99 protein-coding genes, 1 pseudogene and 1 riboswitch (2 of these 101 cut by a window edge) are annotated in these 114,018 nt (G+C 74.5%); of the genes and pseudogenes, 50 read left to right on the top strand and 50 right to left on the bottom strand.

Annotated features, from left to right (window positions below):
- The 8 genes from ABGA99_RS15715 to ABGA99_RS15750 form a co-directional block, all read left to right on the top strand.
- Positions 1-218: the end of a sugar ABC transporter permease gene (locus ABGA99_RS15715; RefSeq protein ID WP_347579811.1), read on the top strand. The gene continues 754 nt to the left of window position 1, outside the view; only the last 218 of its 972 coding nucleotides appear in the window; its start codon lies off the left edge, out of view; its stop codon occupies positions 216-218.
- Positions 215-1,114 carry a carbohydrate ABC transporter permease gene (locus ABGA99_RS15720; RefSeq protein ID WP_347582851.1) on the top strand — a complete coding sequence of 300 codons (900 nt, stop codon included), beginning with the start codon at positions 215-217 and terminating at the stop codon, positions 1,112-1,114. Before ABGA99_RS15715 ends, ABGA99_RS15720 begins: the two co-directional genes overlap by 4 nt.
- Complete coding sequence (locus ABGA99_RS15725) at positions 1,111-2,100, top strand: zinc-dependent alcohol dehydrogenase family protein (RefSeq protein WP_347579813.1); 990 nt, start codon at positions 1,111-1,113, stop codon at positions 2,098-2,100. The genes ABGA99_RS15720 and ABGA99_RS15725 overlap by 4 nt, the downstream gene beginning before the upstream one ends.
- A gap of 155 nt (positions 2,101-2,255) precedes the next feature.
- A complete protein-coding gene (locus tag ABGA99_RS15730; RefSeq protein ID WP_347582895.1) occupies positions 2,256-3,062 on the top strand; it encodes a hypothetical protein in 807 nt (268 codons plus the stop codon).
- A gap of 364 nt (positions 3,063-3,426) precedes the next feature.
- Positions 3,427-5,592 carry a SpoIIE family protein phosphatase gene (locus tag ABGA99_RS15735; protein WP_347582852.1) on the top strand — a complete coding sequence of 722 codons (2,166 nt, stop codon included), beginning with the start codon at positions 3,427-3,429 and terminating at the stop codon, positions 5,590-5,592.
- 141 nt (positions 5,593-5,733) lie between these two features.
- Complete coding sequence (locus tag ABGA99_RS15740) at positions 5,734-7,428, top strand: cytochrome bc complex cytochrome b subunit (protein WP_347579815.1); 1,695 nt, start codon at positions 5,734-5,736, stop codon at positions 7,426-7,428.
- A 137-nt stretch (positions 7,429-7,565) separates the two neighbouring features.
- Positions 7,566-9,689, top strand: coding sequence for a penicillin acylase family protein (locus tag ABGA99_RS15745; protein ID WP_347582853.1), 2,124 nt, complete (start codon positions 7,566-7,568; stop codon positions 9,687-9,689).
- The gene (locus tag ABGA99_RS15750) at positions 9,676-10,278 is read left to right on the top strand and encodes a GNAT family N-acetyltransferase (RefSeq protein WP_347579817.1); all 603 of its coding nucleotides are present in this window, start codon (positions 9,676-9,678) and stop codon (positions 10,276-10,278) included. The genes ABGA99_RS15745 and ABGA99_RS15750 overlap by 14 nt, the downstream gene beginning before the upstream one ends.
- Positions 10,279-10,287: 9 nt before the next feature.
- Here the strand turns inward: ABGA99_RS15750 and ABGA99_RS15755 are convergent, their stop codons facing one another.
- Genes ABGA99_RS15755 through ABGA99_RS15770 form a run of 4 tightly spaced genes read right to left on the bottom strand, consistent with a single transcriptional unit; the run spans position 10,288 to position 14,670 of the window.
- On the bottom strand, positions 10,288-11,202 hold the full coding sequence (locus ABGA99_RS15755) for an SDR family oxidoreductase (protein WP_347579818.1): 915 nt from the start codon (positions 11,200-11,202) through the stop codon (positions 10,288-10,290).
- Complete coding sequence (locus ABGA99_RS15760) at positions 11,199-12,041, bottom strand: amidohydrolase family protein (protein WP_347579819.1); 843 nt, start codon at positions 12,039-12,041, stop codon at positions 11,199-11,201. Before ABGA99_RS15760 ends, ABGA99_RS15755 begins: the two co-directional genes overlap by 4 nt.
- Positions 12,038-13,234 carry a mandelate racemase/muconate lactonizing enzyme family protein gene (locus tag ABGA99_RS15765; protein WP_347579820.1) on the bottom strand — a complete coding sequence of 399 codons (1,197 nt, stop codon included), beginning with the start codon at positions 13,232-13,234 and terminating at the stop codon, positions 12,038-12,040. Before ABGA99_RS15765 ends, ABGA99_RS15760 begins: the two co-directional genes overlap by 4 nt.
- Positions 13,234-14,670, bottom strand: a complete 1,437-nt coding sequence (locus tag ABGA99_RS15770; RefSeq protein WP_347579821.1) for an aspartate aminotransferase family protein — start codon at positions 14,668-14,670, stop codon at positions 13,234-13,236. The genes ABGA99_RS15765 and ABGA99_RS15770 overlap by 1 nt, the downstream gene beginning before the upstream one ends.
- A gap of 242 nt (positions 14,671-14,912) precedes the next feature.
- Here ABGA99_RS15770 and ABGA99_RS15775 point away from each other — a divergent pair, with 242 nt between their 5' ends.
- From ABGA99_RS15775 to ABGA99_RS15850, 16 genes and pseudogenes are all read left to right on the top strand, one after another.
- Positions 14,913-15,770 carry an IclR family transcriptional regulator gene (locus tag ABGA99_RS15775; protein ID WP_347579822.1) on the top strand — a complete coding sequence of 286 codons (858 nt, stop codon included), beginning with the start codon at positions 14,913-14,915 and terminating at the stop codon, positions 15,768-15,770.
- A 308-nt stretch (positions 15,771-16,078) separates the two neighbouring features.
- Complete coding sequence (locus ABGA99_RS15780; protein ID WP_347579906.1) at positions 16,079-17,998, top strand: peptidase C14; 1,920 nt, start codon at positions 16,079-16,081, stop codon at positions 17,996-17,998.
- A gap of 47 nt (positions 17,999-18,045) precedes the next feature.
- On the top strand, positions 18,046-19,305 hold the full coding sequence (locus ABGA99_RS15785) for a Gfo/Idh/MocA family oxidoreductase (RefSeq protein WP_347582854.1): 1,260 nt from the start codon (positions 18,046-18,048) through the stop codon (positions 19,303-19,305).
- 55 nt (positions 19,306-19,360) lie between these two features.
- Positions 19,361-20,626 (top strand): extracellular solute-binding protein, encoded by a 1,266-nt coding sequence (locus tag ABGA99_RS15790; protein WP_347579824.1) that lies wholly within the window; start codon positions 19,361-19,363, stop codon positions 20,624-20,626.
- Positions 20,627-20,804: 178 nt separating this feature from the next.
- Complete coding sequence (locus ABGA99_RS15795; RefSeq protein ID WP_347582855.1) at positions 20,805-21,716, top strand: sugar ABC transporter permease; 912 nt, start codon at positions 20,805-20,807, stop codon at positions 21,714-21,716.
- 2 nt (positions 21,717-21,718) lie between these two features.
- The gene (locus ABGA99_RS15800; protein WP_347582856.1) at positions 21,719-22,693 is read left to right on the top strand and encodes a carbohydrate ABC transporter permease; all 975 of its coding nucleotides are present in this window, start codon (positions 21,719-21,721) and stop codon (positions 22,691-22,693) included.
- 9 nt (positions 22,694-22,702) lie between these two features.
- The gene (locus ABGA99_RS15805) at positions 22,703-23,731 is read left to right on the top strand and encodes an NAD(P)-dependent oxidoreductase (RefSeq protein ID WP_347582857.1); all 1,029 of its coding nucleotides are present in this window, start codon (positions 22,703-22,705) and stop codon (positions 23,729-23,731) included.
- 8 nt (positions 23,732-23,739) lie between these two features.
- Positions 23,740-24,791: pseudogene (locus ABGA99_RS15810) on the top strand (dihydrodipicolinate synthase family protein).
- Positions 24,775-25,800: a hydroxyacid dehydrogenase gene (locus tag ABGA99_RS15815; protein WP_347579829.1), complete on the top strand. Its 1,026-nt coding sequence runs from the start codon at positions 24,775-24,777 to the stop codon at positions 25,798-25,800. The pseudogene ABGA99_RS15810 and the gene ABGA99_RS15815 overlap by 17 nt, the downstream one beginning before the upstream one ends.
- 66 nt (positions 25,801-25,866) lie before the next feature.
- Positions 25,867-26,748: a maleylpyruvate isomerase family mycothiol-dependent enzyme gene (locus ABGA99_RS15820; protein ID WP_347582858.1), complete on the top strand. Its 882-nt coding sequence runs from the start codon at positions 25,867-25,869 to the stop codon at positions 26,746-26,748.
- A 120-nt stretch (positions 26,749-26,868) separates the two neighbouring features.
- Positions 26,869-27,768: a serine hydrolase gene (locus tag ABGA99_RS15825; RefSeq protein WP_347582859.1), complete on the top strand. Its 900-nt coding sequence runs from the start codon at positions 26,869-26,871 to the stop codon at positions 27,766-27,768.
- A 188-nt stretch (positions 27,769-27,956) separates the two neighbouring features.
- A complete protein-coding gene (locus tag ABGA99_RS15830) occupies positions 27,957-28,535 on the top strand; it encodes an ATP-binding protein (protein ID WP_347582860.1) in 579 nt (192 codons plus the stop codon).
- Between the two features lie 98 nt (positions 28,536-28,633).
- On the top strand, positions 28,634-30,277 hold the full coding sequence (locus tag ABGA99_RS15835) for an alkaline phosphatase D family protein (protein ID WP_347579833.1): 1,644 nt from the start codon (positions 28,634-28,636) through the stop codon (positions 30,275-30,277).
- A gap of 172 nt (positions 30,278-30,449) precedes the next feature.
- The gene (locus ABGA99_RS15840; RefSeq protein WP_347579834.1) at positions 30,450-31,823 is read left to right on the top strand and encodes an ABC transporter ATP-binding protein; all 1,374 of its coding nucleotides are present in this window, start codon (positions 30,450-30,452) and stop codon (positions 31,821-31,823) included.
- Positions 31,824-32,003: 180 nt separating this feature from the next.
- Positions 32,004-32,198 (top strand): hypothetical protein, encoded by a 195-nt coding sequence (locus ABGA99_RS15845; protein WP_326800026.1) that lies wholly within the window; start codon positions 32,004-32,006, stop codon positions 32,196-32,198.
- Positions 32,199-32,247: 49 nt separating this feature from the next.
- The gene (locus tag ABGA99_RS15850) at positions 32,248-33,813 is read left to right on the top strand and encodes a hypothetical protein (RefSeq protein WP_347579835.1); all 1,566 of its coding nucleotides are present in this window, start codon (positions 32,248-32,250) and stop codon (positions 33,811-33,813) included.
- Between the two features lie 146 nt (positions 33,814-33,959).
- On the opposite strand, the gene ABGA99_RS15855 is transcribed toward ABGA99_RS15850, so the two are convergent.
- Positions 33,960-35,471, bottom strand: coding sequence for a PLP-dependent aminotransferase family protein (locus ABGA99_RS15855; protein WP_047019546.1), 1,512 nt, complete (start codon positions 35,469-35,471; stop codon positions 33,960-33,962).
- A 100-nt stretch (positions 35,472-35,571) separates the two neighbouring features.
- Here ABGA99_RS15855 and ABGA99_RS15860 point away from each other — a divergent pair, with 100 nt between their 5' ends.
- The gene (locus ABGA99_RS15860) at positions 35,572-36,231 is read left to right on the top strand and encodes a hypothetical protein (protein ID WP_347582861.1); all 660 of its coding nucleotides are present in this window, start codon (positions 35,572-35,574) and stop codon (positions 36,229-36,231) included.
- A 262-nt stretch (positions 36,232-36,493) separates the two neighbouring features.
- Positions 36,494-36,868: an RNA polymerase-binding protein RbpA gene (locus ABGA99_RS15865; protein WP_026276152.1), complete on the top strand. Its 375-nt coding sequence runs from the start codon at positions 36,494-36,496 to the stop codon at positions 36,866-36,868.
- Between the two features lie 171 nt (positions 36,869-37,039).
- Here ABGA99_RS15865 and fxsA read toward each other — a convergent pair whose 3' ends face one another.
- The 4 genes from fxsA to ABGA99_RS15885 form a co-directional block, all read right to left on the bottom strand.
- Entirely contained in the window at positions 37,040-37,672 is a 633-nt protein-coding gene (fxsA, locus tag ABGA99_RS15870; RefSeq protein ID WP_347579838.1) for an FxsA family membrane protein, read from the bottom strand.
- 3 nt (positions 37,673-37,675) lie between these two features.
- Positions 37,676-38,443, bottom strand: a complete 768-nt coding sequence (locus tag ABGA99_RS15875; protein WP_347579839.1) for a polyprenol monophosphomannose synthase — start codon at positions 38,441-38,443, stop codon at positions 37,676-37,678.
- Positions 38,444-39,080: 637 nt separating this feature from the next.
- The gene (locus ABGA99_RS15880) at positions 39,081-40,766 is read right to left on the bottom strand and encodes an amidohydrolase family protein (RefSeq protein WP_347579840.1); all 1,686 of its coding nucleotides are present in this window, start codon (positions 40,764-40,766) and stop codon (positions 39,081-39,083) included.
- Between the two features lie 40 nt (positions 40,767-40,806).
- Complete coding sequence (locus ABGA99_RS15885) at positions 40,807-41,247, bottom strand: Lrp/AsnC family transcriptional regulator (RefSeq protein ID WP_018835479.1); 441 nt, start codon at positions 41,245-41,247, stop codon at positions 40,807-40,809.
- 238 nt (positions 41,248-41,485) lie between these two features.
- Here ABGA99_RS15885 and ABGA99_RS15890 point away from each other — a divergent pair, with 238 nt between their 5' ends.
- Positions 41,486-41,878 carry a hypothetical protein gene (locus ABGA99_RS15890; protein ID WP_347579841.1) on the top strand — a complete coding sequence of 131 codons (393 nt, stop codon included), beginning with the start codon at positions 41,486-41,488 and terminating at the stop codon, positions 41,876-41,878.
- Positions 41,879-41,954: 76 nt separating this feature from the next.
- On the opposite strand, the gene ABGA99_RS15895 is transcribed toward ABGA99_RS15890, so the two are convergent.
- Both ABGA99_RS15895 and ABGA99_RS15900 read right to left on the bottom strand, forming a co-directional pair.
- Positions 41,955-43,133, bottom strand: coding sequence for an acyl-CoA dehydrogenase family protein (locus ABGA99_RS15895; protein ID WP_347579842.1), 1,179 nt, complete (start codon positions 43,131-43,133; stop codon positions 41,955-41,957).
- Between the two features lie 226 nt (positions 43,134-43,359).
- On the bottom strand, positions 43,360-44,010 hold the full coding sequence (locus tag ABGA99_RS15900) for a TetR/AcrR family transcriptional regulator (RefSeq protein ID WP_347579843.1): 651 nt from the start codon (positions 44,008-44,010) through the stop codon (positions 43,360-43,362).
- Between the two features lie 130 nt (positions 44,011-44,140).
- On the opposite strand from ABGA99_RS15900, the gene ABGA99_RS15905 reads away from it, so the two are divergent.
- The 3 genes from ABGA99_RS15905 to ABGA99_RS15915 all read left to right on the top strand — a co-directional run bounded on the left by ABGA99_RS15905 (position 44,141) and on the right by ABGA99_RS15915 (position 45,622).
- Entirely contained in the window at positions 44,141-44,881 is a 741-nt protein-coding gene (locus ABGA99_RS15905; protein WP_347579844.1) for an SDR family oxidoreductase, read from the top strand.
- A gap of 65 nt (positions 44,882-44,946) precedes the next feature.
- Positions 44,947-45,264 (top strand): multidrug efflux SMR transporter, encoded by a 318-nt coding sequence (locus ABGA99_RS15910; protein WP_347579845.1) that lies wholly within the window; start codon positions 44,947-44,949, stop codon positions 45,262-45,264.
- 40 nt (positions 45,265-45,304) lie between these two features.
- Positions 45,305-45,622 (top strand): hypothetical protein, encoded by a 318-nt coding sequence (locus ABGA99_RS15915; protein ID WP_347579846.1) that lies wholly within the window; start codon positions 45,305-45,307, stop codon positions 45,620-45,622.
- 107 nt (positions 45,623-45,729) lie between these two features.
- Here the strand turns inward: ABGA99_RS15915 and ABGA99_RS15920 are convergent, their stop codons facing one another.
- Entirely contained in the window at positions 45,730-47,103 is a 1,374-nt protein-coding gene (locus ABGA99_RS15920) for a peptidase C39 family protein (protein ID WP_347579847.1), read from the bottom strand.
- Between the two features lie 176 nt (positions 47,104-47,279).
- Here ABGA99_RS15920 and ABGA99_RS15925 point away from each other — a divergent pair, with 176 nt between their 5' ends.
- Positions 47,280-47,885, top strand: coding sequence for a hypothetical protein (locus ABGA99_RS15925; protein WP_347579848.1), 606 nt, complete (start codon positions 47,280-47,282; stop codon positions 47,883-47,885).
- Between the two features lie 425 nt (positions 47,886-48,310).
- Entirely contained in the window at positions 48,311-50,176 is a 1,866-nt protein-coding gene (locus ABGA99_RS15930; RefSeq protein WP_347579849.1) for an AAA family ATPase, read from the top strand.
- Between the two features lie 25 nt (positions 50,177-50,201).
- Here the strand turns inward: ABGA99_RS15930 and ABGA99_RS15935 are convergent, their stop codons facing one another.
- The 10 genes from ABGA99_RS15935 to ribD all read right to left on the bottom strand — a co-directional run bounded on the left by ABGA99_RS15935 (position 50,202) and on the right by ribD (position 58,846).
- Positions 50,202-51,317, bottom strand: coding sequence for a CNNM domain-containing protein (locus ABGA99_RS15935; RefSeq protein ID WP_347582862.1), 1,116 nt, complete (start codon positions 51,315-51,317; stop codon positions 50,202-50,204).
- On the bottom strand, positions 51,314-52,684 hold the full coding sequence (locus tag ABGA99_RS15940) for a hemolysin family protein (protein WP_347579851.1): 1,371 nt from the start codon (positions 52,682-52,684) through the stop codon (positions 51,314-51,316). The genes ABGA99_RS15935 and ABGA99_RS15940 overlap by 4 nt, the downstream gene beginning before the upstream one ends.
- A gap of 169 nt (positions 52,685-52,853) precedes the next feature.
- Positions 52,854-53,294: a PH domain-containing protein gene (locus ABGA99_RS15945; protein WP_347579852.1), complete on the bottom strand. Its 441-nt coding sequence runs from the start codon at positions 53,292-53,294 to the stop codon at positions 52,854-52,856.
- On the bottom strand, positions 53,291-54,139 hold the full coding sequence (gene hisG / locus ABGA99_RS15950; RefSeq protein ID WP_347579853.1) for an ATP phosphoribosyltransferase: 849 nt from the start codon (positions 54,137-54,139) through the stop codon (positions 53,291-53,293). Before hisG ends, ABGA99_RS15945 begins: the two co-directional genes overlap by 4 nt.
- Positions 54,140-54,190: 51 nt before the next feature.
- On the bottom strand, positions 54,191-54,463 hold the full coding sequence (locus ABGA99_RS15955) for a phosphoribosyl-ATP diphosphatase (protein WP_347579854.1): 273 nt from the start codon (positions 54,461-54,463) through the stop codon (positions 54,191-54,193).
- 34 nt (positions 54,464-54,497) lie between these two features.
- The gene (ribH, locus tag ABGA99_RS15960) at positions 54,498-54,983 is read right to left on the bottom strand and encodes a 6,7-dimethyl-8-ribityllumazine synthase (protein ID WP_347579855.1); all 486 of its coding nucleotides are present in this window, start codon (positions 54,981-54,983) and stop codon (positions 54,498-54,500) included.
- A gap of 65 nt (positions 54,984-55,048) precedes the next feature.
- Entirely contained in the window at positions 55,049-56,407 is a 1,359-nt protein-coding gene (locus tag ABGA99_RS15965) for a bifunctional 3,4-dihydroxy-2-butanone-4-phosphate synthase/GTP cyclohydrolase II (RefSeq protein WP_347579856.1), read from the bottom strand.
- Positions 56,404-57,069: a nicotinamide mononucleotide transporter family protein gene (locus ABGA99_RS15970; protein ID WP_347579857.1), complete on the bottom strand. Its 666-nt coding sequence runs from the start codon at positions 57,067-57,069 to the stop codon at positions 56,404-56,406. Before ABGA99_RS15970 ends, ABGA99_RS15965 begins: the two co-directional genes overlap by 4 nt.
- The gene (locus ABGA99_RS15975; protein ID WP_347579858.1) at positions 57,066-57,683 is read right to left on the bottom strand and encodes a riboflavin synthase; all 618 of its coding nucleotides are present in this window, start codon (positions 57,681-57,683) and stop codon (positions 57,066-57,068) included. The genes ABGA99_RS15970 and ABGA99_RS15975 overlap by 4 nt, the downstream gene beginning before the upstream one ends.
- A 2-nt stretch (positions 57,684-57,685) precedes the next feature.
- Complete coding sequence (gene ribD / locus ABGA99_RS15980) at positions 57,686-58,846, bottom strand: bifunctional diaminohydroxyphosphoribosylaminopyrimidine deaminase/5-amino-6-(5-phosphoribosylamino)uracil reductase RibD (RefSeq protein WP_347579859.1); 1,161 nt, start codon at positions 58,844-58,846, stop codon at positions 57,686-57,688.
- 147 nt (positions 58,847-58,993) lie between these two features.
- Positions 58,994-59,124, bottom strand: a riboswitch (FMN riboswitch).
- Between the two features lie 192 nt (positions 59,125-59,316).
- Between ribD and ABGA99_RS15985 the strand changes: the two genes are divergently transcribed.
- On the top strand, positions 59,317-60,021 hold the full coding sequence (locus tag ABGA99_RS15985) for a DUF5995 family protein (protein WP_347579860.1): 705 nt from the start codon (positions 59,317-59,319) through the stop codon (positions 60,019-60,021).
- A gap of 70 nt (positions 60,022-60,091) precedes the next feature.
- On the opposite strand, the gene ABGA99_RS15990 is transcribed toward ABGA99_RS15985, so the two are convergent.
- The 4 genes from ABGA99_RS15990 to ABGA99_RS16005 all read right to left on the bottom strand — a co-directional run bounded on the left by ABGA99_RS15990 (position 60,092) and on the right by ABGA99_RS16005 (position 64,836).
- On the bottom strand, positions 60,092-61,810 hold the full coding sequence (locus ABGA99_RS15990; protein ID WP_347579861.1) for an NAD(P)/FAD-dependent oxidoreductase: 1,719 nt from the start codon (positions 61,808-61,810) through the stop codon (positions 60,092-60,094).
- A gap of 114 nt (positions 61,811-61,924) precedes the next feature.
- The gene (locus ABGA99_RS15995; RefSeq protein WP_347579862.1) at positions 61,925-62,713 is read right to left on the bottom strand and encodes a carbon-nitrogen hydrolase family protein; all 789 of its coding nucleotides are present in this window, start codon (positions 62,711-62,713) and stop codon (positions 61,925-61,927) included.
- A 155-nt stretch (positions 62,714-62,868) separates the two neighbouring features.
- Positions 62,869-63,324, bottom strand: a complete 456-nt coding sequence (locus tag ABGA99_RS16000; protein WP_347579863.1) for an Lrp/AsnC family transcriptional regulator — start codon at positions 63,322-63,324, stop codon at positions 62,869-62,871.
- Between the two features lie 72 nt (positions 63,325-63,396).
- The gene (locus ABGA99_RS16005; RefSeq protein ID WP_347579864.1) at positions 63,397-64,836 is read right to left on the bottom strand and encodes a GuaB1 family IMP dehydrogenase-related protein; all 1,440 of its coding nucleotides are present in this window, start codon (positions 64,834-64,836) and stop codon (positions 63,397-63,399) included.
- A 145-nt stretch (positions 64,837-64,981) separates the two neighbouring features.
- On the opposite strand from ABGA99_RS16005, the gene ABGA99_RS16010 reads away from it, so the two are divergent.
- Positions 64,982-65,311 (top strand): DUF6479 family protein, encoded by a 330-nt coding sequence (locus ABGA99_RS16010; RefSeq protein ID WP_347579865.1) that lies wholly within the window; start codon positions 64,982-64,984, stop codon positions 65,309-65,311.
- 466 nt (positions 65,312-65,777) lie between these two features.
- Positions 65,778-66,155: a hypothetical protein gene (locus ABGA99_RS16015; protein WP_347579866.1), complete on the top strand. Its 378-nt coding sequence runs from the start codon at positions 65,778-65,780 to the stop codon at positions 66,153-66,155.
- Between the two features lie 21 nt (positions 66,156-66,176).
- Here ABGA99_RS16015 and ABGA99_RS16020 read toward each other — a convergent pair whose 3' ends face one another.
- Positions 66,177-66,881 carry a DUF2993 domain-containing protein gene (locus ABGA99_RS16020; protein ID WP_347579867.1) on the bottom strand — a complete coding sequence of 235 codons (705 nt, stop codon included), beginning with the start codon at positions 66,879-66,881 and terminating at the stop codon, positions 66,177-66,179.
- A gap of 192 nt (positions 66,882-67,073) precedes the next feature.
- Between ABGA99_RS16020 and ABGA99_RS16025 the strand changes: the two genes are divergently transcribed.
- The gene (locus ABGA99_RS16025; RefSeq protein WP_347579868.1) at positions 67,074-69,299 is read left to right on the top strand and encodes an NADP-dependent isocitrate dehydrogenase; all 2,226 of its coding nucleotides are present in this window, start codon (positions 67,074-67,076) and stop codon (positions 69,297-69,299) included.
- Positions 69,300-69,388: 89 nt separating this feature from the next.
- On the opposite strand, the gene ABGA99_RS16030 is transcribed toward ABGA99_RS16025, so the two are convergent.
- From ABGA99_RS16030 to ABGA99_RS16080, 11 genes are all read right to left on the bottom strand, one after another.
- Positions 69,389-70,504 (bottom strand): aldolase/citrate lyase family protein, encoded by a 1,116-nt coding sequence (locus ABGA99_RS16030; RefSeq protein WP_347579869.1) that lies wholly within the window; start codon positions 70,502-70,504, stop codon positions 69,389-69,391.
- A complete protein-coding gene (locus tag ABGA99_RS16035) occupies positions 70,501-71,739 on the bottom strand; it encodes a CoA transferase (protein WP_347579870.1) in 1,239 nt (412 codons plus the stop codon). Before ABGA99_RS16035 ends, ABGA99_RS16030 begins: the two co-directional genes overlap by 4 nt.
- An 88-nt stretch (positions 71,740-71,827) precedes the next feature.
- A complete protein-coding gene (locus tag ABGA99_RS16040; protein ID WP_347579871.1) occupies positions 71,828-72,742 on the bottom strand; it encodes a ribokinase in 915 nt (304 codons plus the stop codon).
- Entirely contained in the window at positions 72,739-74,238 is a 1,500-nt protein-coding gene (locus ABGA99_RS16045; protein WP_347579872.1) for an ADP-ribosylglycohydrolase family protein, read from the bottom strand. The genes ABGA99_RS16040 and ABGA99_RS16045 overlap by 4 nt, the downstream gene beginning before the upstream one ends.
- Entirely contained in the window at positions 74,235-75,431 is a 1,197-nt protein-coding gene (locus tag ABGA99_RS16050) for an ADP-ribosylglycohydrolase family protein (RefSeq protein ID WP_347579873.1), read from the bottom strand. Before ABGA99_RS16050 ends, ABGA99_RS16045 begins: the two co-directional genes overlap by 4 nt.
- On the bottom strand, positions 75,428-76,828 hold the full coding sequence (locus tag ABGA99_RS16055) for an ADP-ribosylglycohydrolase family protein (protein WP_347579874.1): 1,401 nt from the start codon (positions 76,826-76,828) through the stop codon (positions 75,428-75,430). Before ABGA99_RS16055 ends, ABGA99_RS16050 begins: the two co-directional genes overlap by 4 nt.
- Positions 76,825-77,925: an ADP-ribosylglycohydrolase family protein gene (locus ABGA99_RS16060; RefSeq protein ID WP_347582863.1), complete on the bottom strand. Its 1,101-nt coding sequence runs from the start codon at positions 77,923-77,925 to the stop codon at positions 76,825-76,827. The genes ABGA99_RS16055 and ABGA99_RS16060 overlap by 4 nt, the downstream gene beginning before the upstream one ends.
- Positions 77,926-78,019: 94 nt before the next feature.
- Positions 78,020-79,360: a sugar ABC transporter substrate-binding protein gene (locus ABGA99_RS16065; protein ID WP_347582864.1), complete on the bottom strand. Its 1,341-nt coding sequence runs from the start codon at positions 79,358-79,360 to the stop codon at positions 78,020-78,022.
- On the bottom strand, positions 79,357-80,211 hold the full coding sequence (locus ABGA99_RS16070; protein ID WP_347579877.1) for a carbohydrate ABC transporter permease: 855 nt from the start codon (positions 80,209-80,211) through the stop codon (positions 79,357-79,359). Before ABGA99_RS16070 ends, ABGA99_RS16065 begins: the two co-directional genes overlap by 4 nt.
- Entirely contained in the window at positions 80,211-81,167 is a 957-nt protein-coding gene (locus ABGA99_RS16075) for a sugar ABC transporter permease (protein WP_347579878.1), read from the bottom strand. Before ABGA99_RS16075 ends, ABGA99_RS16070 begins: the two co-directional genes overlap by 1 nt.
- Positions 81,164-82,228, bottom strand: coding sequence for a LacI family DNA-binding transcriptional regulator (locus ABGA99_RS16080; RefSeq protein ID WP_347579879.1), 1,065 nt, complete (start codon positions 82,226-82,228; stop codon positions 81,164-81,166). Before ABGA99_RS16080 ends, ABGA99_RS16075 begins: the two co-directional genes overlap by 4 nt.
- A gap of 359 nt (positions 82,229-82,587) precedes the next feature.
- Between ABGA99_RS16080 and ABGA99_RS16085 the strand changes: the two genes are divergently transcribed.
- The 5 genes from ABGA99_RS16085 to ABGA99_RS16105 all read left to right on the top strand — a co-directional run bounded on the left by ABGA99_RS16085 (position 82,588) and on the right by ABGA99_RS16105 (position 89,566).
- A complete protein-coding gene (locus ABGA99_RS16085; RefSeq protein ID WP_347579880.1) occupies positions 82,588-84,153 on the top strand; it encodes an aminotransferase class V-fold PLP-dependent enzyme in 1,566 nt (521 codons plus the stop codon).
- A gap of 94 nt (positions 84,154-84,247) precedes the next feature.
- A complete protein-coding gene (locus ABGA99_RS16090; RefSeq protein ID WP_347579881.1) occupies positions 84,248-84,739 on the top strand; it encodes a RidA family protein in 492 nt (163 codons plus the stop codon).
- Positions 84,740-84,796: 57 nt separating this feature from the next.
- The gene (locus ABGA99_RS16095; RefSeq protein WP_347579882.1) at positions 84,797-86,131 is read left to right on the top strand and encodes an amidohydrolase/deacetylase family metallohydrolase; all 1,335 of its coding nucleotides are present in this window, start codon (positions 84,797-84,799) and stop codon (positions 86,129-86,131) included.
- 238 nt (positions 86,132-86,369) lie between these two features.
- On the top strand, positions 86,370-87,893 hold the full coding sequence (locus ABGA99_RS16100) for an alkaline phosphatase D family protein (RefSeq protein ID WP_347579883.1): 1,524 nt from the start codon (positions 86,370-86,372) through the stop codon (positions 87,891-87,893).
- 2 nt (positions 87,894-87,895) lie between these two features.
- Positions 87,896-89,566, top strand: a complete 1,671-nt coding sequence (locus tag ABGA99_RS16105) for a discoidin domain-containing protein (protein ID WP_347579907.1) — start codon at positions 87,896-87,898, stop codon at positions 89,564-89,566.
- A 6-nt stretch (positions 89,567-89,572) separates the two neighbouring features.
- Here ABGA99_RS16105 and ABGA99_RS16110 read toward each other — a convergent pair whose 3' ends face one another.
- The 4 genes from ABGA99_RS16110 to ABGA99_RS16125 form a co-directional block, all read right to left on the bottom strand.
- On the bottom strand, positions 89,573-90,064 hold the full coding sequence (locus ABGA99_RS16110) for a hypothetical protein (RefSeq protein ID WP_347582865.1): 492 nt from the start codon (positions 90,062-90,064) through the stop codon (positions 89,573-89,575).
- 2 nt (positions 90,065-90,066) lie between these two features.
- Positions 90,067-91,107, bottom strand: coding sequence for a PQQ-binding-like beta-propeller repeat protein (locus ABGA99_RS16115; RefSeq protein ID WP_347582866.1), 1,041 nt, complete (start codon positions 91,105-91,107; stop codon positions 90,067-90,069).
- Positions 91,108-91,385: 278 nt separating this feature from the next.
- Positions 91,386-92,732 carry an alpha-lytic protease prodomain-containing protein gene (locus tag ABGA99_RS16120; RefSeq protein ID WP_347579885.1) on the bottom strand — a complete coding sequence of 449 codons (1,347 nt, stop codon included), beginning with the start codon at positions 92,730-92,732 and terminating at the stop codon, positions 91,386-91,388.
- 139 nt (positions 92,733-92,871) lie between these two features.
- Positions 92,872-93,846, bottom strand: a complete 975-nt coding sequence (locus ABGA99_RS16125) for a LysR family transcriptional regulator (RefSeq protein ID WP_347579886.1) — start codon at positions 93,844-93,846, stop codon at positions 92,872-92,874.
- A gap of 96 nt (positions 93,847-93,942) precedes the next feature.
- Here ABGA99_RS16125 and ABGA99_RS16130 point away from each other — a divergent pair, with 96 nt between their 5' ends.
- The 5 genes from ABGA99_RS16130 (at position 93,943) to ABGA99_RS16150 (ending at position 99,782) form a co-directional block, all read left to right on the top strand.
- On the top strand, positions 93,943-94,854 hold the full coding sequence (locus ABGA99_RS16130) for an AraC family transcriptional regulator (protein WP_347579908.1): 912 nt from the start codon (positions 93,943-93,945) through the stop codon (positions 94,852-94,854).
- A 90-nt stretch (positions 94,855-94,944) separates the two neighbouring features.
- The gene (locus ABGA99_RS16135; protein WP_347582867.1) at positions 94,945-95,784 is read left to right on the top strand and encodes a carbohydrate-binding protein; all 840 of its coding nucleotides are present in this window, start codon (positions 94,945-94,947) and stop codon (positions 95,782-95,784) included.
- A gap of 195 nt (positions 95,785-95,979) precedes the next feature.
- A complete protein-coding gene (locus tag ABGA99_RS16140) occupies positions 95,980-96,954 on the top strand; it encodes a threonine/serine dehydratase (RefSeq protein ID WP_347582868.1) in 975 nt (324 codons plus the stop codon).
- Positions 96,955-97,156: 202 nt separating this feature from the next.
- On the top strand, positions 97,157-99,220 hold the full coding sequence (locus ABGA99_RS16145) for a discoidin domain-containing protein (protein ID WP_347582869.1): 2,064 nt from the start codon (positions 97,157-97,159) through the stop codon (positions 99,218-99,220).
- Positions 99,221-99,242: 22 nt separating this feature from the next.
- Complete coding sequence (locus tag ABGA99_RS16150; RefSeq protein ID WP_347579890.1) at positions 99,243-99,782, top strand: NUDIX hydrolase family protein; 540 nt, start codon at positions 99,243-99,245, stop codon at positions 99,780-99,782.
- A gap of 22 nt (positions 99,783-99,804) precedes the next feature.
- On the opposite strand, the gene ABGA99_RS16155 is transcribed toward ABGA99_RS16150, so the two are convergent.
- A complete protein-coding gene (locus tag ABGA99_RS16155; protein ID WP_347582870.1) occupies positions 99,805-102,525 on the bottom strand; it encodes a LuxR C-terminal-related transcriptional regulator in 2,721 nt (906 codons plus the stop codon).
- Positions 102,526-102,710: 185 nt separating this feature from the next.
- On the opposite strand from ABGA99_RS16155, the gene ABGA99_RS16160 reads away from it, so the two are divergent.
- On the top strand, positions 102,711-104,192 hold the full coding sequence (locus tag ABGA99_RS16160; protein ID WP_347582871.1) for an MFS transporter: 1,482 nt from the start codon (positions 102,711-102,713) through the stop codon (positions 104,190-104,192).
- 94 nt (positions 104,193-104,286) lie between these two features.
- On the opposite strand, the gene ABGA99_RS16165 is transcribed toward ABGA99_RS16160, so the two are convergent.
- The 4 genes from ABGA99_RS16165 to ABGA99_RS16180 form a co-directional block, all read right to left on the bottom strand.
- Positions 104,287-107,226 (bottom strand): hypothetical protein, encoded by a 2,940-nt coding sequence (locus tag ABGA99_RS16165; RefSeq protein ID WP_347582872.1) that lies wholly within the window; start codon positions 107,224-107,226, stop codon positions 104,287-104,289.
- Between the two features lie 96 nt (positions 107,227-107,322).
- Positions 107,323-108,357 (bottom strand): glutathione S-transferase C-terminal domain-containing protein, encoded by a 1,035-nt coding sequence (locus tag ABGA99_RS16170; protein ID WP_347579894.1) that lies wholly within the window; start codon positions 108,355-108,357, stop codon positions 107,323-107,325.
- 110 nt (positions 108,358-108,467) lie between these two features.
- The gene (locus ABGA99_RS16175) at positions 108,468-108,869 is read right to left on the bottom strand and encodes a GNAT family N-acetyltransferase (protein ID WP_347579895.1); all 402 of its coding nucleotides are present in this window, start codon (positions 108,867-108,869) and stop codon (positions 108,468-108,470) included.
- A 164-nt stretch (positions 108,870-109,033) separates the two neighbouring features.
- Positions 109,034-109,270 carry a hypothetical protein gene (locus ABGA99_RS16180; protein WP_347579896.1) on the bottom strand — a complete coding sequence of 79 codons (237 nt, stop codon included), beginning with the start codon at positions 109,268-109,270 and terminating at the stop codon, positions 109,034-109,036.
- 78 nt (positions 109,271-109,348) lie between these two features.
- On the opposite strand from ABGA99_RS16180, the gene ABGA99_RS16185 reads away from it, so the two are divergent.
- Complete coding sequence (locus ABGA99_RS16185) at positions 109,349-110,422, top strand: DUF4037 domain-containing protein (RefSeq protein ID WP_347579897.1); 1,074 nt, start codon at positions 109,349-109,351, stop codon at positions 110,420-110,422.
- Here ABGA99_RS16185 and ABGA99_RS16190 read toward each other — a convergent pair.
- Both ABGA99_RS16190 and ABGA99_RS16195 read right to left on the bottom strand, forming a co-directional pair.
- Positions 110,415-110,687: a hypothetical protein gene (locus ABGA99_RS16190; protein WP_347579898.1), complete on the bottom strand. Its 273-nt coding sequence runs from the start codon at positions 110,685-110,687 to the stop codon at positions 110,415-110,417. The two genes, ABGA99_RS16185 and ABGA99_RS16190, sit on opposite strands and share 8 nt — an antisense overlap.
- A gap of 3 nt (positions 110,688-110,690) precedes the next feature.
- Entirely contained in the window at positions 110,691-111,167 is a 477-nt protein-coding gene (locus tag ABGA99_RS16195) for a hypothetical protein (RefSeq protein ID WP_347579899.1), read from the bottom strand.
- Positions 111,168-111,240: 73 nt separating this feature from the next.
- Between ABGA99_RS16195 and ABGA99_RS16200 the strand changes: the two genes are divergently transcribed.
- Together ABGA99_RS16200 and ABGA99_RS16205 are read left to right on the top strand one after the other, a co-directional pair.
- The gene (locus tag ABGA99_RS16200) at positions 111,241-111,582 is read left to right on the top strand and encodes a helix-turn-helix transcriptional regulator (RefSeq protein WP_347579900.1); all 342 of its coding nucleotides are present in this window, start codon (positions 111,241-111,243) and stop codon (positions 111,580-111,582) included.
- Positions 111,579-112,289, top strand: a complete 711-nt coding sequence (locus ABGA99_RS16205) for a permease prefix domain 1-containing protein (protein ID WP_347579901.1) — start codon at positions 111,579-111,581, stop codon at positions 112,287-112,289. The genes ABGA99_RS16200 and ABGA99_RS16205 overlap by 4 nt, the downstream gene beginning before the upstream one ends.
- A 123-nt stretch (positions 112,290-112,412) precedes the next feature.
- Here ABGA99_RS16205 and ABGA99_RS16210 read toward each other — a convergent pair whose 3' ends face one another.
- Positions 112,413-114,018, bottom strand: partial view of a glycosyl hydrolase family 18 protein gene (locus ABGA99_RS16210; RefSeq protein WP_347579902.1) — the 3' portion only. 710 nt of this gene lie beyond the right edge of the window; the window shows 1,606 of its 2,316 coding nt (coding positions 711-2,316); the start codon falls outside the window, past its right edge; it ends in the stop codon at positions 112,413-112,415.

The following is a 114,018-nucleotide window of genomic DNA, read 5'->3' on the forward strand; positions in this document are numbered from 1 at the left end:
ACATCGTCCAGAACTTCGACGCCGTGTTCACCCTCACCTCGGGCGGGCTGGGCACCGCCAACCTGCCGTACACGATCTATCAGACCTTCTACCAGGCGCACGAGTACGGGCTGGCATCCGCCGCCGGCGTGCTCGTCGTCATCGGCTCCATCGTCATCGCGACCTTCGCGCTGCGCGTCGTGTCGTCCCTCTTCCGGGAGGAGGTGTCCCGCGCATGACCACGACCGTAGCGGCCACGGCCCGAGAGCCGGCCCGCACCGGCCGCGCCGCACTGCCGCCCGCCCTGCGCAGGGCCCGGCGCCGCAGCGCCGGGCTCGGGCTGCTGGCCTGGCTCGTCGGCATCGCGTTCTTCCTGCCGGTGGCGTGGATGGTGCTCACGTCGCTGCACGCGGAGACCGACGCGGCCGCCAACCCGCCGGCGGTCGCCGCGTCGCTCACGCTCGACGGCTACCGCACGTTCTTCGGCTCAGGCGGCGGCCCCAGCCCGTGGCCGGCGCTGCTGAACTCGGTGATGGCGAGCGTCTTCTCGACCGTGCTGGTGCTCGCGCTGGCGCTGCCGGCCGCGTACGCGCTGTCGATCCGGCGCGTGAAGCGCTGGACCGACGTGCTGTTCTTCTTCCTCTCCACCAAGATGCTGCCGGTCGTCGCCGGGCTGCTCCCGATCTACCTGTTCGCCAAGAACACCGGAATGCTCGACAACATCTGGCTGCTCGTCCTGCTGTACACGTCGATGAACCTGCCGATCGCGGTGTGGATGCTGCAGTCGTTCCTCGCGGACATCCCCGTCTCGATCGTGGAGGCCGCGCAGATCGACGGCGCCCGGCTCACCACCGTGCTGACCCGGGTGATCGCCCCGGTCGCCGGCCCGGGCATCGCCGCCACCTCGCTGATCTGCTTCATCTTCAGCTGGAACGAGATGCTGTTCGCGCGGGTGCTCACGGGGGTGACGGCGGAGACCGCCCCCGTCTTCCTCACCCGCTTCATCACCAGTCAGGGCCTCTTCCTCGCCCAGGTCTGCGCCGCCTCCGTCGTCATCTCCCTCCCGGTGCTCGCCGCCGGGTTCGCCGCCCAGGACAAGCTGGTCCAGGGCCTGTCCCTAGGAGCCGTCAAATGAGGGCCGCCGTCATCGAAGCCCCCGGCACGGTCATCGTGACCGATGTCCCCGACCCCTCCCCCGGCCCGCGCGAGGTCGTGGTGGACGTGGCGGCGTGCGGGCTGTGCGGAACGGATCTGCACATCCTGCAGGGCGAGTTCGCGCCCACGCTGCCGGTGGTGCCGGGGCACGAGTTCGCGGGCGAGGTCGTCGGCATCGGCCGCGACGTCACCGAGGTCGCCATCGGCGACCGGGTCGCCGTCGACCCGTCGCTGTACTGCCACGAGTGCCGCAAGTGCCGTACGGGCCACGGCAACCTGTGCGAGCGGTGGGGCGCCATCGGCGTCACCGTCGCCGGCGGGGCGGCGGAGTACGCGGTCGCGCCGGTCGCCAACTGCGTCCGGCTGCCCGACCACGTACGCACCCAGGACGCGGCGCTGATCGAGCCGCTGTCGTGCGCGGTGCGCGGCTACGACGTGCTCAACAGCAAGCTCGCCGCCCATGTGCTGATCTACGGCACGGGCACGATGGGCCTGATGATGCTGGAGCTGGCCAAGCGCACCGGCGCCGCGGCGGTGGACGTGGTCGACCTCAACCCGGAGCGGCTGGCCACCGCGCAGAAGGTGGGGTGCAGCCGGGCGGCGGCCACGCCGGAGGAGTTCGGCCGGCCGGAGGGCTGGGACGTGGTCATCGACGCCACCGGCAACGCGGCGGCGATCCAGGACGGCCTGGGCCGGGTCGCCAAGGCCGGCACGTTCCTGCAGTTCGGGGTGGCGGACTACGCGACGACGGCCACCATCGAGCCGTACCGCATCTACAACCAGGAGATCACCATCACCGGCTCGATGGCCGTGCTGCACAGCTACGAGCGCGCGGCGGAGCTGTTCGCCGCGGACGTGCTCGACCCGGAACTGCTCATCAGCGACCGGCTGCCGCTGGAGCAGTACCCGGCCGCCCTGGAGCAGTTCGCCTCGGGGAAGGGCCGGAAGATCGTGGTGGTGCCGTAACTCCCGGGGCCGGTGTGGGCGCCGTGTGAGACGGGCCTCAGGCGGCGCTCATATATACCGATTCAGTACGCTACAGCCGCAGTTGCCCGCTGGCAGACTGAGGACTTGTCGGCAGACCCCTCCACGCCACGGAAGGACGGCGAGGTCAGGTGGCCATGATTGACTGTCCGGGCTGCGGCAGGTGGCACGACGCCGGCGGGGCGCCCCGGTGCGCCGCCGCCGCTCCGGCCCCGGACGCCCCGGTGGGCGGCGGGCCCGTCCCGCTCCAGGAGCCGGGACCCGCGGTACCGGGGCCGGATCCGCGGGATCTGGAGCTGTTCGCCGAGGGCCGCGCGGCGTCCGCGGGCACCGCCCCGTACGCCCCTGTGTCACCGGACGACGGCACGCTGGAGCACCCCGTCGTCCCCGGCCGCGCCCGGCACGGCCGGGGACGGCGCCGGCGCCCGCCCCGGGCGCGGGTCGCGGCCCTCGCGGCGGCGGGGGTGGCGGCGATCTCCGGCGGGCTGGTCGCGGCGAACGTGCTCGGCGGGGACGGCCGGCCCGACGCCGACCGCGCCGACGAGCGCCCCGACGCCCCGTTCGGACCGCTGCCCACGAACTCCTCCGGTACCCCCGACGCGCCCGGCACCCCGTCGGCGACGAGCCCGCCGGCCGAGCGGGCCGGCGCGCCGGACCGCGCGCAGCGCAACCGGCCCCCCGCGGGGCCGCCGTCGGCCGCGTCGGCGGACCCGACGACACCAGGGCCCAGCCCGAGCGGCAGCTCCACACAGCCCGCCGGCCCGTCGTCGACCGCCTCCTCCGAGGCGACGGTGTCGGCGCCGAGCGGCACCCCGTCGGGCTCTCAGTCCTCCTCCCCCTCGCACACGCCCACCCCGACGCCCACGGACAGCGGGGGCGAGGAGAGCGAGGAGGAGCGCGGCCGGCCGGACCGGCCGGGCGGGTGGTGGCACCCGAACGGGTGAGCCGGGCCCGACTGCGGGCCCAGCCGCTCCCGCCCGCGTGGGCGACCCGGTCACGGCCACCGGGCTGCGCCTGGCGTGCTTCTCCTCCCGGGGCGCCGAAGGGCGCGCGCGATCGCCGGAGTTCGCACTGTGCCGCGACGGTCGCGCCGGCGGTCGGATCACCACGGGCCCGGCGCCGCGCGCCCCGTACACCGTGACCGACGACCTGGCGGGGCCGGACCCGTACGGCCACACGGGCTCCCGGCGCCTCTCCGCGCCGCGGAGAACCGGGTGCGGACCCGGGCCGTCGCAGCCGGCAGCGGTGCGCCCCCGCCGGCGGGGGCGTGCGGATGCGCGATCCTCCCGCGCAAGCGAGATTGGGGGCATGGCCGGTGCCCACCCGAGCACGCCCCTCGACGGGCAGCTCGACGCGCTGCTGCTCGGCGTCCTCTTCGCCCGGGCGCGCTCCGCGCTGCTGGTCTTCGACGCCGAGCTGCGGCTGCTGCGCGCCAACGTCTCCGCGCGCCGGCTGCCGGGAGTGCCCGAGGAGCCGCCGGAGGAGGGCGAGAGGCGTAGGGAACGAAGCGCCCCGGCCGCGCGGGACGTGGGGGCGGTCGCCGACGGAGCCGAGCTGGAGCAACTGCTGCGGCACGTGCTCAGGTCCGGCGACCCGGTGCGCGGGGTGCGGATGGCCGGCGACGCCGACCGGGTGCTGTCGATCTCCGCGTACCCGATGGCGGACGGTGACGGCGGCGGCCCCGCGGCCGTGCTCGCGCACGTCCGGGACATCACCGATCGCCGGCGGGCCCGGTCCCGGCTGGAGCTGCTGTACGCCGCGGAGGCGCGCATCGGTGCGCTGCTCGACGTCGGCCGGGTGGCTCAGGAGCTGGCGGCGGTCGTCGTGCCCGCGCTGGCCGACGCGGTGGTGGTCGACGTCGCCGACTCGGTGTGGCGGGGCGAGCAGTCGGCGCCGTCGCAAGGGGTGGAGCAACTGGCGCTGCGGCGGGCGGCGGCGGCGCCGTCGGCGTACCGGGAGGAGGACGGGGTCGGCGCGCAGGTGCGCTATCCGTACGCCTCCCCGCAGTCCAGCGCGCTGACGGACCTGCGCCCGCGGCTCATCCAGCACCCGGCGCACCCCGTGCCCGCGGTCGGCGGCGGCGGGGACCTCCAGGAGCACGCACCGGAACCGGATCCCGCGAGCGGACCCGCCGACGAGCAGGACACGCACGTGACCCTGCCCGACGCCGCGGACGACGCGCACTCGCTCATGCTCGTGCCGCTGACCGCGCGCGGCGCGCTCCTCGGCCTCGTCACCCTCTACCGCTCCGAGCGCCCCACCCCCTTCGACGACGCCGACCTGCGGCTGGCCACCGAGGTCACCGAACTGGCGGCGGTGAGCGTCGACAACGCCCGCCGCCAGACCCGCACCCACACCACCGCCTCCGCCCTGCAGCGCAGCCTGCTGCCCGCACACCTGCCGGAGAACAGCGCGATCGAGACGGGCCTGTCGTACGTGCCGGGCACCTTCCCCGGCACCGGCGGTGCGGGCGGCGACTGGTTCGACGTCATCGCGCTGTCCGGCGCCCGGGTGGCGCTCGTGGTGGGCGACGTCATCGGCACGGGCCTGCACGCCGCGGCGACCATGGGCCGACTGCGCTCGGCGATCGACACCATGGCCGGCCTCGACCTGCCGCCGGACGAGCTGCTGACCCATCTGGACGCGCTGGTGTCCCGGCTCATGCAGGAGCCGCCCGACCCGTTCGCCGACCCGCAGCGCAACCGGATCGCGCCCGCGGCGACCTGCGTCTACGCCGTCCACGACCCCATCGCCATGCGGGTGACCCTGGCGCTGGCCGGGCATCCGCCGCCGGTCGTCGTCCGGCCCAACGGCAGCACCGAGGTCGTCGACGCGGCGAGCGGACCCGCGCTGGGCGGCGGCTCCGGCACGTTCGCCTGCGCCGAACTCGACCTGCCCGAGGGCAGTCTGCTCGCGCTCTACACCAACGGCCTGCTGCCCGAGCGGTCCGAGGAGTCGCTGGCCCGGCTGCGCCGTACGCTCTCCGACCCGGCGCGCCCGGTGCAGGACCTGTGCGACACCGCCGTACGCGACCTGCTGCCCGCCCGGCCGAGCGACGACGCGGTGCTGCTGGCGGCCCGCCTGCGGGCGCTGCCGGAGGACCACGTGGTCTCCGTTCAGCTGCCGGTGGACCACTCCGCCCTCTCCGACGCCCGCGACCTGGTGCGCCGGCGGCTCACCGACTGGGGGCTGCGGGAGCTGACGCTGCCCACCGAACTCATCGTCAGCGAACTCCTCGCCAACGCGGTCCGGCACGCACCCGGTCCCATCGGGCTCAAGCTCATCCTTCAGTCGACGCTGACCTGCGAGGTCTCCGACACCAGCCATGTGGCGCCGCATCTGCGGCACGCCACGAGCTACGACGAAGGCGGGCGCGGGCTGTTCCTCGTCGCCCAGCTGGCGCACCGCTGGGGTGTGCGGTACTCGCGACGCGGCAAGGTCGTCTGGACCGAGCAGGAGATCCCCGGCAGTTGACCTTTGCTGTGACGTGGCTCACACCACCCCCGTTCCATGTCACATTCGGCCGCCTGTTCCTGTCCTTAGGTGTGAGTGCACCAGGGAGGCAGGAGCAACCGCATGTCCGTAACCCAGACGGAAGACTCATCGCATGGCGCGATGGGTACCCGTCCGCCCACCCGGGCGTCCTCCGGCGAGCGTTTCGCCGACTGGACCGACGGCCGGCTCGGGCTGCACGGCGCCGGACGCCGGTACGCCAGGAAGGTCTTCCCCGACCACTGGTCGTTCCTGCTGGGCGAGATCTGCCTCTACAGCTTCGTCGTCGTCCTGCTCACCGGCGTCTACTTGACGCTGTTCTTCAACCCCTCGATGAACGAGATCGTGTACGACGGCTCGTACGCGCCGATGAACGGCGTGCGGATGTCCGAGGCGTACGCCTCCACGCTGGACATCTCGTTCGACGTGCGCGGCGGTCTCCTGGTGCGTCAGATCCACCACTGGGCCGCGCTGATCTTCGTCGTCGGCATGCTCGTGCACATGATGCGGCACTTCTTCACCGGCTCGTTCCGCAAGCCGCGTGAGATCAACTGGCTGTTCGGCTGGCTGATGCTGTTCATCGGCCTCTTCGAGGGCCTGCTCGGCTACTCGCTCCCCGACGACCTGCTCTCCGGTACGGGCATGCGCTTCGTGGAGGGCGCGACGCTCTCCACGCCGCTGGTCGGAACGTATCTCTCGTTCTTCCTCTTCGGCGGCGAGTTCCCGGGGCACGAGGTCATTCCACGCTTCTACGCGCTCCATATCCTGGTGCTGCCAGGATTGATGCTCGCCCTGCTGGTGGCGCACCTGATCCTGGTCTTCTACCACAAGCACACGCAGTGGGGCGGCCCCGGCAAGACCGAGAAGAACGTGGTCGGCGCGCCGTTCATGCCGGTGTACGTGGCCAAGGCCGGCGGCTTCTTCTTCCTGGTCTTCGGCGTCATCACCATCATCGCGGCGATCGCGACCATCAACCCGATCTGGAACGTGGGGCCGTATCGACCGGACCAAGTGTCGACGGGTGCGCAACCGGACTGGTATCTGGGCTTCGCCGAAGGCATGGTGCGCATCATGCCCGGCTGGGAGATCAACGCCTGGGGCCACACGCTCGCGCTCGGGGTGTTCATCCCCATCGCCCTCTTCCCGCTCATGCTGGTCGTCATCGGCGCGTACCCGTTCATCGAGACGTGGATCACCGGGGACAAGCGGGAGCACCACCTGCTGCAGCGGCCGCGCAACGTGCCCGTGCGCACGGCGCTCGGAGCCTCCTGGCTGGCGTTGTACGCCGTGTTCCTCATCGGCGGCGGCAACGACATCTTCGCCACGCACTTCCACGTCTCGGTCAACCACGTCACCTGGGCCTTGCGGATCGGGGTGTTCGTGGTCCCGGTGCTCACGTTCATCATCACCAAGCGCATCTGCCTCGGGCTGCAGCGGCGGGACCGCGACAAGGTGCTGCACGGCCGCGAGACCGGCATGATCAAGCGGCTGCCGCACGGCGAGTTCATCGAGGTGCACGAGCCGCTGTCGCAGGAGGAGCTGCACAAGCTCACCTCACACGAGCAGCCGCAGCCGTACGAACTCGGCCCGGAGACCGACGCCAACGGCGTCCGCCGGCCACCCGCGGGCATCACGAACCGGGTGCGCGCCAAGCTGGCGCACAGCATGTTCGGTCCCGGCACGCAGATCCCGAAACCGACCATCGAGGAGTACCGCGCGGTCGCACACGACCACGAGCACACGGAGCTGCCGGCCGGCAGCGGACCCCGCGAGCTCGAATCCGCGGAAGAGAGCTCGGGCGGCCCCTCGTCCGGATGAGGTACGGCCCCCCGACGGCCCTCATCCGGCACTGAGGCAGGCCCCCGACCGGGTGGGGCGCGGACCCCCGACCGCGCCCCACCCGACTTTTTTGGTTAGGCTACCCTAAGTTTCTTCGAGCGAGGGTGGCGACGGCGTTGAGCATCGAGGTGTACCGCGACTCCTGGGGCATCCCCCACCTCCGCGCCGCCGACCCCCGCGAACTCGCCTACGCCCAGGGGCGGAACGCCGCCTTCGACCGCGGCTGGCAACTGGAGGTCGAACGGCACCGCGCCGCCGGCACCTCCGCCGCCTTCCTGGGCGAAGCGGCCCGCGACTGGGACGTCTTCGCCCGCCGGGTCCGGCTGGACGACACCGCGCGCCGCTCCTTCCGCCGCCTTGCGGAGGAGGACCGCGAGACCGCGGGCTGGGTCTCCTCGTACGTCGACGGGGTCAACGCCGGGCTCGCCGAGGGCGCCGCGCGGGCCCCGGAGTTCGCGGCCACCGGGCTCGCGCCCGGCCGCTGGTCGCCCTGGACGCCGCTGGCCGTGTGGCTGTCCACGCACATCCTCTTCGCCGGCTTCCCCGCCAAGCTGTGGCGCCGGCTGGTCGCCGGGAGGCTGGGCCCCGGGGCGGTGGAGCTGTTCGCCACCGACGGGCCGGGCACCGCGGGCAGCAACGGCTGGCTGGTGTCCGGGGAGCGGACCGCCGGGGGCGGTGCGCTGATCGCCGGTGACCCGCACCGGTTCATCGAGAACCCCGGGGTCTACCAGCAGATCCATCTGGCCTGCCCGGAGTACGACGTCGTCGGCTTCGCCGTACCGGGCGTCCCCGGGCTGCCGCACTTCGGCCACACCGGCGGCGTCGCGTGGGCCGTCACCAACGCGATGGCCGACTACCAGGACCTCTACCGCGAGCGGCTGCGCCGCCGCGCGGGACGGGTCGAGGCGCTGGGCCCCGACGGCTGGCGGCCCGCCGCGGCGCACACCGAGACCGTCGAGGTCGCGGGCGCGGAGGCGTCCGGGGTCGAGGTGGTCGAGACCGGCCGCGGGCCGGTGATCGCCGAGGTGCCCGGGAGCGCGGCGGACGGCGAGTGGGAGGCGCTGAGCCTGCGGTATCCGCCGCGGGTGTACGGGGACCTCGGCTTCCCGGCGCTGCCCGCGCTGCTCGGGGCCCGTACCGTCGCCGACGTGGACGCGGCGCTGGACCGCTGGGCGGAGCCGGTCAACGTGGTGCTCGCCGCCGACACCGCGGGCGGGCTGCTGCACCGCGTCGCCGGGACGGTGCCGGTACGCGACGAGGCCAACCTGCACGGCGTCGTGCCGGCGTGGGAGCCGGCGTACGCGTGGCGCGGGCGGCATGCGCCGATGCCGTCGGTGCCCGTGTCCGGCGGGATCGCCGTCATGGCCAACGAGCCCGGCCCGGCCGCCCCGTTCGGCGCCGAGTTCGCCCCGCGGTACCGCGCGGAGCGCATCCGCGAACTGCTGGCGGGCGGCGGGAGCTGGCGCGCCGGGGACATGGCCGCCGTCCACACCGACACCTTCACCGCCGCCGCCCGCCCGCTGCTCGGTCTGCTCGCCGGGCTCGACGGACTCGGCCCCGCCGCCGCGGAGTTGCGCGACCGGCTGCTGCGCTGGGATCTGCGGATGGCGGCGGACAGCGCCGACGCGCTGGCGTACGCGCGACTGCGCTCCGCCGTCGTGCGCGCCCTGGCCGTACACCCCGCGCTGGCACCGCTGGCCGACCCGCCCCCGTACCCCGCACTGCTGCTGCCCTGGCTGGACCTCCACACCCGGATCGCGTACGCGCTGGGCACCCTGCTCACCACCGACCGGCTGCCGGAGATCGACCGGCCCGCGCTGGTGCGGGCCGCCGCAGAGGAGGCCGCCGTGCAGCTCGCCGCGGCGGCGCCGGGCGAGCCCGCGACCTGGGGCGAGGCACACCGGCTGGCGCCCTGGCAGGCGCTGCCCGGCCACACCGGCGGCAGCCGCGACTCCGACGACCCCGGCCAGCCGTGGCCGGGGCTGGCCGGCGACCAGGACTGCGTGCTGGCCACCGCCGCCGTCCCCGGCGTCACCGACCTGTGCGCCCGCGGCCCCGCCGCCCGCTACGTCTGGGACGTCGCCCGCCGCGATCAGAGCCGCTGGGTGGTCCCGTTCGGCGCCTGCGGTGTCCCCGGCGCCCCGCACCACCGCGACCAGCTCGCGCCCTGGCAGCGCGGCGAGCTGATCCCCGTACACACCGACTGGCAGGCCCTGAAGGAGTCCCATGGCGACCGCTGACCCCGCACCCCGCGACCGGACGCCCCGCCACGCGCACAAGGCCGACGGCTTCGGCACAGTGCGCGTGGTGCCCGTCGTCCCGGACGCGGACGCGGGCCTGCTGCACGGCTGGGTCACCGCGGAGCGCGCCCGCTTCTGGGGCATGGCCGGGCTGACGCCTGCGCACGTCCGCGACGTCTACGCGCACATGGACACCCTCCCCACCCACCACGCCCACCTGCTGCTCCGCGACGGCACGCCGGTCGCGCTGCTGCAGACGTACGAACCGGCCGCCGACCGGGTCTCGGAGTGCTACCCCGTCGAGCCCGGCGACCTCGGCCTCCACCTGCTCGTCGGCCCCGCGGACGGCGCGGCGGAGACCGGTTTCACGGCCGCGCTGATGCGGGTGATCACCGGCTTCGCCGCGGCTGAGGGGGCGCGGCGCCTGGTGGCCGAGCCGGACGCGGACAACGCGCCCGCGATCGACCGGCTGCGCCGCGAGGGCTTCGTCCTCGGTCCGGAGGTCACGCTGCCGGAAGTGGACCTGCCGGAGGTGTACGTGCCGCCGAAGCGCGCGCGGCTGGCCTTCCGCCCGCTGACCGGCGGCTGACCGCTCCGCTCACCCGGCCCCGTCCGGGGCCCCGTCTCCGGCACCGCCCCCGGCGCCGCCGTCCGGCGTCAGGCCGCTGCGGTACGGGGGCATGAAGCGCATCCGCGGCATCTGGTCGGCGAGCACGCCGCCGTCCACGACGATCCTGGCGCCGGTGATGTACGCGCCCGCGTCCGAGGCGAGCAGCAGCAGCGCGCCCACGCACTCCTCGGGCCGGGCGTAACGGCCGAGCGGGATCCGCTCGCGGTACGCGGCCTCGAACCCCTCGCGCTCCAGCGGGAATTCGCCGTCGATGGGCGTGTCGACCATGCCGGGCGCCAGGGTGTTGGCGGTGATGCCGTGCGGCGCCAGCTCCACCGCCAGGGTCTCGGTGAGCAGTTGGGCGGCGGCCTTGGCGGCGTTGTAGTGGGCCAGGCCCGCCTCGGCGACGAGCGCGTTCTTCGAGGTGACGGTGACGATCCGGCCGGGCACCAGGTCGGCGGCCATGTGCTCGGCGAGCCGCTGCGAGAGGAAGAAGACCGCGTCGGCGTTGACGCGCATGACGCGCGACCAGCTCTCCGGGGTGATCTCGTTGAAGCGCTCCAGGGCCGCGGTGCCCGCGTTGTTGACCAGGATGTGCACCGGCCCGGCAGCCGCACGGATCCGATCGGCGAGCCCGGCGAGCTCGCCGGTGAGCGCCAGGTCCTGCCCGTACGTCCACACCTTCCGGCCGTGGGCCCGCACCTCCGCCGCCGTGTCCACCAGCCCGGGGGCGTCCGGCAGATCGACGAGGACCAGATCGGCGCCCGCCTCGGCGAGCCCGGCGGCGAAGGCACGGCCGAGGCCCCGGGCGGCGCCGGTGACGACGGCGGTCCGCCCGGTGAGGTCGAACCGGCCGGCGGCCCGGTCCCCCGCGCCGGGCCGCCGCTTCCCCGCGCCGGTCACGACAGCCCCAGCAGGTCGAGGGCCGGCCGGTGGATCAGCTTCTCCACCTCGTCCCGGTCCAGCGGCGGCAGTCCCGGGATCCCCGGGATCCGGGCGATCTCGCGCAGCCCGGCGACCGAGGCGTCGACCGTGGTGAAGGGGTAGTCGCTGCCGAACAGCAGCTTGCGCCAGACGCCGTAGTCCTGCGCCAGGCGCAGGCTGTGCCAGAGCTGGAACGGCCGGTAGTGCAGGGCACTGACGTCGGCGTAGACGTGCGGGTGCTTGCGGATGACGGCCAGGCACTCGCCCTCGAAGGGATGGCCGAGGTGGGCGAGGACCATGCGCAGCTCGGGGTGGCGGATGGCGACGGCGTCCAGGTGCCGGGGCATCGCGTACTCCAGCGGGGCGGCGGAGACGAACGTGGTGCCGGTGTGCACCAGCAGCGGCAGCCCGTGGCGTTCGGCGTAGCCGAAGAGGTCGTCGTACGTCTCGTCGGCGGGGTCGAAGCCCGCGTACATCGGCATCAGTTTGATGCCGCGCAGTCCCAGCTCCTGGTGGCCGTGGCGCAGCTCGTCCCGCCAGCCGGGCTGGGTGGGGTCGAGGGAGAGGTAGCCGACGAGCCGGTCGGGGCGGGCCGCGGTGTACGCGGCCACCGCGGCGTCGTCGACCCACAGCCCGCTGCGCCGGGCCTTGCCCCCGACGACGATGGTGCGGGTGTCGTCGGGGGCGGCTGCCGCGTACTCCTCCCAGCGCACCGTGAGGTCCACCTCACCCGCGTGGGCGCGGGCGGCCTCGGTGCGGAAGGCGTCGTCGAAGTCCGCGCCGGGCCGGAAGAGATGGGAGTGGACGTCGGTGATCACGCCGGTGCGCTCCTGTTCCGCTTCTCCCAGCCGTCCTCGAACATGTTCCAGAAGCGGTGGGTGGGCGGGTGCTCGGCGAAGACCTCGTCGGCCAGCTCGACGCCGAGCCCCGGCGCCGTGGGCAGGCCGATGCGGCCGTCGGCGATGGGCAGCGTGCCGCGCAGGGCCTCGAAGACGTACGGCTCCAGCAGCCCGTCGAAGGTCTCCAGCACCTTGAGGTTGGGGATGCCGAGCGCCGCGTGTACGGAGACGGTGGTGCACAGCGGCGAGTTGGAGTTGTGCGGGGCGACGAGCATGCCGTGCGCGTCGGCGATGGCCGCGATCTTGCGTACCTCGGTGAGGCCGCCGGCCATGGACAGGTCGGGCTGGACGATGTCGACGGCGTGGGTGGCGAAGAGTTGCTTGTACTCGTAGCGGTCGTGGAAGTGCTCGCCGCCGGCGATGGGGAACGACGCACGCCGGCGCAGCTCGGCGTAGCGCTCGATGTGCGTCCAGGGCAGCGGCTCCTCCAGCCAGCCGATCCCGTACGGCTCCAGCTCGTGCAGCAGCCGCACCGCGGTGGGCATGGCGAAGCGGGCGTGGCCCTCGACGAACAGCTCGACGTCCGGGCCGATCGCCTCGCGGACGGCGGCGACGAGGCCGACGGAGCGGCGCAGTTCGGCGGGGCTCAGCTCGTGCAGCCCGGAGCCGAAGGGGTCGAACTTCAGCGCACCGTAACCCTTGGCGACGGTCGCGCGGGCCTTGGCGGCGAACACCTCGGGGTCGCGCTCGCCGTCGTACCAGCCGTTGGCGTAGACGGGGACGCTGTCGCGGCAGGCGCCGCCGGTGAGCCGGTAGGCGGGCACGCCGAGCGCCTTGCCCATGAGGTCGTAGAGCGCCTGGTCGAGGCCGGACAGGACGATGCCGCCGACGTCGCCGCCGCGCAGGAAGTCGCCCTGGTGCAGCCGGAGCCAGATCTCCTCGACGTCGAAGGGGTCGGCGCCGAGCAGATGGCGGCGGGACATGGCCTCGGCGAGGGCACAGACCTCGCGGCCGCGGTACGGGTGGGTGATCTCGCCGACGCCGGACAGGCCCTCGTCGGTGTGCACGCGGACGTAGCCGAAGTCGCGCCAGGCGGTGCCCAGCATCAGGGTCTCGACGCGGCTGATCCGGCCGGCGGGGCCGGTGGGCCGGGTGGTGTCGACGGTGAGCATCAGCGGCCCGCCCCGTCCGTCTCGGCGGCGGCCCGCGTGGCGCCGCCCATGGTGGAGGCGTACTCCAGGTCGCGGGCGCCGCCGTCGGCGAGCGCGGCGGCGACGGCGGCCTCGGTGGCCTCCAGCAGCCGGTCGACGTCGGCGTCGGTGTGCGCGTAGGAGAGGTGGCTGCGCTTGAGGTTCAGCGGCAGCTCGAAGATCCCGTGTGCCAGCAGCCGGCGGCGGTAGCCGACGAAGAGTCCGGCGTCGTTGGCGAGCAGGTCGGTGTACGTCCGCGGGGTGCTGCCTTCGCCACCGGCGGGGGCGCCGTCGTAGCCCGGCATGAAGTACGTGACGAAGACGGAGCCGTAGCCGGTGACGGCGGCGGGCACGCCGAGGCGCTCGTAGACGGTGCGCAGCCCGGTGCGTACCCGCTCGCCCAGCCGGAAGACGTGGTCGTGGACCGGCTCCTCGCGCAGCTTGCGCAGCGTGGCGAGCGCGGCGGCGACGACGGAGGGGTGCCCGTTGTACGTGCCGGCGAAGAAGGCGGGGGCGCCGGGGCGGGTGGAGAACAGCTCCATGAGGTCGGCCCGGCCGCCGATGGCGCCGGCGGGGGCGCCGTTGGCGATGGCCTTGCCGAGGGTGGTGAGGTCGGGGGTGACGCCGGAGATCTGCTGCCAGCCGCCGAGACTGTGGCGGACGCCGGTGATGACCTCGTCGAAGACGAGCACGCTGCCGGCCTTGGCGGTCTCCTCGCGCAGCGTGGTCAGGAACTCCTGGTGCGGCAGGAGCGCGCCGACGTTGTGCGGTACGGGCTCGACGATGACGGCGGCGATGTCGGCGCCGTGCTCGGCGAAGCAGCGGCGCACGGCCGCGCTGTCGTTGAACGGCAGCACCAGGGTGGCCTGGAGGACCTCGGGCAGGATGCCGGCGGAGATCGGGTCGTGGCCGCCGACGCGGTCGGGCGCGGAGATCACGTTGAGGCTGACCGAGTCGTGCCAGCCGTGGTAGCAGCCCTGGAACTTGACCACCAGCCGGCGGCCGGTGGCGGCCCGGGCGACGCGCAGGGCGTGGAACGTCGCCTCGCTGCCCGTGCTGGTGAGCAGCACCTTCTCCAGCGAGGGCACCAGCGCGCACAGCTCCTCGGCGAGCTGGATCTCGCCCTCGGTGACCCCGACGCCCATGTGGCCGAGCACGGCGCCGGCCTCGGCGGCGGCGCGGGCCACGTCGGGGTCGTTGTGGCCGAGCAGCGGCGGGCCGAAGGCCGCGTGGTAGTCGGTGAACTCGGCCCCGTCCGCGGTGCGGAAGCGGGCGCCGCCGGTGCCGGCGACGACGAGTCCGGGCAGGCCCGGGATGCTGCGCTGGCCGCTGTTCACCCCGCCGGGCACGACCCGCTGGGCGCGCTCGGCGAGGGCTGCTCCGGCTCCGGCGGTGGTGACGTCCGGGCCTGGGCTCATGGTGCGTGCTCCTTGCGTCGAGTGTCTCGGTTCCACGGGCCCTGCCCGGCCCGTGAACCCTGGCGCCATCCGCCCGGCAGTCGTCGCAGGAAGGTGTGAACGGTGAGTGGTGAGCGGCGAGTGGTGATTTTCCGAACGCCGTTCTGCCCTACCGAACAGAGCCAGACTCTACGGCCGAAAAAAGCGCCGGTCAACCCCTTGGCTCGACGAAACCCCGACCTCACCCCCTAAGCTGTTCGGTCATGACGAACAGAACGGATGCCGGCCAGCCGAAGTACTGGGTCAAGAGCGTCGGGCGGGCGGCCGAGATCCTGGAGGCCCTCGCGAGCCCGCCGCCCGGCGACGGGCTGAGCGTCACGGAGATCGCCCAGCGGTGCGGCGTCTCCAAGAGCACCGCGTTCGGCACCCTGCAGACGCTGCGCGCCTTCGGCCTGGTCTCGGACGACGGCGAGGGCATGAGCCGGCGCTACCGGCTCGGCATGGGCCTGGCCCGGCTCGGCGACCGCGCCAGGTCCCAGGTCTCCCTGCGCCGGCTGGCCCACCCGGTGCTGCGCGACCTCAGCACCCGTACCGGCATGGCCTCCCGCGTCGCCGTGCCCGAGGGCGGTCTCGCCGTCGTCGTGGACCAGGTCGAGATCGACCACCGCGTCCGGCTCGACCTGCGCATGGGCGAGCGCGAACTCCCCCACTGCACCGGCCTGGGCAAGGCCCTGCTGTCGGCGATGCCCGAGGCGGAGGCGGCGGCCGTGATCGAACGGCACGGCCTGCCGCGGCGCACCGGCAGGACGATCACCGACCCGGACACCTTCCTGGCCCATCTGCGCGATATCGGCCGCGTCGGCTACGCGCTCGACGACGAGGAGGACGCCGAGGGCATCATCTGCATCGGCGCGCCGGTACGGGACGACCGCGGCGCCTGCGCCGGGGCGGTCAGCATCACCGGCCTCAAGCTCGGCCTCCCGGCCTGGCGCTACCAGGAGTTGGGCGGCGAGGTACGGGACGCGGCCCACCGGATCAGCCGCGAGCTGGGCTGGCCGGGAGACGGCGGCGACGCCCCCGGCGCACCGGACGGCACGGCGCCCCGGACCGCCGTCCGCTAGCGCACCCGCCGCCTGTCCGGCGGTCGTCCCGCGAAAATCGGCCCTTGACCGATCGGCGGGGGCGGCCGTACCTTTCCAGCCAACCGCCGAGACCCCCGGTCACCGGCGCGACATGATCTGGACCCGTCCCCGGCGCCTGCCCTTCACGCCCGGGACCGGCCACCGGCACTCCGCCGGCGGCCCGCGGTCCGCAAGGCCATCCGCCGTCACGGCAGTCACCGCAGGAACGCCTCTCACGATCCGGACCTTCTCGGAAGGCGAAGTCCGACATGAGCGTTCCGCAGCACCCGAGCACCGCCCGCCGCAGCATGCTGCGCATCACCGGTCTGGCCGGCCTGGCCGCCGCCGGTGCCGCCGCGGCCTCCACCGGCACGGCCCAGGCCGCCGCCCCCGCGCGCGGCGGCACCGACGGCCGCCGCCAGGGCGGTGTCGCGGACTTCCGCGACTACGGCCACTCCGGCCCCGAGCGGCCGGCCGACGACGCACTGGACAAGATGCTCGCCGACAAGAGCATCCACCGCATCGAGGCCCACACCGACCTGCTCTTCACCCGCCGCCACACCACCGACCGCTCGGACATCGAGCTGGACTTCGGCGGCAACCGGATGCTCACCGAGGGCATCGAGGAGAACGCGCACGACAACCCCTTCGGCGCGGTGCTGTTCTTCCGCGGCAAGGTCACCGACACCGTCCACGAGCACAGCCTCGGCGCCGGTCTGCCCGAGCTGTCCGACGTGTACGAGGTCGGCGACTCCGGTGCGTTCGGCGTCGGCCAGTGGTGGGCGGTCGAGTCGGACGCAGCCGGGGCCGGGAAGTACGAGAAGGAGATCCAGCGGCTCGTCCAGGTCACCGGGATCGTCGACGGCACGCACATCCGCGTCGGCTACCAGACGGGCTGGCCGCTGGCCGCCGGGCGCACGCTGACCTGGACCCGGGTCGAGCCCGTCGAGCGGGCGCACGTGCGCAACGTCGTCTTCGAGGGTGCCGGCGACGACCAGTACACCGGCTCGCACCCGGTGGCGTACGAGTACGCCGTCGGCTGCGACGTCTCCGGCATCGAGGCGACCGGCACCTTCTGGCCCGTGATCATGCGCCGCTGGTGCACCCGGTTCCGTACCGAGAACTGCACCCTGGCCAACCCCAAGTCCGTCACCTACGGCGGCGCGGGCTACCTCACGCAGCAGATCTACTGCCTCTACGGGCACGTCACCGGCTGCCGCACCTCCAACGCCCGCCACCTCAACGACTTCACCGCCTCCGCCTACTGCTACGTCACCAACTGCCACGGCGACGGTGACGACCAGGGGCCGTTCGTCACCCACGGCCAGTTCGAGCACGACCTCGTCTACACCGGCAACTCGGGCCTGATGACGTTCGCCAACTCCGGTGCCGCCTGGGGCGGCGCGGCCAAGCGGATCACCGTCCGCCGGCACGTGTGCTCCTGGTTCGTCGCCCGCGTCAAGGTCACCGACCTGACGCTGGAGGACGTCACCGTCATCGGCAAGAAGTCCCTGGACGGCTCGGGGATGCTCTGGGTCAACGCCGACGGCGTGCAGATGCGCGGCTGTACGGCCAGCGGTCCGCTGATCGTCTCCCAGTCCTCCGACCGGTCGGCGCGGCCGAACGTCATCGCCGACTCGGCGTTCTCCTTCGCGCCCGGCGCGGAGATCACCGCGCCCGGGGTCACGTCGGCGCTGACGCTGGAGCGCGTCGTGCTCGACGGCGCCGAGGGCGCGGCGTTCCGCGGCACCGGGCCGCTGGTCCTGGACCATTGCCGGGTCACCGGCGCTCCCGGCGCCGACCCCGTGTCGTACGCGCACGCCGACGTCACCGTCGAGGGCGGGGTGTTCACCGACACCGGGATCAGGCTGACCGGCACGGGCGGGCAGCGGCTGCGCCTGGACGGCGCGCGACTGTCCGGCACCAACAAGGCGGGCGCGCTGCTCTCCCGCGGCGGCCAGGACCGTACCGTCACCTGGCAGTTGACCGGTGTCGACGCCACCGCCGCCGACGGCACCGCGCACCTCGCGCTCGACGGCGGCGTCAACCGCTACCGGGCGCAGGGCTGCACCTTCACCGGCGGGCGGCTGGAGCTGAAGCCCGCCGCCTTCGCGGACGACGACTCGCACCTGCTGCACGCCGGCTGCATCGAGGACGGCGTGACGCGGGCGGAGCTGCCCGAGGAGGGCGACCGCGTCGTCCACACCGCGGGCAACCTGCGGCTCTGATCCGTCCCCCGCACCCCCGACCGCCCGTACCCAGCACAGGAGTTCCCGTGTCCACGCATCCCCCGATCACCGCCAGGCCCGTCCGCGTCGCCGTCGCTGGCGCCGGGAACCGCGGGCGCACGTACGCCGACTGGGTACGGGCGCACCCGGAGCGGGCCGAGCTGGTCGCGGTCGCCGACCCGAGCCCGGCCGCACGGGCGGCGGTGGGCGCGCCCCTGGAGTTCGACGACTGGCAGGCGCTCGCCGCGGCCGGGGTGGCGGCCGACGCGGTCGTCGTCGCCACCCAGGACCGCGATCACGTCGACCCGGTGCTCGCCTTCGCCGAGGCCGGCTACGCCGTCCTGGCGGAGAAGCCGCTCGCGCCCACCGAGGAGGAGACCCGGCGCATCGTCGAGGGCGTCGAGCGGGCCGGCGTGCTCTTCGCGGTCTGCCACGTCATGCGCTACATGCCGTACACCGACCTGGTCAAGGAGGTCGTCGACTCGGGCGTGCTCGGCGAGCTGGTCTCGCTGGACCATCTGGAGCCGGTCGGCTGGTGGCACTACGCGCACAGCTACGTGCGCGGCCCGTGGCGCAACGAGGAGCTGTCCTCGCCCATGCTGCTGGCCAAGTCCTGCCACGACCTGGACTGGATCGCCTACGTCACCGGCGGCCGCATCGAGCAGGTCACCGGCTTCGGCGGGCTCAAGCACTTCCGCCCCGAGAACGCCCCGGCCGGCGCCGCGGAGCGCTGCACGGACTGCGACGTCGAGGCGGACTGCCCGTACAGCGCGCCGAAGCTCTACCTGCCGGTGCTGCGCGAGAAGGGCGCGGTCTGGCCCGTCACCCACGTCACCGACGCGACCGACGAGGCGGGACTGACCGAGGCGCTGCGCACCGGCCCGTACGGGGTGTGCGTCTACCGCGGGAACAACGACGTGGTGGACCACCAGGTCCTCGCCATGCGGCTGTCCGGCGGGGTCACCGCCACCTTCCAGATGGTCGCCTTCACCGAGCAGACCCACCGCCAGACCCGCATCTTCGGCTCCCACGGCTGGCTGCGCGGCGACGGCGAGAGCGTCACCGTGCAGGACTTCCGCACCGGCGAGACCACCGTGCGCACCGTCGACGCCGCCGGGTCCAACGCGGCCGACGGCCACGGCGGCGGTGACGCCGGGCTGATGGACGCCTTCGTACGGGCCGTCGCCACCGGCGAGTCGGGCGTGCTGCGCTCCGGCACCGCCGCGTCGCTCGGCAGCCACCTCGCCGCGTTCGCCGCGGAGCGCGCCCGGCACACCGGCACCGTCCAGGCGGTGCCGGCCCGCTGACATCCGCACCGCCCCCACGACCCTTTTGTCCCGCCCCATCCCCGGAGGAAGTGCCATGACCCTGATCCACCACCGGCGTTCACGGACCAGAGCCGTCGCCGTACCGCTGCTCGCCACCGCGCTGGCCGGCGTCGCGCTCGCCGGCTGCGGCGGCAGTGACGGCGCGGGCGGCGGGAAGGGCTCCGTCACCATGTGGACGTACCCCGTGATCTTCGACGAGGCGAAGAACGAGGCGTACTGGGACGGCATGGTCGAGAAGTTCGAGAAGCAGAACAAGGACATCTCGGTGAAGGTGGAGACCTACCCGTGGGCCGACCGCGACACCGCGCTCGGCACCGCCATCGCCTCCGGCAAGGGCCCGGACGTGGTCTACCTGGTGCCGGACCAGTTGCCGAAGTACGCGCCGAACATCGTGCCCGCCGCCGACTACATGCCGGCCGACGCCGAGTCCGACTACACCGACTTCGCGCTGAAGTCCGTGACCGTGGGCGAGGACGTGCTCGGCACCCCGATCCTCACCAGCGCCAACCCGCTGATATGCGACAAGCGCGTCTTCGAGGCGGTCGGCGAGGACTCCTACCCCGAGACCTGGGAAGACCTGAAGGCACTCGGGCCGAAGATGAAGGACGAGGGCTACTACGCCCTCAGCTACACCGGCGATACCGCGCAGACCCTGAACATGACGTTCTACCCGCTGCTGTGGCAGGCCGGCGGCGAGGTGTTCGCCGAGGACGGCGAGTCCGTGGCGTTCGACGACGCGGCGGGGGTCGAGGCGCTGACGTACCTGACGGAGTTCGTCGAGGAGGGCTGGACTCCCAAGGACCTCGTCACCACCACGCCGAACCTGGAGCAGACCCCCGTCGCCAAGGGCAAGGTCGCCTGTACGTGGACCAACGTCACGGCCGACGTCGAGCCGTTCTGGGGCCGCGAGAACATCGTCGTCCAGCCGCCGCTGACCGGCGAGAAGTCGGTGGGCTACGGCACGGTCGGCGCGCTGTCGATGCTGAAGGGCGCCGACACCGAGGCCGCCGGCAAGTGGATCAACTTCGTCGCCCAGCCGGAGAACGCCGCGGACCTGGAGAAGGGCGCCGGCTACTTCCCGGCCCGTACCTCGGCCGACGACCTCTACCCGGACGACGAGCTGCAGCAGGCCGTCGCCGACACGCTGCCCGCGATGGACGCGGGCCCGCTGGAGGAGAAGGCGCGCGAGGTGATGGGCGTGCTCGCGCCCGAGCTGCAGGCCGCGCTGCTGGGCAAGAAGAGCCCCGAGGACGCGCTGAAGGCGGCGGCCGAGGCGGCCGACGCGCAGATCGCGCGCTGACCCCGGGGGCCCCGGCCCTCCTTCCCTGACCGTAACCCGCGGCCGGCCCGGACCACCGACTGCTCCGGGCCGGCCGCGGGCCCCACGGACCGCGCGCCCGGCCGGCGGCGCCGAACCCCTGCCGCCGGCCGGGCCGCGCATCCACCCGCACCACCCCCGTACCGCAAGGAGACCCACCGTGGCAGTCGTCGCGGAACCCACCCGGAACAGGCGAAAGCGCCGCAGCGGGCCGCACGCGCGCCGCGAGGCCCGGATCGGCCTGCTGTTCGTCCTGCCCTGCTTCCTGCTCTTCCTCGCCTTCCGGTTCGGCCCCGCGGTCGCCGGGGTGCTGATGAGCTTCACCGACTACACCCTCACCGGGGGCGGCAGCTTCATCGGCGCCGACAACTTCACCCGGCTGAAGGACGACCCGCTGTTCTGGGACGCGCTGCAGGTCACCGTGATCTACACGGTGCTGGCCGTGCCCGGCACCATCGCGGTCTCGGTGGGGCTCGCGCTGCTCACCCGGCGGGCGTTCCGCGGCTCGAAGGTCTTCCGTTCGGTGTTCTTCCTGCCGGTCGTCACCTCGCTGGTGCTGGCCGCCACCGTCTTCGTGTGGATCTTCTCCACCGGCGGCCCCTGGTCGACGGCGATGGGCTGGACCGGGCTGCCGGAGGAGTCGTGGCTCTCGCACGACACGCTGGTGGTGCCCGCGCTGGCGCTGGTGGGCATCTGGTCGCGGTTCGGCTACGGGATGCTCATCCTGCTGGCCCGGATGCAGGACATCCCGCGCGAGCTGGAGGAGGCCGCGCTCACCGACGGGGCCGGGCCGTGGCAGCGGTTCCGGTACATCGTGCTGCCGCAGTTGCGGCCGGCGCTGTTCTTCCTCGCGGTGATCGAGACGACGGCCTCGTTCCAGGTCTTCGACGCGGTCTACACGATGACCGGCGGCGGCCCCGCCAACTCCAGCTACACGCTGGTCTTCCAGCTCTACGACGCCGGCTTCAAGTACTTCGACCTGGGCTACGCGGCGGCGATCGGCGTGGCGCTCTTCGCGCTGACGCTGGTGGTCGCGCTGATCCAGCGGCTGACGATCGGGAAGGACGACTGACCATGACCTCGGCCCCCGCGAAGACCCCCCGCAAGGAGATACCGGCCGGCCCGGCCACGGCGCCCGGCCCCGGCACGGGCCGCGGGCCCAAACTCGCCTCCCGGCGCGCCGGGCGGCGGCTGCGGCGCGCCGCGAACCGCGACTCCGTACCGCACGCGATGCGCGGCAGCACCGGCGGCCGGATCCTCCGCGGCCTGCTGCTGGTCCTGGCCGCCGTCGTCACCGTCTTCCCGTTCTACGCCATGGTGGTGCTGTCGCTGAAGCCCGCCGCGGCGGTGGAGTTCCCCGGCAGCCTGGTGCCGTGGCCGCTGGGCGGCGAGGCGTACGAGAGCGTCATGAACTCCCAGGACGTGCCGCGCTGGCTCCTCAACACGCTGCTGTACTCGCTGGTGTCGGTGGTGGGCGTGCTGCTGCTGTCGTCGCTGGCGGGCTACGCCTTCGCCAAGAAGCGCTTCCCCGGGCGGGAGGCGATGTTCTGGTCGTTCCTGTCGATGGTGATGGTCCCGTACCACGTCACGATGATCCCGACGTTCGCGATGATCGCGAAGCTCGGCGGCGTGGACACGTACTGGGGCCTGATCGTGCCGACGCTCGCCAACGCCCAGGCGGTCTTCCTCATGCGGCAGTTCATCCAGGGGCTGCCGGACGAGCTGTTCGAGGCGGCGCGCCTGGACGGCTGCAGCGAGCTGCAGATCTTCGGCCGCATCGTGCTGCCGCTGCTCAAACCCATCCTGGCCACGCTCGGCGTCTTCGTCTTCCTGTGGCACTGGAACGACTTCCTGTGGCCGCTGGTCATCGGGCAGTCCACCGACATGCGCACGCTCACCGTCGGGATCGCGTCCCTGCAGCAGCAGAACGTGCCGCTGAACGTCGTGCTGTCCGGCTCCGTCATCGCGTTCGTGCCCATCTTCGCCGCGTATCTGGTGGGCCAGCGCTACTTCACCGAGGGCGTCACGGCGTCCGGGATCAAGGGGTGAGAACCCATCGTGTTCGCTGACGAGACGGCGCTCGAAGAGCGCCTGGCCACCCCCTCTGCGGGGCTGACCGAGGACATGGCCCGGCTGGAGGGCGACCTGCTGGTGCTCGGCGCCGGCGGCAAGATGGGCCCGAGCCTGTGCCGGCTGGCGCGGCGCGCGCTGGATGCCGCGGGCCGTACGGACGTGGCGGTGCACGCGGTGTCGCGCTGGTCGGACCCGGCCGCGGCCGAGCGGCTCGAGGCCGCGGGGGTGCGCACGGTGGCCGCGGACCTGATGGACCCCGACGCCGATCTGGCGGCGCTGCCGGACGCGGGGAACGTGGTGTTCATGGTCGGCGCCAAGTTCGGCTCCGCCGGGGCGCCTTCGTACGCCTGGGCGGTGAACGCGGGGCTGCCGGAGCGCGTCGCCCGCCGCTGGGCGGACGCGCGCGTGGCGGCGTTCTCCACCGGCAACGTCTATCCGCTGGTGTCCCCGGGCACGGGCGGCTCGGTCGAGTCGGACCCGGTCGGGCCGCTGGGCGAGTACGCCATGTCGTGCCTGGGCCGCGAACGGCTCTTCGCGCACGCCGCGCTCACCCGCGGCACGAAGGTCGCGCTGCTGCGCCTCAACTACGCGGTGGACCTGCGCTACGGCGTCCTCGCCGACATCGCCCAGCGGGTGCACGCCGGCGTGCCCGTGGACGTCACCACCGGGCACGTCAACGTCGTCTGGCAGGGGTACGCCAACGAAGTCGCCCTGCGCGCCCTGCTGCACGCCCGCGACGGGGAGCCGTTCACCCTCAACATCACCGGCCCCGAGACCGCCGCCGTGCGCCGGCTGGCGCACCGGTTCGGCGCGGAGTTCGGCACCGAACCGGCCTTCGAGGGAACCGAGGCCCCCACGACCCTCCTCTCCGACGCCGCGGCCTGCCACGCTCTCTTCGGCTACCCGGACGTGCCGCTGCGCACCCTCGTCGGCTGGCAGGCCGACTGGCTGCGCCGCGGGCTCCCGCTGTCGGGCAAGCCCACCAAGTTCCAGGTACGCGACGGAAGGTTCTGAGCCGCCCCATGCCCACCGACCGCCCCACCCCGCTGGACGTCCTCGCCGACGGCGCCGTCATCCCCGCCCACCCCCTCGCCCTGACCGCGGACCGGCGCCTGGACGAGCGCCGCCAGCGCGCCCTGACCCGCTACTACCTCGACGCCGGCGCCGGCGGCATCGCCGTCGCCGTGCACACCACCCAGTTCGCCATCCGCGAGCCGCAGGTCGGCCTGCTGCAACCGGTGCTCGAACTCGCCGCGGAGACGGCGGCGGAGAGCGCCGCCGCCTCCGGCCGGCCGGCGGTGAAGATAGCCGGCGCCTGCGGCTGTAGCCGCAGGCCGTCGCCGAGGCCGAGCTGGCCGCTTCCCTCGGCTACGACGCCGTGCTGCTCAGCCCCGCCGTCCCGGGCGCCAACGAGGAAGGCCTGCTGGAACGGGCCCGCGCCGTGGGCGAGGTGCTGCCGGTCATCGGCTTCTACCTGCAAGAGGCGGTCGGCGGGCGGTACTTGTCCCCGGCGTTCTGGGCGGCTCTCGCCGACCAGCCCTCGACGGCCGCCATCAAGATCGCGCCGTTCGACCGCTACCGCACGGCGGACGTCGTGCGCGCGGTCGCCGCCGCCGGCCGCGGCCCGGAGGTCGCCCTCTACACCGGCAACGACGACGACATCGTCGGCGACCTCCTCACCCCGTACGACACGGCCGGGGGCCGTCGCTGGTTCGCGGGCGGGCTCCTCGGGCAGTGGGCGGTGTGGACCCGGCCGGCCGCCGGGCTGCTGGCGGACGTGCGCCGGGCCCGCGCCGGTGACCACGAGGCGCTGCTGCGGTGCCTGGCGCGCCGGCCGCAGCTCACCGACGCCAACAGCGCGGTCTTCGACGTACGGGGCGGGTTCCGCGGCTGCATCGCCGGGGTGCACGAGGTGCTGCGGCGGCAGGGGCTGCTCGCGGGCACCTGGTGCCTCGACCCCGACGAGGCGCTGTCGCCGGGTCAGGCCGACGAGCTGACCCGCGTCGCCGCCGCGTATCCGTGGCTGACCGACGACGACTTCGTGAAGGAGCACCTGGATGACTGGCTCCGCTGACCGCGGCGCCGCCCGGGACCGGGTGGTGGTGTGCGTACCGCCGGAGCTGCGCGCGCAGTTCTTCACCGACGCGGTGTGGCGGCGGCTCGGGGACGCCGCGGAGCTGACGGTGCTCGACGAGCACCGCGACCGGGCGGCGCTGGCCGCCGCCCTGCCCGGGGCCCGGGCGCTGGTCACCGCGTGGGGTGCGCCGCAGGTGGACGCCGGGCTGCTCGCGGTGGCCGACCGCCTCGAACTCCTCGCGCACACCGGCTCCGCCGTCGCCCCGTACGTCACGGAGGACGCCTTCCGCCGCGGCGTACGGGTCACGCAGGCCGGCGACGCGATGGCCCGGCCGGTCGCCGAGGTCGCGCTGGCCTTCACCCTCGCGCTGCTGCACCGGATCCACCGCTTCGACCACGCGATGCGCCGCGGCGCCGACTGGGCGAGCGCCGGGCAGGCGCCGCCGCGGCACGAGCTGGGCGCGAGCACGGTGGGCGTCATCGGCGCCTCCCGCACGGGCCGCGCGTATATCGAGCTGGTCCGCGCCTTCGGCGCCCGGGTGACGGTGACGGACCCCTTCCTGTCCGAGGCGGACGCGGCGGAGCTGGGCGTACGGATCCTGCCGCTGGACGAACTGCTGCGCACCAGCCGCATCGTGGCGGTGCACGCCCCGGCCACCGAGGCGACCCGGCGGATGCTGGGCGCCCCGCAGCTCGCGCTGCTGCCGGACGGGGCGGGTCTGGTGAACACCGCGCGCTCGTGGCTGGTGGACGAGGGCGCGCTGCTGGCGGAGCTGCGCGGCGGCCGTATCGACGCGGCCCTCGACGTCTTCGACGCCGAGCCGCTGCCCGCGGGCCACCCCTTCCGGCGGTTGCCGAACGTGCTGCTGACCCCGCATCAGGCGGCGGGCACGGCGGAGTGCCGCGAGCGGCTGGGCGAGTCCGCGGTCACCGAGGTGCTGCGGCTGCTGGCGGGCGAGGAGCCGCTGCACCCGGTGGACGCCACGGCGCTGACGCGTCTCTTTTGATCCACCGGTCCCGCGGGCCCCGTAATCGGTTGGCCGCACTCCGTCCGCGGGTGGCAGGATCCGGCCATGGAACCGCAGGTGACCCCCGCGGAGCCGGACCTCCCCTGGCTCGGCCCGCCGCTCGACGCCCGTCCGCTGTTCGCCCCCGAGCAGCGCGCGCTGATGGCCGCGCTGCACGCGCTGCGGCCGGACGACTGGCGGCGCGAGGCGGTGCCCGACTGGACGGTCCACGACGTGGCCGCGCACCTGCTCGGCGACTTCTACGGCCGCCTCGCCCGCGAGCGCGACGGGCACACCGGCGGCCCGGCGCCCGCGCCCGGCGAGCCGCTTGCGGCGTTCATCCACCGCATCAACCAGGAGTGGGTCGACGCCCACGCCCGCGTCAGCGCCGCGTCCCTGACGGGCGCGCTCGACGCGGCCGGTGCCGGGGTCGCCGCTCACTTCGCGGGCGACGCGCTTCGCGGCCCGTCGCTGGGCGTGTCGTGGGCGGGCGCCGAGCCGGCGCCGCGCTGGCTGGACGTGGCGCGGGACTTCACCGAGTTCTGGACGCACCGGCAGCAGATCCGGCACGCCGCCGGCCTGCCCACCGACCCGGAGGCAGGCCCGCTGGCCGCGGTGCTCGACACCTTTCTGCGGGCCCTGCCGCACACCCTGCGCGACACCGCCGCGCCGCCCGGCACCCGGGTCGGGGTGGCGGTGACAGGACCGGCCGGCGGCACCTGGACGGCGACGGCCGCCGGGCCCGTCCCGGAGGGCGGCACCCGCTGGTCGCTGGCCGCGCCGCCCGGGGACGGCGAGCCGGACGCGCTGGTGCGGCTGGACGCGGAGACCGCCTGGCGGCTGTGCGTACGGGGCGTGGAGCCGGCGACGGCCCTCGCCCGCGCCGAGGTCGACGGTGACCGGACCCTCGCCGAGGCCGCCTGCCGCATCGTGTCGATCATCCGCTGACCGACGGCGCAGGAGACGTGACGCAGGGTCCGGAAAAATGCCACCGGGACCCGTTTTCTCATCGAATGTTCACCTGATTCCCAGTCGTTTCCGTATCCGGGTCGCCTAGCCTCCGGCAGCGTGTCGAGAAACCTCCCCACGCTGCGCTCCGCGGCGGTCGCCGCGGGCACGCTCGCCGTGATCGCCGTCACCGCGTCGTCCTCCGCTCCCCAGGCGGAGGACGCGGCGAAGGACGCGGGCGCACCCCGCACGCTCTACGTGCAGTACGCCCCCGCGGCCGGGAAGGCCCCGGCGCCGTCCGCGGACAAGGCCGTGACGAAGGCGCTGAAGGGGCTGCCGAAGCCGGCGGGGGCGTACGACCTGGCCGTGGCGGACCTCGACTCCGGCGCCACGGCCACGTACGCCTCGGGCAGGGGCTCGTTCGACACCGCCAGCATCGTCAAGGTCGACATCCTCGCCGCCCTGCTGCTCCAGGCCCAGGACGACGGCACCGAGCTGACCGCCGGCCAGGAGAAGCTGGCCGCGAAGATGATACGCAGCAGCGACAACGACGCCACCGACGCGCTCTGGTCGGACATCGGCGGCGGCTCGGGCCTCGCGGACGCCAACCGCCGCCTCGGCCTGACCGAGACCGAGGCCGGCGACGGGGGCACCTGGGGACTGACGCAGACCACCGCGTCCGATCAGCTCGCGCTGCTCGAAGCGGTGTACGGCGACGGCGGCTCGCCGCTCAGCGGCGACTCGCGCCGCTACGTCGAGAAGCTGATGGCCTCGGTGGTCGACGACCAGCGCTGGGGCGTGTCCGCGGCGGCGGACGACGCCGGCGAGGCGGCACTGAAGAACGGCTGGCTGCCGCGCTCGGCGACCGGGCTGTGGGACATCAACAGCATCGGCCGCGTCGAGCACCGCGGCCACACCCTGCTCGTCGCCGTCCTCTCCGACGGCCACGCCTCCCACAAGGCGGGGATCGACGCGGTGGAGACCTACACGACGACGGCGGCGAACGCGCTGCGTGACTGACCGGGCGCCGCACGCGTCCCCGGATCCACCGGGCCGGGCCCGGCGCGGGCCGTATGCCCGACTTGCCGGGGGACGTGCAGCTGTGCTTGCGGATGAAAGTGCATCTGTACTTGCATCCGGAGGTCCATATCACTCACCATTGAACAACCAGCACGTTCCAAGGCGACATCATCGATCGGGGAATCGGCATGGCGGCAGCTTTCGGGGAGCGGGCCGAGGCATCGGCGTTCGCTGCCCGCGCCCTCGATGCCCACCCGCGGTCGATAGCCGAAGCCCGGCGCACGGTCCGCACGACGCTGCGTGACTGGGATCTCGCCGAGCTGACCGACAGCGTGGAGTGCGTCGTCTCCGAGCTGGTGACCAACGCCGTACGCCACGGCGTCCCCGGGTGCCCCCCGCTGCCGGTCGCCGAGCCACAGCCGGTGACGCTCACCCTCGTCCGCCGCGGCGGCGAGGTCGTCTGCGCGGTCTTCGACCCGGGCGAGGGCGTGCCGGCGCCCCAGGAAGCCGACGAGGTCGCCGAGTCCGGACGCGGCCTGCAGATAGTGGCGACGCTCAGCGACGCGTGGGGCTGGAGTGCCCCGGGGCCGTTCGGCAAGGCCGTGTGGTCCCGGTTCACCGCGCCCGCCGGGACCGGCGGCCCGGCGGACGTGGACGCCGACGGGGACGGGGACCGGGACCGCGAGTGGCAGTCCTTCGCCCGCTGCCTGGCTCTGCTGGAGTCGCTCGTGCCCGGGCGCACCGTCCCCGCCCCGGCCGTCGCCTGACTCCCTCCGGCACGACGTCGACGCGCCCCGCGGAACCTCCCGGCGGGTCCGCGCGTTCCCCCGCAGTGGCGCTGGGCCACCGGGACGAGGAGGCGGCGATGGCGGAACTGCGGCTCGGGCCGCTGCTGCGGTACGCCGACGACACCCGCGCCACCGTCTGGGTGGAGACCGGCGGCCCGTGCGAGGCACAGGTCCGCTGCGCGGACGGCGCCGGCGGCAGCGCCCGCACCTGGCAGGTCGGCGGCCACCACTACGCGCTGATCCCGGTGACCGGCCTGACGCCGGGCGCCCCCACTGCGTACCGCGTGCTCCTCGACGGCCACGAGGTCTGGCCGCTGCCCGGCGCCCCCGCGAGCACCATCCGCACCCCGCGCCCCGGCGCCGCGCTGCGCGTGGCGTTCGGCTCCTGCCGCTGGGCCGCCAAGCCGGGCGGGGGCCACGACCCCGTCGGGCCCGACGCCCTCGACACCCTCTCCCGCCGGCTGGAGACCGACCCCGACGCCGAGCGCCCCGACATCCTGCTCCTCCTCGGCGACCAGGTGTACGCGGACGAGACCTCCGCCGCCACCCGCGACTATCTCGCCGGGCGCCGCGACCTCGACGTGCCGCCGGGCGACCAGATCGCGGACTACGAGGAGTACACCCACCTCTATGACGAGTCCTGGCTCGACCCCGAGGTGCGCCGGCTGCTGGCCTCGGTGCCCTCCTGCATGATCTTCGACGACCACGACGTGATCGACGACTGGAACACCTCCGCCTCCTGGCTGGAGTCGATCCGCGCCGAGCCCTGGTGGCGCGAGCGGATCCTCGGCGGGCTGATGTCGTACTGGGTCTACCAGCACCTCGGCAACCTCTCCCCCGACGAGCTGGCGACCGACCCGCTCTACGCGGCCGTGCGCGAGGCCGGCGACGGCACGGAGCTGCTGCGGGAGTTCGCCGAGCACGCCGACGCCGACCCGGCCGCGGTCCGCTGGAGCTACCGCCGCGACCTCGGGCGCACCCGGCTGCTGATGGTCGACTCGCGCGCCGCGCGGGTGCTGGAGGAGAAGAGCCGCGCGCTGGTCGACCCGGACGAGATGGACTGGGTGCGCCGGCAGGCGCTGGCCGACCCGGGCGCGTACGACCACCTCCTGATCGGCACGTCGCTGCCGTGGCTGCTGCCGCCCGCGGTGCACGACGCCGAGGGGTGGAACGCGGCGCTGTGCGCCGGTGAGCGGGGCGCGCGCTGGGCGCGGCTGGGCGAGAAGCTGCGGCGGCGGGCGGATCTGGAGCACTGGGCGGCGTTCCCGCGGTCCTTCGCCGAACTGACGGACCTCATCGACGAGGTCGGCCGCGCCGACCGGGCGCCCGCCTCGGTGCTGGTGCTCTCCGGCGACGTCCACCACGCCTACGTGGCCGAGCCGCGGTGGCCCGAGGCGACCGGCCCCGGCGGTCCGCGGCCGGTGGTCGCGCAGCTCACCTGCTCGCCGATGCACAACAGCGTCCCCGCCCCGATAAGGGCCGGCTTCCGCTTCGGCTGGAGCCGCGCCGGCCGGCTGCTCGGCCGGATCCTCGCCCGGCACGGCCGGCTGGCCGCCCCGCCGATCGGCTGGCGCAAGACCGGCGGCCCGTGGTTCGGCAACCAGTTGATGACGCTGACCCTCGGCGGCCGTGACACCGCCCGGCTGCGTCTGGAGCAGGCCCGCCGGCAGGACGGCGGCCACACCCGGCTCGTCCGGGCGGACGAGCGGGAACTGCTGTAACTGCCCCCGTACGGGCGGCAGTAGGCCCGTTCCGGCGGATTCGCGTGCCGACCCGCGCATCGGGCTGCGCAAGCCGTTCCCAGCCCGGGTGAACTTCGCTATCTTTCGGGGCCCGTAATCCAACTGTGCACGTCTACCTCATCCTTGTCGCCGAAATACGGAACAGAACACCATGTCACGTGCTATATCACTGGACGGCGTCACCAAGGTCTACGAGCGCGGCATCCTGGCCGTCGACCACTTCTCGCTCGACATCGAGCCCGGCGAGTTCGTCGTCCTGCTCGGCCCCTCCGGATGCGGCAAGTCCACCGTGCTGCGCATGATCGCCGGGCTGGAGCCGGTCACCGAGGGGCAGTTGCTGCTCGACGGCGAGGACGCCGCGGAACTGGCGCCCGGGCAGCGCGGCATGGCGATGGTGTTCCAGAACTTCGCCCTCTACCCGCGGATGACCAACCGCGACAACATCGGCTTCCCGCTGAAGCTGGAGGCCCGCGGCGACGTCGGCCCGCGGGTGGACGCCACCGCCCGGCTGCTGGGCATCGAGGACCTGCTCGACCGCTACCCCGCGCAGCTCTCCGGCGGCGAGCGGCAGCGCGTCGCGATCGGCCGGGCGATCTCGCGGGAGCCCACCGCGTTCCTCATGGACGAGCCGCTGTCCAACATCGACGCCAAGCTGCGCAACCACCTGCGCGCGGAAGTCGCCCGGCTCAACCGCGAACTGGCGGTCACCACGGTCTACGTGACGCACGATCAGGCGGAGGCGATGTCGCTCGGCGACCGGATCGCCGTGATGCGCGACGGCGTGCTGCAGCAGGTGGGGTCGCCGCGGGAGGCGTACGCACGGCCGAAGAACATCTTCGTCGCCGCGTTCATCGGCACCCCGCGGATCAACCTCCTCGAAGCCGTCGTGCACGCCCCGCTGCCCGGCCGCATGACCATCGACCTCGGCCGGCAGAGCCTCGTGCTGCCAGAACCGCTCTCCCCCGACCACCAGATGCTCCGCATCCAGCAGGGCCGGCCGGTCATCGTCGGCCTGCGGTCCGAGGCCGTGCGCATCGCGCGGCCGTCGCTGGCGCGCATCGGCGAGTGCGCGATGAGCGGCATCGTGGAGCACGTGGAGTACCTGGGCCACGAGGCCCTGCTGCACCTGAACACCGGCTCGCGCGCGGCCCTCGTACCGGCGCTGGAGGGACCCCGCACGGACACCGCGCCCGGCGGGGGGCACCGCAGGAACAAGGAGGGCACCGTCCTCGGGCGGCTGCGCGACAAGGCGGTGGCCCACCTGCACGGTCTCGGCCGGGACGACCCGGGCGAGGGGGCGGTCGGGGTGCTGGCGGAGCCCCCGATGCCGGCCGCGCCGCCGCAGAGCGCCGAGCGCGCCGCGATCGCCGGGGGCGACCTCGTCGTACGGACCGGACCCGACGTCCAGGTCCGGCCCGGCACGCACGTGCCGCTGCTCATCGACCTGGAACACCTGTACGTCTTCGACCAGCAGGGCCGCCGCGTCTGCCCCGCGCCCGCGCACCAGCCCCGGCTGGACGAGTGACGCCGCCCGCGGGGCGCTCCTCACCGGCCCGCCGGAGCACGGCCGGCACGGGGCGGCGACCGCTCTCCGGCCACTCGGGTGAGCATGGAGCAAATCACCCCATTGCCGCTTTTCATCGGTAAATCTCACTGCCAGGCTGGCAAACGACCTCTGACGGCTCCGTCGCCCCTGGAGATTTCCGTGATTCTGTCGATCTCAGGCGTTGTCCTGCTGGGAGTGATCGTCTTCCTGTTCTTCCGCAAGGACGGGCTGAAGCCTTCCCATGCCATCATCTGCGCCCTCTTCGGGTTCTACTTGGCGGGCACCGCGATCGCACCCAGCATCAAGGCCGGCGGCCAGAGCCTCGCCAGCCTGCTGGGCGGCATCAAGCTCTAGGACGCCCCGGCCCGCCGGCGTCCCGCACCCAGGACTCGGAGACCGACGCATGCGACGACCGCCAGCCCGGCCGTTCGGCCGCGAGACACCCCCCGCGGCCCCCGGCCGCGGGGCGGCCGGGACGGCGGCGGGCGGCGCCGCGGACATGCTGCGGCCGGTACTGGTCCTGACCCGCGGCGCCGGCCGGCTCGCGGTCGCCGCCCGGCGGCGCTGGCAGGCGATGCCGAAGGAGCGGCGGGGTCCGACGGCCTTCCTCGCAGGCGCCTGCCTGCTGCTGGTGTACCTGATGCCGTACGGGCCGCTCGCCGCCGCCGTGGCGCTGCTGGTCGCGGCGGTGTGGGCGGGCCGCAACGGGGCCGGGCGGGACCCGGCGGAGGACGAGGACGCGGCGGCACGGCGGCAGGAGCGGCTGACGGCGCTGTACGAGGCGCTGGTGCCGTACTTCTCCTCCCCCGACGACCCGCACCCCCTCTACGCCCACGAGGGCGACACCGAGCAGGTCTTCGGCGACGCGGAGTTCGACGGCGACGGCCGGCTGACGGCGCTGCGGCTGCGCTACCCGCCGTACTTCCGCGACGGCGAGCCCGAGTCCCGGGCACGTATCGAGCAACTGCTGTACGCCAAGTGCGGGCGCGGGCGCGAGTACCTCTTCGACTGGCACGAGGACGACAACCGCCTCGACCTCGCCGTCCTCGACCCGCTGCCCACCGACATCGGCGCGCAGCCCTACGTCACCGCGCACGGCGAGTCGGTGCTCGGCTTCACCGACGCCGAGGGCGTGCGGCGGACGCTGCCGGTGCGCACGGAGGCCGGCGAGCGGGACGAGCCGCCGGTGCTGTGGCGTACCGGACCGCGCTCCACGGAGCCCCATCTGCTCGCCCTCGGCCAGCCCGGCACGGGCACCACGACGCTGCTGCGGTCGCTGGCGCTGCAGGCGCTGGGGCACGGCGAGGTGCTGGTGGTCGACGGCGGCTCCACGGGCGAGTTCGGCTTCCTCGCGGGGTGTCCCGGGGTGCTGGCGGTGGAGTCCACGGTGGCCGGCGCGCTGGCGCTGCTGCGCTGGGCGGCGGAGGAGACGGAGCGCCGGCTGCAGCGCCCGGTCGCCGCCGGCGGCGCGGCGGGCGGCGGGCAGGCGGCGGGGCCGCGGCCGCGGCCGCTGTGGATCGTCGTGGACCGGCCCGCGGCGCTGAGCCATCTGGCCGCCGCGGCCGGCCGGGAGGATCCGCAGGGGCTGCTGGAGGTGCCGCTGCGGCACGGCCGGGCGGCGAACGTCACCGTGGTGGTGGCGGACCAGTTCGACTGCGCCGCCTTGCTGGGTCCTGCCGTACGGGACCACACCCGCGCCCGCGTCGTACTGGGCCCCGCCTCGGCTGCGCAGGTCGCCTCCGTCCTCGGCGCCCCGCCGCACACCACGCCGGTGTACGACGTCCCGCCGGGACGCGGCTACGTACGCCTCGGCCAGGGGCAGGTGCACCGGCTGCAGGTGCCCGCGACGCCCGACCCGCACCACCGCGAGACGCCGGAGGCGCTGCGCCGGGCGGTGCTGGAGCTGCTTCCGGAGCCCCCGGCCGACGGGTCGGCGGCCGGCGCGGCGGCGGCACGGTCCGGCGGCTGACGGCGGCCTCCGGCCGGGACCGGCCGCCCGGTGGTCGCCGGACCGGGCGGGCGGGTGCGCCTCGTCGGTTCTCGCCGCGCACCCGTGTGTCGCGGCGGTCGGAGGCGCTCCGCCCCCGTGGCCGCTCCTGCGCGATGACCCCCGCGTCAGGCGATGAACGCCCCCGCCGGCTCCGCCGCCACGGGCCCGCCGCCCTCCGACACGGCGCGGGCCGCCGCCGCGAGCCGGCCGACCGCCTCCTCGGCGACCGCGCCGGTCACGGTGAACGGCAGGCGCACGTACCCCTCGAAGGCCCCGCCGACGCCGAACCGCGGGCCCGACGGGATCCGTACGCCCACCCGCTCGCCCGCCTCGGCGATCCGCGAGCCCGACAGTCCGCCCGTCCGCACCCACAGGGTCAGTCCGCCGTGCGGCACGGTGTACTCCCAGTCGGGCAGGTGGCGCCGCAGGGCGGCGACGATCGCGTCGCGGTTGGCGCGGGCCTGGGAGCGGCGCAGACCGGTGGCCGCGGCCCAGCCGCCGCCCTCCAGCAGCCAGGTGGTCGCCAGTTGCTCCACCACCGGCGAGCCGAGGTCTGCGTACGCGCGGGCGGAGACCAGGCTGCGGATCACCTCGGGCGCCGCACGCACCCAGCCGATCCGCAGGCCCGCCCAGAACGCCTTGCTGGCCGAGCCGACGGTGACGACGGTGGAGCCCGCCGGGTCGTACGCGGCGACGGGCCGGGGGCGTTCGCCCGTGTCGTCCAGGCGCAGTTCGCTCATCGTCTCGTCGGCAACGACGACCGTGCCGGCGCGCCGGGCGGCGTCGACGAGCGCGCGGCGCTGGTCGTCGTCGGCCAGGGCACCGGTGGGGTTGTGGTAGTCGGGGATGACGTACGCCAGCCGCGGGGCGGCGTCGCGCAGGGTCTGCCGCCAGGTCTCCACGTCCCAGCCGGTCAGCCCCTCGCCCATGGCCACGGGCACGAGCCGGGCGCCGTCCTCGCGCATGAGCTGCAGGATGTTGGCGTAGCTCGGCGAGTCCACCGCGATGCGCTCGCCGCGGCCTGCGAACAGCCGGCACAGGGCGATCATCGCCCCCATCGCGCCTGTCGTGATCATGATCTGCTCGGGCATGGTCGGCACCCCGCGGGCGGTGTACCGCTCGGCGATGGCCGCGCGCAGTCCCGGCAGCCCCGCGGGGTAGTCACCGTGCGTGTGGGCGTAGAGCGGGAGTTGCTCCAGGGCGCCGTGCATGGCGCGGGTGAGCCAGGGCTCGGGGGCGGGCAGCGCGGCGCAGCCGAGGTCGATCATCGAGCCGGTGGCGTCCGGCGGCAGCGGCTCCAGGCCGCGGGTGGGCAGCGGGTGCCCGGCCGGTACGGAGGTCCAGCTTCCGGCTCCGCGGCGGGATTCGAGGAAGCCGGCCGCGCGCAGGTGTTCGTACGCCGCGGCGATGGTGGTGCGGCTGACGCCGAGGGCGGCGGCCAGTTCGCGCTCGGCGGGCAGCCGGGTGGCCACGGGGATGCGTCCTTCGAGCACCAGCAGGCGCACGCCGTCGGCCAGGGCGCGGTACGCGGGCACGCGGCGGCCGGGCCGGTCGAGGGCCACGGCGCCCGCGCTCTCCTGCGACCGCAGCAGGCGCGCCAGCTGAACCGCACCGACGGCCGATGTCCATTCCGCCATGAGAACCAGTCCACCTTTCCCCGATTGGCCATATCACCAGCACAAGTCCGGTCCACATAGTGGCACGCAGCCATCCAACAGGACCAGAGGGGAGCCAGTCTTGTCGCGCTGGAGGGGATCTCGTACGGCCCGCAGACTCGCGCATCTGTACGTCGGCCTGACGCTGTACGGGCTGAGCTGCGCGCTGATGGTGCGCGCCGGGATCGGGCTCGACCCGTGGGACACCTTCCACCAGGGGCTCGGCAAGCAGACCGGGTGGTCCATGGGGGTCGCGACGATCGTGGTCGGGGCGGCGGTGCTGCTGCTGTGGATACCGATCCGGCAGCGCCCGGGGCTCGGCACGGTCTCCAACGTGGTGGTGATCGGCGTCGCCATGGACGCCTCGCTCGCGCTCCTGCCCGACGTGCACGGCCTGGGCCTGCAGATCCCGCAGATGCTCGCCGGCGTCGCCCTCAACGGCGCGGCCACCGGGCTGTACATCTCCGCCCGCTACGGCCCCGGCCCCCGCGACGGGCTGATGACCGGGCTGCACCGGCGCACCGGACTGTCCGTCCGGCTGGTGCGCACCCTGATCGAGGTCGCCGTGCTGGCCTCCGGCTGGGCGCTCGGCGGCGCGGTCGGCGCCGGCACCGTCGTCTACGCCCTGGCGATCGGGCCGTTGGCCCAGTTCTTCCTGCGCTTCTTCGCGATCCCGGAACCGCCCGACGCCCAGCCGGAGCCCGCCGGCGGGCCGGAGTGTGACGCGACACCCGCGAGGTGAATTATGTGCCGCCTGGCGCGGAGCGGTAGTGTACGCCTCCGGCTCGGCAGGCGGACCGTTACAGCATGCAGTGAGATGAAATCAGTCGGTGACATCTCCGTCACATGTGACAAAGCGGACGCCTGTGGGTAGAAGCAATGGGGCGGCACGACGGGCGACGCATGTCCCGGAACGGGAATCTTCATCGCCGACCGGACGTTGACCGGATGACGACGACAGCGACACCTGTCCTGTGGGCGACAAGCCCGGGAGGCAACGATTCATGAGTGAGCGAGCTCTTCGCGGCACGCGACTCGTGGTGACCAGCTACGAGACGGACCGCGGCATCGACTTGGCCCCGCGCCAGGCGGTGGAGTACGCATGCCAGAACGGCCATCGGTTCGAGATGCCGTTCTCGGTCGAGGCGGAGATCCCGCCGGAGTGGGAGTGCAAGACGTGCGGCGCCCAGGCGCTGCTCGTCGACGGCGAGGGACCGGAGGAGAAGAAGGTCAAGCCCGCCCGGACGCACTGGGACATGCTCATGGAGCGGCGCACGCGCGACGAGCTCGAAGAGGTCCTGGCCGAGCGGCTCGCGGTACTGCGCTCCGGCGCAATGAACATCGCCGTGCATCCGCGCGACAGCCGCAAGTCGGCCTGAGACGCGGAGCCGCTTTCGGAGCACGGCATCGGCAAGGGCCCGTCCCGCAGTGGGACGGGCCCTTCCGGGTGCCCGAAAACGGTGGGCGGCCCGCGGTGACCTCCGGCCCGTACGCCGGAGGGCGGCCGGGCCTGGAGCGATCGAGGGCCGAACGAGGACCGGCTGCCGGGGCTAGCGCTCCGGCGGCCGGTCCTCGCCGTCCTCGTCCCGTATCACCTCGCCCCGGACGACCTTGCCGTCCGGACGGTGGATACGCGCCTGCGTGTACGCCTGCCCCAGGTCGTGCCCGCCGGCCGAGCGCTCGATCATCCGCGTCAGCCTGCGACGCACCAGCGACCGTACCGGCGGCAGCAGCAGAAGCAGTCCCGCGGCGTCCGTGACCAGGCCCGGGACCATCAGCAGCAGTCCGGCGAGCATCGTCAGCCCGTTGCCCGAGCCGCGGCCGCGGTCCGGCTCCGGCGCCTCGCCGCTCTGCTGCCGCTGAAGCTGCTCGGCGAGGGACTTCCAGGCCCGCCGGCCCGCCCGCTTGATGACGACCGTGCCCAGCACCAGCCCGCCCACCAGCACCGCGAAGACGCCCAGGACGCCGATCTCGGAGCCGAGCATGATCAGCAGCCACAGCTCCAGCAGGGCCCACGCGGCGACGCCCAGGGGGGCCAGGGTGCGCACGAGCGACCGGCGACGGCGTGGCGGGCGGCCGCGGCCGTCACCGGGACCGCTGCGGCGGCCGGAGCCGCCGGCGCCCGCCCCCCGGTCGTCGGAGCCTGCCGGGTCCTCGTAGGGCTGCGGAATGCGATCGCTCATGACTCAAGTGTGCCTGCGGCCGAGAATCCGCCCCAGCCGGGACCGTACGCCCCAGGCGGGCACCCGCCACGCCGCCTCGGCGAAGATGTCCTTGCTCATCTTGGAGTCGCCGCGCTCGCGCTCGACGAAGGTGATCGGGACCTCCACGACGTGGTAGCCGGCATCGGCCACCCGCCGGGCGAGATCCACCTGGAAGCAGTACCCCTGCGAGGCGATGTTCGCCAGCCCGATGCCCTCCAGCGTCTCCCGGCGGAACGCGCGGTAGCCGCCGGTGACGTCCCGGATGCGCAGCCCGAGCCAGATCCGCGAGTACGCGCTGCCGCCGCGGGAGATGAACTCCCGGGACTTGGGCCAGTTGACCACCCGGCCGCCGGGCACCCACCGGGAGCCGAGCACCAGGTCGGCGCCCTTGAGCGCGGTGAGCAGCCGGGGCAGTTCCTCCGGCCGGTGCGAGCCGTCGGCGTCCATCTCGACCAGCACGCCGTAGTCCTGCTCCAGGCCCCAGCCGAAGCCGGCGAGGTAGGCGGCGCCCAGGCCCTCCTTGCCCGCCCGGTGCAGCACGTGTACGCGCGCGTCGTCGGCGCTCAGCTCGTCGGCGAGCTTCCCGGTGCCGTCCGGGCTGTTGTCGTCGACGACCAGGATGTCGGCGTCCGGCACCGCGGCCCGCACCCTGGAGACGATCGACTCGAGGTTCAGGGCCTCGTTGTACGTCGGGATGATCACCAGGATCCCGCCCAGCGGGCCGTAGCGCCCCTGAACCCCGTCTGTCACTGCCGTCCCTTCCGCAATTCCCGCTTGAGCCGTCCTCGCGCGCACACGGCTGCGCGGGACGGACGCCCACCATAGCCAGAGTCCACCGGAGTCCGGCACCGAGGCGGTGCGCAACGGTACCGCGGGACGCCACGCGGGGATCACCGGGACGGCCGCGGAGGGCCGCCGAGGAAAGGGAAACGGGGAAGAGGTGCCGGCCGGCGGCTCGCGGGGCCGTGCCCGCGCGGCCCACGCCGCTGCGGGTCGGGCCCGGCGCCCTTCGGTCCGACCTGGGACCCGCTGGCTGCGGATCGACCGAGGGCCGTTGTCTACTGAGCGTCCGGGCCCCACCCGGGGTCACACCAGCCCGACGGATGCCATCCTCCCTCGCCCCCGTGCCGGAGTCCTGGACCTGGCTGCCTGCGATGGGGCGCCGGTGCGGCACACCATCCGTGGCCCAGAACGTTCCACGACTGCGCGGAGGTGATCCGGCCGGACGTCCTGTGGTGGACTCGGCCGAAACTACCCGCCGTTGCCCGTTGCGTGTCAACAGCCGTGTCACCTGTGGCGTTTTGCCGAAGCGGCTGGTCAGTCCCGAAATCAGGCCGCGGTCCCACGCCCGGGATGGCGTTCGTTCGGCCTATCGAAGATCGTTAACTCACCCGATCAGCCCCGCGTGGACGGTGTTTCCGGCCACGACGGTCCGCAGGCACACGGGCAGTTCCGCGCCGGGCGTGAGATCCGGCAGGCCCGGGGTGCCGGAGCGCGGGTCGGTCGACCAGCTCGCGATCCGCTCGTCGGGCACCTGTACGACGAGGTCGCCGGCCGCCCAGACGGCGTAGTCCGCGGGCGCGCCCGGCACGAGCACCCCGGCGTCGTCGCGGCCCACGGCGCGCCAGCCGCCGCGGGTGTGGGCGGTGAACGCGGCGCGGGCGGAGATGCGGTGTTCCGGCGTGTGGTGGAACGCGGCGGCCTGGACGGTGCGCCAGGGGTCGAGCGGGGTCACCGGGGCGTCGGAGCCGAGGGCGAGCGGCACACCGGCGCGCAGGAGGGCCGCGTACGGGTTGAGGGTCCGCGCCCGCTCCGGGCCCAGCCGGCGCGCGTACATGCCCTCCTCGCCGCCCCAGGCGGCGTCGAACGCCGGCTGCACGGACGCCGTGAGCGCCAGCTCCGCGAATCCGGCGACGGTCTCCGCGGTGAGCATCTCCGCGTGCTCCACGCGGTGCCGCAGCGCCCGTACGCGGTCCAGGCCGACCCGCTCGGCCGCGGCCCGTACACCGTCCACCACGGCGGCCACGGCGGCGTCCCCGATGGCGTGGAACCCCGCCTGGAGCCCCGCCTCGGTGCAGGCGGCGACGTGGTCGGCGACGGCGGCGGCGTCGAGGTAGCCGTTGCCGCGGTGCCCGGGGCGGTCGGCGTACGGCTGCGTCAGGTGGGCGGTACGGGAGCCGAGGGAGCCGTCGGCGCAGAAGTCGCCGGCCGCGCCGAAGGCGCCGAGTTCGCGCAGGCGCCGGGCGTCCTCGGGGCCGGTGACGGCCTCGCCCCAGTAGCCGGTCACCCGCGGCCCCGGCCGCTCGGCGGCCAGCGCGAGGAGCGCGGCGAAGTCGTCGGTGCCGCTGATGTCGGGGCCCGCGCACTCGTGCACGGAGCCGATGCCGACGGCCGCCGCGCGGTCGAGCGCCGCGCCCTGTGCGGCGGCGCGCTGCGCGGGCGACATGGCGGCGTACGCGGCGCGGCGTACGGCGTGGTGGGCGTCGCGGGTCAGCGGCGCGTCCGCGGCGTAGCCGTCGCGGCCCGCGATCCCGGGTACCAGGTCGAGCAGGGCGGTGCTGACGGCGGCGGAGTGCACGTCGACGCGGGTGAGGTAGAGCGGCCGGCCGCCGGCGGCCTCGTCCAGTTCGGCGCGGCTCGGGGGGCGGTTCTCGGGCCAGCCGGTCTCGTCGTACCCCTGGCCGATGAGCACCCGGTCCGCGGGGCGGGCGGCGGCGTGCGCCCGGATCCGGGCGAGGGCGTCGGCCAGCCCGGTGGCGCCGGACAGGTCGAGGCCGGTCAGCGCCAGCCCGGTGGCGGTCAGATGGACGTGTGCGTCGGTGAACGCCGGGGTGACGAGGGCGCCTTCGAGGTGGACGACCTCGTCGGCGGCGTCGGCGAAGCCGTCGGCCGCCCCCTCGGAGCCGACCCAGGCGACGTGGTCGCCCTCGACGACCATGGCGGTCGCGAACGGGTCGGCGGGGCTGTGGACGGTGCCGCCGCGCAGCAGCACGGTACGGCGGGCGGAACCGGCCTGCGGACGCCCGGAGTTCGCGGGTCCCGCGGGTCGGGCTTCGGGGCTCTCGGCGGTCACGGCTGCGGTGCCTCGGATTCGGATCGGGGGCGCCGCGCCGTCAGATGCGCGGCGGCCTGGCTTCGTACGGCGTGGAGAGCACGACCGTCGTGCGGGTGGAGACGCCGGCGAGCGAGCGGATGCGGGCGAGCAGGTCCTCCAGCTCCGCCGGGGCGGCGACGCGCACCTTGAGGATGTAGTTCTCCTCCCCCGCCACGCTGTGGCACGCCTCGATCTCGGGGACTTCGGCGAGCCGGTCCGCGATGTCGTCGGGGGCGCTGGGGTCGAAGGGCTTGACCGAGATGAACGCGGTCATCGGCAGCCCTATGGCCTCCGGGTCGACGATGGCGCCGTAGCCGCGGATCACTCCGCGCTGCTCCAGCCGACGCACCCGCTGGTGCACGGCCGAGGTGGACAGGCCGGTGGCCTTGCCCAGGTCGGTATAGCTCATCCGCCCGTCCCTGACGAGCAGCTCCACGATGTGCCTGTCCAACTCCTCCACAACGCATCAACTTACTTCGTTTGCGGCGGTCAGGTACATCCGGGGCGGCTGGGGCGCTCGGGGAGGGCGCTTTCGGGGGCGCAGGGGGCGCACACGGTGGCGTGTGATGAAGGCCACAGTCCATCCGGGAGCGAGGGGGACCCTGCGGACGATTATTCGGATGACAGCGAGGGAAATCCTTGCTGTGGTCGAGACCACCACGTGACCGTCCAGGTGGCCCAACCTGAGGGGGAGCAGCATGCGCCGTTCCGAGCATGTCGAGCTCGTCGATCCCGATACCGTCGGCGACGACGAGGACGGCGGTTACGCCGAGACCTCGCTGATCTTCCGGGTGCTCTGCCCGGACTGCGTCCAGCCCATCGCCCTGCTGGAGGGCGAGGACGTGCTGCCGGAGCACGCGCGCGTGACCCCGGCGAACCCGTTCGGCCTGACCGTGTGCACCGGCTCCGGCAGTCCGCTGTCCGCCGCGGTGCCCGAGGACGCACGGCTGGATGCGCGCACGGAGGACACCGCGGTGCTGCTCACGCTGCCCGAGGGCCTCGACTGGCGCCGCCAGCCCTTCTCGCACGTCGGCGGCCCGGGCAACGAGCCGGCGCGGCGGCGGCTGCCGGGGATGCGCCGGCGCAAGTAACGCCCGCACGCCGCCCCGCGGCACCCGCCCGCGCTCCGGTCCCGCGCCCCCGGCGCCGTACGAACCGGCCGCCCGGTTATCCCCGGTCCGTCTCGGCGCCCAGCAGGTGCCGCGAGACGACCACGCGCTGGATCTGGTTGGTGCCCTCCACGATCTGCAGCACCTTCGCCTCGCGCATGTAGCGCTCCGCGGGGAAGTCCGCCGTGTAGCCGTAGCCGCCGAGCACCTGCACGGCGTCGGTCGTCACCCGCATCGCCGCGTCCGTGCAGAACACCTTGGCCATCGCGGCGTCCTGGGCGAAGGGCAGTCCCGCGTCGCGCCGCCGCGCGGCGGCGAGGTACAGCGCGCGCCCGGCCGCGATCTGCGTCGCCATGTCGGCGAGCAGGAAGCGCAGTCCCTGGAAGTCGGCGACGGGCCGGCCGAACTGCTGCCGCTCCAGCGCGTATCCGTGCGCCGTGCCGAGCGCCCCCTGCGCCACCCCGATCGCGCACGCGGCGATGCCGAGCCGGCCGGAGTCGAGGGCGTCGAGCGCGATGGTGAAGCCCTGCCCCTCCTCGCCGATGCGGCGCGCGTCGGGGATCCGTACCCCGTCGAAGTGCAGCAGGCCGGTGGGCGAGCCCTTCATGCCCATCTTCTTCTCCGGCGGCGCGGCGGTGAGCCCGGGGGCGTCGCCGGGCACGAGGAAGGCCGTGATGCCGCCGGCGCCGGGGCCGCCGGTGCGGGCGAGAACGGTGTAGAAGTCGGCGACGCCCGCGTGGGTGATCCACGCCTTGGTGCCGTCCAGGGTCCAGGTGTCGCCGTCGCGTACGGCCCGGGTGGTCAGCGCCGCGGCGTCGGAGCCGGAGGCGGGCTCGGAGAGGCAGTACGCGCCGAGCATGCCGCCGCCGAGGATGGCCGGAAGGAACTCCTTGCGCTGCTCCTCGGTGCCGTAGCCGGCGACCGCGTGGGTGGCCAGGGTGTGCACGGAGGTGCCGAGGCCGACGGTCAGCCGGGCGGCGGCGAACTCCTCCAGCACCTGCAGATAGACCGTGTACGGCTGCTCCCCGCCGCCGTACTCGGCCGCGTAGGGCAGCGCGAGCAGTCCCGACTGCGACAGGGTGGCGAACAACTCGCGCGGGAAGCGGCCCGCTTCCTCTTCTTCGGCCGCCACGGGAGCGATCTCCCGCCGGACCAGCTCGCGGACGAGGGCCAGCAGGTCGCGGGACTCCTCGGTGGGAAGCTCGCGTTCCACGGGCAGCGGACCACGTACGGCCATGCGGTGCACTCCTCTTCGCCGGGCGCGCGTACGGCGCTGTCGACGGCGGCTCCGGCCGGGATATGGCGGCTCCGCCCGTTGTGTTCGTGCAGCCCGATGCTGCCCCGCCGGATTACGGCGAGCCGGCATGTAAGGCTGCGGTGAAGGGGAGTATGCCCGATCGGCGGTACGGCGAGACAGACGGGGTACGCAGCGAACCGGCCACTTCGCAGTGCGGGTTCCGGCGTCAGGGGGCGGCGGCGCCGTGGAGTGCCAGACCGGCCAGGAGGTCGTCGTAGCCGGCCTTGACGCGGGCGACGCTCATGCCGCCGGTGCGGCGCTGATAGCCGTAGAGGTTGGCGGCCAGCGGCGCGAGCAGGGCGTCGGCGAGCCAGCGCACGTCGGCCTCCGGCCGGACCCGGCCGACGAGCAGCGCGAGGTGCTGCCGGTACAGCTCGTACGAGCCCTCGGTGAACCGTGCGTCGGCGGAGTCCATCTCGGCCACGAGCAGCAGCCCGAGCTGGTCCTCGGTGCGGTCGACGAGGGCGTGCAGGAAGGCGCGGATGCGCTCCGGCGCGCCGGCGCCGGGCCCGAGCGGCGGCGGCCCCTGGAGGAACGCGGTCTGGAACTGCACCTCGCGGTCGTCGATGACCGCGTACGCCAGTCCCGCGCGGTCGCCGAAGCGGCGGTAGACGGTGCCGACGCCGACGCCCGCGGCCTTGGCCACCTCGTCCATGGACAGCGCGTCGGGGCCGCGCTCGGCGACCATCGCGGCCGCGGCGGCAAGGATCCTGCGGCGGTTCTCGGCGGCGTCGGCGCGCTCCGCCGGCGGGCCGCCGACCAGGGGCAGCCCGGCGCCGGCGGGGCGCCGTCGGTCGATCGCGTCCTCGTGTGTCACCTGCGCTCCTTCCTGTCCGGAGGATAGCGAAGGGGAGAGTTCTCCGGTTCTCGCTGGCATCCGGAGAACTCTCCGGTTACCCTTCGAAAGCGCCAACCGGAGAACTCTCCGGATACCGAAGGGAACGAACATGACGCAGCTCGCGGGCCGTACGGCCCTGGTCACCGGCGGCAGCCGCGGCATCGGCGCCGCCATCGCGCGGCGGCTGGCCGAGGAGGGCGCCGACGTGGCGCTGACGTACCACCGCTCGCCCGAACGGGCCGCGGAGGTCGTACGCGCCGTGGAGAAGACCGGCCGCCGGGGGCTGGCCATCCCGGCCGACGCCGCGGACCCCGACGCCGTCGTCGCCGCGGTGGACCGCGCCGCCGCCGGACTGGGCCGGCTGGACATCCTGGTGAACAACGCGGGCATCGCGCCGTACGGCCCACTGGCCGAGGTGCGCCGGGAGGACGTCGACGCGGTGCTCGCCATCCACGTCCGCGCGGTCTTCCTCGCCTCCCAGGCCGCCGCCCGCCATCTCGGCCCCGGCGGCCGGATCATCAGCATCGGCAGCAGCTTCGCCGAGCGGGTGCCGATGCCCGGCTGGACGATCTACGCCGCCAGCAAGTCCGCGCTGACGGGCCTCACCCGCGGGCTCGCCCGCGACCTGGGCCCGCAGGGCATCGCCGTCACCGTCGTCCACCCGGGCGACACCGACACCGAGATGAACCCCGCCGATTCCCCCGACGCCGACGCCGCCCGCGCCATCAGCGCGCTGGGCCGCTACGGCCGCCCCGAGGACGTCGCCGCCACCGTGGCCCACCTCGCCGGGCCCGGCGGCGCGCAGATCACCGGCGCGGCGATCGCCGTCGACGGCGGCTTCGCCGCGTAGCGCGGCCGCCTGCGGCCCCGCGCGCCCCTCCCCGTACGACCCGAACGACCGACCCGGGAGACACCGTGCCCTGGATATTCCTGCTGATCGCCGCCGGCCTCGAACTCGTCTGGGCCACCGCCCTGAAGCAGTCCGACGGCCTCACCCGCCTCTGGCCCTCGACGATCGGGCTGGTGATGGCCATGGCGAGCGTGATCGTCCTGACGATGGCGCTGCGCAGCCTGCCCGTCGGCACGGCGTACGCCGTCTGGGTCGGGCTCGGCTCGCTCGGGGTGGCCGCCGTGGGCATCCTCGCGCTGGGCGAGAGCGCGTCGCCGGCCCGGCTGGCGTGCCTGGGACTGATCCTCGTGGGCGTCATCGGCCTGAAGTTCGTCGAGGGCTGAGCGCGCGGAACCCGCCGGGCGCACCGTGAGTTGACCGGGCATGGGTGACGTCGTGCCGTATCTGGTCCTGTGCGGCTGCCTGGTCGCGGTGATGGGACTGCTCACCTGGTTCAAGGGGCTCGTACGCCGCCGCGGGCTCGCCGGCTCGGCGATGCGGGGCGCGCTGGCCGCGTACGAGGAGGCGATGCGCGTCACCGCGCACGACTCCCACCACGAGGTCCGCGCGGCGGCGGAGCGCCAGGCACCGGTGGGTGCCCCCGGGGATCCACGCCGGCCCGGCGGGCCGCTGCGGCCGGGGGCCACACCGCCCAGGCGGAAGGGCGGGCCGCGCCGCCGCCGGTTCCGCTTCCGGCGGTAGAAGAGCCCGCGATCTCCCTGCGTGCTCCCTGGGCGCGTGTACGGCGAAGGGCCCGCCTTCCTCTCCGGAGAGGAAGGCGGGCCCTTCGCCGACGTGGCGCGGCGGCGTCAGCGGATGCCGACGGCGGCCAGCGCGGCCTTCTGGGCACCGGTGATCTCGCTGCCCCACAGCACGTAGCAGATGCCGCCGGTGCCGGAGCGGACCTTGCCGGCGGCGTCGTAGCGCTTCGTGCGCAGCCAGATGTTCTCCCACTGGCGGCGCTTGTAGACGTGGCGCACCGCCGGGTTGTTCGGCGAGGCCGGGTCGTTGGCGACGACGTCGCCGTCCTTGGTGAAGCCGACGACGGTCATCAGGTGGCCCGACGTGCCGTAGCCCGCCCCGTCCAGCTCCGCCTCGATGAAGGACTGGGACGTTATCAGCGGGATGCCGGCGCCCACGAGCAGTTCGGCGTCGGCGAGCGAGCCGAGCCGGGTGACGACGCCGTTCATGTCGCGGTACGTGCTCGCGTAGGCGGTGTTGAACGGCCAGTTGCCGCAGCCCTCGTACTGGTAGTCGTACGTGAAGCGGGCGGCGTGGCAGACCTGCGGGTCGTCGTAGTCGGGGTTGACCCACTCCAGGTCCCCGGCGGCGGGCTTGCGGCCCCAGTACTCGATGATCATCTGTGCGGAGGTGGGGCTGCACCAGGCCTCGCCGCCGTTGTCGTACTCCGGGTAGCGGCCGGCGTGGATGTTCTGCGAGTAGCGCGGGACGATCAGCTCGCGCGACAGCCGCGGCGTGCTCGCGGGCACCTCGAAGCGGTCCGGCACGTCGGAGCCCATCGCGCCGACCCGCCACACCTGCGGCGTCGCGTCGCTGCCGGGCTTACGGTAGAGGGTGACCCGCAACTGGTAGTCGACCAGCCGCAGTCCGCTCGCCGCGTCGTCGACGGAGAAGGTGTCGGTCCAGATGCTGCTCTTGCCGTCCGACTGGTCGTCGACCGTGGTGCGGCGGATGTCCGCGTCACCCGCGGCCCAGCGGCCCATCACGTACCAGGGCGTACGGACGCCGTCGTTGTACGTGCCGCGCAGCTCGACCATCAGCCAGGTGCCGGCCGGGGTGGCGGCGTTCCAGGAGGCGACGACCTCGGTGGCGGGCGGGGCGAGCCGGTGGACCGGGGAGGTCCAGGTGGCGTACTCCCAGGAGGCGGTGGTCCCGGTGTGCGGGTCGGCGTACTCCGTACGGCCCGCGGGGCGGCCGATCACGATGCCGGGGCGGCTGCCGGGGACGACCTTCGTGCCGCGGGCGCTGCCGCGGCGCCAGGCCGGCGCCGAGGCCCAGCCGTGGTAGTCGACGAGGGAGCTGCCGAGCGGCGGGCGGCCGGCCGTGCCGCCGGGAGCGGCGGGAGCGGCGAGCGCGGAGGCGGACGCGGCGGGGGCGGCACCGGCCGCTGCGGCCGCGAGGGCGGCAGCCAGTACGGCACGCCGTGACGCACTTCGGGGCATGGCGGACTCTCCAGACGATTGCGGCGCATGCTGGGGGGCAGGCCACAACTATTCACCCTCGCTCTGCCGTTAGGAAGTCAATCCGTGCTATGAGATGGGTGAACATTGGTTCATACCACTGGTGTGACCTGGGGTGGAGAAAGGCGCCGCCCGGCGGTCGCCGTAGCCTTGCGGCGATGAACACCGACCCCCCGGCGTCCGACCCCGCGCCGGCCGCCCTGGCCCGCGAGCTGCGCGGTCTGGCGCCCTCCTGCGGACCCGTGCGGCTGGTGGCCGTCGACGGGCACGCCGGGTCGGGCAAGACGACGTTCGCCGGCCGGCTCGCCGCGGCGCTGGGCGGGGCGCCCGTACTCCGGCTGGACGACATCGCGACACACCGCGAGTTCTTCGGCTGGACCGAGCGGCTGCGGCGCCAGGTGCTCGACCCGCTGGCCGCGGGGCGCCCGGCGGTCTACGACGCGTACGACTGGGACGCCCGCGCCTTCACCGCGCGCCGCGCGCTGCCCCCGGCGCCCGTGGTGCTCGTCGAGGGCGTCGGCGCGGGCCGCCGGGAGCTGCGCCCGTACCTCGCCCGGCTGCTGTGGATGGAGGTGCCGGCCGCGGCGGCGTGGGCGCGCGGGCGGCGGCGCGACGGGCCGGGGCTCGCGGGGTTCTGGGACGAGTGGGAGCGGGCGGAGCGGGCGCACTTCTCGGCCGACCCGTCCCGCCCGTACGCCGGTCTTCTGGTGGTGCGTCAGGGGGACGCGTACCGGCTGGTCCCGGGGCCTGTGCACGCCCGGTGACGAGGGCGGGCGCACACCGTGCGTAGCCGGTCGGGGGACCGGCCGGAATATGCCCCTCCAGGCCCCAACTCCGCTTGACCCAGGGGCAGTACAGGACTTACGTTCTCAGTGAGCGGGCCCCACCGGCACCGCCTCACGCGCGAAGCCCCCGATTGTTCCCCCGTGATCGGGGGCTTCGTTCTGTCCTCAAGAGGGAACAATGGGATGACTTACGTACCGGCCGCCCCTCACCCACGGTCACCACGTCGGGCGGCCGGATCCCCCGCGCGCGCGTCCGATTCGTGCCGTCGGCCCGTATCGCCGCCGCGGGTACCATGCGAGCAGGCCGTCTTTTGCGCAACTCCCCTGCTTTGCAGGGGAGTTCACGCGAGACGGCCGACCAGCGACCCGAGGAGATCCACGGGGGAACGGTTGGTGGCTACGTGATGGACAACGGCGCGCGCGGGCCCGAGGCCCCCGCGGAGCTCGCCTGGCTGCGGGGCGTCGACGCCTACACCATGGGCGCGTACACCCGGGCCGAGGAGGAGTTCAGGTCCGCCGTGCGGCTGGACCCGCAGATGGCCGACGCCTGGCTGGGGCTGCACGCGCTGCGGGCGGACACCGCCACGGCGCTGCTGGAGATGTACCGGCACCGCGACCGCTTCGGCGAGCAGCGCGCCCGGCACCGCCGCCCCCTCAACTCCTGGTACTGGCTGGGCTGGTGGGTGCAGCCCGTGCTCGACTCCGGCCGCGACCTGCTGCTCGCACACGCCTCGCACTGGCTGGACGGCCGGCACGTCGCCGAGCTGGAGCAGGCGCTCGCCGCCTGTCCCCCGGCCGAGGCCGACCCGCAGGTCCGCTTCCTGCACGCCTGCCGCGCGTATCTGGTCAAGGACTGGGAGCAGCTCGTCCGGCTGACCGTGCCGCTGACGGACGACCCGCTGCTGGGCATCGAGGCCGGCCTGTTCGCCGGCATGGCGCGGGTGCGGCTGGAGATGTACGGGCAGGCCGTGCCGATGCTCTCCGCCGCGCTGATGCGCTGCCGCAGCGAACAGCCGCAGCGCAAGGAGCTGCGCTACTGGCTGGCCCGCGCGCAGGAGGGCTCCGGCCGCAGCGCCGCCGCGCTGCCGCTGTACCGCGCGGTGCACCGGATCGACCCGTCCTTCATGGACACCGCGGCCCGGATCGCCGCCATCGACGGCCTGGACGACTTCGACGGCCTGGACCCGGTCCCGGGCCTGGCGTCGGTGTCCCTGGGCGGCGCCGAGCAGGAGACCGCGCCGGGCGACCCCGCTCCCCCGGCGCCGGACGGCCGGGAGCTGGTGCCCGCCGACGAGGTGCTGCGCCCGCCGCCGCCGGCCGCGGGCTCGGGCGTGCTGCGCGAGCGGGCCCCGCTGCACGCGGGCTCCGCGCACCAGCCGGCCGCCGCCGACCCCGGGATGCTCGCCGAGGCGCTGGCCGATCTCGACCGGATGGTGGGCCTGGACCCCGTCAAGCGGCAGGTGCGGGCGCTGTCGGCGCAGCTCAACATGGCGCGTCTGCGGGCCGGCGAGGGCCTGCCGGTGCAGCCGCCGAAGCGGCACTTCGTCTTCTCCGGCCCCTCCGGTACGGGCAAGACCACCGTGGCGCGCATCCTGGGCCGCGTCTTCTACGCCCTCGGGCTGCTCGCCAGCGACCGGCTGGTGGAAGCCGGACGGGCCGATCTCGTCGGGGAGTTCCTCGGCCAGACCGCGGTGAAGGCCAACGACCTCATCGACTCCGCGCTCGGCGGCGTGCTCTTCATCGACGAGGCGTACAGCCTCGCCGGCGTCGGCTACTCCCGCGGCGACGCGTACGGCGACGAGGCCCTGCAGGTGCTGCTCAAGCGCGCCGAGGACAACCGCGACCGGCTCGTCGTCATCCTCGCCGGCTACCCCAAGGGCATGGACCGCCTGCTCTCCAGCAACCCGGGCCTCACGTCCCGCTTCACGACGCGCGTCGACTTCCCCAGCTACCGCCCGCTGGAGCTGACCGCCATCGGCGAGGTGCTGGCCGCGCAGAACGGCGACAAATGGGACGAGGAGTCGGTCGAGGAGCTGCGCAGCATCTGCGGGCACGTCGTCGACCAGGGCTGGATCGACGAGCTGGGCAACGGCCGCTTCCTGCGCACGCTGTACGAGAAGAGCTGTGCCTACCGCGACCTGCGGCTGTCGGCCTACCCGGGACCGCCGGGCCGCGAGGACCTGGCGACGCTGCGGCTGCCGGACCTGATGCAGGCGTACGGCGAGATACTCTCCGGCCGGGAGCCGAAGGCCGAGCCGGACGCCGGCTGACCGGCCGGGCCCGGCCCGTCCCCGGTCAGCCGACGGAGGTGGGTACGGACTCCGCCGCGGTCCCGCCCGCCGTGCGCTGACGTACCGTCAGCCGGTGCGCGGGGTCGCGTACCTCGCCGACCAGCAGTTCCAGCACGTCCTCCAGGGCCACCAGACCCAGCACCCGACCCGGCGCCGCCGGGTCGGCCACCGCCGCCAGGTGGGAGGCGCCGCGCCGCATCGCGGCCAGCGCGTCGTCCAGCGGCAGCTCCGGGCGCAGCACGGTCATCGGCCGGAACAGGTGTGCGGGCACGGCCCGTTCGTGCTCGTCCAGGGCGAGGACGTCCTTCACGTGCAGATAGCCGAGATACGTGGGGCCGCCGGCGCCGGCGCCGTCGGCGCCGCGCACCGGGAAGCGCGAGTAGCCCGTGCGTACCGTCAGCTCCTCGACCTGCCGCGGGGTGGCGGAGGCGGCGACGGCGACCATCGACCCGGGGTCGAGCAGCACGTCGGTCACCGGCCGCGAGCCGAGGCCCAGCGCGTCGTTGAGCCGGCGCTGCTCGCCGTCGCCGAGCAGACCGGCCTCGCGGGAGTCGGCGACCAGGTCGGTCAGTTGCTCGGTGGTGTAGACGCTGGTGAGCGCGGAGCGGGGCTCCACCCGGACGAGCCGCAGCAGGTGCCGGGCCAGGGCGCCGAGCAGGGCCGTGACCGGTCGGCACAGCCGGGCGAAGGCGACGAGCGCGGGCGCGAGCCACAGCGCAGCGGCGGCGGGGGCGGCCAGCGCCAGGTTCTTGGGGACCATCTCGCCGACGACGAGGTGGAGGCAGACGACGACGGCCAGCGAGACGGCGTAGCCGAGCGGGTGGATGAGGCCGTGGGGCACGTGGGCGGCGTGGAAGACGGGCTCCAGCAGCGAGGCGATGGCGGGTTCGGCCAGCGCGCCGAGGGTCAGCGAGCAGACGGTGATGCCGAACTGCGCGGCGGCCATCATCTGCGGCAGGTGCTCCAGCCCGTGGAGCACCCGGCGGGCCCGTGCGGAACCGGCGGCGGCGTACGGCTCGATCTGGCTGCGGCGTACGGAGACGAGGGCGAACTCGGCGCCGACGAAGAACCCGTTGGCCAGCACCAGCAGGGCGGCGAAGGCCAGTTGGAGCGCGCTCACGCGGCTCTCCCCTCCACCCCGCCCGGGCCCGCCGCGGCGGGCACCGGGGGCGCGTCGTCCGCGGTACGCACCAGCCGTACCAGCGCCGCCCGGTGGTGGTCGACGTGCCGTACGGCGAGTCGCCAGCCGGGCAGCGCCGCTGTGTCCCCGGCCGCCGGAATCCGGCCCAGCAGCGTCGCGACGAGCCCCGCCACCGTTTCGTACGGACCCTCCGGCGCGGTCAGCCCGATCCGGCGCAGCGCGTCGAGGCGGCAGCCGCCGTCGGCGTCCCACGCCGGGCGGCCGTCGGCGGCGGACGCGGCCCGCAGGTCGGGGACGCCGTCGACCTCCCGGTCGTGCTCGTCGCGGACCTCGCCGACCAGTTCCTCGACGATGTCCTCCAGCGTCACGACGCCCGCGGTGCCGCCGTACTCGTCGACGACCACGGCTATCGGCTGCCCGCCGCGCAGCTTCTCCAGCAGGGGCTGGGCCGGCAGCGTCCCCGGCACCAGCAGCGGCGGCACGGCGATCCGCGCGACGGACGTGCGTGTGCGGCGGGCGGCGGGCACCGCGAGGGCGTCCTTGAGGTGGACCATGCCGGTGACCTCGTCCAGCCGGTCGGCGTAGACGGGGAAGCGGGACAGGCCGGTGGCGCGGGTGAGGTTGAGGACGTCCGCGGCGGTGGCGGAGGACTGCAGCGCCACCACCCGTACCCGCGGGGTCATCACGTGCTGCGCGGTCAGCTCGCCGAGCGAGAGGGTACGTACGAACAGGTCGGCGGCGTCCGGCTCGATCATCCCGGCCTGCGCCGAGCTGCGCGCCAGCGACCCCAGCTCCGTGGGCGTACGGGCCGACGCCAGCTCCTCGGCCGGCTCGACGCCCAGCAGCCGCACCAGCCGGTTGGCGGCGGTGTTGAGCAGCGCGATGAGCGGGCGGAAGAAGCGCGAGAACGCGGTCTGCGGCCCGGCGACGAAGCGGGCGACGGCCAGCGGCCGGGAGACGGCCCAGTTCTTCGGCACCAGCTCGCCGAGGACCATCTGCGCCGCGGAGGCGAGCAGCACCCCGGCGGCCAGCGCCGTGCCGGGCACCGCGCCCGCGGGCAGCCCCGCGGCGGTCAGCGGGCCGCGCAGCAGCCGGCCGAGCGCGGGCTCGGCGAGCATGCCGACGACCAGGGAGGTGAGGGTGATCCCGAGCTGCGTGCCGGAGAGCTGGAACGACAACTGCCGCAGCGCGGCCACGACGCGGGCGGCGCGCCGGTCGCCGGCCGCGGCGGCCCGCTCCGCCTGCGGGCGCTCCACCGCGACGAGCCCGAACTCGGCCGCCACGAAGAAGCCGTTGGCCAGGATCAGCAGGAACGCGAGGCCCAGCAGGGCCAGTGCGGTGATCATCGGGCCGCCTCCGCGCGGGAAGCGGCGCCGGTCCTGCAGGAGGATCCGTCCATCGCCCTGGGGGGCTCACTCCTCGGGTCGCCGGGTGACCCGGTGCGCGCGGCTCCGGGAGGGCCCCTCGGGTGCCCTGGGCACCAGAGTAGACACGACTCGGGGGCGCGGGGCAGAGTCAGGCGCCGGACGCGCCCGTGCCGCGCTCCGCGGCCAGCCCGGCGAGTGCCCGCGCGTCCTGCTCGGCCTGCTCCCTGGCGATGCCCGGCTGGATGCCCATCACCGGCAGGCTCGTGCCGTCGGCGAGGTCCAGGGAGACCCAGGGATCGCCGGGCCCCAGGTTGACCCGGATGATCTCGGCCCACGCAAGGTGCCGGCGGTGGGTCAGGTTGGTCACGGTGACGCCGTCGTCGTCCGCGACCACGTGCGGCCGGCCGAGCAGCAGCAGGCCGCCGAGGAAGAGCAGCCCGACGACGAAGAAGCTGATCCGCTCCCCCACGTTCAGGCTCAGCGTCAGGCCGATCGCAGCGAGCGTGGCGAAGATGACCAGACCGGCGGTGACGAGCACCACCCGGGTGCGGTGTGGCCGGAAGGTGACCGGCAGCTCGGCGGCGCTCACAGGCGGCAGGCGTGGATCGTGGTGGTGAGGATGGCGCGTGCCCCCAGCTCGTACAGCTCGTCCATGATCCGCTGGGCGTCCGCGGTGGGCACCATCGAGCGGACGGCGACCCACCCCTCGTGGTGCAGCGGCGAGACGGTGGGCGACTCCAGGCCCGGGGTCAGGGCCACCGCCTGTTCCAGGTACTCGGCGCGGATGTCGTAGTCCATCATCACGTACCGGCGGGCGACGAGGACGCCCTGCATACGGCGCAGGAACTGCCGTACCTTCGGCTCCTCCCGCGGCGAGCCGGTGCCGCGGATGACGATCGCCTCGGAGGTGAGGATCGGCTCGTCGATGATCTCCAGACCGGCCTGCCGCAGCGTCGTGCCGGTCTCGACGACGTCGGCGATGATCTCGGCGACGCCGAGCTTGATCGCGGTCTCCACGGCGCCGTCGAGGTGGACGACGTCGGCGTCCACGCCGTTGTCCGCCAGGTGCTTGGCGACCAGCCCGGAGAAGGACGTGGCCACGGTCATCCCGCCGAAGTCCGCGACGCCCGCGGCGGTGCCGGGGCGGGTGGCGTAGCGGAAGGTGGAGGCGCCGAAGCCGAGCTGCATGATCTCCTCGGCGCCGGCGCCGGAGTCGAGCAGCAGGTCCCGCCCGGTGATGCCGATGTCCAGGCGGCCGGAGCCGACGTAGACGGCGATGTCGCGGGGGCGCAGGAAGAAGAACTCGACGTCGTTGTCGGCGTCGGTGAGCACCAGCTCGTGACGGTCCGTGCGCTGCCGGTAGCCGGCCTCATGGAGCATCGCCGACGCAGGCTCGGCGAGGGAACCCTTGTTGGGGACGGCGATGCGCAGCATGGTCGTGGCTCTTCCTGTTCTGCCGGGTCGGCTGACGGGTGCGTACGGGGGTCAGAGGTGGGCGTAGACGTCGTCCAGGGAGATGCCCCGGGCGACCATCATCACCTGCAGGTGGTAGAGGAGTTGGGAGATCTCCTCCGCGGTGCGGTCCTCGCCCTCGTGCTCGGCGGCCATCCAGACCTCCGCAGCCTCCTCGACGACCTTCTTGCCGATGGCGTGCACGCCCTGCTCGACGAGCTGGGCTGTGCGGGAGGTGGCGGGGTCGCCGGTGGCGGCCTTCTGGCTGAGCTCGGCGAAGAGCTCCTCGAATGTCTTGCTGGCCATGGTGGGCCCAAGTCTACGGGGTCCGCGCGGGCGCTCAGCGCCAGGGCTCCGCGACGGTGCGCAGCGCCGCGGCGGTGGCCACGGCGGCGGTGGCCGCCTCGTGGCCCTTGTCCTCCACCGAGTCCGCGAGCCCGGCGCGGGCGAGCGCCTGCTCCTCGGTGTCGCAGGTCAGCACGCCGAAGCCGACGGGCACGCCGGTCTCCACGCCGACCCGGGTCAGGCCCTCGGTGACGCCCTGGCATACGTAGTCGAAGTGCGGGGTGCCGCCGCGGATGACGACGCCGAGGGCGACGACGGCGTCGTAGCCGCGGTCGGCCATCACCTTGACGGCCACCGGCAGCTCGAAGCTGCCGGGCACGCGCAGCAGGGTGGGCTCGGCGATGCCCAGCTCGCCGAGGGCGCGCAGGGCGCCGTCGACGAGCCCGTCCATCACCTGCTCGTGCCAGAGCGCGGCGACGACGGCGACCCGCAGGTCCTCGCAGTTCTTCACGGTCAGTTCGGGTGCGCCCTTGCCGCTCACGGCTCTCCTCGTTCGCTGTGCTCTACGGATGTGCGGGGTGTTCGGGAAACGGTGTCGCTACGGGGTCACTGGTTGCTGCACACCGCGACGGGCGCGCCGTCCAGCCACGGGAGCTGGTGGCCCATGCGGTCGCGCTTGGTGCGCAGGTAGCGCAGGTTGTGCTCGCCGGCCTCGACGGGAGTGGGCTCGCGCCCGGTGACGGCCAGGCCGTGCCGGAGCAGGGCGTCGACCTTCTCCGGGTTGTTGGTCATCAGCCGCACCGAGGTGACGCCGAGGTCGGCGAGCATACGGGCGCCGGCGGCGTAGTCGCGGGCGTCGGCGGGCAGGCCCAGCTCCAGGTTGGCGTCGAGGGTGTCGCGGCCGCGCTCCTGCAGCTCGTACGCGCGCAGCTTGGACAGCAGGCCGATGCCGCGGCCCTCGTGGCCGCGCAGGTAGATCACGACGCCGCGGCCCTCGGCGGCCACGCGGCGCAGCGAGGCGTGGAGCTGCGGGCCGCAGTCGCAGCGCTGGGAGCCGAAGACGTCGCCGGTCAGGCACTCGGAGTGGAGGCGTACGAGCACCCCCTCGTCGGGGTCGTCCCCGCTGACGTCGCCCATGACCAGGGCGATGTGCTCGACGCCGTCGGCCGCCGAGCGGTAGCCGTACGCGGTGAAGTCGCCGTACGCGGTGGGCAGCCGGGTCTCGGCCTCGCGGCGTACGGCGGGGACGTCCGCGGACGTGGCGGGGGCCGGGCCCGCGGGGACCTCGGCGCCGGCCGGGGCGGGCTCGGTGGCGCGGCGGTACGCGATGAGGTCGGCGATGGAGATGATCGCGAAGCCGTGCCTGCGGGCGAACGGCACGAGCTGCGGCAGCCGCAGCATCTCGCCGTCCTCGCCGGCGATCTCCACGATCGCCGCGGCCGGCCGCAGCCCGGCGAGCCGGGCCAGGTCCACGCCCGCCTCGGTGTGCCCGTCGCGGACGAGCACGCCGCCCTCGCGGGCGCGCAGCGGGAAGATGTGCCCGGGGCGGACGAAGTCCGTGGCGACGGCAGCGGGATCGGTGAGCAGCCGGATCGTGGTCGCCCGGTCCGAGGCGGAGATGCCGGTGCTGACGCCGTGGGCGGCGGAGGCGTCCACGGTGACGGTGAAGGCGGTGCGCATCGACTCGGTGTTCCGCTGGACCATCTGCGGGATGCCGAGCCGGTCCAGCGCCTCACCCGTCATCGGCATGCAGATCATGCCGCTGCACTCGCGCATCATGAACGCCACGGTGGCGGGCGTGATCAGCTCGGCGGCGACGACGAGGTCGCCCTCGTTCTCGCGGTCCTCGTCGTCCACGACGACCACGGGCCGGCCGGCGGCGATCTCCTCTATCGCGCGCTCGACGGGGTCGAGGCGGAGATCCTCCACGTCCTCGGCGGGCTGCCAGGTCGTAAGGGCGGTCATGCGGCGGCTCCTTCCAGTGCCTCCGGCCGCCCGGTGGCGGGCGGGACGGTGCGGCGGCTCGCGGTCCACCAGGCGCGCAGGCCGAGGAGGACGACGACGCCGTAGACGACGTACACGAGGGCGGAGAACTTCAGGTCGCTGGAGTACGCGAGGGGCACGCCGACCGCGTCGACCGCGAGCCAGGCGAACCAGAACTCGACCCAGCCGCGGGCCATGGCGACCATGGCGGCGACGGAGCCGGTGAACAGGTAGGCGTCCGGCCAGGGGTTCCAGGACAGCGACGGGACGGCGAGGAAGAGCAGGGCGACGGCGGTGGTGCCGGCCGCGGTGGCGGCGACGAGCCAGGCGCGCTCGGTCCAAGTGGCGAACCGCACCCGGATCGCGCCGCTTTCGCGCCGGCCGCGCGTCCACTGCGCCCAGCCCCACAACGAGACGCCGACGACCAGCAGTTGCTTGCCGACGCCGCCGGTGAGGCCGGCGGAGGCGTATGCGACGACGAGCACCGCGCCGGAGAGCAACTGGGCCGGCCAGACCGCCACGGAGCGGCGCCAGCCGAGGGCGAGGGCCCCCAGGCCCAGCACGTTGCCGGTCATGTCGGCCCACTTGAGGTCCTCGCCGAAGACCGAGAAGGCCACGCCGTTCAGCGAGTCCAGGGCGCTCACTCCCGTGCTCCGCCCGCGCGGGCGGCGTGCGGGGCGAGCAGCCGCTCGACGTACTTGGCGACGACGTCGACCTCCAGGTTGACCGTGTCCCCCGGCTGTTTGAGGCCGAGGGTGGTCAGCGCGAGCGTCGTGGGGATGAGGCTGATCGTGAAGAAGTCGGAGCCGGCGGTCACGACGGTGAGGCTGACGCCGTCGACGGTGATGGAGCCCTTCTCCACGACGTAGCGGGCGAGGTCGGCCGGCAGCGAGACGGTGACGACCTCCCAGTTGTCGGAGGCCTTACGGGCCGAGATCTCGCCGGTGCCGTCCACGTGGCCCTGCACCAGGTGGCCGCCGAGGCGCCCGCCGACGGCGGTGGGGCGCTCCAGGTTGACCCGGTCGCCGGGGCCGAGGCCGCCGAGGCTGGAGCGGTCCAGCGTCTCGGCCATCACGTCGGCGGTGAACTCCGCGCCCTCGTGGTCGACGACGGTCAGGCACACGCCGTTGACGGCGATGGAGTCGCCGTGCCGGGCGCCCTCGGTGACGACGGGGCCGCGGACCCGGAAGCGGGCGGCGTCGGGCAGCTCTTCGACGGCGACGACCTCGCCGAGCTCTTCAACGATTCCGGTGAACAACGTCAGCTCTCCTTGGTGGCGGGCGGCTCGGGCGCGGGACCCGGCACGGCGGTCAGCCGCAGGTCGGGGCCGAGGTGATCGACGGCGGTCACATCGAGGCGCAACGCCTCGCCGATCGTCCCGATTCCGGCGTCGGCGAGCGCGGCCGGCCCGGCGCCCAGCAGGACGGGGGCGAGGTAGCAGACGACCCGGTCGACGACGCCGGCGGCGAGGAACGCCCCGGCCAGGGCCGGGCCGCCCTCCAGCAGTACGGAGCGCACGTCCCGCCCGTACAGCGCGGCGAGCAGCGCGGCGACGTCGAGCCCGCGGCCGCCGGCGGCGCGCGGCAGGCGCACGACGTCGGCGCGGCGGCCGGCGCGGGCCGCGGCGGCGTCGAGGACGGCGGTGAGTCCGCCGGCGGCGGCGTCGGCGGCCACCGCGACGAGGGTGGGGGCGGCGCCGTCGAGGATCCGGGCGCCGGGGGTGAGCGCGGTGCCCTCGGTGTCGGCGACGACGCGCAGCGGCTGGGTGACGCCGGCCTCGGCGCGGGGGCCGCGGACGGCGAGCTGCGGGTCGTCGGCGCGCAGGGTGCCGGAGCCGACGACGACGGCGTCGGCCTCGGCGCGCAGCCGGTGGACGTCGGCGCGGGCGGCCGGCGAGGTGATCCAGCGGCTGGTGCCGTCGGCGGCGGCGCTGCGGCCGTCGAGGGTGGCGGCGTACTTCCACAGCACGTAGGGGCGGCCGCGGAGCACGGAGGTCAGCCACGGCTCGTTCCCGGCGGCGGCCTCGTCGGCGAGCAGGCCGCCCTCGGCCTCGATGCCGGCGGCGGCGAGCGCGGCGGCTCCGCCACCGGCCGCGGGGGTGGGGTCGGCGACGGCGTAGACGACGCGGGCGATACCGGCGGCGGCCAGCGCGCGGACGCAGGGGCCGGTGCGGCCGGTGTGGCTGCAGGGTTCGAGGGTGACGACGGCGGTGCCGCCGCGGGCCCGCTCCCCCGCGTCGGCCAGCGCGGCGACCTCGGCGTGCGGGCCGCCGGCGCGGGCGTGGTGGCCCTCTCCCGCCGGGTGTCCGGCGGCGTCGAGGATCACGCAGCCGACGACGGGGTTGGGGCTGGTGTCGCCGAGCGCCCGGGAGGCGAGCGCGATGGCGCGGCGCATGGCCTGCGCTTCGGCTGGGGTGGCCACCCGGGTCCTCCTGCCTCGTCGGGCACGGACTCCGGGGCCTGTCTTCACGACAGTCACGGAACGCGATCACCGGAGCGCCCGCCGGGAAACGGGTGGACCGCCCGGAAAGGGGCGGGCCGCCGCCGGCGGCGCACCTGTGGCATCCCGCCGCGCACTGCCTCCCATCCGGACTTTCACCGTCGGTCCAGGAATTTCACCTGGTCAACCGGCCGCTGGCAGCGGCCGGGTCGCGGACTTTAACCGCCGGTTCGGATTTTCACCGACCCCGGAGTGCGCGTACGTCACTGGTACGCCTTCAGTCTGCCACGCCCCGGCAGCGGTCAACCCGCCGGATCCTGTGGGCTGGATCACCTCCGCGCGGGCCGGGGCGGTCCCGGCGGGGCGGCGGGCACCACTCGTACGAGGGGTGCGCGGGGCCCCGCCCGGCCGGGTGATGGCCGCGCGGTCCCCCGGCTGCCAGGGTGACCGCCATGACGTCTGTGCAGGACACGGCGGCCTCATGCGCCCTCGGCGCCGCCGCGGAACGGATGCGCGCGCTGACGTGCGAGCTGCCACGGCACGACGGGGTGGCGGTCTTCGCCTCGGTCTATCTCGCGGTGACCGACGAGGTACGGCTGCACCTGGCGGCCGGCGGCTTCGCCGACCGGACCGCGGCCGCCGGACTCGCCGCGGACTTCGCCGGCCGGTTCCTGGACGCGGTGGACGACGCCGCGGCGGGCCGCCGGCCGCCGGCGTGCTGGCGCCCGCTGTTCGAGGCCCGCCGCCATCGCGGCGTCCACACCCTGCAGTTCGCGCTCGCCGGCATCAACGCCCACATCGGCTACGACCTCCCGCTCGCCGTCGTCGCCAGCTGCCGGGCGCTGGGGCGCGAACCGGAGGACGTCGAGGGCGACTACGAGCGGGTGGGCGAGCTGCTGGTACGGCTGGAGGAACGGATCCGCGAGCAGCTCATGCCGGGGCCCGACCTGCTGGACGTGGCGGATCCGCTCACCCACCTCGCGGGGGCGTGGAGCCTGGAGCGGGCCAGGGACGCGGCGTGGGCGGCGGCCCGGGTGCTGTGGCGGCTGCGCGGACTGCCGGAGGTGATCGAGGAGTTCGGCGAGCGGCTGGATCAGTCGGTGGGGCTGGTCTCGCGCTGTCTGCTGGTGCCGCTGGGCTGCCGGTCCGGCGACTGAGCCGGGCGGCCGGCCCGTAGCGTGGTGTTGCGCCCCTGCCGTACGGACCGGGTGCCCGTCGCCGGCCGCGTCAGTCCTCCGGCAGTTCCACCGGGGCGATGGCGTCGAAGACGTCGCCGGGACCGGGGTTGGCCGGGTCGGTGGCGCCGCCGAAGTGCCGCATCACGCCCCACACCGCGTTGAGCGCGGTCTGCACCGCGCCCTCGGCCCAGCCCGCCGTCCATGAGATGTCGTCGCCGGCCAGGAAGAGCCCGCGCTTGCCCGCCGGCAGCGCCTCCTGCATGAAGTGGGTGAACAGCCGCCGCTGATAGCGGTAGTGGCCGGGCAGGTTGGCCTTGAAGGCGCCCATGAAGTACGGCTCGTCCTCCCAGGAGACCGTCACCGGCGGGCCGATGACGTGCTTCCTGATGTCGACGCCCGGGTAGATCTCGCCGAGCGACTTCAGCATGACCTCCATCCGCTCCTCGGCCGGCAGCGGCAGCCACTTCAGGCTGTCGTCGCACCAGGTGTACGACAGGCAGATCGCCGCCGGCCGGTCCGGGCCGTCGTCGAGGAGGTAGGTGCCGCGCGTCATGCGGTCGGTGAGCGTCATGGACATCACGTCGCGCCCGGTCGGCCGCCCCTGGTCGTCGACGGCCCGGTCCAGCCAGAACGGCCGGTCCACGGGCACGAAGAGCTTGGACGAGGCCATGTAGTGGGTGCGTTCGACGGCGGTCCAGTGGTCGATGGGCAGCAGCTCGTCGGCGCAGTCGATCTTCGACAGCAGCATCCACGACTGGGCGGTGAAGACAGCGGCCCGGTAGGTGCGTACGTCGCCAAAGGCGTCCGTGACGGTGATCCGCTCGCCGTCGGCGCGCGCGAGCCGGGTGACCGCCGGGCGGGGGTCGCCGCCGGGGTGCAGGGCGGCGAGCGAGGTGCCCTGCGCCCAGTGCACGAGCTTGCCCGGTGCGCGGTCCCACAGCCGCAGCGGGAGCTGCCGGCTGCCGCCGACGATGCCGTGGTGGTCGTCGTCGGCCTCGGTGTAGACGACGCGCAGGATCTCCAGGATCGAGTTGGGGAAGTCGGTGTCCCAGCCGCCGGTGCCGAAGCCGACCTGGCCGAAGATCTCCCGGTGCCGGAAGGAGCGGAAGGCCGCGGAGTCGCACAGGAAGCCGTAGAACGTCTGGTTGTCGAGCCGTTCGACCAGGGCGGCCCACAGCTCGCGGATGCGCGGGACGTCGCGCTCTCGGATGGCGCGGTTCATGGCGCTGAAGTCCGCGCCCTCCTCCAGGCAGTCGGCCCAGGCGGCGGCGACGTCGCGGAAGACCTGCGGCAGGTCGTCGACGGTGCGGGCGTAGTGCGACTCGCCCTTGAGGTCGACCACGGTCGAAGGGGTGCCGGGCGCCAGCGGGTTGGGGAACGGGCGGGTCGTCAGGCCCGCGAGGTCGATGTAGTGCCGCAGCGCCGTGGACGACGGCGGGAAGCGCATCGCGCCCATCTCGGCGGTCAGCGCGGGGTCGCAGCCGGGGAACGTCTCGGTACGCAGCCGGCCGCCGATCCGGTCCGCCTCGTAGACCACCGGCTTCAGGCCCATCTTCATCAGCTCGTACGCGGCGACGAGACCGGAGAGCCCGCCGCCGATCACGGCGACCTCGGTGCCGTGCTCCGTCGCCGGTATCTGGCCGAGCCCGGCGGGGTGGCCGAGGTAGTCGTCGTACGCGAAGGGGAAGTCGGGGCCGAACATCGTGATCGGCCGCCGGTCGGTCTCCTCCCCCGCGGGGTGGACGGCGGTGGGCACGGTGGACGTCATCGGGTGGGGCTCCTCGGGCGTGCGGGCAGGGCGGCGCGCGGCCGCCGCCGGGGCGTGCGGGGGTACGGGTCTGCGGGTGCTGCGGCTACGGGTGCGGGGACCTCGGCGGGGGCGTCAGGCGTACAACTCGGGCCTCAGGTCCGCGAGATAGGTGTTGTCCCGGCGGGCGGCGGCGATCCGGGCCGGGTCGACGTCGGCGAGCACGAGGTTTTCGCCGTCGTGCCCGGCACGGGCGCGGACCGTGCCGTCGGGTGCGGCCAGGCCGCTCAGCCCGGCGAAGTGGTACTCGCCCTCGGCGCCGACGCGGTTGACGTACGCGACGTAGAGCTGGCTCTCGTAGGCGCGCGCGGGGACCAGGGTGCGGGCCACGAACTCGTACGGGCGCATCAGCGCGGTGGGCACGAGCAGCAGCTCCGTGCCGGCCAGGGCGTGCGCCCGCACCGGCTCGGGGAACTCCACGTCGTAGCAGACCAGGATGCCGACGCGGATGCCGTCGACGTCGGCCTGCACCACGGGGGTGTCGCCGGGGGTGAAGAACTTGCGCTCGAAGTCGCCGAAGAGGTGCGTCTTGCGGTAGTTGGCCAGCGGATAGCCGTACGGGCTGACGAGCTGCACGGCGTTGTACACGTCGTCGCCGTCCCGCTCCGGGTAGCCGTAGGCGATGGACAGGCCGTGGTCGGCGGCGATGCCGGCGACGGCGCGGGCACCGGGCCCGTCGGCCGGCTCTGCGCGGCCCGCGGGGTCGGTGGCGTACCCGCTGAGGAACAGCTCGGAGGCGACGAGCAGCCGGGCGCCCCCGGCGGCGGCGGTCCTGGCGGCTTCCTCCAGCGCGGCGAGGCCCTCCCGTCTGCTCGGGGGCACCCCGGCCGGCCCCTGGAGCAGGGCGATGCGCAGCGGCGCCATGGATAACCTCGCAGGGGAGTGGGTTGGGTCCGTTTCCCCCGACGGTACGTCCTGCGCGAGGCCCGGAACAAGGCCCGTCGATTGCGTCCGACCAGGCGATTCGTTGCGTGTCGGCGCGCTTGTGCGGTGATCCGTTGCGTGGTGGAGGGCGCGGCTCACAGCGGTGGATCGGGGGCGTAGCGGCGGACGAGCGGGGAGAGGACGAGGACCGATCTGGTGCGCTCGACGAAGGGCTCGCCGGCGATCCGTTCCAGCACGTCCTCGAAGTGGCGCATGTCGGTGGCGAAGATCTGCACGATGGCGTCGGCGTCGCCGGTGACCGTGGAGGCGGCGGCCACCTCGGCGTAGCGCGACATCGCGCGGCGGATGTCGCCGGGGCCGGTGTTGGAGCGGCAGTACAGCTCGACGTAGCCCTCGGTGGCCCAGCCGAGTGCGGCGGGGTCGACCCGTACGGTGAAGCCGGTGATGGCACCCGCGGCGCGCAGCCTGTCCACGCGCCGCTTGACCGCGGGCGCGGACAGGCCGACCTCGGCGCCGATGTCGGCGTAGGTGCGGCGGGCGTCCTCGGCGAGGGCGCGCACGATCCGCTCGTCCAGCTCGTCGAGTCGCATGTCCGCAGTACACCACGGCCGGCCGGGCGGCTCCCCCGGCGGCCGGCGCGGTGCCCTTGCTCGTGCCGGGCCCTACTGCCAGCTCGCGTGCAGCGGCTGGCCCTCGGCGTACCCCGCGGCGCTCTGCACGCCGACCACGGCCCGCTCGTGGAACTCCTCCAGCGTCGCCGCCCCGGCGTAGGTGCACGCGCTGCGCACGCCCGCGACGACGGCGTCGATGACGTCCTCGACGCCCGGCCGCGCCGGGTCCAGGAACATCCGCGAGGTGGAGATGCCCTCCTCGAAGAGCCCCTTGCGGGCGCGGTCGTACGCGGACTCCTCGACCGTGCGGCCGCGTACGGCGCGTGCCGAGGCCATCCCGAAGCTCTCCTTGTACAGCCGCCCGTCCGCGGTCTGCTGCAGGTCGCCCGGGGACTCGTAGGTGCCGGCGAACCAGGAGCCGATCATGACGTTGGAGGCGCCCGCGGCCAGCGCCATGGCGACGTCGCGGGGGTGCCGCACGCCGCCGTCGGCCCACACGTGCTTGCCGAGCCGGCGCGCCTCGGCGGCGCACTCCAGCACGGCGGAGAACTGCGGGCGGCCGACGCCGGTCATCATGCGGGTGGTGCACATCGCGCCGGGCCCGACGCCGACCTTGACGATGTCGGCGCCCGCCTCGACGAGGTCGCGTACGCCCTCGGCGGCGACGATGTTGCCCGCCACCACCGGCACCTCGGGGCTCAGGGCACGGACGGCGCGCAGCGCGTGGATCATCTGCTCCTGGTGGCCGTGCGCGGTGTCCACGACGAGGGTGTCGATGCCCGCGTCGAGGAGCTGCTCGGCGCGGCCCGCGACGTCGCCGTTGATGCCGGCGGCGGCGGCGATGCGCAGCCTGCCGCGGGCGTCGGTGGCGGGGGTGTAGAGGGTGGCCCGCAGGGCGCCCTTGCGGGTGAGCAGGCCGACGAGCCGCCCGTCGGGGCCGACGGCGGGGGCGAGCCTGCGGTGGGCGGCGTCCAGCCGGTTGAACGCCTCGCGCGGGTCGATGTCCGCGTCGAGGGTCAGCAGGTCGCGGGACATGACCTCGGAGAGCTGGGTGAAGCGGTCCACGCCGTTCAGGTCGGCCTCGGTGACGACGCCCACCGGGCGGCCGTCCTCGACGACGACGGCGGCGCCGTGCGCCCGCTTGGGCAGCAGGGCCAGCGCGTCGGCGACGGTGGAGTGGGGGCCGAGCACGATGGGGGTGTCGAGCACCAGGTCACGCTGCTTGACCCAGGAGACGACCTCCGTGACGACGTCGAGGGGGATGTCCTGCGGGATGACCACGAGCCCGCCGCGGCGGGCCACGGTCTCGGCCATCCGGCGGCCGGCGATGGCCGTCATGTTGGCGACCACGAGCGGGATGGTGGTGCCGGTGCCGTCGGCGGAGGACAGGTCCACGGCCTGGCGGGAGCCCACACCGGAGCGGCGGGGGACCATGAACACGTCGTCGTACGTCAGGTCGTACGGGGCGGGAGAGTCATTCAGGAAACGCACGTACTTGAGTGTCCCACGTGGCCGCGGTATCGCCCCCCGGACGGATCGTCCGGGCCTGCGGCGGTGAGCCGTGCGATCACACGAACGCGGCGGTGCGGCCCTAAGCCGCAGGTGCAGAAGAGTCGTCCGCGGGTACCCCGGACCCATGCATACCGACGCGCACACACGCGCTTCCGGCACAGCCGCCGACACCGCGGTCACCGCCGGCCTGCTCCCCTTCCTCCTCGGCCTCGTCGTGGTCGCCGTGCTGATCGGCGCGGTGTGGCTCGGCATCCGGATACGGTCCCGTGAGCCCGCCCCGCCGCGCCCCGAGGAGCAGCCGCGGCCGCCGGCGTCCGGCCCGGTCGGCCGGGTCACGGAGGAGCGCGAACCCGCGGAGCTGCCCCGGGACGGGCGCCGGCTGACCCCGCACCGGCTCCGGGGCCACGGCAACTCCGGCACCCGGCCCGCCAGGCACCGGCAGCACCGCCGCTGAGGCGGGGGCACTCCGCCCGCCGGCACCGCGCCCGGTCCCGGACGATGGCAATCGGGCGGATCTTCCCGCGCGGGGGCGTGAAGCGGGGTGCGGCGGGGCACCCGCCCCCTTGACCGCTACGGAAACACGCGCAAGCCCCGTCACGGGAGGACGACATGTCGACGCAGCCGAGCCGGGTGCCGGCAGCGAACGCCGGGACCCGCCCGGTCCCGGCGGCGGACCGGGAGCCCGACCCCGTACCGCCGATGCCGCCGCCGACGCCCCCGGCACCGCCCGGTCCTGGCCCGGACCCGCGCCCCGGGCCCGGACCGGGCCCCGGGCCCCGACCCGTACCGCAGCCGCCGCCCGAGCCGGATCCGATCCCCCGGCCGCCCGGCCCCGACCCGGTGCCGGAGCCGAACCCGCAGCCGGGCCCCGTGGGCTGAGAGCAGAGGGGCGGCAGGTCACGGTGAAGGAGGCGATCCAGGTGGCCGTTTCGGCCGACGAACTCGATCGTGAGGCCCTCGTCCGCTACATCGAGGACGGTTTCGTCTGCGCGCAGGCGTGCGCCGAGTGTGCGACGGCGTGCCTGCAGCCCGCAGGGGCGGCGGAGCCGGGCGCGGTGCAGCGGCTGGACCTGCGGTGCGCGGACGTGTGCGAGCAGACCGCCCGGATGCTCTCGCAGCACGGCCGCTACGACGCGCCGGGGCTGCGGGCGCAGGTCGAGCTGTGCGCCGCGACATGCGCGGCGTGTGCCGAGGACTACGAGCGGCTGGCCGCCGAAGCGCCGGGGGCGGCGGAGCGGGCGGCGGCGTGCCGCCGCTGCGAACAGGCGTGCCACGACTTCCTGGTGAACCTCGCCTGAAGCCGCGGGCGCGGCCCCGGGTCAGCCCGCGACCCGGATCCCCTCGCCCCTCACGTCGATCACCATGCCGTCCTCGGTCGCGGTGACCATGTCGAGCCGTACGCCGTCCGGCAGCCCGCCGACCCGCCGGTCGAGGTCGACGGCCTCGCGCACCGCCTCCTCGGCGCCGGGCACACCGGAGGCGGGGATCTCCTCCGCCTCCAGCCGGATGGTGTCGCCGCCCTCGGTGCCGACCGTCGACAGCACCTCGGCCGGCTCCGGCGCGTTCAGCGCCTCGGCGCTCGCGGTGACCTTCACCTTGCCGTCGCCGCCGTAGGCGAAGGTGACGCCCTTCCGCCCGGCCACGACCGACAGCGCCTCGTACGCGATGACGGCGGAGCCCTCGGCGCTCTCCGCGGTCGCACCGCCGTAGTCGCCGTCCAGCTCGACGCCGTCCAGGTTCACGCTGAACTCGGAGATCATCAGCCGCTCCCCGGTGCCGGCGGCGGCCGCGTCCGCGCGGATGCCGGTCATGGTGACGTCGACGTCGTCGAGGTGCTTGCCGTAGATCTGGGTGAGGAACGGGAAGCCGTTGATGGACACGTCGGTGCTGCCCTCCAGGCCCTGTCGGGCCTGGATCTTCTCCGCGACCTTCCCCTCGGCTATGTAGACGGTCAGCCGGTCGGCGGCGACGAAGAGCACGCCGAGCACGAGGCACAGCACGAACACGATTCGCAGTCCACGCATGAGACAGGTCCCCCCGGAGTGTCGGTTTCCGGAGCCTATCCCGTCACCGACGTGCCCCTTCAGCGCCACCGGCCGGGTGTGACGCGTCTCCGGCCGCCCCGCGGCCAGAGGGCGCTGTCCGGCGCCCGGGACACAGGGGATATCTTGATATCAAGCAATCCGGCAGAGCAGCGACGCGGACTGGAGCACCCGGTGACCGAATCAGCATCGACGATCATCTACACCCACACCGACGAGGCCCCGGCCCTGGCCACGTACTCGTTCCTGCCGGTGGTCCAGGCGTACGCCGCGACCGCCGGGGTCGAGGTGGAGACCCGCGACATCTCCCTGTCCGGGCGGATCCTCGCCCACTTCCCGGAGCGGCTGCCGGCCGACCGGCAGGTGGCCGACGCGCTCGCCGAGCTGGGCGCGCTGGCGCAGACGCCGCAGGCCAACATCATCAAGCTGCCGAACATCTCGGCGTCCATCCCGCAGCTCAAGGCCGCCATCGCGGAGCTGCGCGCGCACGGCTACGACCTGCCGGACTACCCGGACGAGCCCAAGACCGACGAGGAGCGCGACATCCGCGCCCGCTACGACAAGGTCAAGGGCAGCGCCGTCAACCCGGTGCTGCGCGAGGGCAACTCCGACCGCCGCGCCCCCGCCTCGGTGAAGAACTACGCCCGCAACCACCCGCACCGCATGGGCGCCTGGACCCCGGAGTCCAGGACCCACGTCGCGCACATGATCGCCGACGACTTCCGCTCCACCGAGAAGTCCGCGGTCGTCGAGCGCGACGACAGCCTGCGCATCGAGCTGGCCCGCGCGGACGGCACCACCGAGGTGCTGCGCGAGGCGGTGCCGGTGCTCGCCGGCGAGGTGGTCGACGCCTCCGTGATGCACGTCGAGGCGCTGCGCGCGTTCCTCGGCGAGCAGGTCGCCCGCGCGAAGACCGAGGACGTGCTGTTCTCGCTGCACCTGAAGGCCACGATGATGAAGGTCTCCGACCCGATCGTCTTCGGCCACGCGGTACGGGCCTTCTTCCCCCGGACGTTCGCGCAGTACGGCGCGACGCTGGCCGCCGCGGGCCTGACCCCCAACGACGGGCTCGGCGGCATCCTCGCCGGCCTCGACGCGCTGCCCGAGGGTGCCGAGATCAAGGCGTCGTTCGACGACGAGCTGGCCGAAGGCCCGGCGCTGGCGATGGTCGACTCCGACCGCGGCATCACCAACCTGCACGTCCCCAGCGACGTGATCGTGGACGCCTCGATGCCCGCGATGATCCGTACCTCCGGCCACATGTGGGGCCCGGACGGCGCCGAGGCAGACACCCTCGCCGTCATCCCGGACAGCAGCTACGCGGGCATCTACCAGGTCGTCATCGACGACTGCCGCGCCCACGGCGCCTTCGACCCGGCGACGATGGGCTCGGTGCCCAACGTCGGCCTGATGGCGCAGAAGGCGGAGGAGTACGGCAGCCACGACAAGACCTTCGAGGCCGCCGCGGCCGGCACCGTCCGCGTCGTCGACGGGTCCGGCGCCGCGCTGCTGGAGCAGCCGGTCGCCGAGGGCGACATCTTCCGCATGTGCCAGACCAAGGACGCGCCGATCCGCGACTGGGTGAAGCTCGCCGTCACCCGCGCCCGCGCCACCGGCGACCCGGCCGTCTTCTGGCTCGACGAGAACCGGGCGCACGACGCCCGGCTGATCGCCAAGGTGCGGGAGTACCTGCCGGAGCACGACACCGAGGGCCTGGACATCCGGATCCTCGCCCCCGCCGACGCGATGGCGCTGTCGCTGGAGCGGATCCGCCGCGGCGAGAACACCATCTCGGTCACCGGCAACGTGCTGCGCGACTACCTCACCGACCTCTTCCCCATCCTGGAACTGGGCACCAGCGCCAAGATGCTCTCCGTCGTCCCGCTGATGAACGGCGGCGGCCTGTTCGAGACCGGCGCCGGCGGCTCCGCGCCCAAGCACGTACAGCAGCTCGTCAAGGAGGACTACCTGCGCTGGGACAGCCTCGGCGAGTTCCTGGCGCTGGCCGTGTCCTTCGAGCACCTGGCGCAGACGACGGACAACGCCCGCGCCCAGGTCCTCGCCGACACCCTGGACCGGGCGACGGCGACGTTCCTCAACGAGAACAAGTCGCCCACCCGCCGTGTCGGCGGCATCGACAACCGCGGCAGCCACTTCTACCTGGCGCTGTACTGGGCGCAGGAGCTGGCCGGCCAGACCGCCGACGCGAAGCTCGCGGAGGCGTTCGCGCCGCTGGCGGCGACGCTGGCGGAGCAGGAGGAGAAGATCGTCGGGGAGCTGCTGGCGGTGCAGGGCAAGCCGGCCGACATCGGCGGCTACTACCAGCCGGACCCGGAGAAGGCCGCGGCGGTCATGCGTCCGTCGCAGACGCTCAACGAGGCGCTGTCGACGCTGGGCTGAGGGCTCGCGCTCGCCCCCTCCGCCCGGGGGCGCCGCGCCCGTACCGCAGCCGCCGCCCCGGCCGGAGTCCCGGCCGGGGCGGTGGTGCGTCAGGCGGTGAGTCGCCGGGCCAGGCGCAGGGTGCGACGGGCCCCGGCCACCACGGCGGCATCGACGAAGCGGCCGTCCGGCAGCGCCAGGGCGCCGGCGTCCGTGGCCGCGGCGGCGACGATCTCCTCGGCCCGTTCGACCTCCCGCACGGTGGGCAGGAAGGCGCGCTCGATCACGGGCAGCTGGCGGGGGTGTATCGCCGTACGGCCCAGGAAGCCCAGGGCCCGGCCGGCGGCGCAGGAGCGGGCGAGCCCGTCGAGGTCGGCGACGTCCGGGTAGACCGACTGCGCCGGCGGGGCGAGCCCCGCGGCGCGGGCGGCGACGACGGCGCGGCTGCGCGGCCAGGCCAGTCCCGCGTCGTCGGCGACGCCCAGCTCGGCCCGCAGGTCGGCCTCGCCGAGGGCGATGCCGCGTACGGCGGGGTGCGCGCCGGCGATCTCGTAGGCGCGCTCGATGCCGAGGGCGGATTCGAGGAGCGGGTAGAGGGGCGGGACCCCGCCGGTGGCGGGGTGGCCGAGGGGCGGCGCGGGGATGCCGCCCGCGCCCGCCGGGCCGGGCCGCGGGCCGGCCCCGGGGGCGGAGCCGGGATCGGGGCCCGCCGTGCCGGGTCCGCCGTCCGGGTCCGCGGGGCCGGGCCGGTCGCCGGGCGCGGTGGAGCCGGGGGCGGGTGTGCGGTGGCGCGTACGGCCGGTGGGCACGGGGGCGCCCGCGCGGGCGGCCAGGACGGCCGTTGCCACGCGCAGGACCTCGTCCCGGCCGCCGGTCTTCGGCAGCCTGAGTCCGGCCAGGCCGGGGAGCGGGGCCAGCGTGCGCAGTTCGCCGTCCGCCAGCGGGCCCGCGAGCGCGTTGACGCGGACGTGCACCGGCACCGCGCCGGGGCGCGGTTCGCCCAGCAGCTCCGCGGTGGCCGCCAGCGCGTACGCCTTGCGCTCGGGCGCCACCGCGTCCTCCAGGTCGACCAGCACCACGTCCGCGCCGCTGCGCAGCGCCTTGGCCACCACCGCGGGCCGGTCCCCGGGCACGTACAGCCAGGTGAGATACGTGTCCTCGGTGCCTCCGGCCACGGCGGCGCCCGCCGGGTCCGGCGCGACCGCGGACGCGCGCGGCGCGGTCACACCGCCCCCTCGGCCCGCAGCCCGGCTATCTCCTCGCCGGTCAGCCCCAGCCGGGCCAGCACCGCGTCGGTGTCCGCGCCGTGCGGCCGGCCCGCCCAGCGGATCGCGCCCGGGGTCTCGGAGAGCCGGAAGAGCACGTTCTGCATCTTCACCGTGCCCAGTTCCTCGTCCTCGACCTCGGTGATCGAGCCCAGCGCCCGGTACTGCTCGTCCGCCATCACGTCCCGTATGTCGTACACCGGCGCCACCGCCGCCTGGGCCTTCTCGAAGGCCGCGACGACCGTGGCCGCATCGTGCCGCGCGATCCACCCGCCGACCGCCTCGTCCAGTTCGTCGGCGTGCGCCGCCCGGCCCGCGCCGCTGCCGAACCACTGCTCGCCGATCAGCTCGGGCCGCCCCACGAGCCGCATCACCCGCTCCGCGACGGACTGAGCGGAGGTGGAGACGGCGAGCCAGCGGCCGTCGGCGGTGCGGTAGGTGTTGCGCGGCGCGTTGTTGGTGGAGCGGTTGCCGGTACGCGGCTGGACGTAGCCGAGCTGGTCGTACCAGAGGGGCTGCGGGCCGAGCACGGTCAGCATCGGCTCGATGATGGCCATGTCGACCACCTGACCGCGCCCGGTGCGCTCCCGTCCGGCGAGCGCGGTCATCACGGCGTACGCGGTGGAGAGCGCGGCGACGGAGTCCGCGAGGCCGAACGGCGGCAGCGTCGGTGGCCCGTCCGGCTCGCCGGTGACCGCGGCGAAGCCGCTCATCGCCTCGGCGAGGGTGCCGAACCCGGGACGGCGGGCGTACGGGCCGAACTGCCCGAAGCCGGTGACCCGGGCGAGCACGAGCCGGGGGTTGGCGGCGGACAGCTCCGCCCAGCCGAGGCCCCACTTCTCCAGCGTGCCGGGGCGGAAGTTCTCGACGATCACGTCGGATTCGGCGGCCAGCCGCAGCAGCACCTCGCGCCCGCCGGGCGTGGACAGGTCGAGGGTGACGTTCATCTTGTTGCGGCCGAGCAGCTTCCACCACAGGCCGACGCCGTCCTTCGCGGGGCCGTGGCCGCGCGAGGGGTCGGGCCTGGCGGGATGCTCGACCTTGACCACCTCGGCGCCGAAGTCGCCGAGCATGGTCGCGGCCAGCGGCCCGGCGAAGAGCGTCGCGAGGTCCAGGACCCGCAGCCCGGCGAGCGGGGGCTGCGGCGGCGGGGAGGCGGAGGCGTCGGAAGCGGCGGAGGCGGGGGTGTCGGTCATGGTGTCGCGCCTTCCTCGGTGGTGCGTTGCGGTGCCGTGCGCGGGCGGTACGCCCGTGGCCCCGCGGGGTCGTGCGGCGGTACGCGGGTCACGGGCCCTCGGCCGCCAGCCGGTCGATCTCCGCGCGCGCCGGCATGGACGACGACGCGCCCGGCCGCTGGACGGCCAGCGCGGCGGCGGCCGCCGCCCACGCCAGCGCCGCCGGCATCGGCCGGCCCTCGGCGTACGCCACGCACACCGCGCCGACGAAGGTGTCGCCGGCGGCCGTGGTATCGACGGCCCGGACCGCGAGCGCCGGCACGACGACCGGCTCCCGGTCGCGCGCCGCGTACAGGCTGCCCGCGCCGCCGAGGGTGACGACGACCTCCGGCACCCGCTCCAGCAGCGCCGCGGCGGCCAGGTGCGGGTCGGATCTGCCGGTGAGCGCAGCGGCCTCGTGCTCGTTGGGGACGAGCAGATCGGTGGCGGCGAGCAGCCGGTCGGGCAGCGGCTGGGCGGGTGCGGGGGTGAGCACGGTGCGTACGCCGTGCCCCCGGGCCGCCTCGGCGGCGGCCATGACGCCGTCCATCGGCAGCTCCAGTTGCAGCAGGAGCGTCCCGGCGGCGGCGATGCGCTCGTCGTCGCCGGGGGCGAGTCCGGTGACGGTGCCATTGGCGCCGGGGACGACGACGATGGAGTTGCCGCCGTCGTCGTCGACGACGATGTGCGCGGTGCCGCTGGCGCCCGGGGCGGTGCGCAGCCCCGCTGTGTCCACGCCCGCGCCGTCGAGTGCGGCGCGCAGTTCGCCGCCGAAGGCGTCGGCGCCGACCGCGCCGATCATCGTCACCGCCCCGCCCGCGCGGGCGGCGGCGACGGCCTGGTTGGCGCCCTTGCCGCCGGGTACGGTGCGGAACTCCCGGCCGGAGACGGTCTCGCCGCGCAGCGGGGCGGTGGCGGCGTACGCCACGAGGTCCATGTTGACGCTGCCGAACACGGCGATCGTCGCTTGCGGGGTGCTCGTCATGGGGTGGGCCTCCGGGGTTCGTGCGGTGGTACGGGCCCGGTACCGGCGTCCGCGGGGGTGCCGGCCGGAGAAGGTGGGGGCAGGGCGTGGGCGGCGGTGCGGGCGGCGAGTTCGTCGAAGCCGATGCCGTCCATGCCGCCGACGGTGGTCGCCAGCCGGTTGCGCAGCGGCGCCGTCCACCGCTCGGGCAGCGCCTCCGGCGATCCGGCCAGCAGCCCGGCGACGGACCCGGCGGTGGCGCCGTTGGAGTCCGTGTCCCAGCCGCCCGAGACGACGCGGCAGACGGATCCGGTGAAGTCGCCGCCCGCGTGGGTGAGCGCGGCGGCGAGCAGCGCGGCGTTGGGGACGACGTGCACCCAGTGCCGCCCCTCGTGCGCGGCGTGCAGGTCGTCGACGACGGCCGCGAAGCCCTCCGGGGTACCGGTGGGTTCGCTGCGGGCCAACTCGATGCCGTGCCGTACGGCGCGGGCCAGCCGGGAGCGCGGCGGCACGACGGCCAGGCCGGCGCGCAGCACCTCGTCCACGTCGGGGCTGCCGCCGGCCGCGGCCGCGAGGGCGGCGGCGGCGAACATGGCGCCGTAGACGCCGTTGCCGGTGTGGGTGAGCACGGCGTCGCGGTGCGCGGCGGCGGCGGCGCCGGCCGGGTCGCCGGGGTGGGTCCAGCCGTGCACGTCGGCACGGATCTGCGCACCGATCCACTCGCGGAACGGATTGCGGTACGCGCCGGTGTGCGGGGGTTCCACCCCGTCGAGGAGGTTGCGGTACGCGACCCGCTCGGCGGTGAACGTACGGCCAGCGGGCAGTTCGTCGAGCCAGAGCTGCCCGACGTCCGCGGTGGTGAAGCCGTGGCCGTGGCGGTCGAGGAGAAGCAGGGCGAGGAGCGGGTAGTTGAGGTCGTCGTCCTCGGGTGCGCCGTCGAGGGTCTCGGCCAGGGAGGTCGCGGCGCTGCGGCGGTTCCAGGGGTGGGCGGCGGCGACGGCGGGGTCGAGCCCGGCGGCCGTGAACCAGGTGTGCACGGGCCAGTTGCCGGTGGAGCGGGCGATGGCCCGGATGCCCTCCAGGGTCAGCTTCTCGACCGGCTTGCCCAGGACGCACCCGGCGGCGCGCCCGAGCCACGCGGCGTGCAGCCGGGTGCGCAGCCGGTCCCCGTACACGCCGTCCGCGGACGGCCGGGGCACGGCCGCGGGCCAGCGCGGGCAGGCCGCCCGGATCTCGTCCAGGTCGGTCGGCTCGATCGCCGCCAGCGGGGTCTCCAGCGCGGCCAGTTCGTCCAGCAGCTCCAGCGCCAGTGCCCGCAGCCGCGGCTTCGCCGGCCCCGGCGAGGCGCCCGCGCGGTCCGGCGCCTGGTGGCCGCCCGAGGAGAGCCAGCGGCGGAGCAGCGGCCCCGCGGCGCGGCCGTCCTCCGCCGCCTGCCGCAGCTCGTGGCCGACGAGGTCTTCCGGCTGCACCCAGGTCAGCCGGAGCGGCGGCCCGTGCACGTCTGCGGGCGCCGTCACGACGCCTCCGCCAGCGCGCCGAAGGCGGCCTCGTGGGCGCGGCGGCGCGCCACGTCCCGTACGAACACCTCGCGCGCGACCTCCGTGAGGGTGGCGGCGGGGGCGAGCAGGTCCAGCCGGCTGGCCCGCGCGACCTCCTCGGCCCACTCCCCCGGCACCGCCGCGGCGCCACCCAGCGCGCCGACGATGGCGCCGCTCATGGTGGCGATCGAGTCGCAGTCACGGCCGTAGTTGACCGCGCCGAGGACCGTGTGCCGGTAGTCGCCGCGGCCGACGAGCAGCATGCCCAGGGCCACCGGCAGCTCCTCTATGGAGTGCAGCCGTGAGGGCCGCCGGGCGCCGAGCGAGGGGTTGCGGTACTCGGGGCCGACCGTGTCGTACGGCTCGACCGCCGCGCGCAGCGGCGCCAGCGCCTCTTCGAAGTCCTTGCAGCCGGCAGCCGCTTCGCAGACGGCCTCGATGGCCGCGCGGGTGCCGTCCTTGGCCAGCGCGAGCGCGTCGTCGACCACGGACTCCGGCGTGGCGCCCGGCGCGAAGGCCGCCGCGACCGCGGCGGCGAAGACGCCTGCGGCCTCGCGCCCGTACGACGACTGGTGCGCGCCGGCGACGTCCAGCGCCTCGGCGTAGGCCGCCGCGGGGTTGCCGGCGTTGACGGCGCCGACGGGCGCCATGTACATCGCGGCGCCGCAGTTGACGATGTTGCCGACGCCCGCCTCGCGCGGGTCGACGTGGCCGTAGTGCAGCCGCGCGACGATCCACTTCTCCGCGAGGAAGATCCGCTGCAGCGGCAGCGCCTCGGCCTCCAGCTCGGGGATCCAGCGCGGGGTGCCCATGAGGTCGGGCACGAGGTGGGCGGCGACGGCGTAGGCGTCGAGGTGGTCGCGGACCTTGTCGTAGACCCGGATGAGGGCGTGGGTCATGAGGGTGTCGTCGGTGACGTGCCCGTCGCCCTTGTGGTACGGGGCGATGGGCCGGGCGGTCCGCCACTCGTCGCGGTGGAACGGCTCGACGATGCCGCGCACCCGGCCGCCGTAGCGTGCGGCGATGGCCTCGGGGGTCCAGCCCTCGACGGGCCCGCCGAGGGCGTCGCCGACGGCGGCGCCGACGAGGCATCCCGCGGTGCGGTCGGCGAGGCCGGGGCCTGCGGGGGCGGCGGGGTCCTGGGGCGTGGCGGAAGCGTTCGTGGGGGTCATGAGGCGAGGGGTCCTTCCGCGGGAGTGCTGAACTGCTTGTCGGCCAGTTGCCGGGCGAGGTCGACGAGGTCGGCGCCGGCGAGCTGGGGCAGGGCGCAGCCGGAGAGGATCCGGCAGGCGTCCCGCCAGGTGGCGGGGAGCCCGGCGGCGCCGCCGAGCGCCCCGGTGAGCGCGCCGGCCAGGGCCGGCGCGGAGTCGGCGACGCGCGACAGGCATGCGGCGGCGGGTACGGCCTCGGAGATGGCGCCGGCCGCGGCGGTGGCGACGGCGAGCGCGACGGGCACGGTCTCGGCGGCGGCGATGCCGTAGCTGTAGACGTGGTCGACGATCTCGTGCTCCAGCACGGGCACGAGCGCGAAGGCGTTGCCCGGCAGTCCGGGGCGGGTGGCGACGGCGGTGCGGCCGAGCTGCACGGCGCGTTCGGCGTTGCGCAGGATCTCGGTGCCCTGCGGGAGCTGGGTGAGCGCGGCGTCCACACAGGCGTCGACGGGCCGGCCGCCGAGCGCCGCGGCGATCGCGGCGGCGGTGGCGCGGGCGCCGTGCACGCCGTCGCCGTCCTGGGTGTAGCGGGCGTCGAACTCGGCGAGGTCGGCGGCCCGTTCCGGGTCGCCGGGGTGGACGGCGGCGAGCACGGCGGCCCGTACGCACGCGGCGTCGTCGAAGTAGTGCGGGTTGTCGTGGCCGGTGGCGGGCGGGCGCAGGCCGGCGGCGAGGTTGCCGAGCCCGGCCCGTACGGAGATCCGGGCGCGCAGCGGGATCTCCGCCGACTCGATCTCGTCCGCGCGCTCGGCGGCGACGGCGACCTCGTCGGCCAGCGCGCTCCAGGCGAGGGTGAGCGCGGAGCGGACGCGCCGGTCGGAGGTGAGGTCGGTGTGCAGCCCGCTGCCGGCGGAGAGCACGGCGTACGCGGTGAAGGCGGCCCACTCCGCGTCGTCGGACGGGCCCAGGCGCAGCGGCTCGGGCGGCTGGTTGAGCGCGATGGGCACCGGGAGGGTGGTGGTGGCGTTCTGCTCGGCGAAGGTGTCCAGCTCGCGGGTGAGCCGGCGGGTCCACTCGGGCATCCGCGCGGCGCGGTGCCGGCCGGCGGGCCAGCCCGCGGCGTCGCCGGCGGCGATGCCCAGCAGCAGCCCCTCCACACGCCGCAGGTCGCCGCCCGCCTCGGCGAAGCCGGCGGCGGCGGGCCGTCCGGCGGCGGGCCCACCCGGTTCCGCGGCGGGCCGCTCGGCGCGCGGCACGGCGACGGCGGAACCCTGTGCACCCCCGGCGGGGCTCGCGGGTGCATCCACGGCTGCGCCCGTACGGGCCGCGCCCCCGGCGGCAGCGTCCGGCGCGTCCGACGCGTCGCGCGCCGCCCCGGTCTCGGGGGCGCGGCGGGCTCTGGGCAGCGGTGCGCTCATGAGGCGGCCTCCTCGTCCGCGGGGGCGAGCCGGTCCGCGATGTCGAGCACGTGGTGGCCTGCCATGGACGGCAGGCACGTGCCGCGTACGGGCTTGATGGCGGCGGCCCAGCCGGCGGGAATGGCGGACTCGCCGCGCAGCGCGCCCGCCAGGGCGCCGGCGACGGCGGCCGTGGTGTCGGCGTCGCGGCCCATGTTGACGGCGGTGAGGACGGAGTCCGCGAAGTCGCCGCGGGCGGCGGCGAAGGCGCCGAGCGCGAGCCCGACGGCCTCCGGGGCCAGGTCCGACCAGGGGTAGCCGCCGATGACGACCGAGGAGCGGACGGCGCGTTCGACACTCAGCGGCGTGGCTCCGGGGGCGCGGCGGGCACGGCGTCCCGCGGAGACCGCGCGCTGCAGGGAACGCGAGGTCCAGGAGTCCTCGGGGATGACGGACAGGGCCGCCTGCACGACGACGTCCGGGGAGTCGCCCGCCATCGCGGCGGCCACCCCGGCGGCGACGGCCTGGCCGCCGTAGATGCCCTCGCCCTCGTGGCTGACGGTGCCGTCGATGGCGACGAGCCGCGCCGCCTCCGCCGGGCGGCCCGCTGCGAAGACGCCGAACGGCGCGGCGCGCATGGCGAGCCCGTCGCTCCAGGCGTGCCGGTGCTGCGCGGTGATCGGCGCGGCCAGCCCGCGGCGCAGGTTCTCCAGGGTGCCGCGCTCGCTGAACCCGGCGCCGCGGAACGGGCCCTCGTCGAGGTCCGCGATGCGCTCGTGCCAGGCGGACTCCACGTGCGCGAGGCTGAGGCGGGCGCCGTGCTCGGCGAGCAGCAGCCCGGAGAAGATGGCGTACTCGGTGTCGTCGGTGCCCGCCGGGGCGGCGGCCACGAAGTCCTCGATGCGGCCCCAGCGCTCGCGGATCTGCGAGGGCTTCATGTTCTCGACGGGCGCGCCGAGGGCGTCGCCGACCGCGAGGCCGAGCAGGGCGCCGCGGGCCCGGTCACGGGCGGTCGGGGCGGCCTGCCCGGCGCCCCGGGCGACGGTGCGCAGGCGGACGGGGGCGGAGCGGGCGGGGGGTGGAAGGACGGACGGTTCGGGGCCGGCTGCTGCGCTCATCGTGGGCTGCTCATGGTGCTGTTCGTGCTCTTTCCTCGTGCGCCTGCTCGTGTGCTTCGGATGCCTGCTCGTACGCTCCGGCCGGCCGCCGCCGTCATCTCTGGTACCGGTCGAGGACGCGGTTGCCGTCCTCGACCAGCGACTCGCGCAGCTCGTCCAGGTCGGTGTCGCCGTTGAAGTACCGCTGGAAGGCCGGGGTGGCGATCTTGTCCGACCACTCGCGGTATCCCCTGACGCCGAGCACCGGGGCGGGCCGCAGCGAGCGGGCCACCTCCACACCCGTACGCCACCCGTACTTCTCGGTGTTCAGTGCCGGATCCTTGAGCGCCTCCGCTCCGGTGGGCAGCATCCAGTCGCCCGCGGCCAGCTCGGCCATGTGCTCCGGCCGGGTCATGAAGGCGATGAAGTCGGCCGCCTCCTGCCGGTGGCCGCTGTCCTCGGCCACCGACAGCGTCTGCGGGCTGACGCCCTGCGCGAGCCCGCCGGCGGGTCCCTCGCCCGCGGGCATCGGCAGCACCGACCACCCGAAGTCGTCGGGCGCCTGCTGGGTGACGAGCTGGCGGTAGGAGAAGTTCAGCGGCACCATCGCGTACCGTCCGGCGAAGAAGCCGGGCAGCGTGTCGGAGCCGGACATGCCGAGGCTGCTGCGCGGGGCGGTGCGGTCCTCGTTGACCTGGCGGTCGATGGTCTCGGCGACGGCGGAGTCCTCGGGGCCGTAGCCGATGCGGTTCTTCGGGCCGTCGTCGGTCTGCTCCCGGGAGAACAGCCCGCCGCCGGTGGACAGGGAGAGGTTCACCGACTGGCTGACGGGCTCCTTCATGCCCCAGGCGACGCCGTACCGGTCGGTCTTGCCGTCGCCGTCGGTGTCGGCGGTCAGCTCCTTGGCCGCCTCCTCGAACTCCTGCCAGCTCCACGGGTCGGCCGCGGTCGGCACCCGCACCCCCGACTCTTCGAGCACGGCGGTGTTGGCGAACATCATCCGCGGCTCCTGGAGGAAGGGGACGCCGTAGATGCCGCCGTTCATGGTGGTGGTCCGCCACGACTGCTCGGGGATGTCGCTGCGCAGCGAGTCGGGCAGCAGGTCGGTGAGGTCGGCGAGGTAGCCGCCGTAGGCGAAGTCGGTGAGGTCGTCGGCGGCGTCGTGGATGATGTCGGGCGCCTCGCCGCCCTCGAAGGACGTCAGCAACTGGTCGTGCACGGTGTCCCAGATGCCCTGTACGTAGCGCACCTGAACCTTGGGGTGCTCCTCGTTCCACTCCTCGACGAGCCGCTTGTTGGCCGCGACGGACTCCTCCTGCCAGGCGAGGCTGAGGTAGTCGAGGGTCACCGTGCCGTCGTCGGAGCCGCCGTCGCCGCTGCAGCCGGCGAGCAGCGAAAGGCTCAGGGCGGCGGCGGCCGCGGTGGCGGCGTGGCGGATGTGCGCTGCGGGCCTCATCCCTTCACCGCCCCGGCGAGCATCCCGCTGACCAGCCGGCGCTGGAGAAGCGCGAAGAACAGCAGGCTGGGGATGGTGGCGAGGGTCGCGGCCGCGGCGAGCGGGCCGAGGTCCACGACGCCCTCGGCACCGAGGAACTGGGTGAGGATGACCGACATCGTCTGATTCTCCGGGGACTTGAGCAGCACGAGGGCGAAGAAGAACTCGTTCCAGGCGGTGACGAAGGAGAACATCAGCGTCGCGACCAGGCCGGGGGTGAGCAGTGGGAGCACCACGCTGACGAGGGTGCGCAGCCGGCCCGCGCCGTCCACGGCGGCGGCCTCCTCCAGGGAGACGGGCACCGCCTTGACGTAGCCCTGGAGCATCCAGAGCGAGAAGGGCAGGTTCCACACGACGTAGACGAGGATCAGCCCGGGCAGCGAGTCGATCATCCGCGCTTCCTTGAGCAGCATGAACAGCGGGATGATGATGAGCACGAACGGGAACATCTGGCTGATCAGGATCCAGCCGGTGGCGGCCGTGGTGACCTTCGAGCGGTAGCGGACCATCGCGTACGCGGCGGGCACGGCGATGGCCACGGCGATCAGGGCGGCGCTGCCGGCGACGACGAGGCTGTTGGCGGCGGACCGCAGCAGCGGCTGGGCGTCGAAGGCCGCGCGGAAGTTCTCCAGGGTGGGTTCCTGGGGTATCCACGTGGGGTCGATCCTCCCCAGCTCCTGCGGTGACTTGAAGGCCGTGGAGATCAGCCACACCAGCGGGAAGGCGAGGAAGACCAGATAGGCCAGCAGGGCGAGGTACTGCCCGGTGCGGCCGGCGGCGCGCTTGGTGCGCAAACCGGTGAGGCTGCTCATCAGCTTGCCTCCTCCTTCAGTCGCTTGCGCAGGAACAGGGTGAGGAACACCGCGATGACCGCGATCATCGCCAGCCCCATGGCGGCGGCGTAGCCGTACTGGCCGTAGGCGAAGGCCTCTTCGTACGCGAAGAGCATCGGCAGCCGGGTCTCGCCGCCCGGGCCGCCCTGGGTGAGCACGAAGACCAGACTGAAGGAGTTGAAGTTCCAGATGAAGTTGAGCGCGGTGATGGCGATGACCACCGGCTTGATCGCGGGCCAGGTGACGGTGGTGAAGCGGCGCCAGACGCCCGCGCCGTCGAGGGCCGCGGCCTCCTTCAGCTCGTACGGGACGTTCTGCAGCCCGGCGAGGAGGACGACGGTGGTCTGCGGCATGCCGGCCCAGACGCCCACGGCGATGACGGCGGGCAGGGCCAGGGAGAGGCTGGTGAGCCAGTCGACGTTCTCGTCGATGAGGTGGAGCCGGCTCAGTGTCTCGTTGAGGATGCCGGCGTCCTGGTGGTAGACCAGCCGCCACATGATGCCGACGACGACCTCGGGCATCGCCCAGGGGACGAGCGCGAGGGTGCGGGCGAACCAGCGGAAACGAAGGTTCTGGTTGAGCAGCAGCGCCAGGCCCAGCGCGAGTACGAACTGCAGGGCGGTGACGCAGACGGCCCAGATGAGGCCGATGCGGAACGAGTCCCAGAAGAGGGTGTCGTGCCGCAGGTCGGCGAGGTTCGTCAGGCCGATGAACTCGGTGGGCTCGGTGCGGCCGGCCTGCGCGTCGGTGAACGCGAGCGAGGCGCCGTAGAGCAGCGGCCCGACGCTCAGCACCAATATGGGTATGAGCGCGGGCAGCAGCAGGAACCACGTGCCGCCGTCGAGGCCGAGTGCGGCCTTGCGGGCGCGTGGCGTGCGCGGTGGTGGGGTGCCGCGGCCCGCGGCCTTCGGTGGAGGTGGTGCGGCAACGCTCATGCGGACTTCGCGCCTTCCTGCTCGTCGGAGCCCGCGGGCGTGGCGCCCGGGGAGGTGGAGCCGCGCACGACGAGCCGCGGCGCGGCGGTCGTGCGGCGGGCGGGGAGGGGCTCGCCGTCCTTCGGTCCGAGCCGTTCGAGGAGCATCCGGGCGGCGCGCCGGCCGCGTTCGCCGGCGCCGAGGTCGACGCTGGTCAGCGGCGGCCAGGCGGCGACGGCCAGATCGCTGTCGTCCATGCCGGCGACGGCGGTGTCCTCGGGGATGCGCCGGCCGCGGGCGTGCAGCGCCTGGGCGGCGCCGAGGGCGAGTTGGTCGTTGGCGCAGAACACGGCGTCCAGCCCGGGGCGGGCGTCGAGCAGCCGGGCGGTGGCGCGGGCGCCGGCGCCGACGCCGAAGTCGGTGGCGGCGACCAGGCCCGGGTCGTAGGGGATGCCGCAGGCGGCGAGCGCGGCGCGGTAGCCGCGGCCGCGGTTGCCGCCGGGGACGGTGTCGACGGGGCCGTTGACGAAGGCGATTCGGCGGCGGCCGGTCTCGACGAGGTGGCGTACGGCCAGTTCCGCGCCGGTGACGGAGTCGGCCTGGACGGCGTCGACGGGCACGCCGTCGGGCAGCGAGCCGATGACGACGACGGGGCCGGGGGCGGCGGTCAGCGCCTCGACGTGCGCGGGGGTGATGCGGATGGGCACGAGGACGAGGCCGTCGCTGGTGCGGTCGGCGAGGCTGCGTACGACGCCCAGTTCCTCGGCGACGTCGGCGTCGGTGGAGTGCAGCAGCAGGCGGTAGCCGGCGGCCTTCGCGACGGCCTGGATCTCGCGGACCATGGCGACGTAGACGGGGTTGCCGATGTCCGGAACGGCGAAGGTCAACTGGCGGGTGTGGCCGTCTTTCAGGGAACGGGCCACGGCGTTGGGCACGTAGCCCAGCTCGGCGGCGGCGCGGCGGACCCGGTCCTCGGTCTCGGGGCGGGCACCCAGCCCGTTGAGCACACGGGAGACGGAGGCGATGGACACCCCGGCCCGTTCGGCGATCGACACGATCGTGGGTGGCCCCCCGGAGGACATCGCACCCGCCCCTTCGCTCCGTATACGGCCGGGCCCAACCGGCCGCCCCTGTAAAGGTTTACAGTCCCTGGAAACGTTTACGTATGTTGCTCTCGCGTAACCCGGCCGTCAATGGCCGGACACATGTGATCTGCGTCTCGCCGGGGCGGAACACGGCAGGCGGCGCGCGGTGCGCGCCGCGGGCGGTGACGCGGGAGAAGCCCAAGTCGCGGGCTGACTGGGCAGGATCCGGGTTCCGAATAGCCGCATCGGAAAGAGGGCCTTAACGCCGACTCACGATCTTTCTAACGTCTACGGCACCACAACTTACGAGGTGACAGGGGGCCGGAATGCCTGCTGAGGCACTTTCTCGTCGCACCATGCTCGGAAGAGGCGCGGCGGCCGGGGGAGCACTCGCGCTGGGTCCGCTGCTTGCGGGTGAAGCGTTCGCGGCCACGTCCGGGGCGCCGTCCGCGGCGAACCCGGGCCAGGGCCGCCCCAAGGACATCTACGGCCGCATCGGGGTCCGTCCGCTGATCAACGCGCGGGGAACCTACACCGTGCTCAGCGGTTCGCTGATGCTGCCCGAGGTGCGCGACGCGATCGATGCGGCGGCGCGGCAGTACGTACAGCTCGACGAGTTGGCCGATGCCGTCGGCCGTCGCATCGGCGAGCTCACCAAGACGGAGTTCGGGCTGGTCAGCGGCGGCTGTTCGGCGGGTCTCACGCACGCGGCGGCGGCGTGTACCGCCGGCGGCAACCCGGACCTGCACGTCAACATCCCGGATCTGACCGGGTTCCAGAAGACCGAGGCGATCATCCCGCGGCACTCGCGGAACGTGTACGAGGCCGCGATCAGCGCGGTGGGCCTCAAGGTCGTCCAGGTCGAGACGAAGGAGGAACTGGAGGCCGCCATCGGCCCGCAGACCGCGCTGGTCTACATCATGGCCGGGCCGCGCGTGGACGCCAGCGAGCTGGACACCGAGACGATCGCGTCGGTGACCAAGCCCGCCGGGGTGCCGCTGCTGGTCGACGCGGCCGCGGAGATCCTCACCATCCCCAACGTGCACATCGAGCGCGGCGCCGACCTCGTCGGCTACAGCGGCGGCAAGTGCATGCGGGGCCCGCAGTCGGCCGGTCTGATCCTGGGCCGCGAGGACCTCGTACGGGCCGCGTGGGTGCACAGCGCCCCGCACCACGGCTACGCGCGCGGTTTCAAGGTCGGCAAGGAAGAGGCCATGGGCATGCTCGCGGCCGTCGAGATGTGGGTCCAGCGCGACCACGACGCCGAGTACGCCGAGTGGACGGGCTGGCTCAAGCAGATCTCCCGCCGGGTGTCGTCGGAGAGCGGGGTGACCACCGAGATCACCCAGCCCGTGGGGCTGTCGAACCGGACGCCTTCGCTGCGCATCCTGTGGAGCGCCAAGCGCAAGGGTGTCGTCGGCAGCACCATCGTCAACGCGATGTGGAACGGCGAGCCGCGCATCGCGCTCAACGCCGCCGGCGGCTCCGACCCGGACCAGACCGGCGTCTCCATCACGCCGTACATGATGGAGCCGGAGGACTGGCGGACCATCTCCGACGAACTCGTCCGGCTGCTGCGCGACCCGCCGCCCGCGCCGGAGTCGCCCAAGCCGCCGACCGTGGACGTGGCGGGCACCTGGTCCGTGGAGATCAAGTACGCCGCGGGCACGTCGAGCGCGCACAAGCTCGAACTGACCCAGGACGGCGCGAAGGTCGCCGGCAGGCACGCCGGTGAGTTCGTCAGCCGCCCGGCCTCCGGCAGCGTCAGCGCCAACAAGGTCACGGTGCGCAGCAACTACGGCGAGGAGAACGGCGACTCGCTGAGCTACACCTTCACCGGCACCGTCGACGGCGACAAGATCAGCGGCGAACTCGACATGGGCGAGTACCTGAAGGGCTCCTGGACCGCGACCCGGTCCTGACGGCCGGCGCGCGCCGGCCGTCCAGCCGCGGCCGGCGCGGGCCGTCCCGCACCCCCACGTGTCATGCACCGAACATTTACCGAGGAGTAAACGCATGTCCTCCAACCGCAGGGACTTCATCCGCAAGGCGGCCCCGGTGGCCGCGGTGGCCGCCGTGCCGGTGGTCGCGGGCGGCCAGGCGATGGCCAGCGACAACGACCAGAGCAAGGGCCACGGCCGGCCGCGCAAGGAGGTCCACTACCCCGGTGGCGGCCAGCCGCCGGAGAACCCGCTGTTCAGCCCGATCGTGACCTACGGCAACATGGTCTTCATCTCGGGTATCGGCGCGCACTTCGAGGGCGACATCCGCTCCCACACCGACCACGTGCTCAACGAGATCGAGCGCTACCTGGAGTCGGTCGGCTCGTCCATGGAGAAGGTCCTCAAGGTCAACGTCTACCTCAACACCCTGGACGACTACGCCGGGATGAACGAGGTCTTCCTCGGCCGCTGGGGCAAGGAGCCGGGCGTGCGCACCACCATCGCCGCCGCCGCCGGCATCCCCGGCGACTCCCTGGTCGAGATCGACTGCATCGCCGTCATCTGACGATCCGTAGCGCACGCGCCACCACCACCTGACACAGAGATGGGGAATCGAGCCGGCATGCACGTGAGATCGCGAGTTTCCTGGACGGTACTTCCCGCGGCACTGACCCTCGTCCTGGGCGCCTCCACCGTCGGCGCCACGGCGCCCTCGGGCGCCCGGGCCGAGGGGAAGGACGAGGGCGTCGCGTACGACCTCGTCATCAAGCGGGGCCACGTCATCGACCCGAAGAACGACATCGACGGCGTACGCGACGTCGCCGTCAAGGACGGCAAGATCGCCAAGGTGGCGCCGAGTATCGACGCCTCCGGCGCGAAGAAGACGGTCGACGCCCGCGGCGACTACGTCACGCCGGGCCTGATCGACATGCACGCGCACATGTTCCCGGGGCCGAAGCAGGACTACGCCAACGGCTGGAACGGCGTGGCCCCCGACGGCTTCACGCTCCGGGCGGGCGTCACCACCGCCGTGGACACCGGGTCGGCGGGCGCGAGCAACTTCGACCAGTTCAAGACCGAGGTCATCGACAAGTCCAAGACCCGGGTGCTGTCGTTCCTGAACATCGTCGGCAAGGGCATGGCCGGCCACCCGTACGAGCAGGACCTCGCGGACATGAAGCCCGGGCCCGCGGCCGAGGTGGCCAAGGCGAACCCGGAGACCATCGTCGGCATCAAGACGGCGCACTACAACGGCCCCGAGTGGGAGCCGGTGGACAACTCCATCGCGGCGGGCGAGGAAGCCGGCGTACCGGTCATGGTCGACTTCGGTGCGAACACCCCGGAGCGCCCGCTGTCGCAGCTCCTCAACGAGAAGCTGCGGCCCGGCGACGTCTACTCGCACATGTTCTCCGGGCTCCGCGGTGAGCTGGGCAAGGACGGCAAGCTCAACCCGGCCATGAAGCAGGGTCGCGACCGCGGCGTGGTGTTCGAGGTCGGCCACGGCGGCGGCAGCTTCTCCTGGGACGTGGCGGTGCCGGGGATGAAGGAGGGCTTCACGCCCGACGTCATCTCCACCGACCTGCACATCTCCAGCATGAACAGCGGCATGAAGGACATGTCCAACGTCATGTCGAAGTTCCTGACGCTCGGCATGCCGCTGGAGGACGTCATCGAGGCGTCCACCTGGACCCCGGCCCGGACCATCCAGCGGCCCGACCTGGGCAACCTGTCGGTCGGGGCGCCCGCGGACATCGCGGTCTTCGCGCTGGAGAAGGGCAAGTTCGGCTACGTCGACAGCTTCGGCTGGCGGATCGACGGCACGCAGAAGCTGGTCGCCGAGACCACCTTCCGCGCCGGCCAGGCCGTCTGGGACCTCAACGGCAAGGCCGCGAACGAGTGGTACCCGGGGGCGAACCCCCCGAAGGCCAGCGCGGCCGAGGACCACGAGCACCAGTAAGGAACCATCCCTCCCCGCCCCGGAGCGCGTCCCGGCCGGCCCAGGCCGGGACGCCCTCCGGGGCTCCGCGCTGCCGGGACCCGTCCCCACCGCGGGTTCAACGCCCGTTCGCCGGACGGGTCTTGACCTTGATCCGGGGCGCGCCAACACTGCACGGATGTCTTCCACCTCTCCCCTTCACCCCCGTCACGGGCGCCCGGGCAGACCCGTGCGGCCCACCCGCCCCAGCAGACGCCACGTGCTCCGGCTCACCGGTGCCCTCGCCGGGATGGCCGCGGCCGCGCAGTTCACGCCGGCGCCCGCCACGGCCGCACCCCGGTATCACGACAACCCCTTCACCCTCGGCGTCGCCTCCGGCGAGCCGCTGCCGCACGGCGTCGTGCTGTGGACCCGGCTGGCGCCGGTCCCGCTGGCCGAGGACGGCCTCGGCGGGATGCCGCCGCAGGACGTGGCCGTGCGCTGGGAGGTCGCGGAGGACCCCGGGATGCGCCGGGTGGTACGCCGCGGTACGGCCGCCGCCAAGCGGGACTTCGCCCACTCCGTCCACGTGGACGTGACGGGGCTGCGGCCGGGCCGCGAGTACTGGTACCGCTTCCGCACGGGCGGCGAGCTGAGCCCGGTGGGCCGTACGAAGACCGCGCCGGCGGCCGGTTCGCTGACCCCCATGACGCTGGCGTTCGCCACCTGCCAGAGCTGGTCGGACGGCTTCTACACCGCCTACCGCCACCTGGCGGCGCAGGGCGTCGACCTGGTCGCGCACCTCGGGGACTACATCTACGAGTACCCGGTGAGCCGCACGAGCGGCCCCCGCGGCACCGACCTGTCCGCCGCGCACAACGCCGAGACCCTGACGCTGGATCAGTACCGGCTGCGCTACGCGCTCTACCGCACCGACCCCGACCTCCAGGCCGCGCACGCCGCCGCCCCGTGGATCGTCACCGTCGACGACCACGACGTGGAGGACAACTGGTCCGACGAGACGTCGTTCAGCGGTGCCTCCCCCGAGGACCTGCTCCGCCGCCGCGCCGCCGCCTTCCGGGCGTACTACGAGCACCTGCCGCTGCGCGCCTCCGCCCTGCCGCAGGGCCCGGACATGCGGCTGCACCGCACCCTCGACTACGGCCGGCTCGCCCGCTTCCACGTCCTGGACGCCCGGCAGTTCCGCGACCCCATCGACATCACCCGCCGCGACGACCCGGCCCGCTCCATGCTCGGCGCCGTGCAGGAGCGCTGGCTGCTCGACGGCCTCGCGGACTCCGGCGCCACCTGGAACGTCCTCACGCAGCAGGTGCTGATGATGCAGCTCGACCGGCTCACCGACCCCGGGCTGCAACAGCTCAACGGCGACGCCTGGGACGGCTACACCGCCACCCGCGGCCGCCTCCTGGACGGCATCGCCGAGCGGCGCGTGGCCAACCCGGTCGTCCTCACCGGCGACATGCACGTCAACATGGCCGGCACCGTCAAGCGGGACTTCGCCGACCCCTCCTCCCCCGCCGTGGCACCGGAGTTCGTCACCACCTCGATCACCTCCGGCGGCAACGGGGCCGACACCGGCCCGCAGGCCGCGGAGTGGCTGGCGGCCAACCCGCACCTGGCGTTCTACAACGGCCAGCGCGGCTACGTCCGCTGCACCGTCTCCCCCGGCCAGTGGCGCGCCGACTACCTCGTCGTGGACAGGGTCTCCGTGCCGGACGGCTCGGTGAGCACCCGCCGCTCGTTCGTCGTGGAAGCCGGCCGGCCCGAGCTGCAGGAGGCGTGAGCATGCACCCGATCCGCAGAAGGGCCGGCGCCGCCGTCGCCGCACTGGCCGCCTTCGCCGCCCTGTCGCCGCTGACCGCGCCCGCCGCCCCCGCGGGCGCCGCGGGGCGCGAGACGGCGGCGGCCGGGGAGTTGCTGGTCGTCCAGGCCAACCTCCAGGAGGCGGTACGTCCCGCGGACGCGGCCGAGAGCGCCGACCTCGACACCTTCGTCGACCGCCTCACCGCCGCCGCCCCGGCCCCGCCGGACGCGCTGCTGCTCACCGAGGTGCTGGGCCCCGGCGCCCGGCACGTCGCCGAGCGGCTCGGCCGGGCCACCGGCCAGCGCTACCGCGTCGCCGTCGCCCCCGGCGACAGCCCCTACCTGCCGGACGGCGCGGTGCGCGAGTCGGCGATCGTCGTCAACGCCGACACCGTACGGACCGTGGGCACCCCCGGCTTCCACCGGGTGCAGAGCGAGGATCAGGCGCACGCCGTCGTGGAGACCCGCGCCCGCCCGGCGCTGCGGGCGCCGCTGGTCAGTGCGCACGTCGCCGGCAGCCCGGCCCCGGCCGCCGAGGCGCTCGCCGCCTTCCTCGCCGAGCGCCACCCGGCGCAGCCCGGCACGCCCCAGATCGACGTGCTCGGCGGCGACTTCCGCGCGGGCCGCTGCGTGGAGCCGGTGGCGTATCTGGCGATCGGCTGCGCGCCCGCCCCGTTCTGGGACGCCCTGACCGCGCAGCGGGCGTACCGCGACACGGCGTACGAGCGCGGGGCCGAGCCGTGGTCGGCCTACCGCACCTACCTCTTCGCCCGCGGCGACGTGCGCGACGGCTACGTCGACGCCGCCTACCGGCAGGCGCTGCCCGACCCGCGGGCGTGCAAGGAGGCGTTCGACCGCGGCGAGGGCGCGAGCGCGCCGGCACAGTGCCGCGGGACGTACTACGCCGACCAGCCCTTCTCCTTCGCGCGGCTCGCCGCCCCGCCGCCGACCGCGACCGCCGTGGTCCCGGGCCGGGCCGAGATGTCGCGCTGCGAGCTGGGCGAGCGGGTCGGCGACGCGGTCGCCCGCGTCGCCAACTACACGGCGGAACCCGTCACCCGCGAGGTCACCGCGGCGGCCGACGCGCCGCTGTCCGTCTCGCCCGCCGCCGAGACACTCCAGGTGCCCGCGCAGCAGGCGCGGGCCGCGCGGATCTCCCTGACCGCCGCCGCGGACACCCCGCCCGGCGAGTACCCGGTGCGCGTCCGCGTCGGGGACGAGGCGTTCACGGTGCCGGTCACCGTCACGCCCGAGTGCACGGAGCCGCGGGTGTACGCCACGAGCTGGCACTCCGGCTCCGAGCCCGAGCGCGCCGTGGACGGCGACCCGAACACCTTCTGGCACTCGGAGTACGTCCCGGTCACGCCGCTGCCGCAGTCGCTCACGCTGAACCTGGGCGCGGTGCGGCAGGTCGGCCGGCTGACGTACCAGCCGCGCATCGACGGCAACCTCAACGGCACGATCCTGCAGTACAAGGTGTACGTCTCCGCCGACGGCCGGGAGTTCACCGAGGTCGCGGCCGGCACCTGGGAGCGTGACGCGCGGCTGAAGACGGCCTCCTTCGCGGCCGCCGACGCCCGGTACGTACGCCTGGAGGCGCACACGGCCAGCGGCGGAAGCTACGCCTCCGCCGCCGAGGTCACGGCCGGCTGAAGGGGGTCAGGCGGTGCCGCGGAACGCGCGCAGCACCGCCTGGCCCTTGGCGTTGTCCGTGACCAGGTAGACCGTGCTGCCGTCCCAGGCGTACGTGGTCGTGGACGGCGAGCCCGTCGACTGGCCCTTGGCCGCCAGCGCGCCGACGACCTTCGCCCTGCCGGTGCGCACGTCGTACTCCGTCAGTTCCTGGTGGAAGCCCTCCTCGGGCTTCGCGGCGGCGATCAGACGGTCGTCGGTGGCGTCGTAGCCGATCATCTGGAGCCAGTCCTTCTTCGGCGTCTTCCACAGCAGGCCGCCGGACTTCAGGTCCACGGCGGCGAAGTGGACGTTGTCCCCGTACTCGGCGACGAGCACCCCGTCCTCGGTGACGAAGGTGGTGTGCTCCTCGAACTGCAGTGGGGCGAGGTCGCCGGTGAGCGGCACGAGCTTGCCCTGCTCGCCGTCGTCGGTGAAGGACTGCACGAACCTGTTCTCGTCGTCGTCCTGGAGCAGCACGGTCAGCGGGTTCTCGCCCAGGGCGCGCTGGACGTCGAGGTCGACGCCGGGGAACCGCCACGGGTCGTCCCCGTCGCGGGTGTCGAGGACGGTGAGCTGGTGGCGCGGGGAGACGTCGGTGCACTCGCTGCTGCCGACGGCGTGCTCGTCGCCGAGGACGAGGGAGGAGTATCGCAGTCCCGGCCGCGGGAGGTGAAGTCCAGCCCGGGGCCGCCCCCCTTGGCGTTCCGGTTGTTGACGTAGGAGCCGATGGTGGTGCTGATGGTGGAGTCGTTGACGGAGAGCACCGGGTTGGAGGTGCTGTAGTCCCCGGCGAGGTTCTGCGACCACAGCACGGTGCCGGTGTCGACCTCGATGGCCGCGAGGTACGCGCAGTCGTCACCGCCGGCGTCGAAGGCGACGGCGCCGATGCCGCCGGGGCTGATGCCGCGGGACATGGCGCACAGCTCGCCGGCGCGCTCCGGGGGCTTCACCTTCCACTTCTCCTTGCCGCTGCGCGCGTCGTACGCGCGCATGCCGCCGTCCTCGTCGCCGTGGACGACGTGGCCGCCGGCCGGCCACAGGCCCGGCAGGCTGCTGGAGTCGCCGCCGGCGACGTGGGTGCCCTCCAGTGGTGTGGACCACAGTTGTTCCAGCGCGTTCGCGGGCAGTTCGTCCTGCGCGCTGCTTCCGCCGCCGTCGTCGTCGGCGAGGAGGACCACTGCGGCGCCGCCGCCGAGGACCGCGAGGACGACGAGCACCGACAGGACGATGGCGACGGCCTTCTTGCCGCCGCCGGAGCCGGGCGGGGGCGGCGCGGGGTACGCGTAGGGGGTTGCGTGCACCGGCCCGGGCTGCGCGGGCATGCCGGCCGCGGCCATCGGCCGGTGCTGCTGCGGCTGTCCGTACGGTCCGCCGGCCGGCTGCTGCGGCGGGACCGGCGGCGGTGGCGCGGACGGAGGTCCGGGCGGCGGTGCCGGCGTGCCTGGCGGCACGCCGGGGCCGTTCGGCGGCGGTGGTCCGAAGCCGCCCGCCTGCCCGTTCTGCCCGTACTCGTCAGCCATGCCGTGTCCCCCTGGTCCCGCCCGCCTGCGTCCCCCGTGATCGGCGCCCCATCGTAGAGGCCCGCCCGGCCGCGTACACCCCGGGCCCCGGAAGCCCTGCACGGCGTCAACGGCCGGGCCGGGCAGGCGAGTTCGGGGCGGTCGGGGGCCGGGCCGCGGGACGCGGCACGGCCGGAGGGCACACCCCCAGGGTCCCTCCGGCCGCCTGCCGCCGCGGCGTCTTCATCCCCTCATCTGCCGGTCCGCGCGGTGCTGCGGTGGTGCCGTCCTGCCCTCTGTCAGACGGCCTGCCACAGCGCCGGCACGTTCGGCGGCTCCCAGCCCGGCATGGCCTGATGGCCCTGGAGGCACCGGTAGCTGGTGGTGCCGTACGTGACGGTGTCACCTGCCTGGTAGACGGTGCCCGCTGCCCAGGTGCCGCCGGGCGGGTCGGTGGGCGGGTCGGTCGGCCCGCCGTCCTCGGTGGTCAGGGTCAGCCCGTAGACCTGCAGGGCGGCGTTGACGGGCTGGAAGTACGTGGTGCCGCCGCTGCTGCAGTTGCCGGAGCCGCCGGAGGTCATGCCCTGGGCCTGGCTGCCGGAGATGAACGAGCCGCCGGAGTCGCCGGGTTCGGCACACACGTTGGTCCGCGTCACCGGGCTGACCGTGCCCTGCGGGTAGGTGACGCTGGAGTTGCGCTGCTGGATCGTGCCGCAGTGCCAGCCCGTGGTGGAGCCGGAGCGGCACACCGAGGCGCGTTCGACGGCTTCGGTGGAGCCCTGGACCCGCTTGGTGCCGGTGCCGTAGCCGTTGACCGTGGGGGTCGGGGTCCACTGGCTGTTGGCGCCGACCCAGGCGTAGTCGCGGCCGGGGAAGGTCGAGCCCTGGAAGCTGCCCTGGGCCTGCTGGTTCGCTCCCCTGGTGGTGGCGCCCGTGGTGCCGCAGTGGCCGGCGGTGACGAAGCCGCTCTGGCTGCCGCGGTTGACGGAGAAGCCGACGGAACAGCGGCTGCCGGAGCCGATGTAGTAGGCGTCGCCGCCGACGATGTCCGCGTAGGTACGGGGCTTCTCCTCGGACCGCTGGACCTTCAGCAGGCTCGCGTCCACTCCGGCCGCGGCGGCGAAGCGCTCGGCCGCGGCGGGCCTGGAGGTGTGCAGGACCACGCGGTTGGCGGTGGTGTCCACGTACCAGACGGGCACGTGGGCGGGCGAGGAGCGCTCGGCGATCCGGTCCAGGCCGGCCTTGGCCGCGTTCAGCTCGGCGAGGCTGTGGTCGACGACCTTCGCCCGGGCTCCCTCGTCGGCGATCTTCCGCGCTTCGGTGCCGTCGGTCGTCGCCACCACGACATCGGCGGAGGTCTTGCCCGACACCCACGCTCCCCCGTAACTGCGGCCCAGCGAGAGCCGCAGCGTGCCGACGACGGCGCCGGCCTCGCTCTCGTTGGCCAGGCGTCTTTCGGCCTGATCCGCGGTGAGGCCGAGATCCCGCTGCATCGCCTTGAGCAGACCCGGGGAGTACTGCCCCGAGGCCGAGTCGGGCGTACCCGGGGAGTCGGACCCGAAGGCCGCTGACTGGAGCCCGGCGAGGACGAGCGCGCCGATGGCGACGGTGGCGCCGGCCGCGCCCATGACCCGTTTGTGGAGCATGGAAGTCTCCTTGGTTTCGTGATTACCGCGAAACCGTAGCCATGGGCACGTCAGGTCGGCAGATACCAGTCCGCCCCCGCCATCGCGTTATGGAACCCGCGACGGCGGGGGCGCGACGGGGCGCCGGCCCCGTCCCCCGTCAGACGGCGACCGGGGCGGGAGCGGTGCCGAAGTCCGGGTGCGCCTCCAGCCATTCGCGGTAGCTGCGGCTGCGCCGCGCGGCCTCGGCGTGCGCGGCGCGGGCGTAGCCGGTGACCGCCGCGGCGGTGCCGGCGGCGGGCGACTGGGGGTGCCAGCCGATGAGGTGCCGCCAGCTCAGCGGGTGCCCCACCAGCGGCCGGGTGGCCAGCCCCGGGGTCGGCGGGAAGGTCGCCCGGCACAGCCCCACCGCCCGCCCCACCTGGGCCAGATGGACGCAGGAGGCACTGTCGGTCTCGTACACGGAGGCGGGCGTGAACCCGGCGCGGATGCAGGCCGCGGCGAAGCAGTCGCCGAAGCAGCCGTCGCCCGGAACGTCGGTCCAGTTCTCGCCCGCCAGGTCGCGCAGCTCGATCTGGCGGCGTCCGGCGAGCGGGTGTTCGGCGGTGAGCATGACGAAGACGGGGTCCGTGCCGACGTTCTGCCACACGAGCCGGTCGGTCAGCGGCGGCCGGCTGTCGCCGCAGACGCCGATCAGCGCGAAGTCCAGCCGCCCTTCCGAGACCATGCCGGCCAGCTCGCGCACCGACCAGCGGGTGTACGTCGTCACGGGCGTCTCCGGGTGCGCGGTGGCGACCCGGTCGATGAGGCCGCCGAGCAGCGGGCCGTGGGTGCCGCCGAGCCGGAACCGCGGCATGCCGCCCCACGCCCGCGCGAACCGCACCGCGTCCTGCTGCAGTTCGAGCACGCCGGGCAGCAGCACCCGGGCGCGGTCGAGGACGAGCTCGCCGAGAGCCGTGGGGCGCACACCGTGTCTGCCCCGGTCGAAGAGCGGGCCGCCGAGTGCGCGCTCGATGCGCTTCAACTGTGCGCTCAGCGCGGGCTGGGCGAGCCCGAGCGCGGTGGCGGCCCGGGTGAGGCTGCCTTCCTCGGCAATGGCCCGAATGGTCTTCAGGTGCCGCAACTCCAGGTCCATGCGGTCAGCTTGCGGTCCTGCGGCGGCCCCGGCAACCTTTTGGTCCGGACCAATGTAGAGGAGGGTGAACACGAGGTGTCCGCAGACCCCGTCCCCATGCACCGGCTGGAGGTCCCCGCCCCGGAGGTCCTCCCCTTCGCCCTCGGGTCGTTCGACTCGATCGGCCCGCTGTCCCGCGCCGGCTTCCCGCACCGGCACACGTTCCACGAGATCGTCTACGTCCGCGCCGGCCGCGGGCACCACGTGGTCGACCAGCGCAGATGGCCGATCGCCCCGCCCCACCTGGGCATCGTCACCCCGGGGCAGGTGCACCACTGGGAGGACGCGGCCGGTCTCGACGGCTGGGTGATGATCTTCACCGAGGACTTCCTGCTGCCCACCCCCGAGGACCGGGACCGGCTGCGCGAGCTGTCCAGGGTCTCGTGGCTGAGCCCGGACCCGCGCTCCGCGGGGATCCTGGCGGCGCTCTTCGCCGAGATGGCCCGGGAGTACGCCGGCCGGGCGCCCGGCTTCATCAGCGTGCTCCAGTCGTATCTGCACGTGCTGCTGATACGCGCGGACCGGCTGTCCCGGACGACCCGCACGGAACCGGAGAGCGGCGACGCCGCGGGTCCCGCGGCGGGCCGGGCGGCGGAGATCGCCCGGCGGTTCGACCGGCTGCTGGCCGAACCGGGGCCCGCGGTGGCCGAGTTGTCCGTACGCGGCTGCGCGGCGAGCGTGGGCGTCTCCGTGGGATATCTCAACGAGGCGGTCAAGCGGGTCACCGGGCTGACCCCGGGCCATCTGATCAGGCAGGCGCAGGCGCGCGAGGCCAAGCGGCTGCTGGCCGCGACCGATCTGACCGTACGTCAGGTGGCCAGGCTGGCCGGGTTCTCCGACCCCGCGTACTTCAGCCGGTTCTTCCGCCGGGAGACCGGCAGCAGCCCCGGCGACTACCGCCGCGGCACCCGTGCGGATCACCACGATCGCCGGATTCTGTCCATCGACTGCCCCGGTGCGTCCGAATAGCGTCACTGGCGCCCCGCCGGACGGCGCCACCGCGCCGGTCCCCACGCGGGGTTCACGACCCCACTCCCCCGACCGAGGAGCCGTGATGCCGTGACAGACCAGGACAAGTCCGCACCGGACGAGGACGCACAGCCGCAGGAGAAGTCCGGGATCCGCCGCAAGGACCTGCTCAAGGCCGCGCTCGTCGCCGCGCCGCTGCCGCTGCTCGTCGGCGGCGCCGCCCCCGTCCTCGCCCGCGACCGGGCGCGCACCGGCGGCGAGCTGACCCCGACGCCGGAGGCGTGCGACCCCGGGGACCCGCCGACGCGGCAGCAGACCGAGGGCCCGTACTTCAAGCCCAACTCCCCGCAGCGCACCTCGCTCGTGGACCCGGGCACCCCGGGCACCCGGCTGACGGTGAGCGGGTACGTCTTCGGGCTCACCTGCCAGCCGATCCCGGGCGCGCTGCTGGACTTCTGGCAGGCGGACGTGAACGGCGCGTACGACAACGCCGGTTACCGCTTCCGCGGCCACCAGTACAGCGACGCACAGGGCCGGTTCAGCCTGCAGACGATCGTGCCGGGCCTCTACCCGGGCCGTACCCGCCACATCCACGTCAAGGTGCAGGCGCCGAACAACCCGATCCTGACCACGCAGCTCTACTTCCCGAACGAGCCGCGGAACAACACCGACACGATCTTCCACCCGTCGCTGCTCATGACCGTGCGGGACGTGGGCGGGGGCCGGGAGGGCACGTTCGACTTCGTGCTCAACGTGCGGCAGAACCCCGACCCGCCGGACCCGCCCGGGGGCACCTGGGCGGCCGGCACCTCCTACCGGCCCGGCGACACCGTCACGTACGGCGGCGTGACCTACCGCTGTCTGCAGGCGCACACGGCCTCCCCCGGCTGGGAGCCGCCGAACGTGCCCGCGCTCTGGCAGGCCGCCTGAGAGCCGCGGCCCGGCCGTGATCCGGCCCGGCCGCACCCAGACCCGCGCCGTCGCGGCACCCGGGGCCCACCTCCCCGGCCCGCGGCGGCGCGGTCCCTGCCCTTTTCCGGCGGTTGCGGAGGCCGCGGGCACCACCGCTGGTCCGGCACCGCACGGGGGTGGCAGCTTCGATGGCCGTGCTGCTTGGATCGGGTGATGGAGACCGATGCGCTGATCACTGTCGCGGATGTGGAAGATGCGGCCGAGCGGGTTGCCGGGTACGTCGTCCGGACCCCGACGGTGGCGAGTCCCGGGTTGTCCGAACTCCTGGGCGTGCCGACCACGGTGAAGCTGGAGCTGCTGCAGCGCACCGGCTCGTTCAAGCCGCGAGGCGCGACCGCGAAGCTGCTCACGCTCAGCGAGTCCGAGCGCGCCGCCGGAGTCGTCGCGGTCAGCGGCGGCAACCACGGCATCGCGCTGGCCGTCATGGCCGGCGTGCTGGACATCAAGGCGACCGTCGTGATGCCGCGATCCGCCCCCGACAGGGCCGGGGAAATCGCACAGTCCGCCGGGGCGAGTGTCCACACAGCCGACACCATGGACGCGGCCTTCGCTCTCGTCGACGAGCTCAGGGACGCAGGGCTCACCCTGGTCCACCCCTATGACGATCCCGTCGTGATCGCCGGCCAGGGCACTGTCGGCCTGGAGTTCGCACAGGACGCCGGAGAGCTCACCGACGTACTCGTCAGTATCGGCGGCGGCGCACTGATCTCCGGTGTCGCCACCGCACTTCACGCACGTCGTCCGGGAGTCCGCATCTGGGGGGTGGAGACCGACGGCGCTCGGGCCATGTCGGCGGCCCTGGCCGCTCGACGGCCGGTCCCCGTCGAGTTGTCCTCGATCGTCTCGACGCTCAGCGCCCCCAGCGCCTCCCAGCTCACCTACGCGCACACCTCGACACTGGTCACCGACGTGCTCACGGTGACCGACGCCGAGGCCGTCCGGGGAACCCTCGACCTCGCCGACCGCGCCAAGGTATGGGCCGAGCCTGCCGCCGGATGCCTGCTGCCCGGGGCCCGCCAGGTACTGCAGCGCGTCGGTGAAGGGGCCAGACTCGGCCTGGTGATCTGCGGAGGCAATGCGACCACGGACGACGTACGCATGTGGGCCGAGCGCTTCGGGGTGTGCTGAGTCCGCCGTCCTCGACCGGCTTTGCCGACGGACCCGGAAGCTCGGCGCACGATCTGACACGGACGTTCCCGACCGTCCCTTTCCGGCCCTGCACGGGAAAGCGCCCCCCGTGACTTGACGGGGTGTCAATCCGCCGCGATCCTCTGGTTACTCAGTCGTAGAAAAGTTCCTCACCTTTTCGCGCCACCGGAGGCGGGACCCCATGACCCGACAGCCGCACCTGCGCAAGGCCGGCCTGATCACCCTCGTCACGGTCCTCTTCGCCGCCCTGACGGCGCTCGGCACCGGGCCGGGCACCGCCGCCGCGGCGAACGACTGGTGGGACCCCGTCGCGCGGCCCGCCCCGGACTCCGGGGTGAACGTCACCGGCGAGCCGTTCCGCGGCACCGACGCCCGGGGAAACGTGCGCGGCTTCGTCGACGCGCACAACCACGTGATGTCCAACGAGGGCTTCGGCGGCCGGATCATCTGCGGCAAGCCGTTCGACCAGCGGGGCGTCACCGAGGCGCTCAAGGACTGCCCCGAGCACTACCCGGACGGCGCGCTCGCCCTCTTCGAGAACGTCACCGGCGGCGCCGACGGCCACCACGACCCGGTCGGCTGGCCGACGTTCGAGCACTGGCCGGCCAACGACTCGCTCAGCCACCAGCAGAACTACTACGCCTGGCTGGAACGCGCCTGGCGCGGCGGGCAGCGTGTCCTGGTGCAGGACCTGGTCACCAACGGCCTGCTCTGCTCGGTCTACCCGGCCAAGGACCGCGGCTGCGACGAGATGGACTCGATCCGGCTGCAGGCCGAGAAGACCTACGAGATGCAGGACTACGTCGACGCCATGTACGGCGGCGCCGGCCGCGGCTGGTTCCGCATCGTCACCGACGCCGAGCAGGCGCGCGCGGTGGTCGAGCAGGGCAAGCTCGCCGTCGTGCTGGGCGTGGAGACCTCCGAGCCGTTCGGCTGCAAGCAGGTGCTGGGCGTCGCGCAGTGCGACAAGGACGACATCGACCGCGGCCTGGACGAGTTGTACGGCATCGGCGTACGCAGCATGTTCCTGTGCCACAAGTTCGACAACGCGCTGTGCGGTGTGCGCTTCGACTCCGGCACGATCGGCGCGGCGGTCAACATCGGCCAGTTCCTCTCCACCGGCACGTTCTGGACCACCGAGAAGTGCATCGGCCGGCAGCAGGACAACCCCATCGGCCTGGCCGACCCGCCCGCCGAGGCGGCGAAGCTGCTGCCCGCGGGGGTGTCCGTGCCGTCGTACGACCAGGAGGCCCGGTGCAACACCCGCGGGCTGAGCGGGCTCGGCGAGTACGCGGTGCGCGGGATGATGGAACGCAACATGATGCTGGAGCTGGACCATATGAGCGTCAAGGCCGCCGGCCGGGCGCTGGACATCCTGGAGTCGGAGTCGTATCCGGGCGTCCTGTCCAGCCACAGCTGGATGGACCTGGACTGGACCGAGCGGCTCTACCGCCTCGGTGGCTTCTCCGCCCAGTACATGAACGCGGCCGAGGACTTCGTCGAGCAGGGCCGGCGGGGTGCGGAGCTGCGCGACAAGTACGGCGCCGGATACGGCTACGGCACCGACATGAACGGCGTCGGCGGCTGGCCCGCGCCCCGCGGCGACGACGCCCCGGACAAGGTCGCGTACCCCTTCAGGAGTGCCGACGGCGGCTCGGTCCTCGACCGGCAGGTCACCGGCGAGCGCACCTGGGACTTCAACAAGGACGGCGGCGCGCACGCGGGCCTCGTACCCGACTGGATCGAGCAGATGCGGTTGCACGGCGGTGGCGACGTGGTCGAGGACCTGATGGCCGGCGCCGAGTCCTACCTGACGACCTGGGGCGCCACCCAGAGCCACGAGCGGCCGGCGAACCTCGCCACGGGCGCCGCCGCGACGGCCAGCTCCACCGAGTTCAGCCTGCTGACGAGCTACGCCCCGGGCCGCGCCGTCGACGGCGACCGCGGCACCCGCTGGGCCAGCCACTGGAACGACGACCAGTGGCTGCGGCTCGACCTCGGCGAGAGCCGCCGGATCGGCCGGGTCACGCTCGACTGGGAGCGGGCCTACGCCAAGGCGTACCGCATCGAGGTCTCCGCGGACGGCAACGCCTGGCGCACGGTGTGGGCGACGGAGAACGGCGACGGCGGGCTGGACACCGCGGTGTTCGACGCCACCGACGCCCGCCATGTCCGTATCGTCGGCGTCCAGCGGGGCACCGGCCACGGCTATTCGCTCTACGAGGTCGGCGTCCACACGCGATGAGGGTTCGGCGTAAGATCGGCCAATGGCTGACTTGACCGAAACCACACCCGGCTGGCTGGCTCCCGAGGAGCTGGAGTCGGCGCGCGCACGGATGCCGGTCCTCTACGTCGACGCGGTGCCCGTCCGCGTCGACGACCGGGGCGAGGTCACGCATGTCGGCCTGCTGCTGCGGATCGGCCCGGACGGCGCGGTGAGCCGGGCGCTGGTCTCCGGCCGGGTGCTGCACCACGAGCGGGTCAGGGACGCGCTGCTGCGGCATCTGGAGAAGGACCTGGGGCCGGTGGCGCTGCCGCGGGTGCCGTCGTCGCCGCAGCCGTTCACGATCGCCGAGTACTTCCCGACGCAGGGCATCACGCCGTACCACGACCCGCGGCAGCACGCGGTGTCGCTGGCCTACGTCGTGCCGGTGGCGGGCGACTGCCGGCCGCGGCAGGATGCGCTGGACTTCGTCTGGTTCACGCCGCAGGAGGCCGCATCGCCCGTGGTGCAGCAGGAGATGCCCGGCGGCCAGGGCCACCTGCTCAAGCAGGCGCTCGCGCACGTGGGGTACGTCTCTTCCTGAACCGCCCCGGCCCGCCGCCGTGTCAGCCCTCCGCCGGGCCGGCCAGCTCCAGCCGGGCGAGCCCGGCCCGGGAGGTCACGCCCAGCTTGGGGTACGCCTTGTACAGGTGGTGCTCGACGGTGCGCGGGCTCAGGAAGAGCCGCGCACCGATCTGCCGGCTGCTCAGCCCCTGCGCCGCCAGCCGGGCCACCTGCAGCTCCTGCGGGGTGAGCCGGTCGGCGGGACGGGCGCGGGCGGCGGGCGGGGCTGCGGTGACGGCGGTGCCGGTGGCGCGCAGTTCGGCGCGGGCGCGCTCGGCCCAGGGGGCGGCGTCCAGCCGCTCGAAGCACTCCAGCGCGGCGCGCAGCGGCGCCCGGGCCTCGCTGCGGCGGCGCTCGCGGCGCAGCCACTCGCCGTAGAGCAGTTCGGTGCGGGCGTGTTCGAAGGGCCGCCCGCCCTGCTCGTGCAGCCGCAGGGCCCGCAGGTACGCCTCCTCGCCGCCGCCCAGCAGGGCCGCGCAGCGGGCCGCGACCGCCAGCGCCCAGGGCCGGCCGCCGCCTTCCGCCCAGCGCCGGAACCGGTCGAGCGGGGCGTGCGCGCGCTCCGGGCGGCCCAGCCGTACGGCGGCCTCGACGAGGTCGGCGGTGGCGGCCATGAGGACCGTCGTGTGCCGGCCGGGGCCGCGCCAGGCGGTCTCCAGCCGGTCGAGCGCGGCGGCGTGGCGGCCGCGGCTCAGGTCGAGCATGCTCAGCGCGCAGTCGGCGGCGACCCGGCCGGTGTCGGACGCCCGGCCGGCCAGCTCGGCGCAGCGGGCCTCGTCGCCCTCGGCCGCGGCCAGCCAGGCGCGTACGACGTCCAGTTCCCCGGTCCTGCGGTGGAGCCCGGTGTCCCGGGCGATCGCCGCGGCCTCGGCGACCGACGCCGCGGCGGCGCGGTGGTGCCCGGCCGTCCGCTGCGCCATGGCCTGTGCCTGGAGCACCTTGGGCAGCCGGCCGATGAGCCCCTCCGCGCGGCAGCGTTCGGCCTCGTCGGCGGCCAGGTCGAGGGCGGCCTCGTCGTCGCCGAGGATGATGCCGCCGTAGAGGGCCTGCATGCGCTCGTCGCCGTCGACCTGCCGGATGCCGTCAGCGGGGCCGGCCGTCGTCTCCGCCGAGGTGGCGTACGCGGCCTCCCGCGAGGCCCGGCGCACCCGCGCGACGTACCCCGCGAGCAGCGGCAGCCCGCGCGCATAGTCCTCCTTCAGGAGGTACGCCATGGCCTCCGCCGCCCCGTCGGGGCGGCCCAGTTCGCGCAGCCGGCGCGCGGCGACGCCGACCGGCTCCGGGCTGCCGGCGAACCATCCGAAGCCGGCGGCCGTGCGCAGCATCGCCGCCGCGTCGTCCGGCGCCGCCCCGGCCGCGCCGCGTACCAGCAGGCCCGCGGCCCGCCCCGGCGCGCCCCGCTCGAACTCCACCACCGACCGCACCCGCGCCAGCTCCGCGCGCAGCGCACCGTCCGCGGCCCGCGGCTCCGCCTCCTCCGCCAGCTCCGCGGCCCACTCCAGGTGCCCGGCCGACGCCGCGGCGCTCACCGCCGCGACGAGCCACGCCGCCTGGTCGCCGCGGTCAGGGGCGAGCTGCGCCGCGCGCCGGAACTGCCCCGCCGCGGCGGCGTACGCGGTGCGGCGCCGGGCGCGTCCGGCCGCCGCGGCGATCTCGGCGGCGGCGTCCGCGTCCGGGGCCGTGGTGGCGGCCGCGAGATGGTGGGCGCGGCAGTCGGGGTCGCCGGTGGCCCCGGCCAGCGCGCGGTGGGCGGCGATCCGGGCGGCCAGCGGCGCGCCCCGGTACGCGGCGGTGGCGATCAGCGGGTGCCGGAAGGCAACCGTGGCGCCGGTGGTGTGCAGCAGCCCGGAGCGGTCGAGTTCGTCCAGGCCGGTGCCCAGCGTATCCGCGGCGCGCAGCAGCAGCGGCAGGTCGCCGCGGGCCTCGGCGGCGGCGAGCACGGCCATCAGCCGCGCCCGCTCGGGCAGGGCGTCGAGCCGGTCCCGGAACCCGGCGAGCACCCGGTCGGCGACCGGCAGCGGCTCCGCCGCCCCGGGGGCGGCGCCCGGCCCGGTCCCGGCCGCGGTGGCGAACTCCAGCAGCGCCAGCGGGTTCCCCGCCGACTCGGCGACGATCCGGTCGCGCAGCTCCGGCGCGAACCCGCGGTCCCCGAGCAGGTCCGCGGCGTCCCGGGCGCCGAGCCGCGGCAGCCGCAGCTCCTGAAGGCCGTGCCCGGCGAGCCCTTCGTCCCGTACCGCGAACACCATCGCGACGCCCTCGGCGGCCAGCCGCCGCGCGGCGAACAGCAGCGCCTCCGCGGACGACCGGTCGACCCACTGGGCGTCGTCGACGAGGCAGAGCAGCGGGCCGCGCTCGGCGAGGCCGGCCAGCAGCGTGAGCACGGCGAGCCCGGTGAGGAACCGGTCCGGGCCGCGGTCGTGGCCTGCGTCCAGCACCGCGCGCAGCGCCGCGCGCTGCGGCTCCGGCAGCGCGCCGATACGGTCCCGCACCGGCCAGAGCAACTGCACCAGCCCCGCGAAGCCCAGCTCCGCCTCCCGCTCTGAGCCGGTCACGCGCAGCACCGGCAGACCGAGCCCTTCCGCCTCCCCGGCGGTCCAGTCCAGCAGCGCGGACTTGCCGATCCCGGCCTCGCCGCGGAGTACGAGCGCGCCGCTGCGGCCGCCCCCGGCGCCCGCGAGCAGGTCCTTCAGCGCCGCCTGCGCGGCGGATCTCCCCAGCAGCACGCCATGTCCTCCCCGGTTGCCTGGCACCACAACGCGCGGCCGGCACGGACACATTCCGAAGACTTGCTGATGCGGATACGTAGACCCCCCGGCCTAGCGTCACGAGCACCGCGCCGGCGATCGCGCAGCCCGCCGCGCGGCGGGCTGCCGGCTGCGCACAAACCGCACCACCACGGAGCACACCGATGCCGTACGCACCCTCCCCCGCCCGCCTCCGGCGGCCCGGCGTGAGCCTGGCCCTGCTGGCGCTCGGGCACCTCGTCATCAGCCTGGACCTGACCATCGTCTTCGTGGCGCTGCCGCACATCGCGGCCGACGTCGGCTTCACCGCGCACACCCAGCAGTGGGTGGTCAGCGTCTACGCGGTCCTCTACGGCGGCTTCCTGCTGCTCGGCGGCCGGCTCTCCGACCTCCTCGGGCGGCGCCGGATGTTCGTCACGGGTATGGCGCTGTACGGCACGGCGTCCGTGCTCGGCGGCCTGGCCACCGCGCCGGGGGTGCTGCTGGCCGCCCGCGGGCTGCAGGGGCTGGGCGGCGCGGTGCTGTTTCCCGCGGTGCTGGCACTGGTCAACACCGCCTTCGCGGAGGGCAGGGAGCGTACCCGGGCGCTGACGGTCTGGGCGATGGCGGGCGCCGGCGGCCTCACGGCCGGTTCGCTGGCCGGCGGGGTGCTGACCCAGGCGTTCGGCTGGGAGGCCGTCTTCTTCGTCAACGTCCCGATGGCCGCACTGGGCGCGGCGGCGGCGTTCGCCCTGCTGCCGGCCGACGGCCCCGCCCGCCGGGGCGGCATCGACGTGCCGGGCGCGCTGACCGGCACCGCGGGGGTGACTCTGCTGATCTTCGCGGTCGCGCACGGCTCCGAGGCGGGCTGGACGACGGGCGAGGTGGTCGCGGCGGCGGTGCTCGCGCCGCTGCTGCTGGGCGCGTTCCTGCGCACCCAGGCGCGCGGGTGCAACCCGCTGATGCCGCTGCGGGTGTTCCGCAACCGCGCGCTGAGCGCGGCGACCGTCGTGATCCTGCTCTTCGGCTTCACCACGCAGGCCGTGCCGTACTTCCTGACCATCCACTTCCAGAGCGTGCTGGGCTTCAGCGCGCTGGAGACCGGGCTCGCCTTCCTCGGCCCCACCCTGGCCATCACCGCGGGGAACTTCCTGAGCGAGAAGCTGGTCCACCGCTTCGGCAACCGCGCCTCGCTGACGGGCGGCATCCTGCTCAACGCCGCGGGCGCGGCACTGCTGGCGCCCGGTTTCCGGGCGGACGGATCGTTCCTCACCGTGCTGGCCGGGATCGTGGTGGTCGGCCTGGGCATGGGCGTCACCTACGAGTGCATGTGGATCGCCGCGGGTACCGGTGTGGCCGAGGAGGAGCAGGGCCTCGCCTCCGGGGTGGCGTCCACCGCGCTGCAGATCGGCACGGCCACCGGTATCGCCGTGCTCGTCGCCGTCGCGAACCGGGGCGTCGAGGGGCGGGTCGGGCAGGCGCTGCGGGCGGCGACGGCCGACGGGATGCGGGACGCGACGTTCGTGCTGGCGGTCGCCCTGCTGCCGGCGGTCCTGGCCGCGCTGGCCCTGCCACGCGGGAAGGCCCGCGTGGTCGCCGGGGGCGCACCGGAGATCCGGGAGGAGCCGGAAGGCGAGGCGGCGCGCGGGGCGGGGCAGGTGTCGTGAGGGGCCGGCGTCCGCGACCCCCTTGGGCACGGCTGCCGGGTGCCGGGGGCGCGAGCGTGCCGGCGCGCGGAGCCGGCGGCCCCGGCGGGCGGGGTCAGCGGTGGGCGCGGGACCAGAGGGCGGGCCAGCCGGCGGCGGCGAGCCAGGAGGCGGGGGCCCGCAGGCCGTCGGCCGCGACGCCGTCCCAGAACGCCGCGGTGTCCGCGCCCAGTTCGCGGGCCGCGGGGAAGGCGCGCTGCCAGGGGCCCTCCGGGTCGTCGAGGCTGGTCGCCGGGTACCCCGGCACGGTGACGGCGCGCGGCTCCGCGACGGCGGCCAGGCGGATCTCCGGGGCGCGGCAGGTGACGGCGACGGCCGCCGCGCACAACAGCGGGGCCGGCGGGCGCCGGGAGACCACGCGGGCGAGCGCGGCGTCGTCCTCGTACAGCAGGTGTCCCAGGGCCGCCCGGACGCGCAGGCCCATGAGCCCGATCGCGTACGCGGGCGCCACCGCGGGGCGCCGGACCAGGCCGCGCAACGCCTTGGGCAACGGCCCGGCACCGTCGAGGAGTTCGAGCTGCTCGAAGCGGTCCCGCAGCGCCGGGTCCAGCGCCGTCACCGCGGCGGCCAGCGGGCGGACGGCGGTGGCGGCCCACAGGTCCGCCGGGCCCACCGTCCCGTCGTCCAGGGCGCGGCGGCACGCGTGGGCCAGCGACGCGGGGCCCAGGCGGCGCAGCCGGGTCAGGGCGGCCCCGGGTCCGGCGGCGGTGGCCGCCGCGGTGCCGGTACGGGTGCCGCGTACGGGACCGGCCAGGGCGGCCGGGGCGGCCGGCACCGTGGCGGCGAGCGCGGCGTAGACCGCGGCCGTCCGGTCCGTGACCTGCTCCGCCCACGCCGCCTCCGCGAGCCCGGCCAGCTCCGGCCCGGCATCCGCCGTGAGCCGCGGCGCCGCCCGCCCGCGGCGCACGGGCGCGGCGGGCACCTCCTCGCCGGGCGCCGCCGCCGGCTCCGGCGGCTGGGTGCCGGGCAGGGTGGCGACCCAGCGCCGGAAGCGCTCCTCCAGCGCCTGGTCGGCGGTGTCGTTGAAGCGGCCGGCGAGTTCGCCGACGAGCCAGCCGCGCTCGGCGGGACGGGCGGGGCGCAGTTCGGCGTTGACGAGGATGCGGCCCTTGTCGTCGTGGAGCGCGGCCAGCGTGCTGCGGCCCTTCAACGCCGCGTCGACGTAGTGGGGGGTGGCGATGCAGTTGCCCATGTAATCCGCCCACTCCGCGAGGGTGCGGGCGCTGCGGGCCAGCCGGAAGCGGGCGCGGGTGCCGGGCACGAGGGTGGCGTCGACCGCGGCCAGCGGCGGCGGTACGGGGAACTCGCCGCTCAGCGCCTCGGCCACGTCGACGTCCGCACGCAGGCTGTCGACCAGCCCCGCCCAGGTCTTCACGCCCTTGCCCACGGTCCCGCCGAGGGCGACGAGTTGCGCGGCGCCGGAGACCGCGAGGCCCACCGAGTCCAGCCGCGGCACCAGCGGCGCCGTGGCCGCCGGCGGGTCGTGGTCCAGGCCGAGCGGATCGCCGTGCGGGGTGACGGACGCGGCCTCGTGGCCGTGCACCTGCGCGAGCGCGTCGGCGAGTTCCGCGTACCACAGCAGATCGCCCAGCACCTCGACGTCGCGGGGGGCCGCCGGCTCGCCCTGCGCGCGCCGGTCGCGCAGCCGGGCGGCGAGGGTGTCGCGGGTGCCGAAGCGGTCGAGCAGCCACGGCGGGTTCTCGGCCCACTCCTCGGGCGGGCGCACGGGACTGTAGCCGGTCCGGCGCCGCCAGCCCCGCAGATCGCCCGCCGCCCAGTCGTGCAGCACGTCCTCGGGCACCGGCAGCTCCCCGCGGAGCAGCCGGCCGGCCTCCTCCACGGCGACCAGCGCGTAGTCGCGGGCCCGCGCCAGGCGCGGGCGCACCTGCGTCTCGTACGGAACCCCGGCCGGGCCGCTCTTGAGGACCTGCCGGTGCAACTCGCGGACGTGGCTCGCGGGCCGGGCGGGCAGGCCGGTCAGGCCCGGGACGCGGCGGGCGGCGTGTGCCGCGGCGGTGTCGCCGGTGGCCGCGACGGCGGCGGCCAGCTGCGCCTCCATGTGCGCGAGTCCGAGGGCCGGTCCGTGGTCGGTGACCGCGACGGCGGTGCGCAGCAGCACGGTGGCGGCCTGGGCGTCCTGCACGATCCGGTGCAGCAGGGCGTGCCAGTAGGCGTCGCTCGGCGTCCACCACGCCGCCGCGAGCAGCGGTGTCCCGCCGGGCCGCCCGTCGTGGGGTACCCACCGGAACACCAGCTCCTCCTCGAACTTCGCCCGCCGGATGCGCAGTTCCGCCACCCGGCCCTGGCGGCCCTGGGTGGCGAGCAGCCGCTCGCGGCGCGCCTGCCGGGCGTGGCCGTCGCGCACCCGGTCCCACAGGTCGCTCAGCACGGCCGGGCGGCGGGGCCGCGGCAGCGGGGCGAGCACGCGGCCCAGATGCTCCGCGAGTACGGAAGGGGCGCCGCCGTCGACGGGGTCGACGCCGGCGGGCGCGTCGAGGGCGAGGATGTGCTCGACCTGCTCGGGGCCCAGCACATCGCTGGCGGCGGCCGCGAGCCGTACGGCACCCCAGCGCTCCTCCGCCACGGCCCGCGCGGCGGCGGCGCCGACGCGCTTGGTCGCGGCGGGGCCGAAGAGCGCCACCGTCGTCGCGGCCCGGTCGCCGAGCCGCCCCGCGTCCGCGGGGCCGAGCGCGCGCAGCGCGGCGAGGACCGCGTCGCGCTTGTCGCCGCGGGCGCCCGCGAGCCGGGCGGAGCGGAAGCCGCCGCCGAGGTCGACGCCCGCGCCGGCGGCGACCGCGCCGCCCGCCGCGACCAGCCGCTCCAGCGCGGCGACGGCGGCCCCGGCCGGCTCCTCCCCGGCCTCCGGCGGGCCGAGGGCGACGGGCGTGCCCGCGGGGACGTCGGCCTGCTCGGCCAGCCGAACGGGCACGCCGGAGCGGGCGGCCCACGCCGCCTGTCCCGTGGTCACCACGCCGTCTGCCAGCCGGAATCTCATCCGCCCAGGATGGCGGAGGCGGCTCCGCACCGCCAACGCCATTTCCCGGGCGGGCAGATGGCGTGACGCCGGGGACGGGCCGGGCCGCCGCGGGGGTCAGGGGCGGCCGGCGGCGGGAACCTCCTCCGCCTCGGGCGGCGGGCCCGGCGGGGTGCCGTCGCCGAAGGGGTGCCCGCCCAACTGGGCGCGGTGGTGCGGGGTCAGCCAGCCGGAGAGGTCGGGCCCGGCGGGGACGACGCCCGTCGGGTTGATGCCCGTGTGGACCTCGTAGTAGTGGCGCTTGATGTGGTCGAAGTCGACCGTGTCGCCGAAGCCCGGCGTCTGGTAGAGGTCGCGGGCGTACGCCCACAGCACCGGGTCCTCCATGATCTTGTTGCGGTTGCACTTGAAGTGGCCCTGGTAGACGGGGTCGAAGCGGACCAGGGTGGTGAACAGCCGGATGTCGGCTTCGGTGAGGGTGTCGCCGACCAGGTAGCGGCGGACGGACAGCCGCGCGGACAGCTCGTCCAGTTGCCGGAACACGTCGTGGTACGCGACCTCGTACTCGTTCTGGGTGGTGGCGAAGCCGGCCCGGTAGACACCGTTGTTGACGTTGCGGTAGACGGCGTCCATCACCTCGTCGATCTCGTCGCGCAGCGCCTCGGGGTAGAGGTCGGGGGCGCCCTCGCGGTGCAGGGCGGTCCACTCGGTGGCAAAGTCCAGGGTGATCTGCTGGAAGTCGTTGGTGACGAGCTTGCCGCTGGGCACGTCGACGATCGCGGGGACGCTCACCCCGCCCGGGTAGCCGGTCTCGCGCGCGTCGTACGCCTCGCTGAGGAAGCGGATGCCCAGCACCGGGTCGCGGCCGTCGGGGTCGAGGGTGAAGCGCCAGCTCCGGTCGTCCTGGATCGGGTCGGTGACGCCGATGGAGAGGGCGGGCTCCAGGCCGAGCAGCCGACGGGAGATCAGCGTGCGGTTGGCCCAGGGGCAGGCGCGGTTGATGACGAGCCGGTAGCGCCCGGCCTCGACGGGCCAGCCGTCCTCGCCGGCCGCGGTGATCCGGTCGGCGAAGTGGCTGCGCGAGCGCTTGAAGCGCTTCCTGCCGTACTCCGTGTTCCCCTGTCCTGCCCCACCGCTCTCGCTGCTGCTCATCGCCGGCTCCTTCGTCGACCTGCCTGACACCACCGGCCCTATTGTCCAGTGCGGCCCGGTCCGCTGTCAGGTGATGCGGTGCCCGCCGGGCGAGTCGCCACACGGCCGGATCAGGGCTTTGCTCCGGCGGTGCGGTAATGGTAAGTGCACAGCTCACGGAACCCGGCGCGGGCGTAGAGCCGCAGGGCCGCCGGGTTGTCGCGCTCCGCCTGGAGATACAGATGCGCGGCCCCGTGCGCCCCGGCCCAGCCCGCCAGCGCGCCGAGCACCCGGGCGCCGGCGCCCCTGCCCCGGGCCGCGGGCAGGGTTGCCATGGCGAAGACGCCGGCCCAGCCGGTGTCGGCGACCGCGCGGCCCACGGCCACCGTCTCGTCGCCGTCCAGGGCACGGGCGTACGCGGACGGTCTCGCGACCCGGTCGAGCAGCCCCCACGCGGCGGGTCCCGCGCCCCGGCCGTGGACGGCGTGCCAGACGCCGAACCACGCGTCGCCCGGACGGTCTTCGACATCCACCCGAAGACGGCCCCCGTCCCGCCGGCCCGCCATGCCGGCGACCGCGACGGCCTGGAGGGACACCGGGTGCGCGCGGCGGTAGCCGCGAGCGGCGAGCAGGTGGCCGAGCCCCGCAGGGCAGGCGGCCGGGGTGATCTGGAACCGCGCCGTGCCCCCGTGCCGGGCTAGAACTCCTCTGCGCGTGCCACCCGGTGGGCCGGCTCCGCCGGCCCGGCGGGCGCGTCGGGACCGTGCGGCAGCACCGAGGCCACCCACCACGAGCTGCCCGTGTCGTGCCGCAGCCACCAGCCGTCCGCGTGCTCGACCAGTTCCGCGGGCAGCGCCCGCGCGGCCCGCTCCTGCAGCCCCCGTACGGTCTCGGCCAGGACGCCGGCCGCGGCGGCGGACTCCGAGGGGATCATCCGGGCACTCCAGGGCCGCCGGTGCGGCCGGAGAAACACGGTGGCCCGGGGCCGGGGCGGTCTGCCAGGGTAACGGCGATGAACACCGCCTTCCGCCCCGGTCTCGCCCTGGCCCGGGACTTCAACGCCGAGGTCGTCGCGCCCCTCCTGGGCCCGGTGCTCGCCCGGACCCCGTACGCCGCCGCGCTGCTGGGCTGGGGCTCGGAGGTGCAGGGCTTCGACACCCCGCGCTCGACGGACCACGCCTGGGGCCCGCGGCTGCAGGTGTTCCTCGCACCGGCGGACCACCGGGCCCACGCCGCGGGGCTCACCGCGCTGCTCGACCGGGAGCTGCCGGAGCGGTTCGGCGGCCACCCCGTGCGCTTCGCCTTCCCCGGCGGTACGGCGCCGCGGCACTGGGTCGACGTGCTCGATGCCGACGCGCACTTCGCGGACCAGCTCGGCGAGGTGCCGGACGGCGCTCTGTCGGTGGGCGGCTGGCTGGCGGCGCCGTGGCAGGTGCTGCGGGAGCTGACGGGCGGCGCGGTGTTCCACGACGGCGCGGGGGTGCTCACCGCGTACCGGGAGCACCTCGGCTGGTATCCGGACCAGGTGTGGCGCTATGTGCTGGCGTGCCAGTGGCGGCGGCTGCACCAGGAGGAGCCGTTCGTCGGGCGCTGCGGGGAGGTCGGGGACGATCTGGGGTCCGCGGTGACGGCCGCCCGGCAGGTGCGCGAGGTGATGCGGCTGTGTCTGCTGATGCGCCGGGTCTACCCGCCGTACGGCAAGTGGCTCGGCTCCGCCTTCGCCGCGCTCCCGGAGGCGGCGGAGCTGGGGCCGCTGCTCTCCGGGGTGCTGGCAGCGCGCGGCTGGCGGGAGCGCGAGCGGCAGTTGTCGCCCGCGTACGAGCGGGTGGCGCGGATGCACAACGAGCTGGGGCTCACGGAGCCGCTGGCGCCGGAGGTACGCCCGTTCCACGAGCGGCCGTTCCTCGTCCTGGCCGCCGAGCGCTTCTGCGCCGCGCTGCTGGCCACGGTCGGTGAACCGGAGCTGGCGGCGCTGCCGCCGGTGGGGTCCGTGGACCAGTACACCGACAGCACCGAGCTGACGGCGCACGGCTTCCCCGACCGCCGCCGGAGCTATCTCGCCCGGCTCGGCGGGTCCGTCAGCTGACCGGCGGGGCCGGCGGGCGCCCGCCGCGCAGCCGGCGCAGCACCAGCAGACCGCCGACGCCCGGGACTACCGCCCGGGGCCGGGCGCCGGGGGCGGTGTGCGCCGGGGTCGTCGCCCAGGTCAGGGCGATGACCGCGAGGTAGGCGGTGCCGTGCACGGGGCCGCCGAGGGTGGTGACGGCGTCGGTGTGCACCGTGACCAGGTTGACCAGCAGGGCCGCGAGCGTGGCCAGTTCGACGGCGGCGGCGATCCGCAGCGCGCGCACCGCTCAGGCCCCCGTGGTGGAGCCGGGTCGGACGATCATCAGCACGACGACGACCGCCCACAGCAGGTTGAAGACCCCGGTGAGCATGGCCAGCCGGCTCGCGGCGGGGCGCAGCGCGTCGCCGTCCACAGCGGGGGCGGCACCGCCGACCCGGGTGAGCAGGCGCTGCTGTCCCGGCAGGATCGCGAGCGCGAGCAGGGCCGCGGCGCCGGTCGTCAGCGCGATCGAGGCGAGCAGCCAGGCGTCGGTCAGCACCCCGAGCTGCGCGCCGGTGGCCACGCCGAAGGCGGGGACGGCCAGACCCACGACGGCGTACACGCGGCAGATGCGGTGCAGGAACGCGGGTGTCCCGTCGCGGTGCGCGGGGTCGGCGGCGGCCGACTCGCGGGCGATCCGGGGGAACACCGACGCCGCCACGGCGATCGGCCCGATGGCCAGGATCGCCGCGAGCACGTGTACGGACAGCAGGAACTTCGTCACCGCACCCTCCCAGGGTCTATATGTTGGCTACCAATACATAGCACACCAACAGCAGGAGGTAGGGTGGGTGCTCATGAGAGGCGATCCGGTACGCGGACACTTGGACGGACTGCTGCTCGCCGCGCTCGAAGGCGGCCCGCTGCACGGCTACGCGATCATCACCGCCGTGCAGCAGCGCAGCGCGGGCGCGCTGGAGCTGCGTACGGGCACGGTCTATCCGGCGCTGAACCGGCTGGAGCGCACGGGCCTGCTGCGCAGCACGTGGGAGTCGGTGGGCGAGCGGCGGCGCCGCTGCTACGAGCTGACCGACGCGGGCCGCCGCGCGCTGGCCGACGAGCGCACCGCCTGGCGGGAGTTCACCAGCGCCATCGGCTCGGTCCTGGACCCGGTCCTGCCGCCGAGGCCGGCGACGTGACGGCCGCGGAAGCCCGCGGCGCGGGCACCGCCGGCGCCGCTTCCGGCACCCCGGGACGCGGCGCCGTGGAGGACCACCTCGCCGCCCTGGACGCCGCGCTGCACGGCCCCGCCCGCGTCAAGTCCCGGATGCTGGCGGAGGTACGCGACGGGCTCGCCGACGCCACCGACGCACACGCCGAAGCGGGCGCGCCCTCCCCCGCCGCGGCGGCGGCCCGCGCGGTGCGCGACTTCGGCACCGTGGCGGAGGTCGGCCCCGCGTTCCAGCGCGAGCTGACGATCGCACAGGCCCGGCAGACGGCCCGGATCGTCGCGCTCATCGTGCCGTTCCTGATGGCCTGCTGGTATCTGGTCGGCGCCACCGCGGAGGACGCCGGCGGTCGACTGCACGCGGCCGTATACGTGCTCGCGGCGCACCTCGGCGGGCTCGCCGCGCTGGCCGCGCTGCTCGCCGCCGGGTCACTGGCCGCGACCGGCGCCGTCTCCCGCCGGGCGGCCACCCCGCGGCAACTGCCGCTCGTGGTGGCCTGGACCGGCACCACGGCGGCCGTGGCGCTCGCGGTCAGCGCGCTCACCCTGACCGTCGGCGCCGTGCTGGCGCGGGACTGGCCGGCGGGCGCGCTGGCAGGCGCGGTCACCCTCGTCGCCCACACCCGGCTCGCGGCCTCCGCCCGCGCCTGCCGGCACTGCGCACTGCTCGCCCGCTGACGCGCCTGCGCGGCCGCGGGCGCCCGGCGACCCGCAGCGGGCGGGATCGTAGGGCCCGGCCGCAGGGCTGCGGCCGGGCCCGGTCCGTACGGTCGGTGGCGTACCGTACGGCCCCTCCCCGATCTACGGGAGTCCGCGGTCCAGTGCGTTGAACAAGGTTCCGTTCGACAGGTCTCCGGACATCTCCCAGACCATCCCGCCGAGCAGCCCCTTCTGCCTGATGTAGGCCGTCTTCTGGTCGATCGCCCAGGTGTCGTCGAAGGACCACCACTGGCCGTTCGCCCCGGTGTACCCGTACGTGGCCACGGACTGGGTGTCGTGGTGCACGGTCATGCCGGGCACCATGGCGACCAGGTTGTCGTAGCCGCGGGTGCCGGCCTCCTCCTGGAACTGGCCGGGAGCGGCCCCGCCCGCGCTCTGCCACTCGCCGTTCGCGCCGCCGGCGGCCACCTGCTGCCAGCCGCGTCCGTAGAACGGGAAGCCGATGGTCAGCTTGCGCGGCTTGACGCCCGCGTTCAGGTAGTGCTGCACGGCGCCGTCGATGCTGAAGTCGTTCGGGTACGGCGACTGCGCGTCCGGGTACAGGTTGGCCTGGTGGCCGGTGCGGTTGGGCTCCCACGAGTTGTCGCTGCCGGAGCCGTGGAAGTCGTAGCCCTGGACGTTGGCGAAGTCCATGTACCTGAAGATCTCCTTCAGGTCCCAGCCGGCGTCGATCTTCTCGGGGTCGGCGGGGGTGAAGGCGGTCAGCAGCTTGTGGTCGCCGCCCAGCGCGTCGAGCTGGCGCCGGAACTCGGCGATCAGCGCGGTGTTGTTGGCCTTGTCGTCGGTGGACCAGTGGTTGCCCGGGTGGCCGTCGGGCGACCCCGGCCACTCCCAGTCCAGGTCGATGCCGTCGAAGATGCCGGCGGCCACGCCGGGGCCGCCGGCGCCGTTGTACGCGGGCAGGTCGCCCTTGATGTACATGTCGATGCAGGACTTGACGAACTTCTCCCGGGAGGCGGGCGTCTTGGCGACGTCGGAGAAGTACTTGGAGTAGGTCCAGCCGCCCAGCGAGATGAGGATCTTCAGGTGCGGGTGCTTGGCCTTGAGCTTCTTGAGCTGGTTGAAGTTGCCGCGCAGCTTGCCCCAGCCGTCGTCGGCGACGCCGTCGACCGACTGGCCGGCGGGGAAGGCCCGGCCGTAGTCGGCCTCGGCGTCGCCGGCGCCGTCGCCCTGGTCGGGGTCCTGCGGGTTCGGCGTGGTGCCCTTGGTGACGCCGTTGAGGCAGGTGAGGTTCTTCGGGTCGATGTTGGCGAAGGCGTAGTTGATGACGTCCATCTTGGCGGCGGCGCCGGAGGTGTCGAGGTCCTTCACGAAGTACTGGCGGCCGTAGATGCCCCACTGCACGAAGTAGCCGACCTTGGCGTAGCCGCCCTGGCCGACGGCCTCGTCGGTGGTGACGGTCAGGGTGTTGCCTGCGGGCGAGGGGTTGTCGGCGGCGTCGCGGGCCCTGACCGTGAAGGCGTACTGCGTCGCAGGCGTCAGCCCGGTCAGCGTGGTGGTCAGGGTGTCCGCGGGCACGCTGGCGACCAGCGCGGAGCCGCGGTGGACGTCGTAGGCGGCGACGCGCTTGTCGTCGGTCGCCGCGTCCCACCGGAGCGCCACGGTGCTGGACGTCACCGCCGTGGACCGCAGGTTGGGCGGCGCCGTGGGCGGCACCGTGTCGGTCGCCGGGTCCACCGTCGTCGCG

Origin of the sequence: Streptomyces sp. B5E4 (genome assembly GCF_039871555.1) — a bacterium.
GTDB lineage: Bacteria > Actinomycetota > Actinomycetes > Streptomycetales > Streptomycetaceae > Streptomyces.

Excerpts from the sequence above, each read along its gene's own strand:
- ABGA99_RS15895 (WP_347579842.1), bottom strand. The coding sequence starts at position 43,133 with ATGGCCGTACGTGGTCCGCTGCCCGTGGAACGCGAGCTTCCCACCGAG.
- ABGA99_RS15725 (WP_347579813.1), top strand. The coding sequence starts at position 1,111 with ATGAGGGCCGCCGTCATCGAAGCCCCCGGCACGGTCATCGTGACCGAT.
- ABGA99_RS15740 (WP_347579815.1), top strand. The coding sequence starts at position 5,734 with ATGGGTACCCGTCCGCCCACCCGGGCGTCCTCCGGCGAGCGTTTCGCC.
- ABGA99_RS15750 (WP_347579817.1), top strand. The coding sequence starts at position 9,676 with ATGGCGACCGCTGACCCCGCACCCCGCGACCGGACGCCCCGCCACGCG.
- ABGA99_RS16130 (WP_347579908.1), top strand. The coding sequence starts at position 93,943 with ATGCACCGGCTGGAGGTCCCCGCCCCGGAGGTCCTCCCCTTCGCCCTC.
- ABGA99_RS16050 (WP_347579873.1), bottom strand. The coding sequence starts at position 75,431 with ATGACCCCCACGAACGCTTCCGCCACGCCCCAGGACCCCGCCGCCCCC.
- ABGA99_RS15840 (WP_347579834.1), top strand. The coding sequence starts at position 30,450 with ATGTCACGTGCTATATCACTGGACGGCGTCACCAAGGTCTACGAGCGC.
- ABGA99_RS15990 (WP_347579861.1), bottom strand. The coding sequence starts at position 61,810 with ATGACGTCCACCGTGCCCACCGCCGTCCACCCCGCGGGGGAGGAGACC.
- fxsA (WP_347579838.1), bottom strand. The coding sequence starts at position 37,672 with ATGAGCGATCGCATTCCGCAGCCCTACGAGGACCCGGCAGGCTCCGAC.
- ABGA99_RS16125 (WP_347579886.1), bottom strand. The coding sequence starts at position 93,846 with ATGGACCTGGAGTTGCGGCACCTGAAGACCATTCGGGCCATTGCCGAG.
- ABGA99_RS16080 (WP_347579879.1), bottom strand. The coding sequence starts at position 82,228 with ATGTCCTCCGGGGGGCCACCCACGATCGTGTCGATCGCCGAACGGGCC.
- ABGA99_RS15890 (WP_347579841.1), top strand. The coding sequence starts at position 41,486 with ATGCGCCGTTCCGAGCATGTCGAGCTCGTCGATCCCGATACCGTCGGC.
- ABGA99_RS15820 (WP_347582858.1), top strand. The coding sequence starts at position 25,867 with ATGGAACCGCAGGTGACCCCCGCGGAGCCGGACCTCCCCTGGCTCGGC.
- ABGA99_RS15850 (WP_347579835.1), top strand. The coding sequence starts at position 32,248 with ATGCGACGACCGCCAGCCCGGCCGTTCGGCCGCGAGACACCCCCCGCG.
- ABGA99_RS16065 (WP_347582864.1), bottom strand. The coding sequence starts at position 79,360 with ATGAGGCCCGCAGCGCACATCCGCCACGCCGCCACCGCGGCCGCCGCC.
- ABGA99_RS15830 (WP_347582860.1), top strand. The coding sequence starts at position 27,957 with ATGGCGGCAGCTTTCGGGGAGCGGGCCGAGGCATCGGCGTTCGCTGCC.
- ABGA99_RS15735 (WP_347582852.1), top strand. The coding sequence starts at position 3,427 with ATGGCCGGTGCCCACCCGAGCACGCCCCTCGACGGGCAGCTCGACGCG.
- ABGA99_RS16055 (WP_347579874.1), bottom strand. The coding sequence starts at position 76,828 with ATGAGCGCACCGCTGCCCAGAGCCCGCCGCGCCCCCGAGACCGGGGCG.
- ABGA99_RS15965 (WP_347579856.1), bottom strand. The coding sequence starts at position 56,407 with ATGACCGCCCTTACGACCTGGCAGCCCGCCGAGGACGTGGAGGATCTC.
- ABGA99_RS16095 (WP_347579882.1), top strand. The coding sequence starts at position 84,797 with ATGCACGTGAGATCGCGAGTTTCCTGGACGGTACTTCCCGCGGCACTG.
- ABGA99_RS15780 (WP_347579906.1), top strand. The coding sequence starts at position 16,079 with ATGCTGCGCATCACCGGTCTGGCCGGCCTGGCCGCCGCCGGTGCCGCC.
- ABGA99_RS16010 (WP_347579865.1), top strand. The coding sequence starts at position 64,982 with ATGCATACCGACGCGCACACACGCGCTTCCGGCACAGCCGCCGACACC.
- ABGA99_RS15770 (WP_347579821.1), bottom strand. The coding sequence starts at position 14,670 with ATGAGCCCAGGCCCGGACGTCACCACCGCCGGAGCCGGAGCAGCCCTC.
- ABGA99_RS15865 (WP_026276152.1), top strand. The coding sequence starts at position 36,494 with ATGAGTGAGCGAGCTCTTCGCGGCACGCGACTCGTGGTGACCAGCTAC.
- ABGA99_RS15955 (WP_347579854.1), bottom strand. The coding sequence starts at position 54,463 with ATGGCCAGCAAGACATTCGAGGAGCTCTTCGCCGAGCTCAGCCAGAAG.
- ABGA99_RS16000 (WP_347579863.1), bottom strand. The coding sequence starts at position 63,324 with ATGCGACTCGACGAGCTGGACGAGCGGATCGTGCGCGCCCTCGCCGAG.
- ABGA99_RS15985 (WP_347579860.1), top strand. The coding sequence starts at position 59,317 with ATGACGTCTGTGCAGGACACGGCGGCCTCATGCGCCCTCGGCGCCGCC.
- ABGA99_RS16180 (WP_347579896.1), bottom strand. The coding sequence starts at position 109,270 with ATGATCCCCTCGGAGTCCGCCGCCGCGGCCGGCGTCCTGGCCGAGACC.
- ABGA99_RS16020 (WP_347579867.1), bottom strand. The coding sequence starts at position 66,881 with ATGCGTGGACTGCGAATCGTGTTCGTGCTGTGCCTCGTGCTCGGCGTG.
- ABGA99_RS15855 (WP_047019546.1), bottom strand. The coding sequence starts at position 35,471 with ATGGCGGAATGGACATCGGCCGTCGGTGCGGTTCAGCTGGCGCGCCTG.
- ABGA99_RS16035 (WP_347579870.1), bottom strand. The coding sequence starts at position 71,739 with ATGACCGACACCCCCGCCTCCGCCGCTTCCGACGCCTCCGCCTCCCCG.
- ABGA99_RS16040 (WP_347579871.1), bottom strand. The coding sequence starts at position 72,742 with ATGACGAGCACCCCGCAAGCGACGATCGCCGTGTTCGGCAGCGTCAAC.
- ABGA99_RS15800 (WP_347582856.1), top strand. The coding sequence starts at position 21,719 with ATGACCTCGGCCCCCGCGAAGACCCCCCGCAAGGAGATACCGGCCGGC.
- ABGA99_RS16165 (WP_347582872.1), bottom strand. The coding sequence starts at position 107,226 with ATGAGATTCCGGCTGGCAGACGGCGTGGTGACCACGGGACAGGCGGCG.
- ABGA99_RS16115 (WP_347582866.1), bottom strand. The coding sequence starts at position 91,107 with ATGGCTGACGAGTACGGGCAGAACGGGCAGGCGGGCGGCTTCGGACCA.
- ABGA99_RS15920 (WP_347579847.1), bottom strand. The coding sequence starts at position 47,103 with ATGCCCCGAAGTGCGTCACGGCGTGCCGTACTGGCTGCCGCCCTCGCG.
- ABGA99_RS16060 (WP_347582863.1), bottom strand. The coding sequence starts at position 77,925 with ATGAGCGCAGCAGCCGGCCCCGAACCGTCCGTCCTTCCACCCCCCGCC.
- ABGA99_RS15775 (WP_347579822.1), top strand. The coding sequence starts at position 14,913 with ATGACGAACAGAACGGATGCCGGCCAGCCGAAGTACTGGGTCAAGAGC.
- ABGA99_RS16105 (WP_347579907.1), top strand. The coding sequence starts at position 87,896 with ATGCACCCGATCCGCAGAAGGGCCGGCGCCGCCGTCGCCGCACTGGCC.
- ABGA99_RS15835 (WP_347579833.1), top strand. The coding sequence starts at position 28,634 with ATGGCGGAACTGCGGCTCGGGCCGCTGCTGCGGTACGCCGACGACACC.
- ABGA99_RS15730 (WP_347582895.1), top strand. The coding sequence starts at position 2,256 with ATGATTGACTGTCCGGGCTGCGGCAGGTGGCACGACGCCGGCGGGGCG.
- ABGA99_RS16075 (WP_347579878.1), bottom strand. The coding sequence starts at position 81,167 with ATGAGCGTTGCCGCACCACCTCCACCGAAGGCCGCGGGCCGCGGCACC.
- ABGA99_RS15915 (WP_347579846.1), top strand. The coding sequence starts at position 45,305 with ATGGGTGACGTCGTGCCGTATCTGGTCCTGTGCGGCTGCCTGGTCGCG.
- ABGA99_RS16185 (WP_347579897.1), top strand. The coding sequence starts at position 109,349 with ATGAACACCGCCTTCCGCCCCGGTCTCGCCCTGGCCCGGGACTTCAAC.
- ABGA99_RS16150 (WP_347579890.1), top strand. The coding sequence starts at position 99,243 with ATGGCTGACTTGACCGAAACCACACCCGGCTGGCTGGCTCCCGAGGAG.
- ABGA99_RS15925 (WP_347579848.1), top strand. The coding sequence starts at position 47,280 with ATGAACACCGACCCCCCGGCGTCCGACCCCGCGCCGGCCGCCCTGGCC.
- ABGA99_RS16085 (WP_347579880.1), top strand. The coding sequence starts at position 82,588 with ATGCTCGGAAGAGGCGCGGCGGCCGGGGGAGCACTCGCGCTGGGTCCG.
- ABGA99_RS16200 (WP_347579900.1), top strand. The coding sequence starts at position 111,241 with ATGAGAGGCGATCCGGTACGCGGACACTTGGACGGACTGCTGCTCGCC.
- ABGA99_RS15815 (WP_347579829.1), top strand. The coding sequence starts at position 24,775 with ATGACTGGCTCCGCTGACCGCGGCGCCGCCCGGGACCGGGTGGTGGTG.
- ABGA99_RS16170 (WP_347579894.1), bottom strand. The coding sequence starts at position 108,357 with ATGAGCAGCAGCGAGAGCGGTGGGGCAGGACAGGGGAACACGGAGTAC.
- ABGA99_RS16070 (WP_347579877.1), bottom strand. The coding sequence starts at position 80,211 with ATGAGCAGCCTCACCGGTTTGCGCACCAAGCGCGCCGCCGGCCGCACC.
- ABGA99_RS15905 (WP_347579844.1), top strand. The coding sequence starts at position 44,141 with ATGACGCAGCTCGCGGGCCGTACGGCCCTGGTCACCGGCGGCAGCCGC.
- ABGA99_RS16120 (WP_347579885.1), bottom strand. The coding sequence starts at position 92,732 with ATGCTCCACAAACGGGTCATGGGCGCGGCCGGCGCCACCGTCGCCATC.
- ABGA99_RS15790 (WP_347579824.1), top strand. The coding sequence starts at position 19,361 with ATGACCCTGATCCACCACCGGCGTTCACGGACCAGAGCCGTCGCCGTA.
- ABGA99_RS16160 (WP_347582871.1), top strand. The coding sequence starts at position 102,711 with ATGCCGTACGCACCCTCCCCCGCCCGCCTCCGGCGGCCCGGCGTGAGC.
- ABGA99_RS15720 (WP_347582851.1), top strand. The coding sequence starts at position 215 with ATGACCACGACCGTAGCGGCCACGGCCCGAGAGCCGGCCCGCACCGGC.
- ABGA99_RS15995 (WP_347579862.1), bottom strand. The coding sequence starts at position 62,713 with ATGGCGCCGCTGCGCATCGCCCTGCTCCAGGGGCCGGCCGGGGTGCCC.
- ABGA99_RS15940 (WP_347579851.1), bottom strand. The coding sequence starts at position 52,684 with ATGATCACCGCACTGGCCCTGCTGGGCCTCGCGTTCCTGCTGATCCTG.
- ABGA99_RS15930 (WP_347579849.1), top strand. The coding sequence starts at position 48,311 with ATGGACAACGGCGCGCGCGGGCCCGAGGCCCCCGCGGAGCTCGCCTGG.
- ABGA99_RS16140 (WP_347582868.1), top strand. The coding sequence starts at position 95,980 with ATGGAGACCGATGCGCTGATCACTGTCGCGGATGTGGAAGATGCGGCC.
- ABGA99_RS16145 (WP_347582869.1), top strand. The coding sequence starts at position 97,157 with ATGACCCGACAGCCGCACCTGCGCAAGGCCGGCCTGATCACCCTCGTC.
- hisG (WP_347579853.1), bottom strand. The coding sequence starts at position 54,139 with ATGCTGCGCATCGCCGTCCCCAACAAGGGTTCCCTCGCCGAGCCTGCG.
- ABGA99_RS16090 (WP_347579881.1), top strand. The coding sequence starts at position 84,248 with ATGTCCTCCAACCGCAGGGACTTCATCCGCAAGGCGGCCCCGGTGGCC.
- ABGA99_RS15765 (WP_347579820.1), bottom strand. The coding sequence starts at position 13,234 with ATGCTCACCGTCGACACCACCCGGCCCACCGGCCCCGCCGGCCGGATC.